The sequence below is a fragment of the Mycobacterium sp. MAA66 genome (assembly GCF_041261665.1).
Lineage (GTDB): Bacteria > Actinomycetota > Actinomycetes > Mycobacteriales > Mycobacteriaceae > Mycobacterium.
Genome location: NZ_JBGCCC010000007.1, coordinates 1 through 114,972 on the forward strand (window position 1 = coordinate 1; position 114,972 = coordinate 114,972).

106 protein-coding genes, 2 tRNA genes and 1 pseudogene (1 of these 109 only partly in view) are annotated in these 114,972 nt (G+C 65.8%); 70 read left to right on the forward strand and 39 right to left on the reverse strand.

Going from position 1 to position 114,972, the window contains the following annotated elements; genetic code table 11:
• Positions 1-119 precede the first annotated feature (119 nt).
• From cbiE to ABIA30_RS19035, 3 genes are read left to right on the forward strand one after another with little or no spacing between them, the layout of a single operon-like run.
• Complete coding sequence (gene cbiE, locus ABIA30_RS19025) at positions 120-1,298, forward strand: precorrin-6y C5,15-methyltransferase (decarboxylating) subunit CbiE (RefSeq protein ID WP_370068198.1); 1,179 nt, start codon at positions 120-122, stop codon at positions 1,296-1,298.
• A complete protein-coding gene (gene cobM, locus ABIA30_RS19030; RefSeq protein ID WP_370068587.1) occupies positions 1,295-2,050 on the forward strand; it encodes a precorrin-4 C(11)-methyltransferase in 756 nt (251 codons plus the stop codon). The genes cbiE and cobM overlap by 4 nt, the downstream gene beginning before the upstream one ends.
• Positions 2,050-2,769, forward strand: a complete 720-nt coding sequence (locus ABIA30_RS19035) for a cobalt-precorrin-6A reductase (RefSeq protein ID WP_370068200.1) — start codon at positions 2,050-2,052, stop codon at positions 2,767-2,769. The genes cobM and ABIA30_RS19035 overlap by 1 nt, the downstream gene beginning before the upstream one ends.
• Here the strand turns inward: ABIA30_RS19035 and ABIA30_RS19040 are convergent.
• From ABIA30_RS19040 to cobG, 4 genes are read right to left on the reverse strand one after another with little or no spacing between them, the layout of a single operon-like run.
• A complete protein-coding gene (locus tag ABIA30_RS19040) occupies positions 2,759-3,820 on the reverse strand; it encodes a phosphotransferase family protein (RefSeq protein WP_370068202.1) in 1,062 nt (353 codons plus the stop codon). The genes ABIA30_RS19035 and ABIA30_RS19040 overlap by 11 nt on opposite strands.
• A gap of 46 nt (positions 3,821-3,866) precedes the next feature.
• Complete coding sequence (locus tag ABIA30_RS19045; protein ID WP_370068204.1) at positions 3,867-5,333, reverse strand: precorrin-2 C(20)-methyltransferase; 1,467 nt, start codon at positions 5,331-5,333, stop codon at positions 3,867-3,869.
• Positions 5,330-5,956, reverse strand: coding sequence for a precorrin-8X methylmutase (locus ABIA30_RS19050; RefSeq protein WP_370068206.1), 627 nt, complete (start codon positions 5,954-5,956; stop codon positions 5,330-5,332). Before ABIA30_RS19050 ends, ABIA30_RS19045 begins: the two co-directional genes overlap by 4 nt.
• Positions 5,957-5,965: 9 nt before the next feature.
• The gene (gene cobG / locus ABIA30_RS19055) at positions 5,966-7,132 is read right to left on the reverse strand and encodes a precorrin-3B synthase (protein WP_370068208.1); all 1,167 of its coding nucleotides are present in this window, start codon (positions 7,130-7,132) and stop codon (positions 5,966-5,968) included.
• Positions 7,133-7,586: 454 nt separating this feature from the next.
• Here cobG and ABIA30_RS19060 point away from each other — a divergent pair, with 454 nt between their 5' ends.
• From ABIA30_RS19060 to ABIA30_RS19100, 9 genes are all read left to right on the forward strand, one after another.
• Entirely contained in the window at positions 7,587-9,929 is a 2,343-nt protein-coding gene (locus tag ABIA30_RS19060) for a diguanylate cyclase domain-containing protein (protein WP_370068210.1), read from the forward strand.
• 3 nt (positions 9,930-9,932) lie between these two features.
• Positions 9,933-13,547, forward strand: a complete 3,615-nt coding sequence (cobN, locus tag ABIA30_RS19065) for a cobaltochelatase subunit CobN (RefSeq protein ID WP_370068212.1) — start codon at positions 9,933-9,935, stop codon at positions 13,545-13,547.
• Positions 13,548-13,566: 19 nt separating this feature from the next.
• Positions 13,567-13,947 (forward strand): PPOX class F420-dependent oxidoreductase, encoded by a 381-nt coding sequence (locus ABIA30_RS19070; protein WP_370068214.1) that lies wholly within the window; start codon positions 13,567-13,569, stop codon positions 13,945-13,947.
• Positions 13,947-14,849, forward strand: a complete 903-nt coding sequence (gene purU / locus ABIA30_RS19075) for a formyltetrahydrofolate deformylase (RefSeq protein WP_370068216.1) — start codon at positions 13,947-13,949, stop codon at positions 14,847-14,849. The genes ABIA30_RS19070 and purU overlap by 1 nt, the downstream gene beginning before the upstream one ends.
• Positions 14,850-14,947: 98 nt before the next feature.
• Positions 14,948-15,340, forward strand: coding sequence for a PPOX class F420-dependent oxidoreductase (locus tag ABIA30_RS19080; protein ID WP_370068218.1), 393 nt, complete (start codon positions 14,948-14,950; stop codon positions 15,338-15,340).
• A gap of 83 nt (positions 15,341-15,423) precedes the next feature.
• On the forward strand, positions 15,424-15,912 hold the full coding sequence (locus ABIA30_RS19085) for an FxsA family protein (RefSeq protein WP_370068220.1): 489 nt from the start codon (positions 15,424-15,426) through the stop codon (positions 15,910-15,912).
• A gap of 21 nt (positions 15,913-15,933) precedes the next feature.
• Positions 15,934-17,538 (forward strand): amidohydrolase, encoded by a 1,605-nt coding sequence (locus ABIA30_RS19090; protein WP_370068222.1) that lies wholly within the window; start codon positions 15,934-15,936, stop codon positions 17,536-17,538.
• A complete protein-coding gene (lnt, locus tag ABIA30_RS19095) occupies positions 17,531-19,264 on the forward strand; it encodes an apolipoprotein N-acyltransferase (RefSeq protein WP_370068224.1) in 1,734 nt (577 codons plus the stop codon). Before ABIA30_RS19090 ends, lnt begins: the two co-directional genes overlap by 8 nt.
• Positions 19,261-20,022, forward strand: coding sequence for a polyprenol monophosphomannose synthase (locus ABIA30_RS19100; RefSeq protein WP_370068226.1), 762 nt, complete (start codon positions 19,261-19,263; stop codon positions 20,020-20,022). The genes lnt and ABIA30_RS19100 overlap by 4 nt, the downstream gene beginning before the upstream one ends.
• Positions 20,023-20,078: 56 nt before the next feature.
• Here the strand turns inward: ABIA30_RS19100 and ABIA30_RS19105 are convergent, their stop codons facing one another.
• A complete protein-coding gene (locus ABIA30_RS19105) occupies positions 20,079-20,417 on the reverse strand; it encodes an RNA polymerase-binding protein RbpA (RefSeq protein ID WP_370068228.1) in 339 nt (112 codons plus the stop codon).
• Positions 20,418-20,490: 73 nt separating this feature from the next.
• Here ABIA30_RS19105 and ABIA30_RS19110 point away from each other — a divergent pair, with 73 nt between their 5' ends.
• From ABIA30_RS19110 to ABIA30_RS19130, 5 genes are all read left to right on the forward strand, one after another.
• Positions 20,491-20,868 (forward strand): hypothetical protein, encoded by a 378-nt coding sequence (locus ABIA30_RS19110; RefSeq protein ID WP_370068230.1) that lies wholly within the window; start codon positions 20,491-20,493, stop codon positions 20,866-20,868.
• A 16-nt stretch (positions 20,869-20,884) separates the two neighbouring features.
• A complete protein-coding gene (locus tag ABIA30_RS19115) occupies positions 20,885-21,523 on the forward strand; it encodes a DNA-directed RNA polymerase subunit beta (RefSeq protein WP_370068232.1) in 639 nt (212 codons plus the stop codon).
• 272 nt (positions 21,524-21,795) lie between these two features.
• Positions 21,796-23,034: an acetyl-CoA C-acyltransferase gene (locus tag ABIA30_RS19120; protein ID WP_370068234.1), complete on the forward strand. Its 1,239-nt coding sequence runs from the start codon at positions 21,796-21,798 to the stop codon at positions 23,032-23,034.
• A 46-nt stretch (positions 23,035-23,080) separates the two neighbouring features.
• A complete protein-coding gene (locus ABIA30_RS19125; RefSeq protein ID WP_370068236.1) occupies positions 23,081-24,553 on the forward strand; it encodes a sensor histidine kinase in 1,473 nt (490 codons plus the stop codon).
• A 30-nt stretch (positions 24,554-24,583) separates the two neighbouring features.
• On the forward strand, positions 24,584-25,435 hold the full coding sequence (locus ABIA30_RS19130) for a patatin-like phospholipase family protein (RefSeq protein WP_370068238.1): 852 nt from the start codon (positions 24,584-24,586) through the stop codon (positions 25,433-25,435).
• Between the two features lie 14 nt (positions 25,436-25,449).
• Here the strand turns inward: ABIA30_RS19130 and ABIA30_RS19135 are convergent, their stop codons facing one another.
• Positions 25,450-26,199, reverse strand: a complete 750-nt coding sequence (locus ABIA30_RS19135; protein ID WP_370068240.1) for a hypothetical protein — start codon at positions 26,197-26,199, stop codon at positions 25,450-25,452.
• Positions 26,200-26,235: 36 nt separating this feature from the next.
• Between ABIA30_RS19135 and ilvA the strand changes: the two genes are divergently transcribed.
• Positions 26,236-27,516 (forward strand): threonine ammonia-lyase IlvA, encoded by a 1,281-nt coding sequence (ilvA, locus tag ABIA30_RS19140; RefSeq protein ID WP_370068242.1) that lies wholly within the window; start codon positions 26,236-26,238, stop codon positions 27,514-27,516.
• A 1-nt stretch (position 27,517) separates the two neighbouring features.
• Here the strand turns inward: ilvA and ABIA30_RS19145 are convergent, their stop codons facing one another.
• The 4 genes from ABIA30_RS19145 to ABIA30_RS19160 form a co-directional block, all read right to left on the reverse strand.
• Positions 27,518-27,964 (reverse strand): hypothetical protein, encoded by a 447-nt coding sequence (locus tag ABIA30_RS19145; RefSeq protein WP_370068244.1) that lies wholly within the window; start codon positions 27,962-27,964, stop codon positions 27,518-27,520.
• Positions 27,965-28,048: 84 nt separating this feature from the next.
• Positions 28,049-30,289, reverse strand: coding sequence for a malto-oligosyltrehalose synthase (treY, locus tag ABIA30_RS19150; RefSeq protein ID WP_370068246.1), 2,241 nt, complete (start codon positions 30,287-30,289; stop codon positions 28,049-28,051).
• Positions 30,290-30,294: 5 nt separating this feature from the next.
• Positions 30,295-32,418 (reverse strand): glycogen debranching protein GlgX, encoded by a 2,124-nt coding sequence (gene glgX, locus ABIA30_RS19155; protein WP_370068248.1) that lies wholly within the window; start codon positions 32,416-32,418, stop codon positions 30,295-30,297.
• Between the two features lie 5 nt (positions 32,419-32,423).
• A complete protein-coding gene (locus tag ABIA30_RS19160) occupies positions 32,424-34,577 on the reverse strand; it encodes an acyltransferase family protein (protein WP_370068250.1) in 2,154 nt (717 codons plus the stop codon).
• Positions 34,578-34,664: 87 nt separating this feature from the next.
• Here ABIA30_RS19160 and ABIA30_RS19165 point away from each other — a divergent pair, with 87 nt between their 5' ends.
• From ABIA30_RS19165 to ABIA30_RS19185, 5 genes and pseudogenes are all read left to right on the forward strand, one after another.
• The gene (locus tag ABIA30_RS19165; RefSeq protein ID WP_370068252.1) at positions 34,665-35,972 is read left to right on the forward strand and encodes an adenosylmethionine--8-amino-7-oxononanoate transaminase; all 1,308 of its coding nucleotides are present in this window, start codon (positions 34,665-34,667) and stop codon (positions 35,970-35,972) included.
• Between the two features lie 40 nt (positions 35,973-36,012).
• Complete coding sequence (locus ABIA30_RS19170; RefSeq protein WP_370068254.1) at positions 36,013-37,155, forward strand: 8-amino-7-oxononanoate synthase; 1,143 nt, start codon at positions 36,013-36,015, stop codon at positions 37,153-37,155.
• On the forward strand, positions 37,152-37,844 hold the full coding sequence (gene bioD, locus ABIA30_RS19175; protein WP_370068256.1) for a dethiobiotin synthase: 693 nt from the start codon (positions 37,152-37,154) through the stop codon (positions 37,842-37,844). Before ABIA30_RS19170 ends, bioD begins: the two co-directional genes overlap by 4 nt.
• A 1-nt stretch (position 37,845) precedes the next feature.
• On the forward strand, positions 37,846-38,355 hold the full coding sequence (locus tag ABIA30_RS19180; protein ID WP_370068258.1) for a 2'-5' RNA ligase family protein: 510 nt from the start codon (positions 37,846-37,848) through the stop codon (positions 38,353-38,355).
• Positions 38,356-38,442: 87 nt separating this feature from the next.
• A pseudogene (locus ABIA30_RS19185) lies at positions 38,443-38,684 on the forward strand (DUF222 domain-containing protein); the annotation flags it as partial.
• Positions 38,685-38,752: 68 nt separating this feature from the next.
• Here the strand turns inward: ABIA30_RS19185 and ABIA30_RS19190 are convergent.
• Positions 38,753-39,367: a TetR family transcriptional regulator gene (locus ABIA30_RS19190; RefSeq protein WP_370068260.1), complete on the reverse strand. Its 615-nt coding sequence runs from the start codon at positions 39,365-39,367 to the stop codon at positions 38,753-38,755.
• 48 nt (positions 39,368-39,415) lie between these two features.
• On the opposite strand from ABIA30_RS19190, the gene bioB reads away from it, so the two are divergent.
• From bioB to ABIA30_RS19210, 4 genes are all read left to right on the forward strand, one after another.
• Positions 39,416-40,423: a biotin synthase BioB gene (bioB, locus tag ABIA30_RS19195; RefSeq protein WP_370068262.1), complete on the forward strand. Its 1,008-nt coding sequence runs from the start codon at positions 39,416-39,418 to the stop codon at positions 40,421-40,423.
• Positions 40,423-40,662, forward strand: a complete 240-nt coding sequence (locus ABIA30_RS19200) for a hypothetical protein (protein ID WP_370068264.1) — start codon at positions 40,423-40,425, stop codon at positions 40,660-40,662. Before bioB ends, ABIA30_RS19200 begins: the two co-directional genes overlap by 1 nt.
• Positions 40,659-41,324: a DUF2567 domain-containing protein gene (locus ABIA30_RS19205; RefSeq protein WP_370068266.1), complete on the forward strand. Its 666-nt coding sequence runs from the start codon at positions 40,659-40,661 to the stop codon at positions 41,322-41,324. Before ABIA30_RS19200 ends, ABIA30_RS19205 begins: the two co-directional genes overlap by 4 nt.
• A 223-nt stretch (positions 41,325-41,547) precedes the next feature.
• Positions 41,548-43,242 carry a hypothetical protein gene (locus ABIA30_RS19210; protein ID WP_370068268.1) on the forward strand — a complete coding sequence of 565 codons (1,695 nt, stop codon included), beginning with the start codon at positions 41,548-41,550 and terminating at the stop codon, positions 43,240-43,242.
• 70 nt (positions 43,243-43,312) lie between these two features.
• On the opposite strand, the gene ABIA30_RS19215 is transcribed toward ABIA30_RS19210, so the two are convergent.
• Positions 43,313-44,626 (reverse strand): lipase family protein, encoded by a 1,314-nt coding sequence (locus ABIA30_RS19215; protein ID WP_370068270.1) that lies wholly within the window; start codon positions 44,624-44,626, stop codon positions 43,313-43,315.
• 86 nt (positions 44,627-44,712) lie between these two features.
• Positions 44,713-45,417 (reverse strand): NUDIX domain-containing protein, encoded by a 705-nt coding sequence (locus ABIA30_RS19220; protein ID WP_370068272.1) that lies wholly within the window; start codon positions 45,415-45,417, stop codon positions 44,713-44,715.
• On the opposite strand from ABIA30_RS19220, the gene nadA reads away from it, so the two are divergent.
• The 4 genes from nadA to ABIA30_RS19240 are packed head-to-tail and all read left to right on the forward strand — an operon-like array spanning position 45,409 to position 49,548.
• Positions 45,409-46,479: a quinolinate synthase NadA gene (nadA, locus tag ABIA30_RS19225; RefSeq protein WP_370068274.1), complete on the forward strand. Its 1,071-nt coding sequence runs from the start codon at positions 45,409-45,411 to the stop codon at positions 46,477-46,479. The two genes, ABIA30_RS19220 and nadA, sit on opposite strands and share 9 nt — an antisense overlap.
• Positions 46,476-48,065, forward strand: a complete 1,590-nt coding sequence (locus ABIA30_RS19230) for an L-aspartate oxidase (protein WP_370068276.1) — start codon at positions 46,476-46,478, stop codon at positions 48,063-48,065. The genes nadA and ABIA30_RS19230 overlap by 4 nt, the downstream gene beginning before the upstream one ends.
• Entirely contained in the window at positions 48,065-48,922 is an 858-nt protein-coding gene (nadC, locus tag ABIA30_RS19235; protein ID WP_370068278.1) for a carboxylating nicotinate-nucleotide diphosphorylase, read from the forward strand. Before ABIA30_RS19230 ends, nadC begins: the two co-directional genes overlap by 1 nt.
• A gap of 41 nt (positions 48,923-48,963) precedes the next feature.
• Positions 48,964-49,548 carry a hypothetical protein gene (locus ABIA30_RS19240; protein WP_370068280.1) on the forward strand — a complete coding sequence of 195 codons (585 nt, stop codon included), beginning with the start codon at positions 48,964-48,966 and terminating at the stop codon, positions 49,546-49,548.
• A gap of 67 nt (positions 49,549-49,615) precedes the next feature.
• On the opposite strand, the gene ABIA30_RS19245 is transcribed toward ABIA30_RS19240, so the two are convergent.
• Positions 49,616-50,032, reverse strand: a complete 417-nt coding sequence (locus tag ABIA30_RS19245) for a nitroreductase family deazaflavin-dependent oxidoreductase (RefSeq protein WP_370068282.1) — start codon at positions 50,030-50,032, stop codon at positions 49,616-49,618.
• A 63-nt stretch (positions 50,033-50,095) separates the two neighbouring features.
• Here ABIA30_RS19245 and hisD point away from each other — a divergent pair, with 63 nt between their 5' ends.
• The 11 genes from hisD to ABIA30_RS19300 all read left to right on the forward strand — a co-directional run bounded on the left by hisD (position 50,096) and on the right by ABIA30_RS19300 (position 60,167).
• Positions 50,096-51,430 carry a histidinol dehydrogenase gene (gene hisD / locus ABIA30_RS19250; protein ID WP_370068589.1) on the forward strand — a complete coding sequence of 445 codons (1,335 nt, stop codon included), beginning with the start codon at positions 50,096-50,098 and terminating at the stop codon, positions 51,428-51,430.
• Entirely contained in the window at positions 51,427-52,548 is a 1,122-nt protein-coding gene (locus ABIA30_RS19255; RefSeq protein ID WP_370068284.1) for a histidinol-phosphate transaminase, read from the forward strand. The genes hisD and ABIA30_RS19255 overlap by 4 nt, the downstream gene beginning before the upstream one ends.
• Positions 52,530-53,153: an imidazoleglycerol-phosphate dehydratase HisB gene (gene hisB / locus ABIA30_RS19260; RefSeq protein WP_370068591.1), complete on the forward strand. Its 624-nt coding sequence runs from the start codon at positions 52,530-52,532 to the stop codon at positions 53,151-53,153. Before ABIA30_RS19255 ends, hisB begins: the two co-directional genes overlap by 19 nt.
• Positions 53,150-53,767 carry an imidazole glycerol phosphate synthase subunit HisH gene (gene hisH, locus ABIA30_RS19265; RefSeq protein ID WP_370068286.1) on the forward strand — a complete coding sequence of 206 codons (618 nt, stop codon included), beginning with the start codon at positions 53,150-53,152 and terminating at the stop codon, positions 53,765-53,767. The genes hisB and hisH overlap by 4 nt, the downstream gene beginning before the upstream one ends.
• On the forward strand, positions 53,764-54,495 hold the full coding sequence (priA, locus tag ABIA30_RS19270; RefSeq protein WP_370068288.1) for a bifunctional 1-(5-phosphoribosyl)-5-((5-phosphoribosylamino)methylideneamino)imidazole-4-carboxamide isomerase/phosphoribosylanthranilate isomerase PriA: 732 nt from the start codon (positions 53,764-53,766) through the stop codon (positions 54,493-54,495). Before hisH ends, priA begins: the two co-directional genes overlap by 4 nt.
• Positions 54,495-55,307 (forward strand): inositol monophosphatase, encoded by an 813-nt coding sequence (locus tag ABIA30_RS19275; RefSeq protein ID WP_370068593.1) that lies wholly within the window; start codon positions 54,495-54,497, stop codon positions 55,305-55,307. Before priA ends, ABIA30_RS19275 begins: the two co-directional genes overlap by 1 nt.
• Positions 55,277-56,077 carry an imidazole glycerol phosphate synthase subunit HisF gene (gene hisF, locus ABIA30_RS19280; protein WP_370068595.1) on the forward strand — a complete coding sequence of 267 codons (801 nt, stop codon included), beginning with the start codon at positions 55,277-55,279 and terminating at the stop codon, positions 56,075-56,077. The genes ABIA30_RS19275 and hisF overlap by 31 nt, the downstream gene beginning before the upstream one ends.
• The gene (hisI, locus tag ABIA30_RS19285) at positions 56,074-56,427 is read left to right on the forward strand and encodes a phosphoribosyl-AMP cyclohydrolase (RefSeq protein WP_370068290.1); all 354 of its coding nucleotides are present in this window, start codon (positions 56,074-56,076) and stop codon (positions 56,425-56,427) included. The genes hisF and hisI overlap by 4 nt, the downstream gene beginning before the upstream one ends.
• 50 nt (positions 56,428-56,477) lie before the next feature.
• Positions 56,478-58,121 carry an N-6 DNA methylase gene (locus ABIA30_RS19290; protein WP_370068292.1) on the forward strand — a complete coding sequence of 548 codons (1,644 nt, stop codon included), beginning with the start codon at positions 56,478-56,480 and terminating at the stop codon, positions 58,119-58,121.
• The gene (locus ABIA30_RS19295) at positions 58,111-59,130 is read left to right on the forward strand and encodes a hypothetical protein (RefSeq protein ID WP_370068294.1); all 1,020 of its coding nucleotides are present in this window, start codon (positions 58,111-58,113) and stop codon (positions 59,128-59,130) included. Before ABIA30_RS19290 ends, ABIA30_RS19295 begins: the two co-directional genes overlap by 11 nt.
• A gap of 80 nt (positions 59,131-59,210) precedes the next feature.
• Complete coding sequence (locus ABIA30_RS19300; protein ID WP_370068296.1) at positions 59,211-60,167, forward strand: MerR family transcriptional regulator; 957 nt, start codon at positions 59,211-59,213, stop codon at positions 60,165-60,167.
• 25 nt (positions 60,168-60,192) lie between these two features.
• On the opposite strand, the gene ABIA30_RS19305 is transcribed toward ABIA30_RS19300, so the two are convergent.
• Positions 60,193-60,990, reverse strand: coding sequence for an ABC transporter ATP-binding protein (locus tag ABIA30_RS19305; RefSeq protein WP_370068298.1), 798 nt, complete (start codon positions 60,988-60,990; stop codon positions 60,193-60,195).
• Positions 60,987-61,655: a FadR/GntR family transcriptional regulator gene (locus ABIA30_RS19310; RefSeq protein ID WP_370068597.1), complete on the reverse strand. Its 669-nt coding sequence runs from the start codon at positions 61,653-61,655 to the stop codon at positions 60,987-60,989. The genes ABIA30_RS19305 and ABIA30_RS19310 overlap by 4 nt, the downstream gene beginning before the upstream one ends.
• Positions 61,656-61,850: 195 nt before the next feature.
• Between ABIA30_RS19310 and ABIA30_RS19315 the strand changes: the two genes are divergently transcribed.
• A complete protein-coding gene (locus ABIA30_RS19315; protein ID WP_370068599.1) occupies positions 61,851-63,488 on the forward strand; it encodes a 2-isopropylmalate synthase in 1,638 nt (545 codons plus the stop codon).
• On the opposite strand, the gene ABIA30_RS19320 is transcribed toward ABIA30_RS19315, so the two are convergent.
• Complete coding sequence (locus ABIA30_RS19320) at positions 63,475-63,930, reverse strand: peroxiredoxin (protein ID WP_370068300.1); 456 nt, start codon at positions 63,928-63,930, stop codon at positions 63,475-63,477. The genes ABIA30_RS19315 and ABIA30_RS19320 overlap by 14 nt on opposite strands.
• A gap of 32 nt (positions 63,931-63,962) precedes the next feature.
• Between ABIA30_RS19320 and ABIA30_RS19325 the strand changes: the two genes are divergently transcribed.
• From ABIA30_RS19325 to ABIA30_RS19365, 9 genes are all read left to right on the forward strand, one after another.
• The gene (locus tag ABIA30_RS19325) at positions 63,963-65,468 is read left to right on the forward strand and encodes an anthranilate synthase component I (RefSeq protein ID WP_370068302.1); all 1,506 of its coding nucleotides are present in this window, start codon (positions 63,963-63,965) and stop codon (positions 65,466-65,468) included.
• A complete protein-coding gene (locus ABIA30_RS19330) occupies positions 65,465-66,055 on the forward strand; it encodes a TIGR02234 family membrane protein (protein WP_370068304.1) in 591 nt (196 codons plus the stop codon). The genes ABIA30_RS19325 and ABIA30_RS19330 overlap by 4 nt, the downstream gene beginning before the upstream one ends.
• A 91-nt stretch (positions 66,056-66,146) precedes the next feature.
• Positions 66,147-66,965, forward strand: coding sequence for an indole-3-glycerol phosphate synthase TrpC (trpC, locus tag ABIA30_RS19335; RefSeq protein WP_370068306.1), 819 nt, complete (start codon positions 66,147-66,149; stop codon positions 66,963-66,965).
• Positions 66,966-66,999: 34 nt separating this feature from the next.
• Complete coding sequence (trpB, locus tag ABIA30_RS19340) at positions 67,000-68,265, forward strand: tryptophan synthase subunit beta (RefSeq protein ID WP_370068308.1); 1,266 nt, start codon at positions 67,000-67,002, stop codon at positions 68,263-68,265.
• Entirely contained in the window at positions 68,229-69,053 is an 825-nt protein-coding gene (gene trpA, locus ABIA30_RS19345) for a tryptophan synthase subunit alpha (protein ID WP_370068310.1), read from the forward strand. Before trpB ends, trpA begins: the two co-directional genes overlap by 37 nt.
• On the forward strand, positions 69,050-70,864 hold the full coding sequence (gene lgt / locus ABIA30_RS19350; RefSeq protein WP_370068312.1) for a prolipoprotein diacylglyceryl transferase: 1,815 nt from the start codon (positions 69,050-69,052) through the stop codon (positions 70,862-70,864). Before trpA ends, lgt begins: the two co-directional genes overlap by 4 nt.
• A gap of 23 nt (positions 70,865-70,887) precedes the next feature.
• On the forward strand, positions 70,888-71,286 hold the full coding sequence (locus tag ABIA30_RS19355; RefSeq protein WP_370068314.1) for a DUF2752 domain-containing protein: 399 nt from the start codon (positions 70,888-70,890) through the stop codon (positions 71,284-71,286).
• Positions 71,287-71,379: 93 nt separating this feature from the next.
• Positions 71,380-72,798 carry a pyruvate kinase gene (pyk, locus tag ABIA30_RS19360; protein ID WP_370068316.1) on the forward strand — a complete coding sequence of 473 codons (1,419 nt, stop codon included), beginning with the start codon at positions 71,380-71,382 and terminating at the stop codon, positions 72,796-72,798.
• Between the two features lie 69 nt (positions 72,799-72,867).
• Positions 72,868-73,728, forward strand: a complete 861-nt coding sequence (locus ABIA30_RS19365; protein WP_370068318.1) for an acyl-CoA thioesterase II — start codon at positions 72,868-72,870, stop codon at positions 73,726-73,728.
• Here the strand turns inward: ABIA30_RS19365 and ABIA30_RS19370 are convergent.
• From ABIA30_RS19370 to ABIA30_RS19395, 6 genes are all read right to left on the reverse strand, one after another.
• A complete protein-coding gene (locus tag ABIA30_RS19370) occupies positions 73,725-74,192 on the reverse strand; it encodes a DUF4190 domain-containing protein (protein WP_370068320.1) in 468 nt (155 codons plus the stop codon). The two genes, ABIA30_RS19365 and ABIA30_RS19370, sit on opposite strands and share 4 nt — an antisense overlap.
• Before the next feature lie 21 nt (positions 74,193-74,213).
• Positions 74,214-75,761 carry an ATP-binding cassette domain-containing protein gene (locus tag ABIA30_RS19375; protein ID WP_370068322.1) on the reverse strand — a complete coding sequence of 516 codons (1,548 nt, stop codon included), beginning with the start codon at positions 75,759-75,761 and terminating at the stop codon, positions 74,214-74,216.
• Complete coding sequence (gene cydD / locus ABIA30_RS19380; RefSeq protein WP_370068324.1) at positions 75,748-77,388, reverse strand: thiol reductant ABC exporter subunit CydD; 1,641 nt, start codon at positions 77,386-77,388, stop codon at positions 75,748-75,750. Before cydD ends, ABIA30_RS19375 begins: the two co-directional genes overlap by 14 nt.
• A gap of 2 nt (positions 77,389-77,390) precedes the next feature.
• Positions 77,391-78,470 (reverse strand): cytochrome d ubiquinol oxidase subunit II, encoded by a 1,080-nt coding sequence (gene cydB / locus ABIA30_RS19385; RefSeq protein WP_370068326.1) that lies wholly within the window; start codon positions 78,468-78,470, stop codon positions 77,391-77,393.
• Positions 78,471-78,482: 12 nt separating this feature from the next.
• Complete coding sequence (locus ABIA30_RS19390) at positions 78,483-79,946, reverse strand: cytochrome ubiquinol oxidase subunit I (RefSeq protein WP_370068328.1); 1,464 nt, start codon at positions 79,944-79,946, stop codon at positions 78,483-78,485.
• A gap of 123 nt (positions 79,947-80,069) precedes the next feature.
• The gene (locus ABIA30_RS19395) at positions 80,070-80,606 is read right to left on the reverse strand and encodes an HdeD family acid-resistance protein (RefSeq protein ID WP_370068601.1); all 537 of its coding nucleotides are present in this window, start codon (positions 80,604-80,606) and stop codon (positions 80,070-80,072) included.
• A gap of 283 nt (positions 80,607-80,889) precedes the next feature.
• Here ABIA30_RS19395 and ABIA30_RS19400 point away from each other — a divergent pair, with 283 nt between their 5' ends.
• The 3 genes from ABIA30_RS19400 to ABIA30_RS19410 are packed head-to-tail and all read left to right on the forward strand — an operon-like array spanning position 80,890 to position 83,418.
• Entirely contained in the window at positions 80,890-81,735 is an 846-nt protein-coding gene (locus ABIA30_RS19400) for an ABC transporter substrate-binding protein (protein WP_370068603.1), read from the forward strand.
• Position 81,736: 1 nt separating this feature from the next.
• On the forward strand, positions 81,737-82,660 hold the full coding sequence (locus ABIA30_RS19405; protein WP_370068330.1) for an amino acid ABC transporter permease: 924 nt from the start codon (positions 81,737-81,739) through the stop codon (positions 82,658-82,660).
• A gap of 5 nt (positions 82,661-82,665) precedes the next feature.
• Positions 82,666-83,418 (forward strand): amino acid ABC transporter ATP-binding protein, encoded by a 753-nt coding sequence (locus ABIA30_RS19410; protein ID WP_370068605.1) that lies wholly within the window; start codon positions 82,666-82,668, stop codon positions 83,416-83,418.
• Positions 83,419-83,427: 9 nt separating this feature from the next.
• Here the strand turns inward: ABIA30_RS19410 and ABIA30_RS19415 are convergent, their stop codons facing one another.
• The 4 genes from ABIA30_RS19415 to ABIA30_RS19430 all read right to left on the reverse strand — a co-directional run bounded on the left by ABIA30_RS19415 (position 83,428) and on the right by ABIA30_RS19430 (position 86,687).
• Positions 83,428-84,714 carry an adenylate/guanylate cyclase domain-containing protein gene (locus ABIA30_RS19415; RefSeq protein ID WP_370068332.1) on the reverse strand — a complete coding sequence of 429 codons (1,287 nt, stop codon included), beginning with the start codon at positions 84,712-84,714 and terminating at the stop codon, positions 83,428-83,430.
• Between the two features lie 39 nt (positions 84,715-84,753).
• Positions 84,754-85,305, reverse strand: a complete 552-nt coding sequence (locus ABIA30_RS19420; RefSeq protein WP_370068334.1) for a hypothetical protein — start codon at positions 85,303-85,305, stop codon at positions 84,754-84,756.
• Positions 85,306-85,310: 5 nt separating this feature from the next.
• Complete coding sequence (locus ABIA30_RS19425; RefSeq protein WP_370068336.1) at positions 85,311-85,583, reverse strand: hypothetical protein; 273 nt, start codon at positions 85,581-85,583, stop codon at positions 85,311-85,313.
• 1,027 nt (positions 85,584-86,610) lie between these two features.
• A tRNA-Leu gene (locus ABIA30_RS19430) sits at positions 86,611-86,687 on the reverse strand.
• A gap of 111 nt (positions 86,688-86,798) precedes the next feature.
• Here ABIA30_RS19430 and ABIA30_RS19435 point away from each other — a divergent pair.
• From ABIA30_RS19435 to ABIA30_RS19460, 6 genes are all read left to right on the forward strand, one after another.
• On the forward strand, positions 86,799-87,422 hold the full coding sequence (locus tag ABIA30_RS19435) for an ANTAR domain-containing response regulator (RefSeq protein WP_370068338.1): 624 nt from the start codon (positions 86,799-86,801) through the stop codon (positions 87,420-87,422).
• A 142-nt stretch (positions 87,423-87,564) separates the two neighbouring features.
• The gene (locus ABIA30_RS19440) at positions 87,565-88,776 is read left to right on the forward strand and encodes a branched-chain amino acid ABC transporter substrate-binding protein (RefSeq protein ID WP_370068340.1); all 1,212 of its coding nucleotides are present in this window, start codon (positions 87,565-87,567) and stop codon (positions 88,774-88,776) included.
• A 28-nt stretch (positions 88,777-88,804) separates the two neighbouring features.
• The gene (locus ABIA30_RS19445; protein WP_370068342.1) at positions 88,805-89,842 is read left to right on the forward strand and encodes a branched-chain amino acid ABC transporter permease; all 1,038 of its coding nucleotides are present in this window, start codon (positions 88,805-88,807) and stop codon (positions 89,840-89,842) included.
• Positions 89,839-91,002 carry a branched-chain amino acid ABC transporter permease gene (locus tag ABIA30_RS19450; RefSeq protein WP_370068344.1) on the forward strand — a complete coding sequence of 388 codons (1,164 nt, stop codon included), beginning with the start codon at positions 89,839-89,841 and terminating at the stop codon, positions 91,000-91,002. Before ABIA30_RS19445 ends, ABIA30_RS19450 begins: the two co-directional genes overlap by 4 nt.
• Positions 90,999-91,778 (forward strand): ABC transporter ATP-binding protein, encoded by a 780-nt coding sequence (locus ABIA30_RS19455; RefSeq protein ID WP_370068346.1) that lies wholly within the window; start codon positions 90,999-91,001, stop codon positions 91,776-91,778. The genes ABIA30_RS19450 and ABIA30_RS19455 overlap by 4 nt, the downstream gene beginning before the upstream one ends.
• The gene (locus ABIA30_RS19460) at positions 91,765-92,496 is read left to right on the forward strand and encodes an ABC transporter ATP-binding protein (protein ID WP_370068347.1); all 732 of its coding nucleotides are present in this window, start codon (positions 91,765-91,767) and stop codon (positions 92,494-92,496) included. The genes ABIA30_RS19455 and ABIA30_RS19460 overlap by 14 nt, the downstream gene beginning before the upstream one ends.
• Here ABIA30_RS19460 and ABIA30_RS19465 read toward each other — a convergent pair whose 3' ends face one another.
• From ABIA30_RS19465 to ABIA30_RS19480, 4 genes are all read right to left on the reverse strand, one after another.
• Positions 92,497-93,006, reverse strand: a complete 510-nt coding sequence (locus ABIA30_RS19465; RefSeq protein ID WP_370068348.1) for an O-acetyl-ADP-ribose deacetylase — start codon at positions 93,004-93,006, stop codon at positions 92,497-92,499.
• A 101-nt stretch (positions 93,007-93,107) separates the two neighbouring features.
• Positions 93,108-94,310, reverse strand: coding sequence for a lipid-transfer protein (locus ABIA30_RS19470; protein WP_370068349.1), 1,203 nt, complete (start codon positions 94,308-94,310; stop codon positions 93,108-93,110).
• The gene (locus ABIA30_RS19475) at positions 94,307-94,783 is read right to left on the reverse strand and encodes a Zn-ribbon domain-containing OB-fold protein (RefSeq protein WP_370068351.1); all 477 of its coding nucleotides are present in this window, start codon (positions 94,781-94,783) and stop codon (positions 94,307-94,309) included. The genes ABIA30_RS19470 and ABIA30_RS19475 overlap by 4 nt, the downstream gene beginning before the upstream one ends.
• A gap of 76 nt (positions 94,784-94,859) precedes the next feature.
• Positions 94,860-97,106: a hypothetical protein gene (locus ABIA30_RS19480; RefSeq protein ID WP_370068353.1), complete on the reverse strand. Its 2,247-nt coding sequence runs from the start codon at positions 97,104-97,106 to the stop codon at positions 94,860-94,862.
• Between the two features lie 252 nt (positions 97,107-97,358).
• On the opposite strand from ABIA30_RS19480, the gene polA reads away from it, so the two are divergent.
• On the forward strand, positions 97,359-100,019 hold the full coding sequence (gene polA / locus ABIA30_RS19485; protein ID WP_370068607.1) for a DNA polymerase I: 2,661 nt from the start codon (positions 97,359-97,361) through the stop codon (positions 100,017-100,019).
• On the opposite strand, the gene ABIA30_RS19490 is transcribed toward polA, so the two are convergent.
• Positions 100,016-100,972 (reverse strand): MBL fold metallo-hydrolase, encoded by a 957-nt coding sequence (locus ABIA30_RS19490; protein ID WP_370068355.1) that lies wholly within the window; start codon positions 100,970-100,972, stop codon positions 100,016-100,018. The two genes, polA and ABIA30_RS19490, sit on opposite strands and share 4 nt — an antisense overlap.
• Positions 100,973-101,022: 50 nt before the next feature.
• On the opposite strand from ABIA30_RS19490, the gene ABIA30_RS19495 reads away from it, so the two are divergent.
• Positions 101,023-101,409: a MerR family transcriptional regulator gene (locus ABIA30_RS19495; protein WP_370068357.1), complete on the forward strand. Its 387-nt coding sequence runs from the start codon at positions 101,023-101,025 to the stop codon at positions 101,407-101,409.
• A gap of 12 nt (positions 101,410-101,421) precedes the next feature.
• Here ABIA30_RS19495 and ABIA30_RS19500 read toward each other — a convergent pair whose 3' ends face one another.
• On the reverse strand, positions 101,422-102,519 hold the full coding sequence (locus ABIA30_RS19500) for a PrsW family intramembrane metalloprotease (protein WP_370068609.1): 1,098 nt from the start codon (positions 102,517-102,519) through the stop codon (positions 101,422-101,424).
• A gap of 227 nt (positions 102,520-102,746) precedes the next feature.
• Here ABIA30_RS19500 and rpsA point away from each other — a divergent pair, with 227 nt between their 5' ends.
• Positions 102,747-104,189, forward strand: a complete 1,443-nt coding sequence (rpsA, locus tag ABIA30_RS19505) for a 30S ribosomal protein S1 (RefSeq protein WP_370068359.1) — start codon at positions 102,747-102,749, stop codon at positions 104,187-104,189.
• A gap of 159 nt (positions 104,190-104,348) precedes the next feature.
• Positions 104,349-105,563, forward strand: coding sequence for a dephospho-CoA kinase (gene coaE, locus ABIA30_RS19510; protein ID WP_370068361.1), 1,215 nt, complete (start codon positions 104,349-104,351; stop codon positions 105,561-105,563).
• Here the strand turns inward: coaE and ABIA30_RS19515 are convergent.
• Together ABIA30_RS19515 and ABIA30_RS19520 are read right to left on the reverse strand one after the other, a co-directional pair.
• Positions 105,560-106,180: a hypothetical protein gene (locus ABIA30_RS19515; protein ID WP_370068363.1), complete on the reverse strand. Its 621-nt coding sequence runs from the start codon at positions 106,178-106,180 to the stop codon at positions 105,560-105,562. The genes coaE and ABIA30_RS19515 overlap by 4 nt on opposite strands.
• Before the next feature lie 39 nt (positions 106,181-106,219).
• A complete protein-coding gene (locus ABIA30_RS19520) occupies positions 106,220-106,729 on the reverse strand; it encodes a DUF402 domain-containing protein (RefSeq protein ID WP_370068611.1) in 510 nt (169 codons plus the stop codon).
• A 245-nt stretch (positions 106,730-106,974) separates the two neighbouring features.
• Between ABIA30_RS19520 and uvrB the strand changes: the two genes are divergently transcribed.
• On the forward strand, positions 106,975-109,083 hold the full coding sequence (gene uvrB, locus ABIA30_RS19525) for an excinuclease ABC subunit UvrB (RefSeq protein WP_370068613.1): 2,109 nt from the start codon (positions 106,975-106,977) through the stop codon (positions 109,081-109,083).
• Between the two features lie 7 nt (positions 109,084-109,090).
• Complete coding sequence (locus tag ABIA30_RS19530) at positions 109,091-110,485, forward strand: MFS transporter (RefSeq protein WP_370068615.1); 1,395 nt, start codon at positions 109,091-109,093, stop codon at positions 110,483-110,485.
• A 6-nt stretch (positions 110,486-110,491) separates the two neighbouring features.
• Here ABIA30_RS19530 and ABIA30_RS19535 read toward each other — a convergent pair whose 3' ends face one another.
• Together ABIA30_RS19535 and ABIA30_RS19540 are read right to left on the reverse strand one after the other, a co-directional pair.
• Entirely contained in the window at positions 110,492-111,469 is a 978-nt protein-coding gene (locus ABIA30_RS19535; protein ID WP_370068365.1) for an acyl-ACP desaturase, read from the reverse strand.
• A gap of 111 nt (positions 111,470-111,580) precedes the next feature.
• Positions 111,581-112,315 (reverse strand): MgtC/SapB family protein, encoded by a 735-nt coding sequence (locus ABIA30_RS19540; protein ID WP_370068367.1) that lies wholly within the window; start codon positions 112,313-112,315, stop codon positions 111,581-111,583.
• A gap of 108 nt (positions 112,316-112,423) precedes the next feature.
• On the opposite strand from ABIA30_RS19540, the gene ABIA30_RS19545 reads away from it, so the two are divergent.
• On the forward strand, positions 112,424-113,026 hold the full coding sequence (locus tag ABIA30_RS19545) for an ABATE domain-containing protein (protein WP_370068369.1): 603 nt from the start codon (positions 112,424-112,426) through the stop codon (positions 113,024-113,026).
• A gap of 41 nt (positions 113,027-113,067) precedes the next feature.
• Here ABIA30_RS19545 and ABIA30_RS19550 read toward each other — a convergent pair whose 3' ends face one another.
• Positions 113,068-113,544, reverse strand: a complete 477-nt coding sequence (locus tag ABIA30_RS19550; protein WP_370068371.1) for a nuclear transport factor 2 family protein — start codon at positions 113,542-113,544, stop codon at positions 113,068-113,070.
• Positions 113,545-113,574: 30 nt separating this feature from the next.
• Entirely contained in the window at positions 113,575-114,141 is a 567-nt protein-coding gene (locus tag ABIA30_RS19555) for a TetR/AcrR family transcriptional regulator (RefSeq protein WP_370068373.1), read from the reverse strand.
• 110 nt (positions 114,142-114,251) lie between these two features.
• On the opposite strand from ABIA30_RS19555, the gene ABIA30_RS19560 reads away from it, so the two are divergent.
• A tRNA-Cys gene (locus ABIA30_RS19560) sits at positions 114,252-114,322 on the forward strand.
• A gap of 509 nt (positions 114,323-114,831) precedes the next feature.
• Positions 114,832-114,972, forward strand: the beginning of a protein-coding gene (locus ABIA30_RS19565; protein WP_370068375.1) for a hypothetical protein. Its footprint extends 195 nt past the window's final position; only the first 141 of its 336 coding nucleotides appear in the window; its start codon is at positions 114,832-114,834; its stop codon lies off the right edge, out of view.

Below are 114,972 nucleotides of genomic sequence, written 5' to 3' on the forward strand. Positions count from 1 at the left end.
TGCGCGAAGAACAGAGGATTCAGATGAGCGCTTGCGCGAAGAACAGAGGATTCAGATGAGCGCTTGCGCGAAGAACAGAGGATTCAGATGAGCGCTTGCGCGAAGAACAGAGGATTCAGATGAGCGCGAGGATCACGATCATCGGCATCGGGGCCGACGGCATGGCCGGGCTGACACCGGCATCGCGCGATGAATTGCTCAGGGCCACCGTGATTTTCGGGGGTCCGCGGCAACTGGACCTGCTGGACGGTCAGGTCACAGCCGAACTTCGGTCATGGCCGTCGCCGATGCTGCCGGCATTGCCGCAACTGTTCGACGGCCCGTCCGACGTCCATGTGGTGGCCTCCGGTGATCCGATGCTGCACGGCATCGGCGTCACCCTGATTCGGCTGTTCGGCACCGACCGGGTCAGGGTGCTGCCCCATGTGTCATCGGTGACGCTGACCTGTGCGCGACTGGGCTGGGCGGTGCAGGACACCGAGGTGATCAGCCTGGTCAACGCCGCACCGCATACCGCGGTCCGCCGTGGCGGGCGGGCTGTCGTGCTGTCCAGAAATGCCGAGACGCCGAAGGCCCTGGCTCGCCTGCTTGTCGAAACCGGTTGTGGTGGATCCGAATTCACCGTGCTGGAACAACTCGGCGGGCCGGGAGAACGTATCGCCACCATGACGGCACTCGAGTGGTTCGAGGCAGACGCCGAGGTCGACCCGCTCAACGTCATTGCGGTGCAATACCTGCCCGATCTACGGATCTCGACTGTGCTGCCGGATGCGGCCTTCGCTCACGATGGTCAGATCACCAAGCAGAACATCCGCGCGGTGACCATGACGGCGCTGCAGCCGCGCTCGGACCAAGTGCTGTGGGACATCGGCTCCGGGTCGGGCAGCGTTGCCATCGAATGGTGCCTGGCATCGCGGGGCCGGGCCGTGGCATTCGAACGCGACGATCAACGACGAGAACGAATCATCAGTAACGTCAACACGTTCGGCGTCAGCGTCGATGTATGCGGCGCGGCACCGGAGGGTCTGTCTGGAGTGCCCACCCCGGACACCATTTTCATCGGTGGCGGATTGACCCAGCCGGGACTGTTCGAGGCGTGTTACGAGGCGCTCGAACCCGGCGGCAGGTTGGTGGTCAACGCGGTCACGGCGGAATCGGAAGCATTTGTTGTGCAACGCTATTCGGAGTTGGGCGGCGAGCTCCGCCGGTTTCAGCACTACCATGGCGAACCGATCGGCGGCTTCACCGGCTGGCGCCCGGCATTACCGATAACCCAATGGATGGTGGTCAAGCCATGACGGTGTACTTCATCGGAGCCGGCCCCGGCGCTGCCGACTTGATCACGGTGCGGGGCCAGCGCCTACTGCAGACCTGCCGGGTCTGCCTGTACGCCGGTTCGATCATGCCTGATGACCTGCTGGCACTGTGCCCGGCCGACGCCCGCGTCATCGACACCGGTCCGCTGGACCTGGAACAGATCATCGGAGAACTGACCGACGCGCAGGCCGCCGGCCTCGATGTGGCCCGGTTGCATTCCGGCGACCCGTCCATCTACAGCGCGTTGGCCGAACAGTGCCGCCGACTGGATGCGCTCGGCATCGACTACGAAATCGTCCCGGGCGTGCCGGCGTTCGCCGCGGCTGCCGCGATACTCGGCCGGGAACTGACGGTGCCGGGAGTGGCGCAGACGGTGACGCTGTCGCGGGTGGCCACCCTGTCGACCGCGATGCCCGACGGTGAGGATCTGGTCACCCTCTCCAGGCCTGGCGCCACGCTGGTTCTGCACCTCGCGGCCGCACAGATCGACAACATCGTGCCGCAACTGCTCGACGGTGGGTACCGTCCGGAAACCCCTTGTGCGGTGGTGGCATACGCGAGCTGGCCGACCGAACAGGTGCTCAAGTGCACGCTGGCCGATTTGGCCGAGCAGATGAAGGCCGCCGGCATCACCAAGACCGCGGTGATCATCGTCGGAGATGTGTTGGGGGCGCAGGGTTTCAGCGACAGTTATCTGTATTCCAGTGACCGCCGCCGGGGCAGTCGGCACTGATGAGACTGTTACTACTCGGCGGCACCTCCGAGGCGCGTGCGTTGGCCGAACGCCTGCACCCTGACGTTGATATCATCAGCTCTCTGGCCGGTCGGGTGCCCGATCCCGCGCTGCCGGTCGGACCGGTCCGGATCGGTGGCTTCGGCGGCATCGACGGCCTGCAGAACTATCTGCGGGACAACGACATCACCGCGGTGGTCGACGCCACCCACCCGTTCGCCGCGACCATCACCGCCAACGCTGCGCAAGCGTGCGCGATGGCAGGACTGCCGCATCTGGTGCTAGCGCGTCCGGCGTGGCCCCGCGGCGACGCGATCGTGGTCGCCGACGACCGGCAGGCCGCGCAGACCGTCGAAAGCCGGCGATACCAAAGGGTTTTCCTGACCACCGGCCGTTCGGGGGCCGCGGCATTCAGAGAATCGGACGCCTGGTTCCTGATCCGGGCGGTCACCCCGCCGGATACCGACACACTGCCCCCGAATCACGAAATCCTGTTGTCCCGCGGTCCGTACGACTATGAAAACGAACTCACAGTGCTACAGGCGCACCGGATCGACGCATTGGTCACCAAGAACAGCGGTGGCGGCATGACCCGGGCCAAGATCGATGCGGCCCAACAGCTCAACGTTCCGGTGATCATGGTGGACCGCCCGGAGTTGCCGGCCGGCGTGACCACAGTTCAGACCGTCGACGAAGCCGAGGCGTGGGTCAAGCGCTGATCAGGTCCATGGAGCCGAGGTCCCGGATTGCCTGACAGCTACGCGCGGTCATGGTCAGCATCATGTCGTCGCCGCGTTCGGTCGAGGTGGCGAACGCAGTGCCCAGCACCACCAACAGCGGCCCTTGTAACATACCCAGCCGGTAGTCACGCCAGCAGGCCTCGCGGTCGTAATCGGTTATCCCGTAACGCATCAGCTCGTCGTAGTAGCTGTCGACCAGGAGTCGGTCGGCGTCGGCGCGCAACTCCGGCGGCAGGCTGGTCGCGGTGAAGTAAGCCAGGTCGCGGGCCGGCAGCCCGTTGCCGAGGGTCTGCCAGTCGACGATGGTCACCTCGGTGCGGCCGGGGTTGAACAGGATGTTGTCCAGCCGATAGTCGCCGTGCAGCAGCGCGTAGCGACTCGGCTCGGTCATCAGCCATGGGTAGACCATCGACATCGAGGTGCGCAGGGTGCCGCGGTCCTGCTCGGACATCCGGGTGCCGATCTTGTCCAGCGTGATGTCGGTGGCCATCTTGGCGACCTCGCCGAAGCCCTTGGCGAAGTCGTCGTTTGCCTTGGGCATCGAGATTCCCGGGAAGTCGGTCCACTTCGGGTCGCACCAGCTCGGTCCATGCAGGCCGGCCAGTGCCCGCACCCCGAGCAGGGCCTCCGCGAGGCTGCAGCCGGCCAACTGATCGCCCTGTTCCGCCGGAGCCATATCACTCAGTAGCAACGCGAAATCGGCACCCTCATCGGCGATCTCGCAGTAGTGACAGTCCGGTACCGGGACGTCGACGTGCGCGGCGATCGATGTGTAGAACGCATGCTCGGACTTGTATCCGATGGCGACACGGTCGCGTACCGATGCATCTTGCGAGGGCAGCTTGATCGCGAAAGTCCTTGGCAATCCGCTGTTCTCGATATAGTCGACGGTGATTCGATAGGTCGCGCCGGTCTGGCCGGTACCGATGGGGCTGACATCCACCGCGGCCACGTCACAGCCGAGTACCTGACTGAGCCAGTACGCGGTCACGTCGGCGGGACCACGCGGAATCGCGACACCAACCTTCATGGTGCGTGACATTAGCCGTCGAAACTGTAAAGCGTCAACGAGTGGGTCAGGCCGGGTAGTTCCGCGGCGTGAACACCCGGTCGCCCTCCTCGGTGTGTTGCCACACCGTCTGGGACGAACCGATGATCAGCATGCAGCGCATGTCCACCTCGGCCGGGTCCAGGTCGGCCAGGCGGACCACCCGAACCGACTCGGACGGGCCGGAGACGTTGCGCCCGATCACCACCGGGGTATTCGGGTCGCGATACTCCAGCAACAGGTCCCGCATCGCGCCGACCTGCCAGGTGCGGGTCTTGGACGCCGGGTTGTAGATCGCCAGCACCAGGTCGGCTGCGGCGGCGGCCTTGACCCGCGAGGCGATGATCTCCCACGGCTTGAGCCGATCGGACAGCGAGACCACCGCGTAGTCGTGGCCCAGGGGAGCGCCGACCCGGCTCGCGACGGCCTGCGCGGCTGTCATCGCCGGGATGACCCGGACCGCCACGCCCGGCCACTGCTGAGCCTCCTCGAGCACCGCGGTCGCCATCGCGAATACCCCTGGATCGCCCGAGGACACCACTGCCGCAGTGCGGCCCTGCTGGGCCAGGCTGCAGGCCAGGTGGGCCCGCGCCACTTCGTCGGTGTTGTCGCTGGCATGCCGCTGCTGCCCGGGCCGCAGCGGCACCCGGTCCAGATAGGGTCCGTAGCCGATCAGGTCGGTGGCAGCGGCCAGCTCGCGGCGGGTCTGCGACGTCGTCCACTCCGGGTCGCCCGGACCCAGGCCGACCACGACCACGCTACCGACCGCTGCGGTAGCCGGCCGGGTGCCGGGTACCACCGCGATGGAGAAATACGGCACCGTGTCGGTGCGTACCTCGGCGGCCGGCAATACCCGCTGCGCATGGGTGCTGGCCCGCTCCACGTAGAACGCCTCATCCAATCGTCCGGCAGACGAAAGTGCCTGCCGCACAACCGGATAGGAACGACCCAGTTTCATGATGACCGCGGCGTCGGTATCGGCGAGGCGGCGCTGCAGCTCGTCGGCCGGCAGCGTGCCGGGCAGGATGGTCAGCACCTGTTCGCCCTGCACCAGCGGTGTCGAGATGGCCGCCGATGCGGCGCTCACCGACGTGACACCCGGCACGATGACTGCGTCGAACCGCGACGTCAGTCGGGTGTGCATGTGCATGTACGAGCTGTAGAACAGCGGATCGCCCTCGGCCAGCAGCGCCACATTGCGACCGGAATCCAGGTGTGTGGCAATCCGTTCGGCGGCTTCGGCGTAGAAGTCCTCGATCGCGCCGGCGTATCCGCCCGGGTGTGACGTGGTCTCAGTGGTCACCGGATAGACCAGGTGTTCCTCTATCTGGCCGGCGCGCAGGTATGGCTCGGCGATCCGCCGGGCGATGCTGTGTCCGTGCCGGGCGCTGTGATACGCGACGACGTCGGCATCGCCGATCAGCCGGGCGGCCTTGACCGTCACCAGCTCCGGGTCGCCCGGGCCCAGCCCGATGCCGTAGAGCGTGCCTCTCATTCGTGTTCACTCGCAATCGCATTCACCGCGGCCGCGGCCATCGCGCTGCCGCCGCGTCGACCCAGGACCACCAGATAATCCATGCCCCGCGGCCGAGCGATCAGCTCGTCCTTGGACTGCGCCGAGCCGACGAAGCCAACGGGCCCGCCCAGCACGGATGCCGGCACCGGCGCGCCCTCGTCCAGCAGCTCCAACAGACGGAACAACGCGGTCGGCGCATTGCCGATCGCCAGCACTGCGCCGTCGAGCCGTTCGGCCCACAGATCCACTGCGGCCGCCGAGCGGGTGCTGCCCAGCTTGGCGGCCAATTCGGGAGCACGGGGATCGGCGACCAGCGATACCACTTCGTTGTCCGCGGGCAGCCGGGACCGGGTGATGCCAGCAGCCACCATCGACGAGTCGCACAGGATCGGGGCGCCGGCGGCCAGCGCCGCGTGGGTCCGGGCCACCACGTCAGCGGTGTAGGCGACGTGCTCGGTGACATCGACCTGCCCGCAGGTATGGATCAGCCGCACCACGACCCGCGCCACGTCGTCGGGGAATCGGGCCAGATCCGCCTCGGCGCGGATCGTCGCGAAAGACTGCCGGTAGATCTCCGCGGCGTCACGCACATAGTCGAGCACTCGCTAACCCTACGGGTGGCGCAGTTTGTATCCATCGGTGGTCGCTACCAGCACTTGACCGGTCGACGGGCTACCGCAGGCGCGGTCGCAACCGACAAAATGCCGGTGCTCGGCGGGCTCGATGCCCTGGGCTGCTTCGGCGGCTGCGTCCAGGACTGCAGCTGCTGCATCGGCGCGCACATCGGCCAGTGACTTGGCGCACCCCGGGCTGCCGGTGCATGCGCTGACCGTCAGCCATGGGGAGTGCTCGTCGAACACCAGCCCCAGGGGCGCCAAAACGCGTAACGCGGTGTCGGCGACGCCCTCATCCAGGTCACAAATCAGTAACGAGCGCCACGGGGTGATGATCACGGGGGCGGTGATGGCGGCCACAAACTCGGCGGTGCGGGCCTGCAACACACCTAGAGGTACCGCCGCGCCGAGGGCGATCCGCCCGTCGTCCTGGCCGATCCAGCCGACCGGAGGTCGCTCGACCGGCGGCCAGGTGGCGCCCGCAGCGTCGGTCACGGTCAAACCTGCGCCGGCCAACAAGGCATCGGTGGTTTCAAGTTCGCTTGTCCGCCAATGATTCTCGCGAATCGTGCGGAACTGCTCGGCCACGTTCAACAGGGCCTCGACGGCGTCAGGTGCTGGTATCCGGACCCCGGTGTCACGTCCTGCGATCAGCACCGCGGCGGTGTCGGCCGATACCAACTGGACGCTGGCATCGGGACTCAGGCCTGAGATGTCGCCGCGGCCGTCGTCGACGCCGAACCAGAAGCGGCCAGGGAGTTCGGCCAGTTCAGGGCGGTTTTGCAAGGCAACATCCAGTTCGCACACGGTGCCGCGCACGTCGCCCAGACCGCCCGATCGGCCCGACAGCGGCGAGGCCACGATATTGCGCACCCGCTCATGGGTGGTCGACGGCAGTAGGCCGGCCGCCGAGATCGCCGCAGCCAGGGCATCGGCGTCCTCGATGCCGCGTACCTGGATGTTCCCGCGGGAGGTGAGTTCCATTGCCGGTGAACCGAATTCGGTGGCCGCGTGGGCCAGAGCCGCCAGTTGTCCAGCGGTGATGGTGCCGCCGGCCAGTCGGATTCGGGCCAAGCCGCCATCGGCCGCCTGATGCACCTGCAGTGCACCGGGGCAGGCGTCGGCGTCGCGCGTCCGGTCCTCGGGCCGGCCTGATCGAATCACCTTGGCTACGTTACGGTGTGACGCAAAATGTGAAGTGGGTCACGTCGATTTGGGCGTGTTCGCTGCCTTACAAGTCCCTTGCGTTCAACCGGCCCGCCCGTACGGTAGAACGCGAACTTCCGTTTGCTACACCGCATTCGGATGGCATGTAAGGAGGGACGCAATGTCTGATTTCGCTCTGTATGTCGGCGGCGTGTTCGCACTCATCGTGGCTGCGGGCCTGCCGTACCAGGGCAAGACCTGGTACTCCCGCTGGAGCGCCTCGGAGCGCTGACCCGGTGCACCAGCACCGCGGTTGTCCGCACGGAAAGGCCGCCGACGGGGCGGGTTGCCAAGCAACCCGCCCCGTCGTGCATTTCACCCCTGCTCGAACCTTCACGACGACGTTTGTGATGTTTGCCGAATCGACGCGCGTCGCATCGTAGGCTGTCCCCGACAATGTTGTGATCACGATGTGGGGGCGCGTTCCGTGTGGTCGAAGATGATCAACGGAGTTCGCTTCGACGAGCCCCTCGAATCTGCATTCCAGCTGAGCTTCGGCGCCATGGGCCGCAAATCTCGCCACGAGATGTGGGCCGTCCTGCTGATCGTCATCACGGCGGGCATCGTCTTTCATCACGCGCTGCTGAAGGTGCCGCCAGAGGTGCTGCCGCTCGGGCGCACGTTGCTCGTCGCGGTCGCCATACCCATGGTGTTGCGTTGGCTCAGCGGTGACCACAGTCCACTGCAGCGATGGTCTTCCGTTCTCTACATCGCGTCGGTGTACATCGATGTCGCATGTTTGATGGTGTTGCGCATCGCCTGCATCCGGTACGGCCTCGATGTTGTGCCATTGGTCATGCCGGTCGCGATCCTGATGAGTGTGATCGTCGTCCAGATCCGCTTCCTGCTGTTGGCGCCGGCGATCCTGGTCGGGCTGGCGGGAATCGTGGTTACCGAGCTTCGGGCGTTCGACACCACAAGCAACCAGCTCTTCGACGTCGCGGCGTCGATAGCCCTGGTGACGGTCGCGCTCAGCGCCGCATACGAACTGGAACGGTCGGCCCGAATCGCGTGGCTGCGTGAACGCGAACTCGGCGAACTTACCCGGACCGACCCGCTGACCGGCGTGCCGAATCGGCGCTACTTCGACGACCGGCTCGCCGAGTTGACCAGCACCGCCCAGGGGACCGGTCGCGGTCTGGCGGTGATGGTGCTCGATGTCGACGGCTTCAAAGCCTTCAATGACCACCACGGTCACCTGAAAGGCGACGAATGTCTGCGCCGGATCGGTGCGTATCTGGCGCAGACCATGAGTGGGCCCGACGAATTCTGCGCCCGCTTGGGCGGCGAAGAGTTCGTCGTGGTCTGGTGCGCCGACGCGTCGGATATGGCGGTCCGCGCCGAGGACATCCGATCCGGGATCGCCGCGCTTGCAATCCCCGCGGCCGAGGACGGCCGGGTGGTGACGGCATCGGCCGGGCTGGCACAGGATCGGGCACCCGACCCGTCCAGCACCGTCGGCACCGAGCTGCTCCGGCATGCGGATTCGGCGCTGTACCGCGCCAAGCGCGGCGGCCGCGACCAGCTCGTTGTCGCCACCGATGAGATGCCGGTGATCGCCAGCCGCGGCCGGGTCGAGGCGGGCCGCGCACCGGCGTCTCCGGCGGCCAGGACAGCGGCCGCCGTCCTGCAACCCGCGCCGATGACGCGCGGCCGCGAAGCCGAGTTCCGGGCGGCGTTCGACCGGCAGGGACGCATCACGCGGGCGGCCATCATGCTCGGTCTGGATGCAGTGTGCGTCGTGCTCATGTTGTCCAAGCAGAGGTTACTGAGGATCCCTCCGGCCGCGGAATCCCTCGGCACCCACACGCTGGTGTTCGGCATCATGCCGGCCGCCACCCTGGCTGCGGTGACCGCACTGGTGCCCCGGCTACAACGGTGGTCGGCACCGACGTTCATCGTCGCCGTTGCCGTCATCACCAGCGCTCAGATGCTCGAGCGCGCGCTGCAACTACCGCACGGTTACGACACCGTGCCCTACCTGATGCCGACAGCAGTGCTGCTGAGCATGTCCGTGGTGAAAATCCGCTTCGGAGTGCTCGCGCCGTCGGTCCTGGCGATCCTCTTGTGCGTGTCCGCGATCGAGTTGTGGGTGTTCCCGTGGACCAGCAATCGCTTGCTGACCGTGGGTGTATGTGCGTTGACTGTCGCCATCACCACGCGGTTCGCCTACAAGCTGGAACGATCGGTGCGGTTGGCTTGGATGGAGGAGCGCAAGCTCGACGAACTCACCCGGACCGATCCGCTGACCGGGCTGGCCAACCGGCGATCCCTCGACGAGGCGCTCGACGCGCTGGACGGGGCAGCCGGGCCGCTGCGCGCGGCGGTGATGATCCTCGACGTCGATGATTTCAAAGGCTTCAACGACCGATACGGACATCCGGCGGGCGATGAGGCGCTGCGGGCCATCGGCGCCTATCTGCAACACGCCACTGCCGGTGAGGATGTGCTGGTGGTCCGTATCGGCGGGGAGGAATTCGCCGCGCTGTGGCACGACGGGGGCGACGCCCTGATGCCGCGCGCCGAAGCGCTGCGTGCGGGCATCGCCGCGCTGGGTCCGCTCGCGGGCACCCCGACCAGGCTGACCGCTTCAGCCGGCTTCGCCGCCTTGCCCGTGGTGGGGCGCTCGGCCCGAGACCTGCTGGCGCACGCCGACCAAGCGCTCTACAAGGCCAAGGGCAGCGGCAGAGACCAGCTGGTCGAGATCGCGACCCACACCGCAGACCACACGAGAGCGCCGGTGCGGTACGAATAGTCCGTGCCGACCGTACTGCTGTTATCGACGTCCGACACCGATCTGATCACCGCGCGCGCCAGCGGGGCCGGGTTCCGGTGGGCCAATCCATCCCGATTGGTCGACGGGGAACTATCGGCATTGCTGGCCGACGCGGACCTGGCGGTGGTGCGGGTCCTGGGCGGTTACCGGACCTGGCAGGACGACATCGACGCCGTGCTGGCCAGTGGCGTCCCCACCGTGGTGCTCAGTGGCGAACAAGCGCCTGACGCCGACCTGATGAGCCATTCGACGGTTCCGGCCGGTGTGGCTCTGCAATCGCATATCTATCTGGCGCAGGGCGGCGTCGACAACTTGCGTCACCTGCACGCTTTTCTGTCCGACACCGTCCTGATGACCGGCTTCGGCTTCGGCGAACCGGAATCCATGCCGAGTTGGGGCCTGCTGGGCACGCGAGAAGCAGATGAGGACGGGGCGCGCGATTCCGACGCGCACGGACCGACGATCGCCGTGCTCTACTACCGGGCGCAGCAGCTGGCCGGCAACACCGCCTACATCGAGGCGCTGTGTCAGGCCATCGAAGCTGCGGGCGGCCGCCCACTGCCGGTGTTCTGTGCGTCGCTGCGCACCGCAGAGCCCGAGCTCATCGAGTTGCTGGGTACCGCTGACGCCCTGATCACCACGGTGCTGGCCGCGGGCGGTGCCACCCCCGCCGCCGCAAGCGCCGGCGGCGATGACGACAACTGGAACGTCGCGCACCTGGCCGCCCTCGACATACCCATCCTGCAGGGCCTGTGCCTGACCAGCTCCCGGGCTCAGTGGGACGAGAACGACGACGGTCTGTCGCCGCTGGATGTCGCGTCCCAGGTGGCGGTGCCCGAGTTCGACGGCCGGATCATCACCGTGCCGTTCTCGTTCAAGGAGATCGACAGCGAGGGGCTGATCTCCTATGTGGCCGACCCCGAGCGGTGTGAGCGGGTGGCCCGTCTGGCCGTCCGGCACGCGCGGCTACGGTACATCGAACCCGCGGAAAAGCGCGTGGCCCTGGTGTTTTCGGCCTACCCAACCAAGCACGCCCGGATCGGCAACGCCGTCGGCCTGGACACCCCGGCCAGCGCCGTGGCGCTGCTGCGGGCCATGCGGGACGCCGGATACGTCATCGGCGACATTCCGGGAGTGGACGCCCAAGACGGTGACGCACTTATCCATGCGCTGATCGAACGCGGCGGTCAGGACCCCGACTGGCTGTCCTCGGAAGCCTTGGCGGCCAACCCGATTCGGGTGTCGGCCAAGGACTACCGGGCCTGGTTCGCCACCCTGCCGGCCGAGCTCACCGACGCGGTCAACAAGCACTGGGGACCCGCGCCGGGGGAGCTGTTCGTCGACCGCTCCAGCGATCCGGATGGCGAAATCGTCATCGCAGCAATGGTTTCCGGAAATGTGGTGCTGATCGTTCAGCCGCCGCGCGGATTCGGCGAGAACCCGGTGGCCATCTACCACGACCCCGACCTGCCGCCGAGTCACCACTATCTGGCCGCCTACCGCTGGATCAACGCACACTTCGGTGCCGACGTGATGATCCACCTGGGCAAGCACGGAAACCTGGAATGGCTGCCCGGCAAGACCCTCGGCATGTCGGCGGCCTGCGGACCGGACGCCGCGCTGGGAGACCTGCCGTTGGTGTACCCGTTCCTGGTCAACGATCCCGGTGAGGGCACCCAGGCCAAACGCCGAGCACATGCGGTGTTGGTCGATCACCTGATTCCGCCGATGGCCCGCGCCGAAACCTACGGCGACATCGCGCGTTTGGAGCAGCTGCTCGACGAGCACTCGAATATCTCGGCGCTGGACCCGGGCAAGCTGCCCGCCATCCGCCAGCAGATCTGGACCCTGATGCGTGCGGCCAAGATGGACCACGACCTGGGTCTGGACGAGCGGCCCGACGAGGACTCGTTCGATGACATGCTGCTGCACGTCGACGGCTGGTTGTGCGAGATCAAGGACGTCCAGATCCGCGACGGCCTGCACATCCTGGGCGCCGCACCCCGCGGCGAAGCCGAACTGGACCTGGTGCTGGCCATCCTGCGAGCCCGGCAGTTGTTCGGCGGCGAGCAGGCCGTGCCCGGGCTGCGCGAGGCGCTGGGGCTGACCGAGGACGGCCAGGCCGACAAGGCGACGGTCGACGCCGCCGAAGCCCGCGCCCGTCAGTTGGTGGCCGCGCTACAGGAGTCCGGTTGGGATGCTTCTGCGGTGGACCGCATATGCGCCGAAGCGATGGACGACATCACCGACAACGCCGAGGTCGCGAAGGTGCTGCGGTTCGCCGCCACCGAGGTGGTGCCGCGCCTGGGCGCGACGGACCGCGAGATCGACCAGATTCTGCGGGCCCTGGCCGGAGGATTCATCGCTGCCGGGCCGTCGGGCTCGCCGTTGCGCGGACTGGTCAACGTGTTGCCCACCGGGCGTAACTTCTACTCGGTCGACCCCAAGGCGGTGCCGTCGAAGCTGGCCTGGGAAACCGGTGTGGCCATGGCGGATTCGCTGCTGGACCGGTATCGCGCGGATTACGGCCGCTGGCCCGAGTCGGTGGGTCTGTCGGTATGGGGCACCTCGGCCATGCGTACCGCCGGCGATGACATAGCCGAAGTCCTTGCGCTGCTTGGTGTTCGACCGATCTGGGACGAAGCATCGCGCCGGGTGGTCGGGCTGGAGTCGATCTCGCTCGATGAATTGGGTCGCCCGCGCATCGACGTCACGGTCCGGATCTCCGGCTTCTTCCGCGATGCCTTCCCGCATGTGGTTACCATGCTCGACGACGCCGTCCAACTGGTCGCCGGACTCGACGAGCCTGCCGAGGACAACTACGTGCGAGCGCACTCCCAGCTCGACATCGCCGACCACGGTGACCAAAGGCGCGCCACCACAAGAATTTTCGGCTCCAAGCCGGGCACCTACGGGGCCGGCCTGCTGCAGCTGATCGACAGCCGCAACTGGCGCGACGACGCCGACCTGGCTCAGGTGTACACCGCCTGGGGCGGCTTCGCCTACGGCCGCGGCCTGGACGGCGCACCGGCGACTGACGACATGAACCGGGCCTACCGGCGAATCTCGGTGGCGGCCAAGAACACCGACACCCGCGAACATGACATCGCCGACTCCGACGACTACTTCCAGTACCACGGCGGCATGGTCGCCACCGTCCGCGCGTTGACCGGCAAGGACCCGGCCGCCTACATCGGCGACAACACCCGGCCCGACGCGGTCCGCACCCGGACGCTGTCCGAGGAGACGACGCGAGTGTTCCGGGCCAGGGTGGTCAACCCGCGCTGGATGAATGCCATGCGCCGACACGGCTACAAGGGCGCCTTCGAGATGGCGGCCACCGTCGATTACCTGTTCGGCTACGACGCCACCGCAGGTGTGATGGCCGACTGGATGTACGAGCAGCTGACCCAGAGTTATGTGCTGGACCCGGAGAACCGCAAGTTCATGAACGAGTCCAATCCGTGGGCCTTGCACGGCATGGCCGAGCGGCTCTTGGAGGCCGCGGGGCGTGGCATGTGGGCCGAGCCGGAGGCGCAGACCCTCGACGGGCTCAAGCAGGTGCTCCTGGAAACCGAAGGCGAGCTCGAGGGCTGACCTGGATTAGGGTTGCGCCATGGCTCTCACCTTCGCAGACGTCGCCAAGGCCAACTACATCCTGCTGACCACCTTCACCAAGGATGGTCGCGCCAAGCCCACCGCCATCTGGGCGGTCCTCGACGGTGACCGGCTGCTCGTCATCACCGAGGCCAAGTCCTGGAAGGTCAAGCGCATCCGCAACACTCCGCGGGTGACCGTCGCCAAATGCGACATGCGCGGCAACCCGAAGAGTGAGGCGGTCGAAGCCACCGCGGCGATCCTGGACCAGTCGCAGCTGGGCACGGTGTACGACGGAATCGGTAAGCGCTACGGGCTGATCGGCAAGCTCTTCAACTTCTTCTCCAAGCTGCGCGGCGGCATGCAGAACAACGTGGCCCTGGAGTTACGGGCCGCGTAGTGAGCCAACCTCCTTCCGGGTTCGCCGCGGCGCAGCCGAAGCTGCCGCGGCACAAGGACATCGGGCGTCTGCTGCTGAGCTGTCCGGACCGCCGCGGCGTCATCGCCGCGGTGTCCACCTTCCTGACCCGTACCGGCGCCAACATCATCTCGCTGGACCAGCACTCCACCGAGCCCGAAGGCGGAACCTTCCTGCAGCGCACTGTCTTTCACCTGCCCGGCCTGGCCGCGGCCCAGCCCGAGCTGGAGCGTGAATTCGATGCGGTGGCACAAGAGTTCGACATGAACTACCGGTTCACCGACGCCTCCAAGCCCAAGCGAGTGGCGATCATGGCCTCGACAGCTGACCATTGCCTGCTGGATCTGTTGTGGCGCAACCAACGCGGCGAACTGGACATGACCGTGGTGATGGTCATCTCCAACCACGCCGATCTGGCCGCCCAGGTCCGGGCCTTCGGAGTGCCGTTCGTCCACATTCCGGCCAACCGGGACATCAGGGAACAGGCCGAGCAACGGCAGCTCGACCTGCTCAAAGGCAACGTGGACCTGGTGGTGTTGGCCCGCTACATGCAGATCATCACCTCGGGGTTCCTGGAGGAGATCGGCTGCCCGCTGATCAACATCCATCATTCGTTCCTGCCGGCCTTCGTCGGTGCTACGCCGTACCGCAGGGCCAAGGAGCGCGGCGTGAAGCTGGTCGGCGCCACTGCGCACTACGTCACCGATGATCTCGACGAGGGCCCGATCATCGAACAGGATGTGGTGCGCGTCGACCACGCCGACACCATCGAGGATCTGGTGCGCCTGGGCGCCGACGTGGAGCGTGCCGTGCTGTCCCGGGCGGTGTTGTGGCACTGCCAGGACCGCATCCTGCGCAATGGAAACGAAACCGTCATCTTCTGACCGGCCCCTTCGATCGACGGCGCGCTGCGGTGGCAGCCGGAGACCGATCTGCGCAGAATGAACAGGCCCTGCCCATCGAATCGAAATGGCGAAGACCCATGGCCCCGAGCTTCGACGATGTCTATCGCGAGAAGTACCTGTTGTTGACGACATTCACGAAGGACGGGCGTCCCAAGCCGACCCCGGTCTGGGGTGTGCCTCACGAGGGCAAATTGCTGATCAGCACTGATGACGGCTCGTGGAAGACCAAACGGATCAAGAACACCCCGCGGGTCACCATCCAGAAGTGCGGTGTGCTGGGCAAGGTCAAGGGCGAACCGGTCGAGGCCGTCGCCCGGAACCTGCCGAAGTCCGAGACCCGGCGAGTGTTCGACATGGTGACCAGGCGCTACTGGTGGCACGCCTGGTGGTGGATCCCGCAGGCGATCCTGCGTGGCGGTATCGACAAAGTGCACGCCGCCATCGAAGTCGAGGCGGCGCCGGCAACGTAGGACTGGCCGGGCTTGGCCAGATTGTTATGCCTGAGTCATACCGGCGGTGGAACGTACTGAGCTCCTGAATCGTTGGTTAGTGCATGGCTACGCGACTGTTTTTGGTATACGCCCTCGTCGAGGTGGCGGTACTGGCCGTCCTGGTCTCGACGCTCGGCGTCGGATGGACACTGCTGGCATTGTTGGTGACCTTCGTCGCCGGCCTGGCGCTGGCCGGTGCGCAGATCACCAGGCATTTCACCCGATTGTGGGAGGCGCTCGGCGCGCGCGCCAACGGCCGCGAACTGGCCACCGACAGCGTTCTGGTGACCTTGGGCACAGTGCTGGTGGTCGTGCCTGGCCTGGCCAGTTCAGCCGTCGGTGCACTGATGCTGATACCGCGCACGCGCGCTGTCCTGCGGCCGCTGGCCAACTCGATGCTCAACCGTCGGATCACGGCGATGGAGTTCCCGACCGAGGTGATTTATATCAATCACGATGACCGCTACCGCGGCCACGGGGACTACATCGATGGCGAAGTGATCGACGTCGTCGACTGCGAACCGGCTGCCGTGCAGCGCCGCCCGTACTGAACGGATTAACCTGTCACCTTCGTGACGACACTCTTGCTGGGCGGCCGGGTTCACACCCCCGCGATGCCCGACGCCACTGCGATGGCAATCCGTGACGGAGTGGTGGCCTGGGTGGGCTCCGATGACGTCGGCCGGGCGCTGTATCCCGACGCCACGATCCGGGAACTGGATGGCGGCTTCGTCGCCCCGGCCTTTGTCGACAGCCACGTCCACCTGACGGCGACGGGGCTGACCGTCACCGGTCTGGACCTGCGCGCTGCCACCTCGCTCGAGCACCTGCTGACCCTGCTCGCCGGGTACGCCGCGCGGCAGTCCGACGGGGTGATCTGGGCACACGGCTGGGATGAGTCCGGATGGCCGGCCAGAACCCCACCGACTGTCGCCGACCTGGATCGCGTGCTCGGCGGCAGGCCCGTGTACCTGTCCCGGATCGACGTGCATTCCGCCGTCGCCTCCACCGGGCTGCGCCAACTGGTGCCCGGGTTGGCCGACGCCGATGGATTCTCCGCGCAGGGCCCGCTGACCGCCGACGCTCACCACCGCGTCCGCGCCGCTGCACGCGAGCTGTTGACCACCGAGCAACGGCGACAAGCCCAGCGCGCGGCGCTCGACCTCGCCGCAGGCAACGGCATCGTCGCGGTGCATGAATGTGCCGGGCCAGACATCGGCGGGATCGATGACTGGGCTGACCTGCGAGCCACCGCCCACGGCGTCGAGGTGGTGGGCTATTGGGGAGAGGCGGTCGATACCGCCGAGAAGGCCCGCGCGTTGATCGACCGGACCGGCGCCCACGGACTGGCCGGAGACCTGTTCGTCGACGGCGCACTGGGCTCACGAACGGCGTGGCTACACGAGCCGTACGCCGATGCACCCGGCTGTTGCGGCAACACCTACCTGGACACCGACGCGATCACCGCGCACTTGATGGCCTGTACCGAGGCCGGCATCACCGCGGGATTCCATGTCATCGGCGACGCCGCGGTGGATGCCGCCGTGCAGGCGTTCGAGCGGGTGGTGGCGGTCTTCGGAGCCCCGGCCGTCGCGCGCTGCGGGCACCGGCTTGAACATCTGGAGATGGTCGGAGACGAGCAGGCGCGCCAACTCGGGGCCTGGGGCGTGGTGGCCAGCGTGCAGCCCGCCTTCGATGCGCTGTGGGGCGGGGCGGACGGCATGTATGCCCAGCGTCTCGGCGCCGATCGAGCCCAGCGACTGAACCCCTTCGCGCTGTTAGCATCGGCAGGCGTGCCCCTCGCGTTCGGCTCGGACAGCCCCGTCACCAGCATCAATCCCTGGGAATCGGTGCGTGCGGCGACGCTGCACCAGACGCCGGGCAGCGCCATCTCGGCCCGCGCGGCGTTTGTGGCCGCGACCCGTGGCGCCTGGCGTGCCGGCGGGGTCCGCGACGGGGCCACCGGCACTCTGGCGCCGGGCGCCCCGGCCTCGTACGCGATCTGGCAGCTGCCCGGCGGCGCCGATGCGCTCGACGTCACGGCCCCGGCCGATGCCGTGCAGCGGTGGTCCACCGATCCGCGGTCCCGGGTTCCGGCGCTGCCACCGCTGGGGCCGCACGACGAGCTGCCCACCTGCCTGCAGACCGTGCACGGGGGAGTGACGATCTATGGCTGACGAAACCCTGGCTGACGAAACCCTGGCCGAAGACACCCCGGATGGGCCCGAGACGCCAGACCCACCGGCGGGTCCGGGGCGGCTGGCCCGATTCGCTACCCGGTTACGCGGGTTCTTCGAGCCCCGGCTGGTCCGGTTGGCGGCTGCGATCGCTGCCGGGCTGCTGTTGTGCGCGGGCTTTCCGCCGTTGGGCTACTGGTACCTGCCGTTCATCGCCTTCGCTCTGCTGGGCTGGGTCTTGACTCACGAAAAAACCACGCGTGCAGGCGGTTTCGGCTACGGCATGCTGTTCGGGTTGGCCTTCCATGTGTTGCTGCTGCCGTGGATCGCGAGCTTTGTGGGTCCGATTCCATGGTTGGCGCTGTCCCTGATGGAGGCATTGTTCGCCGGCGTGTTCGGCTACACCGCGGTGCTGGTACGACGGGCGCCGGGCTGGCCGTTGTGGTTTGCCGGACTGTGGGCTCTGGCCGAGTGGCTCAAGTCGACGGTGCCGTTCGGCGGATTTCCTTGGGGTGTCGTCGGATTCAGCCAGTCGAACGGGCCGCTGCTGCCGCTGGCTCAACTCGGCGGCGCCCCGCTGCTGTCGTTTGCGGTGGTATTGGTCGGGTTCAGCCTGACCGCGATCGGGCTCGAGTCGGCCAAGCGGTTCCGGCACGATCACCGCACCGGCGCGGCCGCTCCGCCCGAGGTGTTCTTCCCCGGGATCTGCGTGGCGCTGGTGCTCCTGTTGACGGGGCTGGCCTGGCCGCACGTCCGGCAGGCCGGCGTCGGGGCCGACGACGACCCGACCGTGACCGTCGCCGCGGTACAGGGCAATGTGCCCCGCCTCGGCCTGGACTTCAACGCCCAGCGGCGCGCGGTGCTCGACAACCACGTCCGCGAGACCATGGCGCTGGCCGATGACGTCCGGGCGGGCCGGGCGCCGCAACCGGCGTTCGTGATCTGGCCGGAGAACTCGTCGGACATCGACCCATTGGTGTACAGCGATGCAGCAGAAAGCATTACCTCTGCGGCCGAGGCGATCCACGCGCCCATCCTCGTCGGCACCGTACTGGCAGCCCCCGGGTACACCTACGACAATCCGGTGACCACCAACTCGGTGATCGTCTGGGATCCGGCCACTGGTCCGGGGGAACAGCACGACAAGGCGATCGTGCAACCGTTCGGCGAGTACCTGCCGTGGCGGAGCTTTTTCCGCAAGCTGTCCTCGTTCGCCGACCGGGCCGGTTACTTCGTGCCTGGGCACGGCAATGGCGTGGTCACTGCCGCCGGGGTGCCCATCGGTGTCACCACGTGCTGGGAGGTGATCTTCGACCGGGCGGCCCGGCAGTCGGTGCTCGCTGGTGCGCAGGTGCTCGCCGTCCCGACCAACAACGCCACCTTCGACGAGTCGATGAGTGCCCAGCAACTGGCGTTCGCCCGGGTCCGGGCCGTCGAACACGACCGCTACGTGGTGGTCGCCGGTACGACCGGGATCAGTGCCGTGATCGGCCCAGATGGCCGTGAGCTCGCCAGGACCGCGTTCTTCGAACCCGCCCACTTGGTCAGTCAGATCAAGTTGAAGACCGATCTGACCCCGGCAACCCAATGGGGACCGATAATCAACGCATTGTTGGTCATGGTTGGCGCTGCGGCTGTGGTAGGGGTCATGCTGCACAATGGAAGGCTCATGCTTCGTCGTAGGGCGCAGCGGGGGGATCGACTTAACAACGAAGAGGTGACATGACCATGGGTGGTGACCGCCCGAGTCAGCGCACGCTGGTCATCATTCCGACTTACAACGAGCGGGAGAACTTGCCGTTGATCGTCGGACGAGTCCATGCCGCGCAGCCGGACGTTCACGTGCTGGTGGTCGACGACGGTAGCCCGGACGGCACCGGTCAGTTGGCCGACGAGCTGGCGCTGGCCGATCCCGACCGGGTGCACGTGATGCACCGCGCCGGCAAGGGCGGACTCGGTGCGGCCTACCTGGCCGGCTTCGCCTGGGGGCTGGGCCGCGGCTACTCGGTACTGGTGGAGATGGATGCCGACGGCAGCCATGCGCCCGAGGAGCTCTACCGTCTGCTCGACGCTGTCGACGCCGGTGCTGACCTGGCCATCGGGTCGCGGTACGTGCCGGGCGGCACGGTCCGCAACTGGCCCCGTCGCCGGTTGGTGCTGTCGCGCACCGCCAACACTTATTCACGGGTGCTGCTCGGTGTCGACATCCACGACATCACCGCCGGCTACCGCGCCTATCGGCGTGAGGTCCTGGAGAAGATGGGTCTGGACGACGTCGACTCCAAGGGCTACTGCTTCCAGATCGACCTGACCTGGCGGGCGATCAACGCGGGATTCACCGTCGTCGAGGTGCCGATCACCTTCACCGAGCGCGAGCTGGGTGTATCGAAGATGAGCGGTTCGAACATCCGCGAAGCCATGTCGCAGGTGGCCAAATGGGGTATCCGCGGCCGGTTGGACCGGGCTCGCGGTGTCGCTCGCTGACCCCTGACGAAACAAAAAGCCCCGCATATGCGGGGCTTTTTGTTTGGCCGAGGTGATCAGTTGCCGCGGCGGCGGGTCTTGATCAGGTCGAGGCGCTCCTTGAGCAGCTCCTCGAGCTCCTCGACGCTGCGACGCTCCAGCAGCATGTCCCAGTGGGTACGCGGCGGCTTGGCCTTCTTGGGCTCGGGCACATCACCGTCGAGCAGGGCGCCTTCCATGCCGTTCTTGCAGGGCCAGGTGCCGGGAATCTCGGCATCGTCGGCGAACGGAACTTCGAACACCTCGCCGTTGTCGGTGCGGTACCGGGCAACCTGACGCGGCGCCAGGTCGTGGTTACGGTCGGTCTCGTAGCTCACGGCTCCGAGGCGACTGCCTCTCAGGACGCGATCAGCCATCGTCAACACTCCTTGATATAGCGACAGGGGATCAACGCAGGCCAGTGCCATGAAGTTCCCGACTCAGTAGTCCATGATACCGGGCCACAGCACGGCGACGATTACAGTCACGACCGTGGTATCAGCACGACGCTCCAAAGCCCAGCCGTGTCGGTGGTGTGGGCGTGAGGTCGCTGACGCGGGAATGGGACGGCGCCGTCAGTACTGTCGCCAATCCTGCCGTCAGCGAGCCTATGAACAGCGCGCCATGGTCAAGGGCACGGCGTTGGCACCGGACTCGGTGGTGTTGACCGCCGAGGAGGCCGCGGCGTTGTCGGACCGGGTGTACCAGGTGCGGTGTGCGGCCGAGGACGTGGCTACCGCGGTGGCGGAGGGTGCGGACGCGGCGGAGTTACACGACCTGTGTGAGGTGCTGCTGGCGGCGGCGAAGGAAGCCGACGGTTGGCGATGAGGCGAGGAGAGGGCCGATGACCGGTGAGCGTCGCCGCATCCATAAACCGACGAAGTTCCTCGGCCGGGGCTTCGAGGCATTTCATGAGGTCGAGGACCCCGTGCGGGACCGTCGTATCGCCCATGAGACCGCCGCGGCGCTGATGGAACGAGTGCGGAGCTATCCGGACCCCGAGGTGGTCGCGCGCTTGATCTCGTATACCGATGAGCACGGCATCGACACCATCGCCGAACTGTGGTCGGATGCCGACGCGCGTAGCCTGCCCGGAGCGTTGTGGCGGGTGTACCTGCTCCGGTCGGCGATCCGGGAGGACCCCTACTCGGCCAGCCTGTTGTTCGGACGTGGTGCGGACGTCGTGCATTCGATCGATCCGGTGGTCGCCGGTGCTGCGGCACCGACCGGGCCGACAGAAGTCAGTGATGTTGCCGACCGGATATTGCGTGGTGTGTTCGAGGGCGACTTCGCGATTGCCCTGGAGCGGGCCGCGGCCTATTGCCGAGTCAGCGCTGCCGGCAGCGTGAGCCTGGCACGGGACGCGGAATTCACCGCGCCCGAACGCTCTGCCGAACTCACCGACCGCGCGGTGTGGTTCACCCGGTTGGCCAATGAACTCGGCGCCGCTGCCGGCCTGTGGCGCAGCAACTCGCTGGAATGACACCGCCACTGCGGAAAAGTTAAAGCCAGACCGCAGAACGCCTCTCGGCGAGTGGCCGCTCGTGGCGGCAAAATTTGGGGCCCGGGGTTACTGCGGCCTGGCGGTGTCCACTGTAGCCGAGGATCCGGTGTGGTGAGCAATCGATGCGGCGCGTGCGCACCGAAATTTCGTCTCGACTAGCGCGGATTCGGCTTCGGTGAGTTCCACGACATGCTCGAATATCGGTGGACGATTTCTCCTGGCCCAGACCGACCACTGAAGGGGCTCGTGCGATGACCGAAGCTTTTCTGCTGGGTGGGGTTCGGACGGCGTTCGCGCGGTACGGCGGACCGCTCTCGCATTTTCGCGTGGACGATCTGCTCGGCATGGCCATGGTCGGCGCCTGCCGGAAGGTCGGTATCGAGCAGGCCGAGGTGGAGGACATCGTTGCCGGTTGTGTGAATCCCGCGCACGAGGGCATGGGTGACATCGCCCGGTGGTCGGCCTTGGCTGCCGGGTTCCCGGACAGTGTCACCGGCGTCACGATCAACCGCTACTGTGCGTCGTCGCTCACCGCGACGATCAACGTGGCGAACGGGATTCGGGCCGGCGACGTCGGCGTCGGCATCGCCTCCGGGGTGGAGTCGATGTCGCGCTCGGGCTGGGCTTATATGAAGGGCGACAGCGCCTTTGCGCCGCGGGGTCCACAGATCCTGCTGGACACCATGTGGTCGGGCGCCGGTGGCCCACCGAACCCGAAGCTGCTGGCGCGCAACGCGTACATCGGGATGATCGAGACGGCGCAGAACGCCGCCGACCGTTATGGGCTCACCCGCGAGGAGATCGACGCGTTCGCGCTGCGGTCCCAACAGCACGCCAAGGCGGCGCGAGACCGGGGACGGCTCGCGCTGGAGATCATGCCGGTGGACATCGCGGCGACCAAGTCGGCCCCGGCGTCGGTGTTCGACACCGACGCCTTCATCCGTGATGACACCACCATGGAGCAACTGGCTGCGCTGCGGCCCCAGCCCGGCACCACCCAGATGACGGCTGCCAATTCGACCCCACTGACCGACGGGGCGGCCGCGCTGGTGCTGGCCTCCGGGGAGCGTGCCGCCGAGCTCGGGGTGGCACCTCTGGCCCGCGTGGCGGCGTCGGCGACTGTGGGAATCGACCCGCTGGTGATGGGCTTGGCGCCGGCGTGGGCCATCCCGTTGGCGCTCAAGCGTGCGGGGCTGACACCCGAACAGATCGACGTCTGGGAGGTGCACGAGGCATTCAGCGCCCAGGCGTTGGGCGTGTTGCGCGAACTGCCCAACCAGCTCGACGGTTTCGAAGTCCCCGACGACAAGCTGAACCTCAATGGCGGCGCGGTGGCCATCGGTCACCCGTTCGGCGCGTCCGGTGCGCGTTATGTGCTGACCCTGGCCACCGAGCTGCGTGAGCGCAATGTGCGCTACGGCGTGGCGGGGGTGTGCGTCGGGTCCGGACAGGGCGTCGCCATCGTGCTGGAGAACCCCGATGCTGGTTGACCCGAATGAGTGCAGCGCACCGGCCACAGATGCGTAATGTATCGCCGTGACCGATGTCGGTGGTGAACTGCAGCGCTGTCTACCAGGAGAGTTGAAGTCGCTGTTCCTGTTCGAGTCGTTGTCGGACGAGCAGCTGGCGTACCTGTGCGGAGCTGGACGAATCGAGGTGCTCGGCCCGGGGCCGATGGTCGCCGAGGGTGACTTGGCGGCGCTCTTCTATGTGTTGATCGACGGTGAGTTGGTCATCTCGAAGCGCTCCGCGGGCCGCGATGTCGAGATCAACCGGACCGCACAGCCCGGGGTCTATTTCGGCGCCCGCTCGGCGTTCCTCTCCGAGCACGACCGGAACCGGCTGTCGGTGCGGGCCACTCGACGTTCGCGGTTTTTCGTCATGGACGCGGCGGCGCTCGGTGCCTTCGTCAAGCGGGAGTTCCCGATGGCGGTGCACCTCATCGAGGGAATGGCCGAGACTGCCGACAGGCAGCACCGCATCGCCGACGAGCGGGACCGGCTGCTGGCACTAGGACAGCTCTCGGCGGCCCTGACCCACGAGCTCAACAATCCGGCGGCGGCGGTGGTCCGGGCTGCGACCGAACTGCGTGGGCAGTTGGAAGCTCTCACCGCTCCTTTGGTGCACAACCAATTCGATAGCGAGACACTGCGTTTCCTGGCCGCTGCGCAGACCGAGGTGGCGGCGCGGGTGGCTGCTGCTTCAGGGCGGGCGCTCTCGGCGATGCAGGCGACCAACCTCGAAGACGAGATCGGTGACTGGCTGTCCGATCACCGGATCGACAACGCATGGGACATGGCGCCGACCTTTGTCGAGGCTGGACTGGACCGTGGATGGCTCGATCAGCTGTCAACCGGTGATCAACCGCCCGCCTGGCTGGGAACTGCCATGCAGTGGCTCCGGCACCGCATCGAGGCCGAATTGCTGACACACCAGATCCATGATGCCGCACAACGGATTTCGGGTCTGGTCGCTGACGTCGAGCAGTACACCCAACTGAACAGTGCGCCCTTCCAGTTCGCCGATGTCAACGCATTGCTCACCAGTACATTGCGGATGTTCGCCGGGCGGATCGGCGCGGGCACCGAGATCGAGGTGCTCACCGACTTTGATGAGTCGACACCCGAATTGCTCTGTTATCCAGCCGAACTCAACCAGGTGTGGACCAATATCATCGACAATGCCATCGCCGCGATGGGGCCGGCTGCGGGCACGTCGTCGAACAGCGCGGGCACGCTCACGGTGCGGACGCGACGCGAGGACGACGCGATTCGCATCGAGATCGGTGACACCGGCTGCGGAATTCCCGACGATGTCGGTGGGCGCATTTTCGATCCGTTCTTCACGACCAGGCCGCTGGGTGAGGGCACCGGTCTGGGTCTGCATGTGGCCTGGCGGATCATCGTCAACCGGCACCGCGGGGAGCTGGTTGCAACTTCCCGGCCGGGCGACACCAGATTTGTCGCACGTCTTCCACTACAACATCGTGCCGAGGGCGAAGGAGGCTGAGATGCAACAGATTACAGATGGTTGTCGAACGTGACGACAGCCTTCGTGTTGTCCGGCGGCGGCAGCCTGGGTTCGATCCAGGTGGGAATGCTGGTGGCGTTGGCCGAGGCCGGCATCAAACCCGACCTGATCGTCGGTACCTCGGTCGGCGCCCTCAACGGCGGATGGATCGCGGCGGCCTCGGACAGTCCTGGGGTCGCCGGGTTGGCAGATCTGTGGCGATCGCTGTCCCGCCGCGAGGTGTTTCCGGCCAGCATGGGCCTGGGGCTGCTGGGATTCCTGGGCCAGCGACAACACTTGGTGGCCAACAGCGGCATCCGTAATCTGCTGAAACGCAACTTGCGGTTCCGCCGGTTGGAGGATGCCCCGACGCCGCTGCATGTGGTCGCGACGGATGTGCTGTCCGGGCAGGATGTCCTGCTGTCCACCGGGGATGCCGTCGATGCGATCAGCGCAAGTGCCGCCATACCGGGGGTGCTGCCGCCGGTGCGGATGGATGGGCGGGATCTGGTCGACGGCGGGGTGATCAACAACACCCCGCTTTCGCATGCGGTCGCCCTGGGGGCAACGGAGATCTGGGTTCTTCCTACCGGGTACTCGTGTGCGATGCCGCAGTCGCCGACCGGTGCGCTGGCGATGGCGATGCACGCTTTCACCTTGGCGATAAACCGGCGGCTGGCCACTGATGTCGAACGCTTCGAAGGTGTGGTCGAGCTGCACGTGGTGCCGCCACTGTGCCCCGTACGAGTGTCTCCAGTCGATTTCTCGCGGTCAGGCGAACTCATCGACCGATCGCTGACCTCGACGCGCCGCTGGCTACCGACGGATTACGCCGCCGGGCAGCAGGCCGACCTGCTGATGCCTCATCGCGATTGCGATTGATTGTCGGGCGGACATCACCTCAGTACGTTCACCGCGCGGGCGATCACCAGCGCGATGGTCGACATCGCGACCAACGACTGCAGCGTCATCATCGATTTGGCCCACCGTGACAATGGCATGGTGTCGGTGGGGGAGAACGCCACCACGTTGGTGTAGCTCGTGTACAGATAGTCGATGAACGTTGGGCGCCAACCAGGTTTGGCGTTTTGTGGATCGCTCATCTGCGGGAACTGGAAGTCCGGATACGGGTTGTCGCCGGCCCGCCGGGCGAACGGCCCACCCCGGTCCAGCTCCCAGTACCAGATACCGAACACGATGACGTTGGTGATGAAAATCGCTGCGCCGCTGCCCAATAGGACGCCGGCATCATTACTGACCTTGCCGGACAAGATGTTCAGATCCAGGATGATCGCCGATGCGGTGTTGTCGAGGGTGATGGCCGCGGTCAATACGATCATGACCCACCGGCCGACGGCGGTCTGGCGGGACAACCGAACCGGGTTGATGACGATCAGGACCAACACCAACAGCAATTCCAGCGTGATCAACGGCCACCGGGGTATTGCAGGGACGGTGTATTGCTGGGGGATCGCACGCTGTAGGGCCACCGCAGCCAGGATCGCGAAGATCACCGGCAGACGGTTCTCCGGGTCGCCGGGTCGCAGCCACGACGGCACATGATGCTCGGCGCTGTTGGTCAACTGGTGCGTCCGCTCCACGAACGACCTGACCGCCGGTGGCAACGGTTCGGATATGGGGTCCATGGTAAATAGTTTGGCATCGAGTGGCACCATTGATCGGTGTCTGCCGAGCTGAGCCAGGGAACCCACAGGTCGCCGCTTACTGCGGCGGACATCGACATGGCCGCGCAGCGAATTTCTGGAGTCATCACCCGAACCCCGTTGCAGTTCAGCGACCGACTGTCCGCGCTGACCGGAGCCCGCGTCTACTTCAAGCGCGAGGACCTGCAGGCGGTGCGTTCGTACAAGCTGCGCGGCGCCTACAACGTCCTGATGCAGCTCACCGACGAGGAGAAGGCCGCCGGCGTGGTGTGTTCGTCGGCGGGCAATCACGCGCAGGGTTTCGCGCTGGCGTGCAAGTCGATGGGTGTGCACGGCCGGGTCTACGCACCGGCCAAGACGCCCAAGCAGAAGCGTGATCGGATCCGGTACCACGGCGGCGAATTCATCGAGCTGATCATCGGCGGCGCCACCTACGATCTGGCGGCCGAGGCCGCGCTGGACGATGTGGCGCGCACCGGGGCCACCCTGGTCCCGCCCTATGACGACTTACGCACCATGGCCGGCCAGGGCACCATCGCCGTGGAAATCCTCGATCAACTCGACACCGAGCCGGATCTGGTGATCGTGCCGGTCGGCGGCGGTGGCTGCATCAGCGGCATCACCACCTATCTGGCTGAGCGCACCGAAGCGACGGCGGTGCTCGGCGCGGAGCCCGCGGGCGCAGCATCGATGGTCGCCGCCTTGGCCAAGGGCGAGCCGGTGACGTTGGACCATGCCGATCAGTTCGTCGACGGCGCAGCGGTGGCGCGGGCCGGGAACCTGACGTATGCGGCGTTGGCCGCGGCCGGTGACATGGTGTCGATCAACACCGTCGACGAGGGCGCGGTGTGCACCGCGATGCTCGATCTCTATCAGAACGAGGGCATCATCGCCGAGCCGGCCGGCGCCCTATCGGTGGCGGCACTGATGGAAGCCGACATCGAGCCCGGCACGACCGTGGTGTGCCTGATTTCCGGTGGCAACAACGATGTTTCCCGCTACGGCGAGGTACTCGAGCGGTCGCTGGTGCATCTGGGCCTCAAGCACTACTTCCTGGTGAACTTCCCGCAGGAACCGGGCGCGCTGCGACGATTCCTCGACGGGGTGTTGGGGCCCAACGACGACATCACCCTGTTCGAATACGTCAAGCGCAACAATCGGGAAACCGGTGCGGCACTGGTCGGTATCGAACTCGGCTCGGCGGCCGATCATGACGGTCTGTTGGCACGAATGCGTGATTCGGGCATCTACGTTGAGGTGTTGGAACCCGGGTCGCCCTCGTATCGGTACCTGATCTGACCTACCCGGCCTGACGTAGGGGCGGGGCGACCTCGATCAGTTCATGATCGTTGGCGCCGAAGATCGGTTCTATCGGCACGGCGTATTCGGCGGCTGAGGCGGCCAATGCTGCGGCCCACTGTCGGCTCAGCTCGCTGACCGGGCCGGAGCCCGGCCCGGTCAGCAGCAGAGCCACGGTCGTGCCGGGGTCCATCTCGTCGTCCAGCACCGCGGCGAGTTCGTCCATGAGCCCGTCAGCCAGCTCCCGGTCCGGTCTGGGCGGTCGCGGCAGATCGACCAGGATCTTGAGCATACGGCGGTCGGGGCCGACGAATCCGACCCACAGCAGGCGTTCACCGAATCCGAGCCGGCCCATCAGCGCGCGCCAGCGCTGGTGCAGGTCAGCGGTGGAATGGATTGGTTCAGTGGCAGTTTCGATCGGCGGGACGGTCGGTGGCTGGGAATGCATGTGACGAATCATCACCGCAGACTGCGCCACCCCGGTAATGCGTTATCCACAACCGGCGGGGCTGTGGATGACCGTGTTGACGACTCAGCGTTCCAGCAGCACGCCGGGCAGTTCGGCGAACAACTCCGCGGCACTGACCGCGCCACGCAGCACCCGCCCGGTGAGGCGGTCGGTCCAGTCGCCGTCGGGCAACGTCAGATACGTGTCGTGCCAAGCCGGTTGGCGCAGCGTCCAGCGCCGCACCGCCACCAGCACATCGTCGCCGCGCAGAAACCCGATGATGTGATCAGGCGCGGCACCGGTGGCGAACAGCGGCGTGTACCCGCCCGAGAGGTACGTCTGCGGACGTTCACGACGGGACCGCAACCCCGCGGCCACCACACGGGTCTTCGGATGGCTCAAATCATTCAGCTCGGCGCGCAGTCGTGGGAAATCCACCGGCCGCCGATTGTCCGGATCCACCAGGGAGTCGTCCCACACCTCGGTGCCCTGGTAGATGTCCGGAACCCCGGGCACCGTCAGGGACAACAACTTCTGGGCCAGGGCGTCGGATCGCGACGCATCGTCGACCGCGCGCACCAGTGCGGTGATCTCGACAGCGATCGGTCCGTCGAGCACCGCATCGATCCAGTTGGCCAGTTCGTCCTCGAACTGCGTGTCGGGATGCGTCCAGTTGGTGTGCAGGGCTGCCTCTCGTGCGGCCTTGCGGGCGTAGCTGTGTAGCCGCGAACGGAGTTCGTCGCCCACCTCGCCCGATGCAGGCCATACCCCGAAGATGTTCTGCCACAAGAAAAGTCCGGTCACCGGATCGGGCGGTAAGCAGATGTAGTTCCACCGTGCGACTCGTATCGACCATTCGTCGGCGAGCTGCGACAGCACCGAGATGCGGGCCCGGACGTCTTCGCTGCGTTTGGTGTCGTGTGTCGACAGCGTGATCATGGCGACCGGCCAATGTCGGGCGCGCAACGCGGCCCGCTCATGGAACTCCTCGGCGGTCACCGTGAATCGAGTTGGAGTGCTGCCGATTTCGTTGAGCGAGACCAATCGGGTATTGCGGTAGAACTCATTTCCCTCGACGGCGATCGCGGTCGCCGCGGCGCTGAGCTGCTGGAACCGTGTCGCGGGCTCGGGGTGATCCAGCGCGGCCACGATCAGCTGCACCGCGGGCGCCAAATGCGGTGCGGCATGGACGGTGTCGGTGATCGCCTCGGCCAGTATCCGCCCCACGCCGCGGTAATCGGTGCGGTAGACCCCGATGCGGCTCACCAGTTCGGCAATCGCCTCCGGTAGCTCGGGTGCGTCGGTGCCGATGGCCGTGACGATCGCGCGGCGCAGGCGGTTCACCTCGGTGGACAGGGCATGCCGCACGGCCGCGCGCTTGAGTGCCACGGCCTGGGGCGCCGAGCCGGACAGCGCGGTCAGAGTGGCTTCGCCGGTGGGATCGACGAACAGTCCGCCGATCTCACGCAGCCCGTCATAGCCTGTGGTGCCGGCGATCGGCAGGTTGGGGTCCAGCGACTCGCCGGGCTCCAGTACTTTCTCGGCCACGATCCACGCCTCTGGACCGGCCAGTTGACGGAGCCGGTCCAGATAGGCTGGGGGATTGGATAATCCGTCGACGTGGTCGAGTCGCAGGCCATCGACGAGTCCCTCACGCAGCCACCTGCCGACCTCGACGTGGGCGGCCTCGAACACATCCGGATCTTCCGGCCGCACCGCTGCCAGCGAGTTGATCGTGATGAACCTGCGGTAGCCGGACGGGCTGTCGCGCCAACCGGTCAGCCGGTAGTGCTGCCGGGCGTGGACCTCGGCGGCACTGCCCCCGCCGCTGCCGGGACGGACCGGCCACACCCGGTCGCCCAGTCGCAGCACGTCGCCGTCGACCGTCAGGGCATCCAGGTCGGCGTCAGAACCCAACACCGGCAACACCATTCGGCCGTCGGGGTCCAGTGGCCAGTCGATGTCGAAGTGAGCCGCGAACTCCGACCGCCGACCGTGGGTCAGCACATCCCACCACCACGGGTTCTGTTCCGGCCGATCGACGCCGACGTGGTTGGGGACGATATCGACCACCAGCCCCATGCCCCGGGCGCGGGCGGCACGGGCCAGGCTCGAAAATCCCTCGGCGCCGCCGAGCGCGACCGAGATCGAGGTCGGATCGGTGACGTCGTAACCGTGCGTGGACCCGTGTACCGCGGTCAGGATCGGGGACAGGTACAGGTGCGACACCCCGAGATCGTCGAGATAGTCGAGCAACGCCTCGGCGTCGGCGAAAGTCATTCCATCGCCGGACAATTGCAGCCGGTAGGTGGACAGTACCGCCATGGACGTCAGGCGGTCTTCCGCAGCACCAGCAGGCTGCGGGCCGCCAGCGGTACCGTTTCGCCGGCACCGACCACCAGTTCTGTGTGGCCCGTCGGGTCGGTGGTATCCAGTGCAGCAGTCCACTTCTCGGCGTAGCCCTGATCCGGGATGACGAAATCCAGTGCCTGGTCGTGGGCGTTGAAACACAACAGGAACGAGTCATCGGTGACCCGCTCGCCGCGGGCGTTGGGTTCGGGGATGGCGTCGCCGTTGAGGAACACCGTGATGCTCTTGCCGAACCCCGAGCCCCAGTCTTCGAGCGTCATCTCGTGGCCGGCCGGGGTCAGCCAGGCGATGTCGCGGACCTGGTCGCCGCTGCGGATGGGTTTGCCCTCCAAGAACCGTCGGCGGCGGAACACCGGGTGCCGGCGGCGCAGGGCCACCACGGTGCGGGTGAATTCCAAGAGGTCGGCGTTGGATTCGCACATGGTCCAGTCCATCCAGGACAAGTCCGAATCCTGGCAGTAGACGTTGTTGTTGCCGCGTTGGGTACGGCCGATCTCGTCGCCGTGGCTGATCATCGGGGTGCCCTGGGAGAACATCAGGGTGCCCAGGATGTTGCGCGTCTGCCGGCCGCGCAGCGCCAGAATCTCCGGATCTTCGGTGGGCCCTTCCACACCGCAGTTCCAGGATCGGTTGTGGCTCTCGCCGTCGTGATTGTCCTCACCGTTGGCTTCGTTGTGCTTTTCGTTGTAGGACACCAGGTCTGCGAGCGTGAAGCCGTCGTGGCAGATGACGAAGTTGATGCTGGCGCCCGGGCGGCGTCCGGTCGCCTCATACAGATCCGACGAACCGGTCAGCCGGGATGCGAACTCGCCCAACGTCGCCGGCTCTCCGCGCCAGTAGTCGCGAACGGTGTCGCGGTACTTGCCGTTCCACTCGGTCCACAGCCCAGGGAAGTTGCCGACCTGATATCCGCCCTCGCCGATGTCCCACGGTTCGGCGATCAACTTGACCTGGCTGATCACCGGATCCTGTTGCACCAGGTCGAAAAACGCGCTCAGCCGGTCCACGTCGTAGAACTCGCGGGCCAGTGTCGAGGCCAGATCGAACCGGAATCCGTCGACGTGCATCTCCAGCACCCAGTAGCGCAGCGAGTCCATGATCAGCTGCAGGGTGTGCGGGTGACGCGCGTTGAGGCTGTTGCCGGTGCCGGTGAAATCCTTGTACAGCGCGAGATCTTCGTCGGCGAGCCGGTAGTACGCGGCGTTGTCGATGCCCCGGAAGTTGACGGTGGGTCCCAGGTGGTTGCCCTCGGCGGTGTGGTTGTAGACCACGTCGAGGATCACCTCGATCCCGGCCTCGTGGAACGATCGCACCATGGTCTTGAACTCGGCCACCTCGCCACCCGCGTGCGGGGCGGACGAGTACTGGTGGTGCGGCGCGAAGAATCCGAAAGTGTTGTAACCCCAGTAGTTTCGCAGGCCCAGGTCCAGCAGGCGGTGATCGTGCATGAACTGGTGCACCGGCATCAGCTCGATGGCGGTGACCGACAGCGACTGCAGGTGTTCGATGATCGCGGGGTGAGCCAGCCCGGCGTAGGTGCCGCGTTGCTCTGGCGGGATGGCTGGGTGGGTCTGCGTCATGCCCTTGACATGGGCCTCGTAGATGACGGTCTCGTGATACGGGGTGCCCGGCTTACGGTCGGTGCCCCAGTTGAAGAACGGATTGATCACCACACTGGTCATGGTGTGGCCCAGCGAATCGACCCCCGGCGGCGTCGCGGTGGTATCGGGCGCCTCGAGGTCGTAGGAGTACAGGGCCTGGCTGAATTCGAAGTCGCCGTGGAACGACTTGCCGTACGGATCGAGCAGCAGCTTGCTCGGATCGCAGCGATGACCGGCCGCCGGATCCCACGGCCCGTAGACCCGGAACCCGTACCGTTGCCCGGGCGTCACGTTCGGCAGGTAGCAATGCCAGACATATCCGTCGACCTCATCGAGGTTGATCCGCTGCTCGGAACCGTCCTTGGCGATCAGGCACAGCTCGACGCTATCGGCGACCTCCGAGAACAGCGAGAAGTTGGTGCCGGCACCGTCATAGGTCGCACCGAGCGGGTAGGCCGCGCCGGGCCAGACAGTGGTGGCCATGGCCCTCACCACCAGCCGGTTCGGTCCGCCATCTGCCGTCCGAGCTCTCCCACCATGGTGCGCATATACGTGGCGGAGAGGTGATGAGAATCGTGATACAGCAACACATTTCCCTCCACAGCGCGACAAATGTCCGGGCGACATACCGCATTACTCATGTCGAGCGTCTTCAACAACGGGAACTGCCCGACGAAATCCTCGGTGGGATTGTGCTCGGACAGTACCTCGGAGCGCTTGATTCCGCAGGATTCCGCGTTGCCGCCGCTGGCCAGGCAATCGGCTGGGAAGAACGCCCTGCCGTCACGCACCAGCCATGGGGTGTCCCGCATGGCCAGGATCGGGATGTTGGCGCTGGACAACTGTTGCCAGATGCCGATGTACGTGCCCGGCATGACGTCGCCCGGTTTGATGTTCCAGGGCCGGGTCGAGGTGGTGAAGACGTAGTCGGGGTGCGAGGCAATGAGTTTGGGCATGACCAGCTCATTCCACTCGTAGCACTTGGGGTATGGCCGGTTGTCACCCATCACCAGCGGATTGGTCTCGGTCGACAGTGGGCAACCCATCTTCAGGTAGGTCACGACCTTGAAGTGGTAGTGCCTGCCCAGCATGTCCAGCGCCGTGATCCAGTGTTCGGCGTGCGATCCGCCGGCGAGGTCGATGGTGCGCGCGGCCGCGGTGTCGCCGTACACACAGTTACGAATGGACAGGTCGTCGAAGTCCGCGATGCAGCCGTCTGCGGTGGTTTTGGGGACGTCGTCGTGGGCTTCCAGAACCGTCGGACGGAACGGCAGCACCGGCACCTTCAGATGCGGGGTCAGTAGCGCACGCGCGCCGGGGTAGTCCTGCGGGGAGAGGGTGAGCAGCTCCTTGCCCTTGGCCCGTTCGGCGGTCATGTGCTCGCGCCAGGTGAAGGAGGTGGCCGTCAGGACCACACCGAGCAGCGTCACGAACGACCCCAGCACGATGGTGGGACGGCGTAGCCGGGTCCGCAGCGGTGGCCGCGTGACCGGGACGCGAGCCGCACCGACGCGGTAGCGCAACGGGTTCTCGACGTAGCGGGTGGTGAGCCAGGCGAGGACGCCGGAGACCAGCAGCACGGCCGAACCGTCGAGGAACCCGGCTTTGGTATCGCCGGTGTAGGCCAGCCAGAAGATCAACAGTGGCCAGTGCCACAGGTACAGCGAATACGAGATGGCCCCGAGCGCCATGAACGGTCGGCGGGTCAGCAGCCGGTTGGGTGCGGGCAATTCCTCGGTGTGGTTGGCCGCGCTGAGGATGAACAGCATGGTGGCGCCGACGGGCACCAGGGCCCAGGGGCCGGGGAACTCGCGGACCCCATCGATCAGCGCGCCGCAGGACACGATCGTTGCCAGGGCCAGCGCGGAGACCACGGTGCGCAACCACATCGGCCACCGCACCGAAGGCACCACGGCCCCGATGAGTGCCCCGAGCAACAGCTCCCAGCCGCGCGCGAAGCTGTTGTAGTAGGCGCTGACCTGATCGGCCTGGTGCGCGTATATCGCGTAGACGAACGAAGCCACGGTCAGCGCGCTGAGCAACACGATGAACCAGAACCGCAGCCGGTCGCCCAGCTTGTCCCGTAGCACCGCCGCGAACCCGAAGATCAGTGCCAGGAACGCCACGTAGAACTGCCCCTGCACGGACATCGACCAGATGTGCTGCAGCGGGCTGACGGCTTCACCCGCGCGCAGGTAGTTCGAAGCGGTGTCGGCCAGCTCCCAGTTCTGGAAGTAGAACAGGCTGGCCAGGCTCTGGTCGGCAAACGTCTCCCAGCGCGTCTCCGGCTGGATCGTGATGGTCAAGATGGCGGCGGCGGCCAGCACGACGACAAGCGCCGGCAGCAGTCGTCGGGCCAGCCGGCGCAGCTCCGGACCGGGCGACAGCGAGCTTTCCGGGGTGAGCGCGGTGCGTAAGAGTTTGCCGCCGAAGAAGAATCCGGACAGCGCCAAGAAGACGTCGACACCGCCCGATACCCGGCCAAACCACACGTGGAAGACGGCTACGAGGGCGATCGCGATGCCCCGGAGTCCGTCGAGGTCGTACCGGTAGAAACCCGACTTGGCGCCGCCGACTGGGGCACTCGGGGCCGCGGGGGACCCGGGCGCCGCGGCTGGTCGGGGTGCTGCAAGAGTCGTCATGGTCGCCCGTCAATCTACCCAACATCCAGGCGCTGTTCATGCTGCCGCCGCAGCTTTGCAGTACCTGTGAGCAAAGGAATCTCCGCGATGCCCGTGCCGGCGTTGAGCCCGTCCGAGATCAGCGCGCTCGATGCGGCGCACGTTTGGCACCCGTACAGCACCATCGGTGCTACTGACTCCGCGGCATTGGCACCGGTGGTGGCGACCGAGGCGCACGGCACCATGCTGACGCTGATTCACCGGGGGAGGCCGGTCCAGGTCATCGATGCGATGAGCTCGTGGTGGACCGCCGTGCACGGCCATGGACATCCGGTGTTGGATGCGGCGATCATGCGGCAACTGGGAACGATGAACCACGTGATGTTCGGTGGCCTGACGCACGAACCGGCGGCCCGGCTGGCCCAGCTGCTGGTGCAGGTCACCCCGGCGGGTCTGGACACCGTGTTCTTCTCGGACTCAGGTTCGGTGTCGGTCGAGGTCGCCGCCAAGATGGCGCTGCAGTATCAGCGCAGCCTGGGCCGGCCGGGCAAGCACAAGTTGATGACCTGGCGCGGCGGGTATCACGGGGACACCTTCGCCCCGATGAGCGTGTGCGACCCGGAGGGCGGCATGCACTCGATCTGGACCGACGTGCTGATGCCGCAGGTCTTCGCGCCTCAGGTGCCCAGCGGGTATGACACCGCGTATGTCGATGCGTTCGAGTCGCAGCTGATCGAGCACGCCGCGGAACTCGCGGCCGTGATCGTCGAGCCGGTGGTGCAGGGTGCCGGCGGCATGCGGTTCCACGATCCGCGGTACCTGACCGATCTTCGGGACATCTGTACCCGGCACGACGTATTGCTGATCTTCGACGAGATCGCCACCGGGTTCGGTCGCACCGGTGAGCTGTTCGCCGCCGACCACGCCGGCGTCAGCCCGGACATCATGTGTGTCGGCAAGGCGATGACCGGCGGTTATGTGACGCTGGCTGCGACGCTGTGCACCGGTGAGATCGCCCGGGTCATCAGCTCCGGCGAGCCCGGGGCTCTGATGCACGGGCCCACGTTCATGGCCAACGCGCTGGCCTGCGCCGTATCGGTGGCGTCGGTGGAACTGCTGTTGGGTCAGGACTGGAAAGCCTCGGTAGCGGCCATCGAGGACGGGCTACGTCGCGGGCTGACTCCGGCCGCCGAGCTGTCGGGGGTTGCCGATGTGCGGGTGTTGGGTGCCATCGGCGTCATCGAAATGACCGAACCGGTCGATATGGCGGTCGCGACCGCCACGGCCATCGAACATGGGCTGTGGCTGCGGCCGTTCCGGAACCTGGTGTACGTCATGCCGCCGTTCGTCTGTACGCCCGAGGAGATCGACTGCATCACCTCAGGAATGGTCGCGGTCGCCCGTGCGCTAACCTGAACACCGTTCAAGTGCCGTGTTGACCAGTCAGGAGTGCCCGATGACCGACCCATCGCCGCTGGCCTGGCTAGGCGACGTCGAGCGGCAGCGCCAGTCGGCCGGCCTGCGCCGGGTGCTGCGGGTGCGACCGCCCGTCGGCACCGAGCTGGACCTGGCCTCCAATGACTACCTGGGTCTATCCCAGCATCCCGAGGTTCTCGAGGGCGGGATCGAGGCGCTGCGCACCTGGGGCGCGGGCTCGGGCGGATCGCGCCTGGTGACCGGCAACACCGAACTGCACGAGGCGTTCGAAGTCGACCTCGCCGAGTTCATGGGCGCCGAATCGGCCCTGGTTTTCTCGTCCGGCTACACCGCCAATATCGGTGCGGTAGCCAGTCTTTCGGGCCCGGGGTCGCTGGTGGTGTCGGACGCCTACAGCCACGCCTCGCTGGTCGACGCCTGCCGGTTGTCGCGGGCGCGCGTGGTGGTGACTCCACACAACGACGTCGCGGCGATCGAGACCGCTCTGGTCAGCCGATCCGAGGAGCGCGCCGTGGTGATCACCGACTCGGTGTTCTCCACCGACGGTGCGATGGCGCCGCTGCGCGAACTCCATCAGGTGTGCCGCCGTCACGGCGCGCTGCTGATCGTCGATGAGGCGCACGGTTTGGGTGTTCGCGGCGAAGGCGGCCGTGGCCTGGTGCACGAGGTCGGTTTGGCCGGCGTGCCCGACGTCGTGGTGACCACGACCCTGTCCAAGTCGCTGGGCAGCCAGGGCGGCGTCGTGCTCGGGCCGGCCGCCGTTCGGGCCCACCTGATCGACGCGGCGCGCACCTTCATCTTCGACACCGGCCTGGCGCCGGCTGCCGTCGGCTCGGCCCGGGCGGCGCTGCGCGTGTTGATGGTCGAGCCCTGGCGTGCCCAGGCGGTACTGACGCATGCCGCGGCGTTGGCAGAGTTCGGCGGAGTGTCGGAGGTGCCTGACTCCGCGGTGGTGTCGGTGATCCTCGGTGAGCCCGAGGTGGCGTTGGCCGCTGCGGCCGCCTGTCTGGAGCGTGGGGTGCGGGTCGGATGCTTCCGGCCGCCGACGGTGCCGACCGGAACTTCGCGACTACGGCTGACTGCGCGGGCCTCGTTGGACGACACCGAGCTGGATCTGGCCCGCCGGGTCTTGGGTGAGGTTCTGACGCTGGTGCGCTCGTGACGGTGCTGTTGGTCACCGGCACCGATACCGGCGTCGGCAAGACCATCGCCACCTCGGCGCTGGCCTGCAGTGCGCGGTTATCGGGCATCGACGTCGCGGTGTGCAAGCCGGTGCAGACCGGGTTCGCACCGGCTCTCGGGCACGGCGACGACGACCTGGCCGAAGTGGCGAGGTTGTCCGGAGTCGGTGAGCTGGCGCCGGGTTGGCGTTATCCCGAGCCGTTGGCGCCGGTGGCCGCAGCCGAGTTGGCCGGAATGGAATTACCTTCGCGAACAGAGCTTTTGGCGCTGATCCATGGCGTCGACGGGCCCGGCCGACTGACGTTGGTCGAGGGGGCCGGGGGACTGCTGGTGGCGCTGGGTGCCTCCGGCGTGACGTTGCGCGATCTGGCGGTGGACCTCGGTGCTGCCGTGTTGGTGGTGGTGGCGCCGGGTCTGGGGACGCTGAACCACACGGGCTTGACGGTGGAGTCGCTTGCCGCGCACGGAATTACCTGCGCCGGATTGGTGGTGGGCGCGTGGCCGTCGGAGCCGGGACCGGCCGAGGTCTCCAACCGCGGCGAGTTGGAACGGATTGCGCCCGTGCGGGCGGTACTGCCGGCTGGTGCAGGGGCATTGTCGTCGGAGGTGTTCGCCGCTGTGAGTGCCGATGCTTTTGACCCGCAATGGGTTTCGGGCTTGATCAGCTGACATGGTGCATTCGGTCGAGCTGCTGTTCGACCCGGAAACCGAGGCGGCGATCCGGGATAGTTGGGACGCGTTGCGGGATAACGGGATTGCCGCTCAACCACCCGGGGCTCGGCCGCATGCCACCCTGACCGTCGCGGAGCAGATCGATGACGCGGTGTTGCCAACGCTGTCCGGGCTTGCCGACAGGTTCCCGTTCGCGGCTCGGATCGGCGCAGCCCTGGTGTTCGGTCGCTCGGCTGGAATTCTCGCGCGTCTTGTGGTGCCGAGCCTGGAACTGCTCGATCTGCACGCCGAAGTGACCCGGCTCACCGCACCGCATCTGGCGCCCGGGCCGATGCCGCACACTGTGCCCGGCGATTGGACGCCCCACGTCACGCTGGCGCGCCGGGTCTCGTCGGACCAGTTGGCCGCCGCACTCCAGATTGCCGGTCGGCCGGCAGATATTGCCGCCACGGTCAGTGGATTGCGATTGTGGAATGGCAACGCCCGTAAAGAGATTCAGGTCATTTGAGGTTTGGACTGGTTCGGCATAACGGGCCTTTGGTCTTTGACTTCTCGGGACCCATGGTTTGTCGGACCCCTCTGTGATGATGGTGTCATGTCCACCGCCGCAACACCTTTGGCCACCGGGGTGCATCCCGGTGAGCGTCTGGAGGTGTTGTTCGAGGAGATCGCGGAGCTGACCGGTCAGCGCAACGCGATCGACGGGCGTTTGGCGCACATCGTCGCGGAGATCGAACGTGACGGATTGGGGGTGTCACCGGCGCTCGGTCGCTTCCGTCGTTGGTGGCGTGGAAAGCCGGGGTGACACCACACAATGCCGAAACCATGGTGGTGGTACCAACCATTCCACCCGCCACCACCGTCGACGAACTAGTCGGTCTCCCCACGGCGGCAGCCGACTCTGGTCAGTACACCTCAACTTGCGAGACGTGCCCCAGACCGTCGGACTCGTCATGCGCCGCCAGCCCCTCGATCAGCAAATTCAGACCGAAAGCGAAACGGCCACTGGCATTTTCGGTCCACACGGCTTCCCCGTCGGCCACCTCGGCGCCCGCTGCGTCCCACTGCATCCGGGATTGCTCGTCGGCGGTGAAACCCAACACGTAGTAGATGACGGTGCGCGCGGCCAGTTCGGCGTCGTCCCTTGTGAGTCCCGAGTCGATACATGCCCCGGTCAGAGCATCGACGATTCGGCGCATCTGAGTGGAGCGTCCCGCGGAGAAACTGGCCGAGACCAGCTCTGCGCCGTCGGTGGCGGACAGCAAGGCATCGCGCAGGGCCGAGCACAGTGCCACTATTCGGCCGGGCCAGGCCCCGGCCACCGCGGGGTCGGCCGCGGAGGCCAGCAGCCGGTCGGCGACGGCGCCCAGAAGCTCCTGTTTGTCGGCGAAATGCCAGTACAGCGCGCCAGGGCTGACGTTGAGCTCGCGGGCCAGCCGACGCATGGTCAGGTCGGCGATCCCGTAGTTGTCGAGGATCTCGGCGGCTTTGGCGACCACGTCGCTTCGGTGCAGTTGCACGGCTGTATCCTAAACACCGTTCAAGTTTGGATTTCAGGAGGATCTCCAGTGACTCAGGCCGCCACTGATGTGTTGGGTATTGCCCGCGAACAGGTTTTGGAGCGAGGCGAAGGCCTGACCCAGGAGCAGGTGCTGGAGGTGCTGCAGCTCCCCGACGATCGCCTCGAAGACTTGCTTGCCCTCGCGCACGAGGTGCGGATGAAGTGGTGTGGTCCCGAGGTCGAGGTCGAGGGCATCATCAGCCTCAAGACCGGCGGCTGCCCTGAGGACTGCCACTTCTGCTCGCAGTCGGGGCTGTTTGCCTCGCCGGTACGCAGCGCCTGGCTGGACATCCCGAGCCTGGTCGAAGCCGCCAAGCAGACTGCCAAGACCGGTGCCACCGAGTTCTGCATCGTGGCCGCGGTCCGCGGACCCGATGAGCGGCTGTTGGCGCAGGTCGCCGCCGGCATCGAAGCGATCCGCAACGAGGTCGACATCCAGATCGCCTGCTCGCTGGGCATGCTTGACCAGGAGCAGGTGGACCGGCTGAAGGCCATGGGCGTGCACCGTTACAACCACAACCTGGAGACCTCCAAGTCGTACTTCCCCAACGTCGTCACCACCCACACCTGGGAAGAACGCTGGGGCACCCTCGAGATGGTCCGCGAGGCGGGCATGGAGGTGTGCTGCGGCGGCATCCTGGGCATGGGCGAGACGCTGGAGCAGCGCGCGGAGTTCGCCGCGAACCTGGCCGAGCTCAACCCGCACGAGGTCCCGCTGAACTTCCTGAACCCGCGCCCGGGCACGCCGTTCGGTGACCTTGAGGTGCTGCCGGCCGCCGACGCGCTGCGCGCCGTCGCCGCGTTCCGGCTGGCCATGCCCCGCACCATGCTCCGGTTCGCCGGTGGTCGTGAGATCACCCTCGGCGACCTCGGCGCCAAGCAGGGCATCCTGGGTGGCATCAACGCTGTCATCGTCGGCAACTACCTGACTACGCTGGGGCGCCCGGCCGAGTCCGACCTGGAACTACTCGACGATCTGCAGATGCCGATCAAGGCCCTCAACGCCACACTGTGATGACCCGCGAGTTGCCCGCACCGGTGAGTGCCGGCAAGTTCAACGTCTATACCGGCGTCGAGACCAGTGTCGCCGCCGGCGCCGTGGTGCCCACGACGGCTCAGCTCGGGCTGGAGGCGCCGCGGTTCTGTGCCGAATGCGGCCGCCGGATGGTGGTTCAGGTACGCCCCGACGGCTGGTGGGCCAAGTGCTCGCGGCACGGGGTGGTGGATTCGAAGGACCTGGACACTCAACGATGACCGTCGCCGTCGAAAGGCCGGAATCCGCACTGCCGCCGAAACTTTCTCATCGGGCAGCGGCGCTGCGGGTGGCAATCGGCTTCGCGTTGGCCGGGGTGTTGGTCGGCGCGCTGTGGGCCCTGGTGGTGCCTCCTATCCACGGTGCCATCGTGTTGAGCCGCAAGGGCGAACGGGTTTCGGGCTTCATCGGCGATGAATCCGACCGAGTATTCCTGGGTGCGGCGCTGTTGGTCGGCTTCCTCGGGGTGCTCGCGGCCGTGACCACGGTGCTGGTCTGGCAATGGCGCGCACATCGCGGCCCCCTGATGGCTGCGGCCCTGGCATTGGGTGGTCTTGCTGCAGGCGGTGCTGCGCCGGGAGTTGGTGCGGCGCTTGCGCATTGGCGGTACGGATCGGTCGATATCGCGGCTGCGCCGGTGTCGGCGGAGCATCGGGTGTTCTATACCACCGAGGCGCCGTCGGCGGTGTTCGGGCATTCGCCGTGGCTCCTGGCGGCCACGGTGTTTTTCCCGGCTGGCATCGCGGCGTTGGTGTACGCCTTCTGTGTGTTGGCTACCAAGCGAGACGATCTGGGTGCGTGGCCGCCCGTCGAACCGTCCGTGACCGGATCGCCGATTTTGGCGGACTCTCCGACGGACGACGCTCTGCCGTCCGTCGGCTGATCGAAACTCATTGCACAACAACGGGTTTCGATTTCTTCGAAGAATTCGACCCGTTGACGTCGGCTTGCCTCGCCGCGCCTGTGTTCATACGGAAACTTCACAGCATACCCGAAGTAGGTATGGAGTATTAGGGTAGGCATACCTATTGTTTATTAGGTAATCCTCAGCTAAATTTCAGGTTCCATCGTTTGTTAGGTGGAGTAACGAAAAGAGGAGATCTACCGTGCAACTCGCACTTCGCCCCTGGTCTGCTGATGCGGACCTGATGGCCGCCCCGGTATCGAATGGCCGCACCAACAAGATCCTGATCGGTACTGTCGCCGCGCTGAGTGCCAGCGTCATCGCCGCGGGTCCCGCAGTACAGCACAGCGCCACGCTCGAGGTTCACCAGGCTCAGCAGCGTGCCGTGCAACTGGTTGCGGCGGTTACCGACTCACCGATTGCGGTGTATGGGGACCTGGTCAACCACACGGTCCACAACGTGGGCACCCTGCTCAAGCAGTATGCGGCGTCACCGTTCCCGATTCTGGGTGCGATCGTCGAAAACCAGGTCGGCTACCTCAAGCAGATCTTCGACTTCAGCGCCGCGTCTACCGCATTCAAGACCTGGTGGGAGAACGGCACGAGGGAATCGGCCCCGGGTAAGACGCTGTTGGCGAACGTGCAGAGCGCGTTGTCCAAGGGCAACTTGGGCGTGGCCTACGAGAACTTCAACAAGCTGGCCCTGTTCGGCCTGCAGAACACCGTGCTGACCTGGGCTAACGGCTGGCTGTTCAGCACGAGCACGACTATGGGTATTCCGCAGCGGATGGCGCAGAACCTTTCCAATGCCCTCGGTGCCTTTTTCACCACCGGCACCTTGGTGTTCGGCGCCTTCCAAGCCGCCTATGCGCCTTTCAGCGGTGCGGCATTCGAGTTGTCGCGCTCCCTCGGCGCGGTCGGCTCCGCGGTCGGCGCCGGGAATCTGGCCGGCGCGATCACGGCCTTGGTGAACACGCCGGGTGCGGTGGCCGACGCATTCCTCAACGGCTTCGCCTACAGCGGCTCGACCAACCCATGGGCCGGCCTGTTTTCGCCCAAGGACCCGGCCTGCACGGGTCGCTGCGCGAGCGGTGGTCCGATCTCTCAGTTCCTCATCACCATCGCCCAGAAGATCGCTGCGGCCATCAAGAATGTCCCGGCGAAGACGGCCACCACGACCGCGGCGGTCGCGGTCAGCGACCCGGCGGCGAGCCTGGTCTCGGCGACGCTTGAGCCCGCTGCCACGTCGTACACCTTGAGCTTGGGAAGTGGCTCAAGCACCTCGACGGCAACCGACCACACAGTTGTTGCCGCGGCCGCCGCGACCACCGACAAGGCGGCGGCGGCGGATACGACCGCTGCTGCACCGGCCACCTCCAAGAGCGATGCCGCCAAGACCGAGGACATCGCGAAGGCGGAGGTTACGACGAAGGCGCAGGACACTGCCAAGGCGCCGGCCACGGCCACGGCTACGGACACCGGCAAGCCGGCGGACACCGCTAGCTCAACGGGGACTGCGGCCGCCGGGACAAGCACAACCGATAGTCCGGCCAAGGCTGGTTCGGACAACGTCGGTTCGGACAAGGCGGGCTCGGACAAGGCCGGTTCAGTGAAGGCGGGCTCGGACAAGGTCGATGGCGCCAATGGCGGCTCGGCTCAGGGCGATTCAGCCAAGAGTGGCTCGGTCAAGAACCGCTCGACCAAGCATGGCTCGGGCAAGACCGGCTCGGCTGACGGTCAGAGTGATTCGGCCAAAACCGGCTCGGCCAAGGGTGCCTCGGCTAAGGCCGACCCGGCCAAGGGCGGCTCGGCCAAGGGCGGCTCGGCGCGTCACGATTCCGGCAAGCAGGGCTCGGCCAAGCACGCCGCCAAGCACGACTCGGGAAGCGCTTCCTGATATCGGCACCCACCCAAACGAATCGGGCCCCTTCGCTGGCGAAGGGGCCCGATCCTCGTTTAGACGGTTGCTACGGCCGCATCCCCAGCAGCACCTTGGTGCTGACCAGGCCCAGCTTGACCAGTCCGAGATAGGTGGACGGGTTGAGCAGTGTCGGCCACGACGTCTGCCGAGTCGGGGCGAGCTCTTTACCGGCGAAGCGGTCTGCCAACCAGCCCAGTGCCATCGGCGCCGACAGCGGATGCAGCACGATGTGCTCGCTGAGCGCATCCCGGTGATATGTCACGTGCGACCCGCCGTCGGCATAGATCTGTGCCAGTTCGTCGATGCCGTCGACTGCGATGATCTGGTCGTACACCGCCTGCACGATCAGCAGCGGCACGCTCGGAGCGGTCTTGCCGAGTTTGATGCTGTCGAACACGTGCTGGACTTCAGGGGTGTCGATGACCTGCTGCAACGGACACTTCAGCATGCGGTCCATGTCCAGGCCGGAGTGCCGGACGACGGCTTCGGTGGTGGTCATGCCCTCGATGTTGCGCAGCATGTTCTTGCCATCGGTGGTGGCGTATTCGTCGATGATCCGGTGCAGGCCGGGGAAGATGTGTGTGAGGGCCGCGATGACGATGGCCGGCAGGCCGGCGGCGGGGGTGCCGTTCAGCCGTCGGAAAACCTCGCCCAGATCGCCGACCGGCGAGCCCAGGACGGCGCCCACGAGGTTGAGTTCGGGTGCGTAATCGGCGAATTCTTCGGCCGCCCACGCGGTGGCCAGGCCGCCGCCGGAGTAACCCCACAGACCGATCGGCGCGGCGGCCGACAGTTCCAGTGACGGGGTGTTCAACGCCGCGCGCACGCCATCGAGGATGTGGTAGCCCGGCTCGTGCGGCGCGCCCCAGATGCCTTCGACGCCTTCATGATCGGGGACCGATACCGCCCAGCCCTGGGACAGCACGGAAGCGATGAGCACGTATTCCAATTGGGCGATCGCACCGAGGGCGTGAGCGCCGCGGCGCAGCGCGTACGACGGGAAGCATTTGTCCGAGACGGCGTCGATGGCGCACTGGTAGGACACGATCGGACGGTTGACCGCCCGGCCCTGCGGCACGATGACGGTGGTGACAGCTGCATGCGGCGTGCCGTTGAGATCGGTGGAGCGGTACAGCAGCTGAGTCGCGGTGACGGCCTGGGGGATCAATCCCATGAATCCCAGCTGGACGTCGCGAGAGCGCAGCACGGTTCCGGGTGCGGTGTGCTCGAATCCGGCGGGCGCCAGGTAGAACGGATCATTGGCTGGTCGCTGTGGGCGGGTGCGCGGCTGCAGGTCCTCGTGATACGGATGACCGATCCACTCGGCTTCGGTCCATTCGGCGGCGCTGCCCATGCTCATCGAGGCATCATCTCTTAAAGATCCCTTAAAAACCAATCTTGACGCGCTTTCTGCGCCTGAATGGTGACGTTCGTCACACTGAATTGTCAGGTCGGTGGGCGGAGCGCGGCGAACTCGTCGGTGACCCGGTAGGTCGAATCGCTGAACCGGTACAACGCCGCGGGTCGCCCGCCGCTGCGCCCGGACCGGACGGTGGTGCCGGTTGGGGTGATCACGCCGCGCCGCGCCAGTACACGTTGCAGGTTGGTCGGATCCACTTGATGTCCCAGCGCCGCGCTGTACACGTCGCGCAGTGTGGTGAGGGTGAATTCCTTTGGCGCCAAGGCGAATCCGATGTTGGTGTATGACATCTTGGCGATCAGTCGGGTATGTGCGTGGGTGATCATGGGGTGGTGGTCGAAGGCCATCGGAGGTAGGTCGTCGACCGGGTGCCAGTGGGTGTCGGCGGGCAGCTCGGGGGTTGCGGGGGAGGGCACCAGCCCGAGGTAGGTCGACGCGATGGTGCGGGTCCCGAACACCTCGGAGGGCAGCCGATTCGGTTGGCTGAATACTGCGAGCTGTTCGAGGTGTGCGATCTCGCGCAAATCAACCTTTTCGGCCAGTTGGCGGCGTACCGAGCTGGTCAGATCCTCGTCGTCGCGGAGGCGTCCACCTGGCAGTGACCAGTCGCCACGCTGCGGGGCCATGGCGCGCTGCCAGAGCAGGACGCTGAGCTGAGGTGTCCGCGGTCGCGGGTATCGAACCTGGAACACGACGGCAAGCACTTCGTGGGCAGTGCTACTATGGGGCATGTTTTCGATCATAAGTCGAAAACCTGGCTGGATCAAAGGAGAACGGCCATGACGGTCGTGGATCAAACTTCGGACATCGTTCCCTACGGCGGCGTCGTCGCCGACGAGCAGTGGGCGGCCGAGATTCGCCGCTTGGCCAAGGAACGCAACGCCACGCTGCTCGCGCACAACTACCAGTTGCCCGAGATCCAGGACATCGCCGATCACGTCGGAGACTCGCTGGCGCTGTCGCGGATCGCTGCCGAGGCCGCCGAAGAGACCATCGTGTTCTGCGGCGTGCATTTCATGGCCGAGACCGCCAAGATCCTCTCGCCGGACAAGACGGTGCTGATCCCGGATCAGCGGGCGGGTTGCTCGCTGGCCGATTCGATCACCGCCGACGACCTGCGGTCCTGGAAAGACGATTTCCCGGACGCCGTCGTCGTCTCCTATGTCAACACCACCGCGGCGGTGAAGGCGCTCACCGACATCTGCTGCACCTCGTCCAACGCCGTCGAGGTGGTCGCCTCGATTCCCGAAGACAAGACCGTATTGTTCTGCCCCGACCAGTTCCTCGGGGCGCACGTGCGCCGGAGGACCGGGCGGCAGAACCTGCACATCTGGGCCGGGGAATGCCACGTCCACGCCGGCATCAACGGCGACGAGTTGGCCGACCAGGCCCGCTCGCACCCCGACGCAGAATTGTTCGTCCACCCCGAATGCGGTTGCGCCACTTCGGCGCTGTACCTGGCCGGAGAAGGCGCCGTACCCGATGACCGGGTCAAGATCCTGTCCACCGGAGGCATGCTGGACGCCGCCCGCGGCACCCGGGCCAAGCAGGTGCTGGTGGCCACCGAAATCGGCATGCTGCACCAATTGCGCCGTGCCGCACCGGAAACCGAGTTCCTCGCGGTAAACGACCGCGCATCGTGCCCCTACATGAAGATGATCACCCCGGCGGCGCTGCTGCGGTGCCTGCGCGAGGGCGCCGACGAGGTGCACGTCGACGAGCAGACCGCGCGCCTGGCGAGAGCCAGTGTGCAGCGCATGATCGAGATCGGACAACCCGGCGGCGGGGAATGACGCTGCGGAAGCCGCCGGTGTGCGGCGGGCGTGGCTACTGGCGCCAGCGCGCTGACGTTGTCGTGGTCGGCACCGGGGTCGCCGGGCTGGCCGCGGCACGTGCCGCGCACCGGGCCGGCGCCAAGGTGGTCGTGGTGAGCAAGGCCCGCGAGACGGCGACGTTCTACGCCCAGGGTGGCATCGCGGTTGTTCTTCCCGGCAGCGACGATTCGATCGAGGCGCACGTCGCCGACACCGTTGCGGCAGGCGGTGGACTGTGTGACATCGACGCGGTGACCTCGATCGTGTCCGACGGCTATCCGGCCGTTGCCGAATTGGTCGGCGCCGGAGCGACTTTCGATGAAACGGCACCTGGACGCTGGTCGGTCACGCGGGAGGGCGGGCACGCCCTGCGCCGGATCATCCATGCCGGCGGCGACGCCACCGGTGCCGAGGTTCAGCGCGCACTGAACACCGCCAGTGCGATGCTCGACATCAGGTCCAATCATGTTGCGCTGCAGGTGCTGCAGTCCTGCGGTTCGGTCGCCGGGTTGCTGGTACGCACCGACGACGGCCTCGGGGTGCTGGAGGCGCCGTCGGTGATCCTGGCGACCGGGGGACTGGGACACCTCTACGGCGCCACCACCAATCCCGACGGCTCGACCGGTGACGGTGTCGCACTGGCGTTGTGGGCCGGCGTACCAGTCAGTGACATCGAGTTCATCCAGTTTCATCCGACCATGCTCTACGCCGGCGCATCTGGCGGCCGTCGTCCGCTGATCACCGAAGCGTTGCGCGGCGAGGGCGCGATTCTGATCGATGCACACGGTGATTCGGTCACTGCGGGGGTGCATCCGATGGGTGATCTGGCGCCGCGTGACGTCGTTGCCGCGGCGGTCACTGCCCGACTGGCAGCCACCGGTGATGACTGTGTGTACCTCGACGCGCGTGGAGTCCCGGACGTCGAAAGCCGGTTCCCCACGGTTGCCGCGGCGTGCCGTGATGCCGGAATCGACATTGCTCACCAACCCATTCCGGTGGTGCCCGGCGCACACTACAGCTGCGGCGGAGTCGACACCGATGTGCACGGTCGTACCGAATTGGCCGGTCTGTATGCCGCCGGGGAAGTGGCCCGCACCGGTATGCATGGCGCCAATCGGTTGGCCTCGAACAGCCTGTTGGAAGGGTTGGTGGTCGGAGGACGTGCGGGTCGCGGCGCGGCGTCTTATGCGCGGGCGGCCGATCGGAATCGTTTGCCGACTCTGGACGCCGGACCCCGCCCGGTGCTGCCGCGGCGCGAATTGCAGAACGCGATGACCAAACACGCATCGGTGGTGCGGGATGCACCGGGTTTGCGAAGGCTGGGTGAATTGCTCACGAGCACAACCGATCGCGACATGTCTGACCGGCGCTCGGTCGAAGACGCCGCGCTGACGGTGACGGCGCGCGCGGTCGCCGCGGCTGCGGTCGCACGCGATGAATCACGCGGCTGCCACCACCGTGGGGATCGCCCGACCACCGACCCAGCGCTGGCGATCAGTGCGCAGGTACGGCTGGATGGCTCTGGACGTGCGCAGGTGGCTCAACCGATGGGAGTGCAGGCGTGATGACGCTGACCGAAACCGAGCTGATCGAGGCCCACGCGGCGATCGAGCGGGCGCTCGATGAAGACCTGCGCTACGGCCCGGACGTCACATCGGCGGCGACAGTGCCGGCAGATGCCACCACCACCGCCTCGATGGTCTCGCGCGAGGTGGGCGTGATCGCCGGCATCGACATTGCGCTTCTGGTGCTGGACAAGGTGATTGGTGATGGCAACTACCGGGTTGTCGCCCGCGTCGAAGACGGCACCGAGGTCAAGCCCGGCGATGCGGTACTGACCGTCGAGGCACCCACCCGCGCGCTGCTGACCGCCGAGCGGACCATGCTGAACATCGTCTGCCACCTGTCCGGGATCGCCTCTGCGACAGCGCTGTGGGTCGATGCCGTGGCCGGCACCCGGGCCGCAATCCGGGACACCCGCAAGACCTTGCCCGGCCTGCGCCTGTTGCAGAAGTACGCGGTGCGTGTCGGCGGCGGGGTGAATCACCGACTGGGCCTCGGTGATGCCGCGCTGATCAAGGACAACCATGTCGCGGCGGCCGGTTCGGTGCTGGCTGCGCTGCGCGCGGTGCGGGCTGCGGCGCCGGGCCTGCCGTGTGAGGTCGAAGTCGACTCGCTGGAGCAGCTCGACGAGATCCTCGGCGAGAACGTCGAATTGGTGCTGCTGGACAACTTCCCGGTGTGGCAGACCCAGATCGCGGTGCAGCGCCGTGATGCTCGGGCGCCAGGCACCAGGCTGGAGTCCTCGGGCGGTCTGTCGCTCGGGTCCGCTGCCGACTATGCCGGGACCGGTGTCGATTATTTGGCAGTCGGTGCCCTCACGCATTCGGTGCGGGTACTCGATGTCGGTCTGGACACCTGAACATCCCAGATCGCGTCTGAGCCGACCGCTAGACTCGCCGCATGTCGACAGAAGAAACGGAAGACAAGGCCGAAACGCCTGTCAAGGAAGCCGAGTCGCCCCGTTCGGGCAGATCCCCGATGGACAAGGTGGCCAAGGAACGTGGCCCACTGCCGATTCCTTTGATCCTCGCTGCGGCGGCACTGGTCGTCGCGTTGATCGCTGTCGGTGTCGCCGGTTGGTCGCTCTATTCGCTCAAGCAGGCCGAGAAGGCCCCCGTGAGTGACTCGACCGAACAGACCTCGGCCAAGCTCGCGGTCTGCGATGCGACCATCGTCGTGCGCAAGGGCATTTCGGCCAACAACACCCTGCCCATCCCGGGCGGGGACAGTGACCAGATGGGCGCGCTGCTGAAGGCCGCGAACGCCCGCGTCGCGTTGGTCAACGGTTCGACATACCTGATGTCCAAGCTTGGCCCGGCAGTCCCGGCGGACCTGTCCGACACGGTGCACAAATTTGCGGACACGCTGCTGGAGATCGGCGCAGCGGCGGCGACCGGTCTGCCCAACGACGATCCGGAACAGGCCAACCGGCTGCATGACGCGGACACCTACTCCGCGCAGATCAACGACATGTGCAGCAAGTAGCGCCTGGCGCCCTACCGACGGCACGCCCCTGCGAGATCATTAGATCTGGCAGGGGCGTGCCGCGTTTTCAGTGAGCGATGTCGGCGACGAATACGCCCGAGCGCTTGGCGCCGATCTGCGCGATCCTCGGCAGCGACGGATCGACAGTGCCTGCGGGCAGCACCCGCGGATTCACCAGGTGCAGGTCGGTCCGCGAGACGTGGATGTCCGCCTGCCCGGCGGCCAGGACGTTCTTGACCCAGTTCGTCTTGCCGTGCGCCAGCAGGACCGCCAGCACGTCGCCCTTGCGGTACGAGGTGACGATGGTCTCGTACTCCTTGCCTGAGGTACGGCCCTTGTGCTTGATCACCGAAAAGCCCGGCAGCCTCTTGGACAGGGGCGCGACCAGCGGATTGAAGTACTTGATCTGAAGGTTCTCCAGCCATGGCGGGAAGATCATCGGTACGCCTGGGGCGTTGTTCGGGTGGTTCTCGCGGCTTGACATTGACGCCTCCGAATTCGATTTGGCCTGCTCTGGGAGAATAGTCGGGTGAACACTGCAGTGAAGCTGGCGCGTATCGATCTACGAGGTCAGCAGCTGTCCACCGCACAGCTGCGGGCGGTGCTGCCGCGCGGCGGAGTCGACGTGGACGCGGTGCTGCCCACGGTCCGGCCGATCGTCGACGCGGTGATCGAACGTGGCGCCGAGGCGGCATTGGAGTACGGAGAATCGTTCGACGGCGTGCGCCCGGCAACCGTCCGGGTCCCGCGGTCCGAGCTGGACGCGGCGTTGGCCGGCCTGGACGCCGATGTACGGGTGGCCCTCGACGTGGCCATTGCGCGGACGCGGGCGGTACACGCCGATCAGCGGCGCACCGACACCACCACGACACTGGCCCCCGGTGCCACCGTCACCGAGAAGTGGATCCCGGTCGAGCGGGTCGGCCTGTACGTGCCGGGCGGCAACGCCGTCTACCCGTCCAGCGTCGTGATGAACGTGGTGCCGGCGCAGACCGCCGGGGTCGACTCGTTGGTCATCGCCAGCCCACCGCAGGCCGCCTTCGGCGGGCTGCCACACCCGACCATCCTGGCCGCGGCCGCGCTGCTCGGCGTCGACGAGGTGTGGGCGGTCGGCGGCGCCCAAGGGATCGCGCTGCTGGCATACGGCGGGGTGGACACCATTGGTGCCGGAGCGACGGAGGAGGGTGAAGAACTGGCGCCGGTCGACATGATCACCGGACCCGGCAACATCTACGTCACCGCCGCCAAGCGCATCTGCCGATCGCAGGTCGGCATCGACGCCGAGGCCGGCCCCACCGAGATCGCGATCCTGGCCGACCACACCGCCGACCCGGTACACATCGCCGCCGACCTCATCAGCCAGGCCGAACACGATGAGATGGCTGCCAGCGTGCTGGTCACCACCAGCGAGCAGCTGGCCGATGCCACCGATATCGAGGTGGCCGCTCAGGTCGCCACCACACTGCACCGCGACCGGGTGACGGTGGCGCTGAACGGCAAGCAGTCGGCGATCGTGCTGGTCGACGACGTCGACGCCGGGGTCAAAGTGGTGAATGCCTATGCCGCCGAACACCTGGAGATCCAGACCGACGACGCCTCCGAGGTGGCCGGCCGAATCCGTAGCGCCGGTGCGATTTTCGTCGGCGCGTGGTCGCCGGTGAGCCTCGGCGACTACTGCGCGGGCTCCAACCACGTGCTGCCCACCGCTGGGTGCGCGCGGCACTCCAGCGGGCTGTCGGTACAGACCTTCCTGCGTGGCATCCACATCGTGGACTACACCGAAGCTGCACTGAAAGACGTTGCGGGTCATGTCATCACGTTGGCGAATGCGGAGAACCTGCCTGCGCACGGTGAAGCTGTGCGCCGGAGGTTCGAGCGATGACGATGGGAACAAAGATCTCACTGGACGACCTTCCGCTGCGGGATAATCTGCGCGGCAAATCGCCTTATGGTGCCCCGCAGTTGGTGGTTCCGGTGCGGCTCAACACCAACGAGAACCCGCACCCACCCACTCAGGCGCTGATCGACGACGTCGCGGAGTCGGCGCGGCAGGCAGCCGCCGAGCTGCACCGGTATCCGGACCGCGACGCCGTGGCGCTGCGCACCGACCTGGCCGCCTACATGCAACGGGCGACCGGTGTCGCGCTGGGGCCGGAAAACCTCTGGGCGGCAAACGGTTCCAACGAGATTCTGCAGCAATTGCTGCAAGCCTTCGGTGGACCGGGCCGCAGTGCGATCGGCTTCGTACCGTCGTATTCGATGCACCCGATCATCTCCGACGGCACCCAGACACAGTGGCTGGTCGCCAACCGGGCCGATGACTTCGGGCTCGACGTCGACGTCGCGGTCGCCGCGGTCATCGAGCAGCGGCCCGACGTCGTGTTCGTCACCAGCCCCAACAACCCGACGGGTCAGAGCATCCCGCTCGATGACCTGCGCCGGCTGCTGGACGTGACCCCCGGAATCCTGATCCTGGACGAGGCCTACGGCGAATTCTCGTCGCAGCCCAGCGGTGTCGAGCTGCTGGCCGACTACCCGAGCAAGCTCATCGTCAGCCGCACCATGAGCAAGGCCTTCGCCTTCGCCGGCGGGCGGTTGGGCTACCTGATCGCCGATCCCGCGGTGATCGACGCGATGCTGCTGGTGCGGTTGCCTTACCACTTGTCCGTGCTGACCCAGGCCGCCGCCCGAGCGGCACTGCGGCACGCCGACGAGACGCTCGGCAGCGTCGCCACTTTGTCCCGTGAGCGCGACCGGGTGGCTGAGGCCCTGTCCGGCTTGGGTTTTCGGGTCATCCCCAGCGACTCGAACTTCATCCTGTTCGGCGAATTCGCCGACGCGCCGGCCACCTGGCAGCGCTACCTCGATGCCGGCGTGCTGATCCGTGACGTGGGTATCCCCGGATACCTGCGAACCACCATCGGATTGGCCTCCGAGAATGACGCCCTACTGGAAGCCAGCGCCCGGCTGGCCCAGACCGAATTGGGAGGAAAGCCGTGAGCCGTCGCGCCCGCGTCGAACGCACGACCAAGGAATCGGCAATCGTCGTCGAGATCGACCTCGACGGCACCGGCCAGACCGACATCAGCACCGGTGTGCCGTTTTTCGACCACATGTTGACCTCCTTGGGCAGCCACGCCAGCTTCGACCTGACCGTGCATGCCAAGGGCGACGTCGAGATCGAGGGGCACCACACCGTCGAGGACACCGCGATCGTGCTCGGTCAGGCGCTGGGGCAGGCCCTCGGCGACAAGAAGGGCATCCGTCGGTTCGGTGATGCGTTCATCCCGATGGACGAGACACTGGCCCATGCGGCCGTTGATGTTTCGGGACGGCCGTACTTCGTGCACACCGGCGAACCGGAGTCCATGGTGAGCTTCACCATTGCCGGATCGTCCGTGCCGTACCACACGGTGATCAACCGGCACGTGTTCGAATCGTTGGCCTTCAATGCACGTATCGCGCTGCATGTGCGCACCATTTACGGCCGCGACCCGCACCACATCACCGAGGCGCAGTACAAGGCGGTGGCCCGGGCGCTGCGGGCAGCGGTCGAGCCAGACCCACGGGTGACCGGCGTGCCGTCGACCAAAGGTGCTCTGTGACAAAAAAACTCGTGGTCCTCGACTACGGTTCGGGCAACCTTCGCTCGGCGCAGCGTGCGTTGGAACGAGTCGGGGCGGACGTCGAGGTGACCTCAGACGCGGCGAAAGCGGCTGCCGCGGACGGTCTGGTGGTACCCGGTGTAGGTGCCTATGAAGCCTGCATGACGGGGCTGCGGTCGATCGGCGGCGAGACGATCATCGCTGACCGCTTGGCGGCCGGGCGCCCGGTGCTGGGCGTGTGCGTCGGTATGCAGATCCTGTTTTCCAAGGGCGTCGAGTTCGGCGTGCAGACCGAGGGCTGTGGCCAATGGCCTGGCGAAGTCACCCGACTCGATGCGCCCGTGATCCCACATATGGGCTGGAACACCGTGGACGCGGCGGCCGACAGCATCTTGTTCCGCGGCCTCGATGCGACCAGCCGGTTCTACTTCGTGCATTCGTACGCCGCCCAGCAGTGGGGTGGCCGGGACGAGGCCGAGGTCACCTGGGCCACGCATCATGTGCCGTTCATCGCCGCTGTCGAAGACGGCGCGCTGTCGGCGACACAGTTTCATCCGGAGAAGAGCGGCGACGCGGGTGCGACGCTGTTGGCGAATTGGGTTGAGGGGCTATGAGTTTGATTTTGTTGCCGGCCGTGGACGTGGTGAACGGCAAGGCGGTGCGGCTGGTCCAGGGCAAGGCGGGCAGCGAGACCGATTACGGCTCGGCACTGGAGGCCGCGCAGACCTGGCAGCGGGACGGCGCCGAGTGGGTGCATCTGGTCGATCTGGACGCCGCGTTCGGCCGGGGCAGCAACCGCGAGCTACTGGCCGAGGTGGTCGGCAAACTCGATGTGGCGGTGGAACTTTCCGGCGGTATCAGGGACGACGAATCGCTGAAGGCAGCCATGGACACCGGCTGCGCCCGGGTCAACATCGGCACGGCCGCCCTGGAGAGCCCCGAGTGGTGCCGCTGCGCCATCGCCGAGTACGGCGACCGGGTGGCCGTCGGCCTGGATGTGCAGTTCGAGAACGGCAGTTGGCGGTTGCGTGGCCGCGGTTGGGAGACCGACGGTGGCGACCTGTGGGAGGTGCTGGAACGCCTTGATGGCGAGGGATGTTCGCGCTACGTCGTCACCGATGTGACCAAGGACGGCACCCTCACCGGACCCAACCTGGATCTGCTGAGCACCGTCGCCGGCCGCACCGACGCTCCGATCATCGCCTCCGGCGGCGTCTCTAGCCTCGATGACCTGCGCGCCATCGCCACCCTTACGGGCCAGGGCGTCGAGGGCGCGATCGTCGGAAAGGCTTTGTACGCCGAGCGGTTCACTCTGCCCGAGGCACTGGCCGCGGTGAAGTGATCGCGCCGGCGAGGTTGGCAGAGCTGGTCGCCGCGGCGGCCGGCATCCTCGACGACGCTGCTGGGCCGTTCATCGCCGGCCATCGGGCAGACTCCGCAGTTCGCAAGAAGGGCAACGACTTTGCCACCGAGGTCGACCTGGCTATCGAACGGCAGGTGGTGGCCGCGCTGACCGAGGCGACCGGGATCGGGGTGCACGGCGAGGAGTTCGGTGGCGAACCCATCGACTCCGAATTGGTGTGGGTGCTCGACCCGATCGATGGCACCTTCAACTACGCCGCCGGCTTGCCGATGGCTGCGATCCTGCTCGGCCTGCTGTGGCAGGGCAATCCGGTGGCGGGGCTGACCTGGTTGCCGTTCATGGGTCAGCGCTACATGGCAGTGGAGGGCGGGCCGGTGCGGGACGGCTCGACCGTGTTGCCGCCGTTGGTGCCGAGCACGCTGGCCGATTCGATCATCGGCATCCAGACCTTCAACATCGACTCCAAGGGTCGGTTCCCGGGGCGGTGGCGCAACGCGGTCCTGTCTAGCCTCACCCGCGAATGCTCCAGGGTGCGGATGCACGGCGCCACGGGGCTGGATCTCGCTTACGTGGGTGCCGGAATCCTTGGTGGCGCCATCAGTTTCGGCCATCACATCTGGGACCACGCGGCCGGCGTCGCACTGGTGCGGTCGGCCGGCGGCATCGTCACCGATCTGGCGGGTACGCCGTGGACGGTCGAGTCGAAGTCGGCGCTTGCCGCCGCTCCTGGTGTGCACGAGAGAATGCTGGAAATCGTGAAATCCGTTGGTGTTCCGGAGGATTACCTGTGAGCCTTGCAACCCGCGTCATCCCGTGCCTGGACGTCGACGCCGGCCGGGTGGTCAAGGGCGTCAACTTCGAGAACCTCCGGGACGCCGGAGATCCGGTCGAGTTGGCCGCCGCCTACGACGCCGAGGGTGCGGATGAGCTGACCTTCCTGGACGTCACGGCGTCGTCGTCGGGACGCTCGACCATGCTCGAAGTGGTCAGACGCACTGCTGAGCAGGTCTTCATTCCGCTCACCGTCGGCGGTGGGGTGCGCTCGGTCGAGGACGTCGACACCCTGTTGCGCGCCGGTGCCGACAAGGTATCGGTGAACACCGCCGCGATCGCCCGGCCCGAGTTGCTCTCGGAGCTGTCTCGGCAATTCGGTTCGCAGTGCATCGTGTTGTCGGTGGATGCCCGTACCGTTCCTGAGGGTTCTGATCCGACGCCGTCCGGGTGGGAGGTCACCACACACGGCGGCCGCCGCGGCACCGGTATCGACGCCGTCGAATGGGCAAGGCGCGGAGCCGAACTCGGGGTCGGGGAGATTCTGCTGAACTCGATGGACGCCGATGGCACCAAGGCCGGGTTCGATCTGGCCATGCTGAAGGCGGTGCGGGCCGCGGTGAGTGTGCCGGTGATCGCGAGCGGCGGCGCCGGTGCGGTAGAGCATTTCGCCCCCGCTGTGCACGCCGGTGCCGATGCGGTACTGGCGGCCAGCGTGTTCCATTTCCGGGAGTTGACCATCGGCCAGGTGAAGGCTGCGATGGCAGCGGAGGGGATCACGGTCAGATGAGTCTGGATCCTGGAATCGTCGCGCGGCTCAAGCACAACGAGGCCGGACTGTTCACCGCGATCGTCCAACAGCGCGGCACCGGAGATGTGCTGATGGTCGCCTGGATGGATGACGATGCCCTGGCTCGCACTCTGGAAACGCGTGAGGCGACCTACTTTTCGCGCTCGCGCGGTGAGCAGTGGATCAAGGGCGCAACCTCGGGTCACACCCAGTACGTGCATTCGGTGCGGCTCGACTGCGACGGCGACGCCGTGCTGCTGGAGGTCGACCAGGTCGGCGGTGCCTGCCATACCGGCGACCACAGCTGTTTCGACGCGGACTTGCTGCTCGGTCCCGAAATCACGAGCTGAGCGGCGTTGCGGTCGGACAGGTTGTCGGTGGGTTAGGCAACAATGACCGAGTGACCGACACCGCAGCCTCCTTCGGCGACAGCGCCGAAACGCGCAAGGCCCGCGGTGCGTTCTTCACCCCGGTCGAGATCACCCGGTATCTGGCTCGCTGGGCCGTGCGCACGGCCGACGATCGGGTATTCGAACCCTCGGCGGGGGATGCCGCCTTCTTGGTCGCTGCGACCGAGCGGTTACGGGAGCTGGGCGCCGATCGCCCGACGGTCGACGGCGTGGAGATTCACCGCGCCAGTGCTGCGGTCGCCCGGCGCCGGGTGACCGCAGCCGGAGGTAAGGCCGGCATCCGGACGGCGGATCTGTTCTCGGTCGCACCGAGCCCGGACTACGACGCGGTCATCGGAAACCCGCCCTATATCCGCTACCAGGATTTCCGCGGCCCGATGCGGGCCCACGCGCGGCGTGCTGCGTTGCAGGCCGGGGTGACGCTGTCGGCGCTGGCGTCGAGCTGGGCGGCGTTCACTGTGCATTCCGCCTTGTTCCTGCGACCGGGTGGACGTCTGGCACTGGTACTGCCGGCGGAGCTGCTGAGCGTCAACTACGCCGCCGCGGTGCGCAAGTTCCTGTTCGACCGGTTCGCTCGGGTCGAGCTGGTGATGTTCGACGAGCGGGTGTTTCCCGAGGCCGAAGCCGATGTGGTCCTGTTGCTCGCCGAGGGGTTCGAGCAGGGGCCGTCCGGGCATGCCGTCATTCACCGGGCGACCAACGCCGCATCGTTGACATCGGAACTGGCGCAACGTAGTTGGGTGCCGCACGACCCGGCCGACAAATGGGTCAGCGGATTGATCGGCGCACCGCCGGTCGACGCGGTGCACGCGTTGCACGCGGCCGGACGGTTCGCAGTGCTAGAAGAGTGGGGCGACACCACCCTGGGCATGGTCACCGGCAACAACGGCTATTTTGCGTTATCCCCGCAGCGTGCAACGGAATTGGGACTCGCCCCGGGGGACCTGATGGCGCTGTCGCCGCCGGGAAGCGCGCATCTGCGCGGCCTCACCCTGACTCCGACCGAGCTGGCGGACTTGGGCCAGCGTGGCAAAGCGATCCACCTGTTTCGGCCCACCGACAAACCGTCGGCCGCGGCCCGCCGCTACATCGATGCCGGCTATGCAGCCGGCGTGCATTTGGCCTACAAGTGCCGCGTCCGCAAGCCGTGGTTCCAGGTACCGTTGTTGACGCCTGCGGACCTGTTGCTGACCTGCATGAATGCCGACACACCACGGTTGGTGTCGAATCGGGCCAAGGCGCATCATCTGAATTCGGTGCACGGTGTGTACCTGTGTGACGAGGTGCGTACATTGGGTCGCGACCTGCTGGCGCTGGCGTCGCTGAATTCGGTGTCGGTCCTGCACGCCGAGATGGTGGGCCGCTCCTATGGCGGTGGCATCCTGAAAATCGAACCGCGCGAAGCGGATCGGTGGTTGGTCCCGTCGCCCGATCTGGTCGCCGAGCGTAGCGGCGCCCTTCGCGCCTGCCGTCGTACGGTGGCCTCATTGCTACGTGATGGGCGACTGCTGGACGCGGTGGGTGTCGTCGACGATGCGTTGGGTCTGGACGGTGTATCCGAGTTGAATTCCATTCGCGCGGCCCGGGAATCACTGGCGTCTCGGCGGGCGGCGAGGTCCCGGCGTGCCCGCTGAACCGTCGACCAAGGCCACCGCGTGGGCGATCTTCGACCGGATCGTCGCCGACGCGGCACCCGGTGGCACGCACAGCAACCCCTGGCTGCAGACCCTCGATGGCGTCCTGAGCTATGTGCCGGATTTTCGCGTGCTGCGCAGGCTGCTCGGGGTGCCGCTGTATCTGGATGCGCCATCGACGACCGGTGTGCCCGCACTGGCCCTGGACATCTGGTTGTCCTACGAACTGCGCCGCGCCGGATTCGACCCCGATGCCGTGTGGCCGCGGGCTACCGAACCGCGGATCCTGCCGTCGTCAATTGCCAACCTGCTGAACGGTTTACCGCAGAAGGAGCGCCAGCTCATCGAGGCGCGGCTGCGCGGCAAGTCCATCAAGGGCGTGGCGAGTTCCAGCGCCAGCGTGCTGGGCAAGCATTACGTCAAACAGGTCGACGTGGTGATGTCGGACTGGGACACCGGCCCCGAACTGCTGATCAGCACCAAACGGATGGACTCCAGCTTCGGCAAGAACGCCGCCAACCGCGTCGAGGAAAGCTATGGCGACGCCAAGAACCTGCGGCTGCGGCATCCCTTGGCTGCGTTGGGTTTCCTCTACGGTCTGCGGTCGACCATCCTGACCTCCGAACCAGAGAAGGCCGAATGGCTGATCGATCTGCTGGGCAAGCTCGGGCAGGAGGACGACGCCTATCACGCGGTGGCGTTGGTGATGATCGACTATGACGCGGACGTGTCGGCCGACGACGGCGATGCTGACGACGCGCTGATCGCCGCCGGCGTGGAACGGCCGGATGCGTTGTTCGACATCGTCGACGTGGCGACCGCAGCCGTCGACCAGGCGCTGGCGGCGTTGCCCGACATCGTGCTTCGCCACGAGACGGTGCCGGCGGAGCTGCAACCGGGTCGATTCCTGGAATCCATGGTGGGCCGGGTGCTGTCTACCACCCCGGTCACCCGGCATCGGGAAGCGCGTCGGCGCAAGGCCAATCCGCGGCTGCAACAGCCCGGCTGACAAGCAACGACCGAACTTCACGCGGTTGCACTTGACCTTGCCCTTGAGGGCAAGGTCTAGCGTGTCTGCGAGGAGTGAGCATGCGAATCAGTGAATTGGCCGCCCGGGCCGGGGTGAGTACCAAAGCGGTCCGCTACTACGAGCAGCTGGGCCTGATCGTCCCTGCGCGCGGCGCCAATGGTTACCGCGCGTACACCGAGACCCACCTGCGTGCGGTCACTGAAATTCGTGAGCTCGCGGCGATGGGCGTGCCCCCGTCGAAGGCGGCTCCATTTGTCGAGTGCCTGGATGCGGGCCATCGACACGGCGACGATTGCCCGTCATCGCTGGCCGTCTACCGCGACAGCATCGTCGAAATCGACCGGATCATCGACGCACTGACCGCGCGTCGTGCGCTGTTGATCGGCCGGCTCCTCCGTGACGATCCGGCCGAGACTGAACATCAAGAAACGGAAGTGCCCACCATGCCCACAGATTTCACGCTGCTGCCTCCCGGGCTTCCAGAGCCTGTTGACGACGGCCGCGCCGCACATCTCCCAGGCATGCCCATGCCTGATCTCGAATTCCCCACCAGTGCAGGAGATTCAGTCAACCTCGCCCGGCTGCCGGCCGGGCGTAGCGTCATCTACCTGTATCCGTTGACCGGCCGGCCCGGGATAGATCTGCCCGAAGGCTGGGACAGCATTCCCGGGGCTCGCGGCTGCTCCACCGAAGCCTGCAACTTTCGTGACCATTTCGGCGACCTACAGGCCCGCGGTGTGGTCGCGCTGTATGGAATGTCCAGCCAGGCACCGGGTTACCAAGCCGAGGTCGTCGACCGTTTGCACCTGCCGTTCCCGATGCTCTCCGACCCCGGCTTTGCTCTGGCCGGTGAACTGGACCTGCCGATGTTCACCGCATCGGAATACCCACGGCTGTATTCGCGGCTGACGCTGATTGTCAGTGAGGGGACCATCGAGCACGTCTTCTACCCGATCTTCCCGCCCAATACCCATGCCGAACAGGTACTGTCCTGGCTCGATCAGCACCCGAAGTGACGAGGCCTGCGGATTCCTCGTCGTCTCACAGGTCGATTCGGCTGGCTTTCGCCCGAGCAGTCCAGCGGCCCTGGTCGTAGCCGACCTCGACCGGATGTGAGAACGCCTCCGACACATTGTCGGTCGTCACTGTGTGCACGGCCGGGCCCATTGCGACGGTGCGGCCGTCGGCGATCAGCAGTGCGTGCGTGGTGGTGGTGGGCAGTTCTTCCAGATGGTGCGTCACCAGGATCGAGGCCACGCCAGGATGTGCCTCGTCCAACGAATCGATGGTTTCCAGAAGTTGTTCGCGTGCAGCAACATCCAGGCCAGTGGTGGGTTCGTCGAGCAGCAGCAACCGGGGACCGGAGATCAGTGCGCGTGCGATGAGCGCGCGGCCGCGTTCACCTTGTGACAGCGTCGGCCAGGTACTCGATGCGATCCGGTCCAGACCGATCGCCGAGATCATCTCGTCGGCCCGCTCCACGTCGGAGGCCGACGGGGCCCAGCGCTGCGGGATGTCGATGGTCCCGGTGATCCCGGTCAACACCACCTCGCGCACGGTCAGCGGGTACTGCAGTCGATGCCGTGGGTTGACGTGACCGATCGACTTGCGCAGCGGCGCCAGCTCGGTACGGCCCATCTGCGCGCCCAGTACCCGGACCGTGCCGGAGGTCGGAAACGTCACTGCGCCACAGAATCCCAGCAGGGTGCTCTTGCCGGCGCCGTTCGGGCCGAGTAGTGCCCAGTGCTCGCCTTCGTGGACGGTCAGCGAGACGCCGTCGATGATCTGCTTGCCCTCGCGGCGGAACGTCACGTTGTCGAGTTCGAGGACGGGGGTCATGTGAAGGACTCCTTCAGGGCGCTCAGGTGGGTACGGCTGGCCGCGGCCGCTGCGACGGGATTACGGGTTGCGATAGCCTCGGCCAAATTCTGGTGCGCCGCATGGTCGGCCGACTCGGATGTGAGCGGTCTGGCCTTGAGCATGTCGATCATGGCGAGCCGCAGTCGGGGCAGGAATGCGTCGAAAAGCTGGGTGAGCACGTCGTTGTGGGCGGCGGTGATGACGGCCCGGTGAAAGGCCATGTCGGCGTCGACGTGATCGGGAACCGACTGTCCGGTGATCCCGCGGGCAGCCAGCGTGCGCCGGACAACCCGCAAGTCGTCGGGGGTGCGGCGGGTGGCGGCGAGTGCTGCGGCCTCGGCCTCGATGGCGATGCGGGCCTCGATCACCGCGACGACATTGGCCTGGCGCAGCAGGGTGTCCCAGTCTTCGGTGACGTCCACGGCGGTGACGAAGACGCCGGCGCCTTGGCGGCTGTCCAGCACCCCTTTGCCGGCCAGTTCCCGGACGGCCTCGCGCAGCGTCGAGCGACCCACGCCGAGCTGTGCGGCCAATGTGGTCTCGCCGGGAAGGCGGTGCCCCAGTGGCCATTCGCCGTCCCGGATCCGAGTCAGCAACAGCTGTGCGGTCTGCGCCGCGAGGGGGTGGCGTTGTACCTGAATGATCGTCGAACCTCTCTACTTGTCTGAGGAGTTGTGTATAGTCTAGCCATCATGAAGCGCGTGCTCCTGCTTGGCTGCCGCGGCGGGGTTTGACCGACCGGCCCCCTGCCGTGGGGCTTCGCCGCGACCGGTCATTCTTCCAAGGCCGAAAGCAGACCCCTCATGAGCATCAACTGGAATCGTCAACAACCTTCACCCATGCCGTGGCACCGCTACACCGACGTCTTCGACCGCGTCGAAGTGCCTGCCGGCCAACGGCATTGGCCGAATGCGCGGATCGCCACGGCGCCCTTGTGGGTGCCCGTAGATCTGCGTGACGGTAATCAGGCACTGGCCGAACCGATGGACCCGGACCGCAAGCGCCGGTTCTTTGAGCAACTGGTAGCCATCGGTTACAAGGAGATCGAGGTCGGCTACCCGTCGGCGTCGGCGACCGACTTCGACTTCATCCGGTTGCTGGCCGAAACCGACATTGCGCCAACGGATGTCACCATCGTGGTGTTCACGCCGGCCCGGCGGGATCTGATCGAGCGCACCGTGGAGTCGGTGCGCGGCATCGAGAACGACGTGGTCATCCACATGTACGCGGCGACCGCACCGGTTTGGCGAAACACAGTGCTCGGTAAGAGCCAGGACGAACTGCGTCAGCTGATCCTGCGTGGTGCACAGGACGTGCTGGGCTTGGCCGGAGACCGGCCCAACATTCGGTTCGAGTTCTCTCCGGAGGTGTTCAATCTGACCGAACCCGATTACGTGCTGGAAGTGTGCGATGCGGTGACCCAGCTCTGGGGCGCCACCGAGTCCCGCCCGGTCGTGCTGAACCTGCCGGCCACCGTCGAGGTGGCGACCCCGAACGTGTACGCCGACCAGATCGAGTACATGCACCGGAACCTGGCCCGCCGCGACGCCGTCATCTTGTCGGTGCATCCACACAATGACCGGGGTACCGGGGTGGCGTGCGCCGAGTTGGCGGTGCTGGCCGGTGCCCAGCGGGTGGAGGGCTGCGTGTTCGGCAATGGTGAACGCACCGGCAACGTCGACATCGCCACGTTGGCGCTGAACCTGTACGCCCAGGGCGTCGACCCGATGATCGATTTCTCCGACATCGACGAGATTGCCCGCACCGTGTCCTACTGCACCCGGATGCCGATCCACGAACGACACCCTTACGTCGGCGACCTGGTGCACACGGCCTTCTCCGGCACCCACCAGGACGCCATCAAGAAGGGCCTGGCCGAACACCGCACGAGGGCACTGGCAGCACGAAAGCGGGAAGGCGAAATCGATTGGCAGGTGCCCTACCTGCCCATCGACCCAGCCGACATCGGGCGCACCTACGATGCAGTCATCCGGGTCAACTCACAATCCGGCAAGGGCGGTATCGCGTTTCTGCTGCTGACCGAGTACGGACTGGACCTGCCACGCCGGCTGCAGATCGACTTCGCTCGCCATGTCCAACGGCACGCTGATGGCACCGGCGCCGAGATCACCGCCGCCGAATTGCATGAGCTGTTCGAGGCCACTTACCTGGACCCGGCCGGCCCCGTGCAGCTGAAGGACTGGCACACCCGCAGCGACGCGACCACCGAGATCACCCTGACGATCGGCGGCACGACGTACTCCAGCACACATCAGGGGGTCGGGCCGGTGGCGGCCCTGACCGCGGCGCTGGCCGCCGTGGGCAGACCGGTCGAGATACTGAGCCTGACCCAGCAATCGATCGGCGCCACCGCGGTCACTTACCTGGAGCACCGCGATGGCTGGGCCTGCGGTCGCAGCGAGTCGGTACTGGCGGCCTCGATGGCTGCGGTCATCCGCGCGGCTAACGCGCCTTGAGTACCTCGAGTGCCTTGTCGGCGTGCGAGTCCATGGAAATCTCGCTGGCGATGACGTCGAGCACCGTGCGGTCGGTGTCGATGACGAACGTGGTCCGCTTGACCGGCATCAGCTTGCCGAGCAGGCCGCGCTTCACCCCGAACTGCTCGGCCACTGCACCGGAGGCATCCGACAACAGGGGGTAGTCGAACTTCTGCTTGTCGGCGAACTGAGCCTGCTTTTCGACCGCGTCGGTGCTGATTCCGACCCGTGACGCGCCGAGGGCCGCGAACTCGGACGCCAGATCGCGGAAGTGACAGGCCTCCTTGGTGCAGCCGGGCGTCATCGCGGCGGGATAGAAGAACAGCACGATCGGTCCGTCTGCCAGCAGTTCGGAAAGGCTGCGGACTGTGCCGGTCTGGTCGGGAAGGGAGAACTCGGCAACCTGGTCACCACGTTTCATGGCCCCTACGCTACTTCTGGGAGGATCTTCGTGTGAAGACGACCTCACGTGAGGAATTCCGGGCGCTGGCCGCTGAGCATCGCGTGGTCCCCGTGACCCGCAAGGTGCTCGCCGACAGCGAGACGCCCCTGTCGGCGTACCGGAAGCTCGCGGCCAACCGCCCCGGGACATTTCTGCTGGAATCTGCGGAGAACGGTCGCTCCTGGTCGCGATGGTCGTTCATCGGCGCCGGCGCGCCGTCGGCGCTGACCGTCAAGGATGGGCAAGCCGCTTGGCTCGGCGTCACCCCCAAGGACGCGCCGAGCGGCGGCGACCCGCTGCAGGCCGTGCGTGACACCCTGGCCCTGCTGCAGACTGCCACCGTTCCGGGCCTGCCGCCGTTGTCCAGTGGTCTGGTCGGGTACTTCGCCTATGACATGGTGCGGCGCCTGGAACGGCTACCGGAGCTGGTCGAAGACGACTTGCAGCTGCCGGACCTGGTGCTGCTGCTGGCCACCGACGTGGCCGCCGTCGACCACCATGAGGGCACCATCACGCTGATCGCCAACGCGGTCAACTGGAACGGCACCGACGAACGCGTGGACTGGGCCTATGAGGACGCCGTTGCCCGCCTCGACGTCATGACGAAGGCGCTCGGCGAACCGCTGCCCTCCAGTATCGCCACGTTCAGCCGGCCCCAGCCGCAGCCCCGCAAGCAGCGCACGGTCGAGGAGTACAGCGCCATCGTGGAGAAGCTGGTCGGCGACATCGAGGCGGGCGAGGCTTTCCAGGTGGTGCCCTCGCAGCGCTTCGAGATGGACACCGCCGCCGATCCGATCGACGTGTACCGGATGCTGCGGGTGACCAATCCGAGCCCGTACATGTACCTGCTCAACGTGCCCAATGCCGAAGGTGGACTTGACTTTTCGGTGGTCGGGTCGAGTCCCGAGGCGCTCGTCACGGTGGTCGACGGGGTGGCCACCACACACCCGATCGCAGGAACCCGGTGGCGTGGCGCCACCGAGGAGGAAGACGTCCTGCTGGAGAAGGAACTGCTGGCCGACGACAAGGAGCGCTCCGAGCACCTGATGCTGGTCGACCTGGGTCGCAACGACCTGGGTCGGGTCTGCATCCCGGGCACGGTCCGGGTCGACGACTACAGCCACATCGAGCGCTACAGCCACGTCATGCACCTGGTCTCCACCGTCACCGGCCACCTGGCGGAGGGCAACACCGCACTGGACGCGGTGACCGCCTGCTTCCCGGCCGGGACCCTGACCGGCGCGCCGAAGGTGCGGGCCATGGAGCTCATCGAAGAGGTCGAGCTGACCCGCCGCGGCACCTATGGCGGAGTGCTGGGCTACCTGGACTTCGCCGGCAACGCTGACTTCGCCATCGCGATCCGGACCGCCCTGATGCGTGGCGGTACCGCGTACGTGCAGGCCGGCGGGGGAGTCGTCGCGGACTCGGTCGGGGCCTACGAGTACAACGAGTCGGCCAACAAGGCGAAGGCGGTCCTGGCTGCCATCGCCGCGGCGGAAACGCTCGGCCAACCATGAGCGCGATCCGAAGCGCGCAGCTGTTGCTGATCGTCGCCGCCCTGGCGATATGGGGCGGCTCGCGGATGGACTGGGTGGACATCACGTCGTCCGACGGACTGGGGCAACCCAAGACGACGGTCCTGACCGGCGCCCAGTGGTCGACCGTACTGATTCCGCTGGCCCTTTTGGTGGCTGCTGCCGCGGTGGCCGCCTTGGCCGTACGGGGCTGGCAGCTGCGGGCGTTGTCCTTGTTGGTGGCTGTCGCCAGTGCGGGCATGGCGTATCTGGCGATCACGATGTGGGTGGTGACCGACATCTCGGTGCGTGCCGCCGAGATGGCCCACATCCCGGTCATGTTCTTGGTCGGGACGAACCGGCACCACTGGGGCGCCGGGGTGACGCTGGTTGCGGCGGTGTGCACGCTCGTCGGTGCGGTGCTGTTGATGCGTGCCGCGGCAGGCAAAGAGGCCGTTGCCAAATACGCGGCTCCCGGATCCGCCGCGGTGGCGGCCGAGGGCAGTGGCGGAATGTCCGAACGGATGCTCTGGGACGCCCTTGACGACGGCCGCGACCCCACCCTGAGCGAGGGGGAGGACCCCTCATGAGGGGCGGTGGCATTCGCCACAGTGCTGGCGGCTACCCTTCGGTGAAGATGATTTCGGCGATATATCCGGCGCGGAAGGACAATGACGGCTCATGAGTTCGGGGACCGTGCTCGACTCCATCATCGAGGGAGTCCGCGCTGACGTCGCCGCCCGCGAAGCCGTGCTGAGCTTGGCTGATGTCAAAGAACAGGCCAAGCGGGCACCGGCACCGCTGGACGTGCTGGCCGCATTGCGCGAGCCCGGTATCGGCGTCATCGCCGAGGTGAAGCGGGCCAGCCCGAGTCGCGGTGCGTTGGCCCAGATCGACGATCCGGCCAAGCTGGCCAAGGCCTACGAGTCGGGTGGCGCCCGGGTGATCAGCGTGCTGACCGAGCAGCGCCGATTCAACGGATCGTTGGACGATCTGGACGTGGTCCGCGCCGCGGTGTCGATTCCGGTGCTGCGCAAGGACTTCATCGTCGGGCCGTATCAGATCCACGAGGCTCGCGCGCACGGTGCCGACATGCTGCTGCTGATTGTCGCGGCATTGGAGCAGCAGGCACTGGAGTCGATGTTGGACCGTACCGAGTCCCTCGGCATGACCGCATTGGTCGAGGTGCACACCGAGGAAGAAGCCGACCGGGCGTTGCAGGCCGGCGCCAAGGTGATCGGTGTCAACGCCCGTGACTTGAAGACCCTCGAGGTCGACCGCGACTGCTTCGCCCGGATTGCCCCTGGGCTGCCCAGCAACGTCATTCGGATCGCCGAGTCAGGTGTTCGCGGGACCGCCGACCTGTTGGCCTACGCCGGAGCCGGCGCAGATGCCGTGCTGGTCGGCGAGGGACTGGTCACCAGTGGGGATCCCCGTAGCGCCGTTGCCGATCTGGTGACTGCCGGCACGCACCCGTCTTGCCCGAAACCGGCCCGCTGAACTGCGGGCTCCTGCGCGAAGAGCAGTGAGCTGAATGTCTGATCTGAACAGCCCGGAATTGCCGCGCATGAGCGTCGGCGTCGCCGAGCCCACAATCCATGACCCTGATGCCAAGGGGCATTTCGGTGCCTACGGTGGTCGTCTGGTGCCCGAGGCGCTGATGGCAGTCATCGAAGAGGTGACCGCGGCCTTTGACAAGGTGCGCACCGACCAGAGCTTCCTCGATGAGCTCGACCGGTTGCAGCAGCACTACACGGGCCGGCCTTCCCCGCTGTACGAGGCGACCCGCCTGTCCGTGCATGCCGGCGGTGCCCGGCTGTTCCTGAAGCGAGAAGACCTGAACCACACCGGTTCTCACAAGATCAACAACGTGCTCGGGCAGGCGTTGTTGGCCAAGCGGATGGGCAAGACCCGGGTGATCGCCGAGACCGGCGCCGGTCAGCACGGCGTGGCGACCGCCACCGCGTGTGCGCTGCTGGGCTTGGAGTGCATCGTCTACATGGGTGCGGTCGACACCGCGCGACAGGCGTTGAACGTGGCCCGGATGCGGCTGCTCGGTGCCACCGTGGTTTCGGTCGAGGCCGGTTCGGCGACGTTGAAGGACGCCATCAACGAGGCCTTCCGGGACTGGGTCACCAACGCAGACAACACGTATTACTGCTTCGGCACTGCGGCCGGCCCGCACCCGTTCCCCTTGATGGTTCGCGACTTTCAGCGGGTCATCGGGCTCGAAGCCCGGGTGCAGATCCAGCAGCAGGCTGGACGTCTGCCCGACGCGGTGACTGCCTGCATCGGCGGCGGATCGAACGCGATCGGCATCTTCCACGCCTTCATCGACGACCCGTCCGTTCGTCTGGTCGGGTTCGAGGCGGCGGGCGACGGTGTCGAAACCGGAAGGCATGCAGCGACTTTCACCGGGGGCTCGCCCGGCGCATTTCAGGGCTCGTTCTCCTACCTGCTGCAGGACGAGGACGGCCAGACCATCGAATCGCATTCGATCTCAGCGGGTTTGGATTACCCGGGGGTTGGCCCCGAGCATGCCCATCTCAAGGACACCGGCCGTGCCGAGTACCGGCCGATCACCGACACCGAGGCCATGGACGCCTTCCAGCTGCTGTGCCGTACCGAAGGCATCATCCCGGCAATCGAGTCGGCGCATGCGGTGGCTGGTGCGCTGAAACTGGGTGGTGAGCTCGGTCCGAACGCGGTCATCCTGGTGAATATTTCGGGCCGCGGCGACAAGGACGTCGAAACGGCCGCCAAATGGTTCGGGCTGTTGGACGGCGGGGGAGTGTCATGAGCCGGTTGGCTGGATTGTTCGACACTTGCCGTACAGAAGGACGTTCGGCGCTGATCGGGTACCTGCCCACCGGGTTCCCGGATGTGCAGACATCGATCGACGCCATGGTGGCGATGGTCGAATCCGGTTGCGACATCATCGAAGTCGGGGTGGCCTACTCGGACCCGGGTATGGATGGGCCGACGATCGCCGCGGCGACCAACACTGCGTTGGCCGGTGGCGTGCGCGTGCGTGACGCGCTGCGCGCGGTCGAGGCGATCAGCAATGCCGGTGGCAGCGCCGTGGTGATGACCTACTGGAATCCCGTGCTGCGCTGGGGAGTTGACGCGTTCGCGCGTGACCTGGCGGCGGCTGGTGGGCTCGGGCTGATCACGCCCGACCTGATTCCCGACGAGGCCGACGAATGGTTCGGCGTCTCCGACGCCCACAACCTGGATCGCGTCTTCCTGGTGGCACCGTCATCGACCCCGCAGCGGTTGGCCGCCACGGTGGAAGCTTCGCGTGGCTTCGTCTACGCCGCGTCGACCATGGGTGTGACCGGCGCGCGGGATGCGGTTTCGAACATGGCTCCCGAGTTGGTGTCCCGGGTTCGCGAGGTGTCCGACATTCCGGTCGGCGTCGGTCTGGGGGTGCGATCGCGTGAGCAGGCCGCCGAGATCGCCGCCTACGCGGACGGCGTCATCGTCGGCTCGGCGTTGGTTTCGGCGCTGGGTGACAACGGAATCCCCGCTGTACGGGCTCTGACCGAAGAACTTGCCCACGGAGTGCGACAGAAAGTTTCCGCGTGACGACGACATTGCTGGCCTACATCCCCAGCCCTGCACAGGGCGTGTGGCATCTGGGTCCGCTGCCGATCCGGGCGTACGCGTTGTGCATCATCACCGGTATCATCGCCGCGCTGATCATCGGCGACCGGCGCTGGGTGGACCGCGGCGGCGAGCCCGGCGTCATCTACGACATCGCACTATGGGCGGTTCCGTTCGGGTTGGTCGGCGGTCGGCTCTACCACGTGATGACCGATTGGAAGACGTACTTTTCCGAAGGCGGCGCTGGAGTCGTTGGTGCCCTTCGGGTTTGGGACGGCGGCCTGGGCATCTGGGGCGCGGTTGCCCTTGGTGCGGTCGGTGCGTGGATCGGCTGCCGTCGGCGCGGCATTCCGTTGCCGGCCTTCGGTGATGCGGTGGCCCCCGGCGTGGTGCTGGCCCAAGCCATCGGCCGGCTCGGCAACTACTTCAACCAGGAGCTCTACGGTCGGCCGACCAACGTGCCCTGGGGCCTGGAGATTTTCGAGCGTCGGGATGCTTCCGGGGCACTCGACACCCTCAACGGTGTTTCCACCGGGCAGCTGGTAGCAGTGGTGCACCCGACGTTCTTGTACGAATTGATCTGGAACGTCCTGGTTTTCGCATTCTTGCTGTGGGCCGATCGCCGCTTCCGGATGGGCCATGGGCGACTGTTCGCCTTGTATGTCGCGGCATATTGCATCGGCCGCTTCGGGGTCGAGCTGATGCGCGATGACTTCGCCACGCATATCGCCGGCATCCGGGTCAACTCGTTCACCTCGACATTCGTGTTCATCGGTGCAGTCGTCTACATGATGGTTGCGCCGAAGGGCCGCGAAGCCCCGGCGTCGCTCGGTGGCCTGCGCGAAGACGAAGAAGCGGCAGATGAGTCGCGCTTGGACGAAGTCGGCAAGGAACTGATCGTCGTCGCGTCCACCAGCGGCATCGTCGCCGCGGCGACCATCGCCGGCGCCGAGGACGAATCTTCGGAACACCATGGCGGCGAGATCGCCGACGAGGCCGACGCGGCAGAGACGGAAGCCGACGAAACCCAGGAGCTCGATCCGGAGGCGGCCCAGGTTGAGCCCGAAGCCGAAGCCGAAGTACCTGAGGCCGAGGCAGGGCCGGAGGCCGGCGCGGAGGCTGAAACCGCGTCGGACGCGGAATCCGAGGCTGCGGCGGTCGAGGGCGAAGCCGAATCCAAAGGCGACGCTGACTCCGACTCGCACGCGGAGCCTGAGGCTGACGCGGAGGCCGAAGCGCAGGTAGAAACCGAGTCGGATGTGGAATCCGAGGCTGACGCTGAACCCAAGACCGAAGCCCAGCCGGCTGCGGAATCCGTGGCGGAGTCTGCGGTTGAGGGCGCGGCCGAGCCCGAGGGCGAGCTTGACTCCGACGCGGAGCCCGAGGCTGACGCGGAGGCGAAGACGGAAGCCGAGCCGGAGTCTGCGGCGGTTGAAGACGCGTCCGAATCCGAAGACGAATCTGACTCGGACACGCAGCCTGAGGCTGACGCGGAGGCGAAGACGGAAGCCGAGCCCGCTGCTGTCGCCGGTGAGGTGGAGCCGGAACCCGAAGCCGACGTGGCTGAGCCGACTGAGGCGCAGGACGTTGATGAACCCGCGGCTGAGGTTGACGAGCCTGAATCGGCGGCCAATGAGCCTGCCGCCGTTGAGGATTCGGCCGGGGAGTCCACGGATCCCGAGAAGTCCGAGGTCGACGAACCCAAAGCTGAGGAACCCAAGGCCGAGTCGCGGCCGTTGCCGGCCTGGGAGCCCATGGCACCGCGTCGTCGTTGGTGGCAGCGCCAGCGCTGACCGGACTCTGGCATCCTGGCACCATGACGCAGGGTGCGATCCGCACGGTCACGGTGGCCGCCACCGGAACCGTGGCGGCCGGTGCGCTCGTCTATATCGGACTCGCCGATCCACACCGACCCGGGTTTGGCTTTCCGGGATGCCCGTTCAAGATGCTGACCGGCTGGAACTGCCCGCTCTGCGGCGGACTGCGGATGACGCACGACGTGCTGCACGGGGACTTGGCCGCCGCGGTCGTCGACAATGTCTACGCGTTGGTCGGCATCCCGCTGTTGGTGCTCTGGCTGGTGCTTTGCTGGCGACGCGGACAGCGGGTGCCGTCGGCGGTACTGACGGCAGTGGTCCTCGTCACCATGGTTGCCTGGACGGTGGTCCGTAACCTGCCGGGCTTCCCGTTGGTGCCGACCTTTTTTGCCGGCTGACCACACTCGGGCCCGATTCGACGCCCGGAATCGGGGCGTCCGAGCGCCTACCTGGATCGCCATCTGAATCGATTAACGACTATGCTCGGTCCCGTGAATAGACGCGGCAAAATCGTCTGTACTCTTGGCCCTGCTACCTCCGCTGGTGACACCGTAAAAGAGCTGGTCGAAGCGGGTATGGATGTCGCCCGCCTGAACTTCAGTCACGGTGCGCACGCCGACCACGAAGCCGCCTACCTGCGGGTCCGGGCAGCCTCGGATGCCACCGGCCGCGCCGTGGGTGTGCTCGCCGACCTGCAAGGCCCCAAGATCCGGCTCGGCAAGTTCGCCGAGGGCCGCACGGTGTGGCTCGACGGAGAGACCGTCCGGATCACCGTCGAGGACTGCGAAGGCACCCACGACCGGGTATCCACCACCTACAAGCAGCTCGCCGCCGACGCGGTCCCCGGCGACCGGCTGTTGGTCGACGATGGCAACATCGGTCTGGTCGTGGACCGGATCGAGGGCAACGACGTGGTCTGCACCGTCACCGAGGGCGGCCCCGTCAGCAACAACAAGGGTCTGTCCCTGCCCGGCATGAACGTGTCGGTGCCAGCGCTGTCCGAGAAGGACATCAACGACCTGAAGTTCGCGCTGAAGCTCGGTGTCGACCTGGTGGCGTTGTCCTTCGTGCGGTCGCCCGCCGATATCGAACTGGTCCACGAAGTGATGGATGAGGTCGGCCGCCGGGTACCGGTGATCGCGAAGCTGGAGAAGCCCGAAGCGGTCGCCAATCTGGAGGCCATCGTGCTGGCCTTCGACGCCGTCATGGTCGCGCGCGGTGACCTGGGTGTGGAGCTGCCGCTCGAAGAAGTTCCCTTGGTGCAGAAGCGCGCCATCCAAATGGCAAGAGAGAACGCCAAACCCGTCATCGTCGCCACCCAGATGCTGGAGTCGATGATCGAGAACTCCCGGCCCACGCGGGCGGAGGCTTCCGACGTCGCCAACGCTGTGCTCGACGGCGCCGACGCCGTGATGCTCTCCGGCGAGACCTCGGTCGGCAAGCACGCCCTGGAGGCCGTGCGGACCATGGCGCGCATCGTGCGCGCAGTTGAGGAAAACTCAACGGCCGCACCGCCTTTGACTCACGTGCCACGTACCAAGCGCGGCGTCATCTCCTATGCGGCACGCGATATCGGCGAGCGCCTCGATGCCAAGGCGCTGGTCGCCTTCACCCAATCCGGGGACACGGTCCGCCGACTGTCACGGCTGCACACCCCGCTGCCGCTGCTGGCCTTCACCGCATTGCCCGAAGTGCGTAGCCAGTTGGCGCTGACCTGGGGCACCGAGACGTTCATCGTGCCCAACATGGACACCACCGATGGCATGATCCAGCAGGTCGACAAGGCGTTGCTGGAGCTGGAGCGCTACAAGCGCGGAGACCTGGTGGTCATCGTCGCAGGCGCGCCTCCGGGCACAGTAGGCTCGACCAACCTGATCCACGTACACCGGATCGGTGAGGACGACCACTAACGGGGCGAGCGAAAGCGACGGGATGGGTGGTTCGGGGGCGAGCGAAAGCGACGGGATGGGTGACAGCGCGTGACAGCAGCTGATTTCGAGGAACTGCTCACCGTTCTCGATGTCACCCAAGTCGCCGACGACACCTTCACCGGCGGGCACCCGAGCAAAAACCCGGTGCGCACCTTCGGCGGCCAGATGATGGCGCAGGCCTTCGTTGCCGCAAGTCGGACGGTGTCGCCGAAGCTGCCGCCGACCACACTGTCGATGCATTTCATCGCCGGTGGTGACCCGGAGCATGACTTGCAGTTCAAGGTGTTCCGGCTGCGTGATGAACGACGGTTCGCCAATCGCCGGGTCGATGTCATGCAGGGTGATGCGCTGTTGGCCTCCGCGCTGGTATCGCATCTGGCCGGTGGTCGCAGTCTGGAGCACAGCGTGCAGGCGCCGCAGGTCCCAGATCCGGTGACGCTGCCGACGATCGACGAGCTGCTGGAGGGCTACGAAGAGATCGTTCCGCTGTTTGTCGGCGCGCTCAAGCCGATCGAATGGCGTTACACCAATGACCCGTCGTGGGTGATGAAGGACAAGGGCGAGAGTCTCGAACACAACCGGGTGTGGCTCAAGGCCATGGGGTCGATGCCCGACGATCCGGTGCTGCACGCCGCCGCACTGGTGTATTCGTCGGACACCACGGTGCTGGACTCGATCATCACCCGCCATGGGCTGTCCTGGGGCCATGACCGGATCTTCGCGGTCACCATGAACCACACGGTGTGGTTTCACCGACCGATCAAGTTCGATGAGTGGGTGTTGTACTCGACGACGTCACCGGTGGCCGCGGACTCCCGGGGTCTGGCCAGCGGCCACTTCTTCGATCAGTCCGGTCAAGTGCTGGCGACCACGACGCAGGAAGGCATCGTCAAACACTTTCCGGGCTAGCCGGATGACTTGGTTCCGAGTTTGTCGTCGATGCGGTTCTGGAACTGCTGCACACAGCCATTGACCACGTTCTGGTTCTGGCCGGCTTCTTGCATGCACTCGCTGTACTGCGAGTAGCCGATCTCGTCCATGAAACCGGACCAGATCGGGATGAACACCAGCGACACCACGATGGCCAATACACCGAGCACCAGTCCTGAAATGGCGACCGCGCCATTGTCGGCTTGGCCGCTGGTGACCCGACGATAGGCCAGGAATCCCATTATCGCCGCGGCGATACCGAGCGTGAGGCCGCCGATGATCGACCATGTCGCCAGCAATCCCGCGACGCCGAGAATCAGTGCGGCGATGCCCAATCCGTTCCGCGGGCCGGCGGCCGGCGGCAGGTAACCCGGATAACCGGGATAGCCCTGGTACGGCTGCGGTGGCGGAGGCGGGTAGTAGCCGCCCGGATACATGCTCATGTGTGGGCAGGGTACTCGTCGTTACTGGGGGCGAGCGAAGCGACGGGATAATTTACTCAGCGTCGAATTTGTATGGTGCACCCGGCAATCGATGCCTGTCGGCAAATGGTGGGTCGCGACTACGACAGCCTGGTCCGCAGCGAACAACGCCCCGGGCGTCAGTAGGTCGACCATGATCTGCCGGCCGTCTTCGGCGTCAAGGTGCTCGGTGGGCTCGTCGAGCAGGATGACGTCGAATGTGGTCAACAACGCGCGGGCCAGCAACAGCCGTCGACGTTGACCCGCCGACACCGCCGCCGCGCCACCATCGAGCACGGTGGCCAGCCCGTCGGGCAGTGACGACCGCCACGGTCTCAGCCCCACCCGATCCAGCGCCGCGATCAAATCGGCGTCGGTGGCATCGCCCCGCGCAACCAGCAGGTTGTCCCGCAGGGTGGTGTCGAACAGGTGCGCGTCCTCGGCGAAAAACCCTGCGCGGAGCCGGTTCTCACGGCACCACTCGGCGGTGGCCAGCAGTAGCGTGGTCTTTCCGCTGCCGCTCGGGCCCACCACGGCGATCCGGTCACCGATCGTCGGGCTCAGTGGCGCCGCAGGCGGTGGCCGCCTATCGGATGGGTCGTCGGCGAGCAGCCCTGACAACTGTTGGACGGCGATGCGGGCCCGCGTCAGCTGGACCGCCGCGCCCGGTAGCGCGGTGGTCGCCTCGAACGACGACAACGGCAGCAGCATCAGCACGGCCAAGGTGGTGGGGGAGAGGTTCGGCGCCAATACGATGGCGCTCAGCACTGCGCCGATCGCACTGATACCGATGGCCAGTGTCGGCGCCGCGGTTGCGACGGCGGCGGGCCGTGCGGCGCGGTCGGTCGCCGCACCGGATTGTCGTTGATCGTGGGCAGCGCGGCCGATTACGTCGGACAGCACACCGCCGACCCGGAGCTCGGCCGCGTGCTCGAGGGCAAGCATCATGGCATTGTCGCGTTGCGAATGATGGTGCACGGCTGCCTGTTCGGCGGCATCCGCGGCTCGGGCGGCCTGCCACGGTGCCCATACCCCGGCGATAAGCAGGCAGCAAGCCAGAATCAGCGCGGCCGTGGGGCTGATCACCGCGATCACGGCCACCGCGGTCAACGACAGCACCGCGGCCACCCCGATCGGCAGCACCGACCGCACCAGGACGTCGGCTAGTTGGTCTACGGAAGCACCTGCGCGGGAAACCAATTCACCGCTACCGAGTCGTAGCACGGTGTTCGTCGGCGCGGTGCTCAGCCGGCGATATAGTTCGGTGCGCGTATGGCCCGCGGCGCGCAGCGCCACGTCATGTGACACCAGACGTTCGCAATAGCCGAGTACCCCACGGGAAATGCCGAACAACCGCACCAGGACCACCGCGACAGACAACGACAGTATCGGGGGCATCTCCCAGGCCTTGGCGATCAGCCAAGCGGAGATCCCGGCCAGGGCCAGGGCGCTGCCCAGTGCACCGATGCCCAGCAGCATTGCCAGGGTCAACCGTGGCAGTCTGGGCCGTAACACCTTGGCGGCCAACGTCCACCCGCTAGCGGCCGACATATGCGTCCCCGACCTGTACCACCTGATCGCCGGTGGTCACCACCGCCTCGCGGTGCCCGACCATCAGAATTGTTGCCCCGTCCCGGGCGCGGGCCCGGATGGCTTGCAGTACGCGCTCTTCCAGCTCCGCGTTCAGGTGCGATGTCGGTTCGTCGAGCAGCAGCACCGCCCGGGGCAACCCCAAAGTCCGGGCCAGTGCCAGACGCTGGCGTTGTCCGAGGGACAACCCGGTCCCATCGCGGCCCAGGACGGTGTCCAACCCATCCGGTAGTTCGGCCAGAACATCGTCGAAAGCCGCTGCTCGACAGGCATCGCCGAGATCGGTCAGGGCGCCGAACAGTTCGAGGTTGGCCCTGATGGTCCCCGGGATCAGGACCGGATGTTGCGGCAGCCAGCCCACCTGAGTCCACCAGTGCTGCAGGTCGACCGCGGCGAGATCGACCCCGTCGACCCTCACTCGACCGGAGTCTGGCTCGGTCAGGCCCAGAATCGCTTGCAGGGCAGTGCTCTTGCCCGCTCCATTGGGGCCGGTGAGCACGGTCACGGTGCCGGGCCCGGCGCGCAGGGATAGCCCGTCCGGCGCCGCGCCGTCGCGCCCGTTGACACAGAGCCGGTCCAGTTCGATGACGACGGCCGCGGCCGCGGCGGCGGTCGCTCGGTCGCCCCGAGCCGTGTCACAGGCGGCGTCGATCAGTCGATAGGCGCGGCCGAAAGCGACCTTGCCGTCTTGCGCGGCGTGAAATTCCACGCCCATCCGGCGCAGGGGCCAGAACACTTCCGGTGCCAGCAGCAGGGCCGTCAATGCAGCCGCCAGGCTCACATTGCCGGTTACCAGACGCAGGCCTACGCTGACGGCCACCAGCGCGACCCCCAGCGTCGCCAGTAATTCCAGCACCAGCGCTGACAAGAAGGTGACACGCAGCGTTGCGAGCGTCGAACGGCGTTGGGCGGCAGACAGTTCCGCTATCCGTGGGGCGGCGCCTTCGGCCCGGCCGAGGGCCCGAAGTGTCGGGATACCGGCGATGAGGTCCAGTAATCGAGACTGCAAGGTGCCCATCGCGACCAATGCGGCGGCTGACCGTTCAGCGGTCAACAGGCCGATCAGCACCATGAACAATGGGATCAATGGCAGCGCGATCAGCACGATGACCGCCGAACGAAGGTCGTAGCAGGCCATCACGATCACCGCGACCGGGGTCAGCAGCGCGGCCATCACCGCAGCGGGCACGTAGCGGGTGAAGTAGGGCCGCAGTCCGTCCAGTCCGCGGGTCACCAGGATGGCCGCCTCATCGCGAAGGGCGTGCTGCCGTCGCGGCGACAGTGCGGTGACCACGGTCAGCACCTGCGAACTGAGTTCGGCAATCATCGCGGTGGCACCACGCTGGCTCAACCGATTCTGCAGCCACTGTGCCACCGAACGGACCGACCACAGCGCGAACAACACCAAAAGCATTGGTGCCCAATGGTCCACGGTCCGGCTGGCCGGATCTGTGATGATCCCGGCGACCACATGGGCCATCAGTACCGAGGCTGCCACCGCTGCCACGGTGATCACCAGGCCACATCCGACAGTGCCGGCGACGTGCCGTCGAACTGCCGGCGTGAGGCGGGGGTTGTCCCCGGTCATGGTCAGTGTGCGCGGCCTTCCCGGGGCAACCCGATCGATGGTGGAATCTGGTCGGCCGAAATCCGTTGCCGGAAAATCCAGTACGACCACGACTGGTACCCGATCACCACCGGCGTGCAGATCAGCGCGGCCCAGGTCATCACCTTGAGCGTGTACGGCGAAGACGAGGCGTTGTCGATGGTCAGGCTCCAGGCCGAATTCAGGGTCGACGGAATGAGATTCGGGTACAGGCAGCCGAACAGCAATGCCACCACGGTCGCGATCACCAACGCCGTTGCGGTGAAGGCCCAGCCGTCACCTCGGTGCGTCCACACCAGCATCACCGCGCTGAGTTGAGCCACCACTGCGATACCCAGCGCGATCCAGGTCAGGTCGTTGCCGTGGGCGGCTTGGGTCCAGATACCGAAGACTGCGACGACCGCGGTCACCGGGATGGCGAGTTTTGTCGCGAATCGGCGGGCGTCGTCGTGGACGGCGCCCGCGGTTTTCAGGGTGATGAACACAGCGCCATGGAAGGCGAACAGGCCGGCCGTCGCGATCCCGCCCAGGAGCGAATACGGATTGAGCACGTCGCCGAAGGTCAGCTGCATCTGGTGGCGGGCGTCTACCGGCAGACCCCGCACCATCGAGGCGAATGCCACGCCCCACAGCACCGCCGGCACCCAGGAACCCACCGCGATCGCGATATCGGCGCGGCGGCGCCACTGCACGTCATCGATCTTTCCGCGCCACTCGATTGCGCAGACCCGCACGATCATGGACAGCAGGATCACCAGCAGTGGCAGGTAGAGGCCGGAGAACAACGTCGCGTACATGCCCGGGAACGCCGCGAACATCGCGCCACCGGCGGTCAGCAGCCACACCTCGTTGCCATCCCACACTGGCCCGATGGTGTTCAGCACCGCCCGTCGATGCCGTTCCGGATCGTCTTGTCCGGGCGAGTGAAGCGACGGGAGAGTTGTATCAGCGCTACGGCCGAAGAACGCCATGAGCATGCCGACCCCGAAATCGAATCCCTCGAGGACGAAGAATCCGGTGAACAGGACGGCCAGGATGATGAACCACAACTGCTGAAGTCCCATGGTGTCTGCTCCCTAGTAGGCGAACGACAGCGGCGCGATCTCGTCGTCGCTGGGTGGGGTCGGCGGGGCAGGTTCGGAATCGTGTTCTAGCGGTCCCTCAACCACGTATCGGCGCAGCAGCCAGAACCAGATGACCGCCAGGACGGCGTACAGCAGGGTGAAGGTGATCAACGAGGTCCACACCACCGCAGCGCTGTGTCCGGACACACCCTGACCGATGGTCAGATGGATGTTCGGGTCGCCGGTCGGGTTGCTGGCCACCACCCAAGGTTGGCGGCCCATCTCGGTGAACACCCAACCGGCGCTGTTGGCCAGGAACGGCATGGGCAGCGTGACCAAGGCGAAGCGACTGAACCAGCGTTGATTGGGTATCCGGCCGCCGCGAGTCAGCCACAGTGCGGTCAACGCGAAAAGTCCTGGGAATGCCAGCAATCCGATCATCATCCGGAACGACCAATAGGTGACGAACAGGTTGGGCCGGTAGTCGCCGGGCCCGAACTTGGCCTCGTATTCCTTCTGCAGATCCTGCACGCCTTGCAGGCGCACACCGGTGAATTTGCTCTCCGCCAGGAATGGCAGCACGTACGGCACCTCGATCGCGTGGGTGACGCTGTCGCAGTTGTTGTGCGTGCCCACCGTCAGCACCGAGAAATCAGGATCGGTTTCGGTGTGGCACAACGACTCTGCCGAGGCCATCTTCATCGGCTGCTGGACGAACATCAGCTTGCCCTGCGCATCGCCGGTGAGACCGAGGCTGGCCGCGGCCACCAGTGCGATGGCACATCCCAGCATGGTGGCGGGCCGGTACATGGTGCGCGCGTCGGACCCGTCACCCTCATCGGAGCGGGCCGTGCGCACCATCCACCAGGCGCTGATCGCGGCGACGAACGTGGACGCCGTCAGGATCGCACCGCCGATGGTGTGGGTGAAGGCTGCGATACCGGTGTTGTTGGTCAGCAGCTCCCAGATACTGGTCAGCTCGGCCCGGCCGGTTTGCGGGTTGTAGTGCGCCCCAACGGGATGCTGCATGAAGGAGTTGGCCGAGATGATGAAGAATGCCGAGGCGTTGACCCCGATCGCCACCATCCAGATGCAGGCCAGGTGGACCAGTCTGGGCAACCGGGTCCAGCCGAAGATCCACAATCCGATGAAGGTGGATTCGAAGAAGAACGCGACCAAGCCTTCCAAGGCCAGTGGGGCGCCGAATACGTCACCCACGAATCGGGAGTATTCGCTCCAGTTCATGCCGAACTGGAATTCCTGCACGATGCCGGTCGCCACACCGAGGGCGAAGTTGATCAGGAACAACTTGCCGAAGAATTTGGTCAATCGGTACCAGGCGTTGTTGCCGGTGGCCACCCAGATCGTCTGCATCACGGCCAAAAGCGGTGCCAGGCCGATGGTCAGCGGAACCAGGATGAAGTGGTAGACGGTGGTGATACCGAACTGCCACCGGGAAACGTCCAGAGCGTTCATATGCCTTCTCCACTCAGCGGATGAGGTCTACGACTGACTGTAGTAGACACCGGTGCGGATAGTCCACAACAAAAAAGTCGGGCCGGCCTTCCAGTGGAAGACCGACCCGACTTTTCGAGGGCTTCAGGCAGCGATCGTCTTGGCGTCCTTGCGGATACCGAACGATGCGATGACTTCGGTGACACCGAGCACAACCAGCCAGATGCCGGTGACCCAGGCGAGGGTCGCGATCGAAGTGAACGGTTCGGCCAGCACGACGAAACCGGCGATCAGGGTGATCACACCGAACACGATGTTCCACACCCGGCCGGGCAGGTCCTTGTCCTGGATGGCCGAAACGGTTGTGGCCACGCCGCGGAAGATGAAGCCGATGCCGATCCAGATGGCCATCAGATAGACCGCGTCACCAAGATGGCGGAACGACAGCACAGCCAGGACCAATGAAGCAGCACCACTGATGAACAGCAGAATCCGGCTGCCGGCGTGGACGTGCAGGCTGAATGCGAAGATCACCTGGCTGATGCCGGTGACCAACAGATAAGCGCCGAAGAAAATTGCGGCGACGGCAATGGAAATGCCGGTCCAGGCCAGGATCGCGGCGCCCAATGCGATCGCGATAATGCCGGAGATCAGGGTGGATTTCCAAAGGTGTGCCAACAGTGTTGGCGGAGCCTGTGTGGTCATGTCAGCAGTGTCGCACACCGCTATTAACAGGGGTGCAATTTTGATCTGGCTGCATTTTCAATGTGGACAACGGCGTTTAACGCGCCTATGGCACCCCGTGTCGATAAGGTTTCATACCGACGATTCCCGCATTGATCGCGTAGCCGCCAGGCCGCGCAGCCGGGAGAAAGTAGAGGCAGCCGTGTCAAGTGGAGTCAGGTCCCGCCAGCGCGGGCTGTGGCGGGTGGCCGCCGTTGTGGCCACCAGCGGTGCACTTCTGATGTCTGGCTGCGCGAAGAACTCCGACTCCGGCGCGCCCCAGGCCAATGGTCCGGCGGCTCCGGCGGCCAAGGTCGACTCGATCGCCAACACCGTTCCCGAGGCGATCAAATCCACCGGCAAGCTCATCGTCGGGGTGAATCTGCCCTACGCCCCCAACGAATTCAAGGATCCGGCCAGCGGCAAGATCATCGGCTTCGACGTAGACCTGATGGATGCGATCGCCGGCACCCTCGGACTGACCACCGACTACAAGGAGGAGACCGACTTCTCCAAGATCATTCCGGCGATCCAGGGCAACACTTACAACGTCGGAATGTCATCCTTCACCGACACCAAACAGCGTGAACAGCAGGTCGATTTCGTCACTTATTTCTCGGCCGGCAGCCTGTGGGCACAGCGCGCGGGCGACAACATCGATCCGAACAACGCGTGCGGTAAGAAGGTCGCGGTCGAATCCACCACCGTTCAGGAGACCGACGAGCTGCCTGCCAAGAGCAAGGCGTGTACCGATGCCGGCAAGCCGTCGATCGACATCCTCAAGTTCGACAACCAGGACCAGGCGGCCAGCGCGGTGGCGGTCGGACAGGCCGACGCGATGTCGGCGGACTCGCCGGTGACGTTGTGGGCGATCAAGAAGACCAACGGCAAGCTGCTGCAGGCGGGCAACGTGTTCAACTCGGCACCGTACGGTTGGCCGGTGAAGAAGGGTTCGCCGCTGGCTCAGTCGTTGCTGCAGGCCCTGCAACACCTGATCGACACGGGTCAGTACAAGCAGATCGCCGAGAAGTGGGGTGTCCAGGCCGGGATGATCGACAAACCGGTGATCAACGGGGCCACCAGCTGACGTGACCAACGCCGGCTCAACAGCGGCCGACGTTCCGGCCGCCATCCATGCAGTACCGCTGCGGAACCCGTGGCGGTGGGTGGGTGCTGGTGTCGTCCTCGTCCTGGCGGCCCTGTTCATCTATGGCGCCGCAACAAATCCCGCGTACGCGTGGGACACCTACTTCAAGTACCTGTTCGACGAGCGGGTGTCTGAGGCGGCGTGGAACACCTTGCAGCTGACCATCTATTCGATGGTGATCGGCCTGACGCTCGGGGTGGTGCTGGCAGTGATGCGGCTGTCCCCGAACCCCGTGTTCCGCACTGTCGCATGGGTATATCTATGGGTCTTCCGGGGGACGCCGGTGTATGTGCAGTTGGTGTTCTGGGGGTTGTTTCCGACCCTCTATCAGAACATCCAATTGGGTATTCCGTTCGGACCGACGTTCTTTCACATCAACTTGCAGGGCCTGTCCATTTCCTTCGTACTGGCATTCGTCGGTCTGGGATTGAATGAGGCCGCCTACATGGCCGAAATCATCCGTGCCGGAATCAGTTCGGTGCCCGAAGGGCAGACCGAGGCCTCGACCGCGCTCGGGATGTCCTGGTGGATGACGATGCGGCGCATCGTCCTTCCGCAAGCGATGCGGGTGATCATCCCGCCGACCGGCAACGAACTCATCAGCATGCTGAAGACCACCTCGTTGGTGACTGCGGTGCCCTACACCCTCGAGCTCTACACCCGCACCCGCGACATCTCGGCGGTGATCTTTCAGCCGATCCCGCTGTTGATGGTGGCGGCCAGCTGGTACCTGGTGATCACCAGCGTTCTCATGGTCGGCCAGTTCTACCTGGAGCGGTACTTCTCGCGTGGCGCATCGCGCAAGCTGACGACGAAACAGCTTGCTGCACTTGCCCTTGCGCAGACGGGGGAGGGGCATCTGTGACGGCGATGGTGCGTGCCGAGCAGGTGTGCAAAAGCTTTGGCGCCCTTGAGGTGCTCAAGGGCGTGACCCTCGAGGTCGATGCCGGTCAGGTACTGGTGCTGGTCGGGCCGTCGGGCTCCGGTAAGTCGACATTCCTGCGGTGCATCAACCATCTGGAGCAGGTCAACGCCGGCCGGCTGTACGTCGACGGAGAATTGGTTGGATACCGCGAACGGGGCGGCCGACTGCACGAGCTGAGGCCGAAAGAGGCTGCGCGACAACGTCGCGACGTCGGTATGGTGTTCCAGCATTTCAATCTGTTCCCACACCGGACCGCGCTGGAGAACATCAGCGAGGCGCCGATCCACGTCAAGGGCATCAAACGCGACGTGGCGGTGGCTCGGGCACACGAGCTACTGGAGCAGGTTGGCCTGTCCGCCAAAGCCGATGCGTATCCGGCTCAACTGTCGGGCGGTCAGCAACAACGCGTCGCCATCGCGCGGGCTTTGGCGATGGACCCCAAGCTCATGCTGTTCGACGAGCCGACCTCGGCGCTCGATCCGGAGTTGGTCGGTGAGGTGCTGACGGTGATGAAGCGGCTCGCGGGGCAGGGCATGACCATGGTGGTCGTCACCCACGAGATGGGTTTCGCCCGCGAAGTGGCCGACCAGTTGGTATTCATGGACGGTGGCGTCATCCTCGAGAGCGGTGCGCCCCGCGAGGTGATGGCGAATCCGAAACATGAACGCACCAAAGCGTTCCTGTCCAAGGTGATGTGACCGGCTGGGTCAGGACTTCCGGCCCACCAGATACCAGGTGCGCATCAAACCTTTGCCTTTGACGTCGATCTCGCCGCGCTCTTCGAAAACGTAGGCATGGCGCAGTCGTTCATAGACGTCGTGGGGAACCTGGATTCGCCCTTCGACGTCGGTGGACTCCATTCGTGACGCGACGTTGACGGCGTCGCCCCAGACGTCATAGAAGAACTTGCGGGCGCCGACCACTCCGGCGACCACCGGTCCGGCGGCGATTCCGATCCGAACGGGAACAGGTCGGCCTTTCGGATCGGTGAGTCCGCAGACGGCCTTGGAGAGGTCCAGGGCCAGGCAGGCCAGCGCTTCCAGGTGGTCGGTCCGGTGATGCGGTATCCCGCTGACCACCATGTAGGAGTCGCCGCTGGTCTTGACCTTCTCCAGCCCGTGATGATCCACCAGCGCATCGAGGTCGGTATAGAAGGTGTCCAGGAAGCGCACCAGATCGGAAGGCGCTGTGTCACTGGCCCGTTGGGTGTAGCCGGCGATATCGGCGAACAGGATCGAGGCGTCGTCGTACTTGTCGGCGATCACCTGGCGCTCGGGATCTTTGAGTCGCTGGGCGATCGACTCCGGCAGGATGTTGGCAAGCAATGCTTCGGACCGCAGGAACTCGGATTGGATCGCGCTCTGTGCCATGGCATTTTCGCGTAGCGCGTACCAGACTGTGGCCATCGCCATCAGGCCCGCCGAGACGGTGGTGACGACGAACGACCCGCGAAACGCCCAATCGGGTTGCGTCCCGGTATTTTCCGGGATGGTGAACTCCAAGACGATGGCAGTCACCCCAGCCACCGTGGCCAGGGCCAACGCCAGCGTCAGCCGCTCCATGCCGAGCACGAGCAGCACGATGGCACCCATGATGACGAAATAGAACAACAGGCCCGATCCGGTACCGACTTTCAAACAGACCAGCGTGAGCGTCAGATAGGCCACACAGAAGAAGGTCAGCGGCGCCAGCAGTTCGCCGAATCGGTACAGCTGCGGGGTCAGCAGGAACGCCGCGGCACACAGCGCGTTGAGTAGCCCGATCCACAACAGTCCGTGGCCGATGGTGAGGGTCTGCAGCACGAAAAAGATGTTGATGGCCGCGGCCAGCCGGCTGGTGGCGGTCAGGATGCGCTGGCTCCGCGTCGTCTCTTGGATGCTCTTGCGGGTCCCGTCGCACAACGAGTTGCGCACCGTGGTCGTCGGCACGCAGACCGAGCGCCGCAATGTCGCTATGAGGTCTTCCGGTATAGGAACGCCGTCCATGACCGCCATGTTCATAGCGTAATCGTGTGCGGCCCGCTGACATGCGGCTTAGGCGCAACCTCGGGCCAAATAGGGGATGCCTTCGCTGATGCTGATCGCCGCATTGTGCAATCGGCGGGCGATGTCGTGATCCAGCGCGACGAGGTTGGCGGCAAAGTGTTTGATATCAGCTGCGTCCTCGTCGGCGGCCGTCCGCAGCATCATCAGCGGGTGACCGTCCGTCCGGTCCGGTGGTGCACTGACCGACAGGTCCTCATCGACGACGAAGCCGTGCGAGCGGGCGTCATCGATCGCGTTCAACGCCAATCGTTTGACGTCGCACAGTGATTCCGCGCCGGTGTGGGCAATGCGCGCCACGGTGCGCAGCGACTCGGCCGAGCCGCGCACCCGGACCAGATCCCGCCAGGTGAGGTCCTGTGCACTGTCCGCGGCCTCGCCGCCCCACTCGGTTCCACCGGGGCGCAGGGTGGACTGCCAGGCGCTGTGGAAGGTCTCCTCCCACAGGTCGGCGGTCCGGGTCCAATGCGCGGCCGCGTCGACCAAGTGTTGAACGTCCCAGTCGTTGATCTGGGACAGCGTGGGCAGTTCGTGCTCGTACATCGGGCCTACTCGGCCAGTGTCGAGGTGGAGGTGTCGTCGGCCTCGGCATACCGATGACCAGCGTCGTCGAGTCGCTTAGCGGTGGCCTCGATGCGGCTGACCAAGATGGCGCTGATGCCGGCCACGCGGGCATGGACGGCGGTGACCACGTCGACTGTTGCCTGGTCGGTCGAGCGGATCTCGCCGGGCTCGCGGTTCTCGGCGATCTGTTGGGCGTCTTGTTCGAGCTTGCGGGCGGCCATCCACAGGCCGTCTGCGTCGGCTCGCACCACTGTCATACGCCCGCGGCTAACGCTGGCCGGTTGCTGTGAAGTTCGCGGTGGCCGAGCGGGAGCATGGAATTTCGAACTGAAAAACCCTGGAAGTCGTGGGCGTCATGGAGCTCCTCAGCGAACCTCAAGATTCGGTTTGAGTCGACCTGTGGGAAACCAGCAACGTCCCTGGTAATCGGGCCTTGGTAGGTCCCCTCAACTCCGGTTGCCACCCGCATTTCCGCCTCCCGTCAGCAACGTACCTAACAACGTAGGACGGTGTGACTAAAACGTCAGATGTGGTGTCCGTGGCGAGATTTGAACTCTTGATCTGACTCATTGCTGACCTTGGCCGACAACATTGTCGAGGTTTACCACCTGCGGAAACGTCTTTCATCGCCGTTGACCCGGTCGACCGTGATCAGCCAGTTCGGTAGCCAAATGGTAGCCGAATCGAGTACGCGTACGAGCGCCACCGAAACGAGCCATCATGACCACGGCACCAGACGATAGTGCCGCCACGTGGCGCGACCTCGGCGACCAGCCAGCCCCAGTGCAGGTCGCCAGATTGCAGCGCTACCGGACAAACCAGCACGCCGCATGTACGTTCGCGCGTAATCGGGTCGACCGGTGCACACCCTGAACGGTCACGTGCCACGGGCTTAGGCCGCACTGGGTATCAGGCCCGACCGCTGTCCTGTCTGTGCGCGAGCGCGACCATCACTTTTTCGGTCATCTCCGGCCAAGGAGGTCTGCGCAGTACGGCGCTCACGCCAATAACCGCTGCCAGCAATCCCGTGCAGACCCCGATCAACGTGTGCAGACTGACGTCGACCGCAGGCGTCCAAACAGTGCCGTCAGCGCGAACGGTATAGATCCCGACCGGATGGGCGACGCCACCCCGCCACCCCGTCCGGGACACCGTGATGATCACTGTCCCGTCGCTGGCCTCGAACGGCTCATTGAAAACCAGCACTTGAACCCCCGAGATGAGCGGCGAAAGTCAACTACTGTCGATAAATTCTTGATCTAAAAGAACATTCAACGCAGTAGTTGGTGCCCTCGGTGAGATTCGAACTCACACTGCACGGGTTTTGAATCCGTTTCCTCTGCCAGTTGGGATACGAGGGCCGGCAGCCGGCTACGCGGCTTGCGGTCTACCACCATAGAGGATGCCCGAACCGAGGCCGACGCCACGCCCCCGGGCTCGCCCATCGGCGGTCGTCACGCGACAATATGGTGATGAGCGGACCAACAAACGATGACGTGAAGCCGCACCGTGTTCTGGTTGCCGAGGACGAGGCGCTGATCCGGATGGACTTGGCAGAGATGCTGCGTGAAGAGGGATACGAGATCGTCGGCGAAGCAGGTGACGGTCAAGAGGCCGTCGACCTTGCCGAGCAGTTGCGTCCGGACCTGGTGATCATGGACGTCAAGATGCCCCGGCGCGACGGTATCGACGCTGCCGCTGAGATCGCCAGCAAGCGCATCGCGCCGATCGTGATCCTGACCGCGTTCTCCCAGCGCGAGTTGGTCGAGAAGGCGCGCGACGCCGGAGCGATGGCCTATCTGGTCAAACCGTTCTCGATCACCGACCTGGTGCCGGCGATCGAGGTGGCCGTGTCCCGCTTCAGCGAGCTGACCGCGCTGGAACGTGAAGTGGCGACGCTGTCGGATCGGCTCGAGACGCGCAAGCTGGTCGAGCGGGCCAAGGGACTGTTGCAGGCCAACCAGGGCATGACCGAGCCCGAGGCATTCAAATGGATCCAGCGTGCCGCGATGGATCGCCGCACGACCATGAAGAGGGTGGCCGAGGTGGTGCTCGAAACGCTCGATGCCCCGGCGCCGCAGGCCCCGACCGAATAACCTCCGGGACTGTTTCACCGCCGACGCATCGTCCAACAGCACGCACCCTGGCTACAGGTTGGCTATGTTCTACCGAAAGCGTGGGAGCGGCCGTCGCGGGTCGTCCCGGTGCGGACCGATTCTTCGACCCGGAGGTGAGAACGTGCGCGCTCGCATGGCACGGAACGCAATTGCGCTGGGCAGTGCGGGTTTGGTCGTGTTGGGTCTGGCGGGCTGCACCCAGTCCAAGCCCCAGGACCACGCGGAGCAGTCCAACCTGCAGATCGCGGCGTTGTCGCAGATCGACACCAACGGTGTGAACATCCCGACCCCGCCCGGCGCATCGCCGGCCAATCCGGCGGGCGATGGCAAGGCCACCTGCCGTCCGGTGTCGCTGGCCTTCGCCGGTGCACTCACCGGAGCCAACAATGCGCTGGGAATCAACATCCGCAACGGCGCGCAGTTGGCTTTCGATCAGCACAACGCCGCCAATCCGGGATGCCAGGTCCAGTTCAAGCCGTTCGACACCGGTGGTGACCCCCAGACTGCGACATCGGTGGCGCCACAGATCGTCGATGACCAGTACACCCTCGGTCTGATCGGCATGGTGTTCTCCGGCGAGACCAAGGCCACCGGAGCGGTGTTCGAACAGGCCGGCATGGCCGAGGTATCGCCGTCGGCGACATCGGCTGCACTGACCGACAACGGATGGAAGACGTTCTTTCGGGGCGTGGCGAACGACAGCGTGCAAGCGCAGTCGGTCGCCAACTACTTCAAGAACACCTTGAAGGCGCAGAAGGTCTGCGTGGTCGATGACAGCACCGATTACGGGCTGCCGCTGGCCACCTCTATCAGGCAGGCGCTCGGCCCGGTGGCCAGCGCCGATTGCGCGATCTCGGTCAAGCAGGGCGACAAGGAGTTCTCGGCTGCGGTCAACCAGATCAAGGGCGCCAAGCCCGACGCCCTCTACTACGCGGGTTACTACGCGGGCGCAGCGCCGTTCGTGCAGCAGCTGCGCGATGGCGGCGTAACCGCGACATTCGTGGGGTCGGACGGCGTCAAGGATCCGGAGTTCATCAAGCAGGCCGGCGAGGCAACCAAGGGCGCCATCCTGACCTGCCCGTGCGGTCCGACCGCGGGCACGTTCGCCGACGACTACACCAAGAAGTACGGCAAGCCGCCGGGCACCTACAGCGCCGAGGGATACGACATCGCAACGCTGTTGCTCAAGGGCATCGACTCGGGTGCCACCACGCGGGCCGGCTTGCTGCAGTTCGTCAAGAACTACAGCGGCGAGGGTGTGGCCCGGCACTACCAGTGGACTCCCAAGGGTGAGTTGACCAGCAGCCTGATCTGGACCTACAAGGTTCAGTGAGCGCTGCGCACCCAGGGCTCGCACGCAGATGATGCAGCAATGCGTCGATTCGTTCGCCTGCCAGGCTGCAGACGTCAACTTCAACATCGACGGCCTGTGGAATGGCTTCGCGCAGTTGACCATCGACGGTCTGGCGTGGGGTGCGATCTACGCGTTGGTGGCGGTCGGCTACACCCTGGTGTTCGGCGTACTGCGGCTGATCAACTTCGCCCATTCCGAGATCTTCATGTTCGGCATGTTCGGGGCGTACTTCTGTCTGCAGTACCTCCTCGGGTTCGAGCCGAGCGGTGACGCCTACAACGTGGGTGTTGGGTTGACCATCGGATATCTGGCCGTGGCGATGTTGTTCGGCATGGCGGTTTCCGGGGTGGCCGCGGTGGGACTTGAGGCAGTGGCTTATCGGCCACTGCGCCGACGTAACGCCAGACCGTTGACGTTCCTGATCACTGCCATCGGAATGTCTTTCGTGCTACAGGAATTCGTCCATTTCGTGTTGCCGCAACTGCTGGCCGACTATGGCGGGCCGGATGCGCAGCAGCCGATTATCTTGGTACAGCCCAAGATCGAGTTCACCGTGTTCGGCGCGGCAGTCACCAATGTCACGCTGACCACCGTCACGGCCGCCCTGGTGTTCGCGTTCCTCACGGATGCGGTGATGAACCGCACCAAGCTCGGCAGGGGGATTCGGGCCGTTGCACAGGATGCCACCAGCGCGACCTTGATGGGGGTGTCGCGTGAGCGGATCATCATGAGCACCTTCGGAATCGGTGGTCTGCTGGCCGGCGCGGCGGCCTTGCTTTACCTGCTCAAAGTGCCGCAGGGCGTCGTCTATTCGGGCGGCTTTCTGCTGGGCATCAAGGCGTTTTCGGCCGCCGTGCTCGGCGGCATCGGCAATCTGCGGGGAGCACTGCTGGGCGGACTGTTGCTCGGCGTCGTGGAGAACTACGGGCAGACGGTGTTCGGCACCCAGTGGCGCGACGTGGTGGCGTTCGTGTTGCTGGTCCTGGTGCTGATGATCCGGCCCACCGGCATTCTCGGCGAGAGCCTGGGGAAGGCCCGGGCATGAGTGCGCTGACCGATCGACTGCTGGCGCCCGGAGATGCGTTGCGCCAACGCTGGTCACAGCTGAGCCGCGCCCAGAAATGGATCCTCGGCGCCGTCGGGTTCGCCATCTTGGCGCTGCTGCCGCTCGACCCACCGGATATCCTGGACACGCCTGGAATCAGCTTCGGCGGCACCATGGCTCAGTTCGCGATGGTAGCGATCATCGCGATCGGGCTGAATGTGGTTGTCGGACAAGCCGGTCTGCTCGACCTCGGGTATGTCGGCTTCTACGCCGTCGGCGCCTACACCGTCGCATTGTTGACCAGCCCGGACAGCCCGTGGAACCAGGCAGGACCGGGCGGGTTTCTGCACCAGGACTGGGCGTGGCTGGCGTGTGTGCCATTGGCGATGGCCTGCACCGCGCTGGCCGGACTGATCCTGGGTATCCCGACGCTGCGATTACGGGGTGACTATCTGGCCATCGTCACGCTGGGTTTCGGTGAGATCATCCGGCTGTTGGCTGACAACCTGTCCGACATCACCAACGGTCCAAGAGGATTGAACCGGGTCGGCTATCCGCGGGTCGGGAGAACCGATGCGCTTCCCGACGGGGTCTTCTCCAGCGGCAACATTGCCGGCAGGGCCAACTACGGCACCTGGTGGTTCTGGCTCGGCCTGGCGTTGATCGTCGTCATCCTGCTGTTGGTGGGCAACCTGGAGCGCAGCCGGGTGGGCCGCGCTTGGGTGGCGATCCGCGAAGACGAGGACGCCGCGGAAGTCATGGGAGTCAACACCTTCCGCTTCAAACTATGGGCGTTCGTCATCGGCGCCGCGATCGGCGGACTGTCCGGCGCGTTGTATGCCGGGCAGGTGCAGTACGTCGGGCCGGCCACGTTCAACATCATCAACTCGATGCTCTTCCTGTGTGCAGTGGTGCTCGGAGGGCAGGGCAACAAGCTCGGTGTGGTGTTCGGTGCTTTCGTGATCGTCTACCTGCCGAACCGGTTGCTCGGCGTGCATCTGTTCGGAATCAACTTGGGGGACTTGAAGTACCTGTTCTTCGGACTGGCTCTGGTGGTGCTGATGATCTTCCGCCCTCAGGGCCTGTTCCCGGTGCGTCAGCAGCTCCTGGCCTACGGTTCGGCCGCGCGACGGCTCTTACACCGCGGCGAGGCCGCATGAGCACCGACGACCTGTTGCAGGTCCAGGACCTCACCGTCAGGTTCGGGGGATTGGTTGCGCTCGACGCAGTGACGTTCGATATCAAGCGCGGCGAGATCCTGGGGCTCATCGGACCGAACGGCGCGGGCAAGACGACCTGCTTCAATGCCATCACCGGCGTGTACCGTCCCAGCTCGGGTTCGGTGGTGTTCGACGGTGCGCCGATGGGCCGGATCAAGCGGCACCAGATCACCCGACGCGGCATTGCCCGGACCTTCCAGAACATCCGGTTGTGGGGCGAGATGACGGCCCTGGAGAACGTGGCGGTCGGAGTGGACTCCGGCCATCGGACGTCGGTGCCGGGAGCACTGGTACGTACGCCGCGGCACCGCCGTGAGGAACGCCACGCGATCGAAAGAGCTTGTGCACTATTGGAATTCGTCGGCATCGCCACGCGTGCAGGGGACAAGGCCAAGAACCTGTCCTACGGCGATCAGCGTCGACTCGAGATCGCGCGGGCACTGGCCACCGAACCGAAGCTGCTGTGCCTGGACGAACCGGCCGCGGGCTTCAACCCCAGTGAGAAGTCGGCGCTGATCGAGTTGATCCAGGCCATCCGCGACGACGGCTACACGGTGCTGCTGATCGAGCATGACATGCGCCTGGTCATGGGCGTCACCGATCGGGTGGTCGTGCTCGAGTTCGGCCGGAAGATCGCCGACGGGTTGCCCGCCGAGATCCGGGACGATCCGAAGGTGATCGAGGCCTATCTGGGGGTACCCGATGACGAGCTCTGAAGTCTTGCTGGAAGCGCGCGATATCTCGGTGCACTACGGGAAAATTCAAGCGTTACACGGGGTTTCGTTGCAGGTGCGCGCCGGTGAGCTGGTGACGTTGCTGGGCTCCAACGGCGCGGGCAAGACCACGATGATGCGTGCCATCTCCGGATTGCTGCCGCTGAGTTCGGGATCGGTGTGGTTCGACGGGCACGACATCTCGAAGGTCAAGGCTCACCGCAGGGTGGCCGACGGGCTGATCCAGGCGCCCGAAGGACGGGGCATCTTTCCCGGGATGACTGTCGTCGAGAATCTCGAAATGGGCTGTTATGGGCGGAAATTCAATTCGCGAGTCGAGCACGCGGAGCGGCTGGACTGGGTTTTTTCGACCTTTCCGCGACTGGCAGAGCGTCGCTCGCAGGCCGGCGGCACCCTGTCCGGCGGCGAACAGCAGATGCTGGCGATCGGTAGGGCGCTGATGGCGCGCCCTCGGGTGCTTTTACTTGATGAGCCATCAATGGGATTGGCGCCGAAGGTCATATCGCAGATCTTTCGGATCATCTCGGACATCAATGCCCACGGCACCACCGTGTTGCTGGTCGAACAGAATGCGCAGCAGGCGCTGAGCCGATCTGATCGAGCGTACATTCTGGAGACCGGGCGAGTGACCCGCGAAGGTGTTGCGCGGGAGTTGTTGTCCGATGACAGTATTCGCGCGGCGTATCTCGGTGTGGCCTGATCACCCTGGGGTCGATGCCAGCCGTGAGCTGATTCGACTGAAGATGTCGTCGTCGAACGCCACCAATCTGGCCTCGTGCACATCAGTGGCCGCCGCGGCAATGGTGTCGACGGCGATCGCGATGGCGTCGTCCAGCGGCCACCCGTAGATCCCGGCGCTGACCAACGGGAAGGCCACGGTCTGGGCCCCGATCTCGTCGGCGACTTCGAGGGAGCGTCGATAGCAAGACCGCAACAGCTCCGGATCACGTTGACCGACAGTGTGGTTCGGTCCCACTGTATGGATCACCCAGCGTGCGCGCAGGTTTCCCGCGGTGGTCCAGCCGGCATCACCGGTGGCCAATCCGGTGGGGAAGCGGTCGATACAGTCCTGCAGGACCGCGGGCCCACCGGCCCGATGAATGGCGCCGTCCACCCCACCGCCCCCTCGCATGGCGTGGTTCGCGGCGTTGACGATCGCATCGACGTCCTGCTCGGTGATGTCGCCGAGGACAGCGGTGATGCGTGACATGACTGCAGTATGCGCGCGATGTGTGGGACGTGGCCCTTGATCACCGAACGTGAGCTCGGGTGCGAACTATCGAGAAATTCTCGCGTTCGGTGGCCAGAAAATCAGCGCGCGACGATGACCGACGAACCGTGTCCGAACAGACCCTGGTTCGCGGTCACACCCACGCGAGCGCCCTCGACCTGGCGGCCGATGGCCTGACCCTTCAATTGCCAGGTCAGTTCGCACACCTGCGCGATGGCCTGGGCCGGGATGGCCTCGCCGAAGCACGCCAGACCGCCGGACGCGTTCACCGGAACCCGACCGCCGATCGTCGTTGCGCCAGAACGCAACAGCTGCTCGGCCTCACCCTTGGCGCACAGGCCCAGGTGCTCGTACCAATCCAGCTCGAGTGCAGTCGACAGGTCGTAGACCTCGGCCAGGCTGACGTCCTCGGGTCCGATGCCGGCCTCGGCGTACGCGGCATCCAGGATCTGGTCCTTGAAGACGCGGTCCGGGCCCGGGACGACCGCGGTGGAATCGGTTGCGATATCCGGCAACTCGGGCAGGTGCTGCGGGTACTGCGGGGTGACGGTGCTGATCGCACGCACCGACGGCACACCGTCCAAAGACCCGAGGTGCTTCTCCGCGAACGCCTTCGACGCCACGATCAGCGCGGCCGCGCCGTCCGAGGTGGCGCAGATGTCCAGCTGCCGCAGCGGGTCGGAGACCACCGGGCTGGCCAGCACGTCCTCGACCGAGCTTTCCTTGTGGTAGCGGGCATTCGGGTTGTTCAGGCCGTGCTTGGAGTTCTTCACCTTGATCTGGGCGAAGTCCTCGGAGGTGGCGCCGTACAGGTCCATCCGGCGGCGGGCCAGCAGGGCGAAGTACACCGGGTTCATCGCACCCAGCAAGTGGAAGCGCTGCCAGTCCGGGTCGTTCTTACGCTCGCCGCCAACCGGCGCGAACGCGCCCTTGGGGGTGGTGTCGGCGCCGATCACCAGTGCGACATCGCAGAAGCCGGCCAGGATGTGGGCGCGGGCGCTCTGCAGCGCCTGCGAACCACTGGCGCACGCTGCATACGACGAGGACACGGGAACGCCGTTCCAGCCCAGCTTCTGGGCGAACGTCGAGCCTGCGATGAAGCCCGGGTAGCCGTTGCGGATGGTGTCGGCACCGGCGACCAACTGAATCTGCCGCCAGTCCAGGCCGGCCTCGGCCAGTGCGGCCCGCGCCGCGATGACGCCGTACTCGGTGAAGTCGCGGCCCCATTTGCCCCACGGGTGCATACCCGCACCGAGGATGTACAAAGGCTCAGGCGTGCTCATTTCGCGGAATCCTCCATGCTGCTCGCGTCCGCAATCCTCCAGGCGTACGTGGTCCGTACGACGCCATCGGCGTCGGTGTACAGCGGCATGGTGGTCAGCTCCATTTCCATGCCGACCTTCAGGTCCGCCGCCAAGGTGCCTTCGACCACTTTGCCCAGCACGATGAGGCCTTCCGCGGCCAGCTTGACCGCGGCGATCGCAAACGGCTCGAACGGATCGGAAGCCGGGTACGGAGCCGGTGGGGGATAACGGTTTTCGGTGTAGCTCCACACTTTGCCTCGGCGCGACAACGCGACGGGCTCAAGTACGTCGCTGTCACACGCCGGGCTGGGGCAGTTGTTGGCCCGCGGCGGAAACACGTAGGTGCCGCACTGCGGACACTTCGCGCCGATCAAGTGCGGAGATCCGCTCTCGTCGGTGTTCCACCAACCCTCAATGGCCGGCGCACTGCCGGCGTCCGTCACTCCTGGCACCCGCTCAGCGTAGCCGAGCGGGTGCCGAAACTGAAACGTGTTGCAGTTTTGTCCCGGAGAGCGGAATGAAGACTGTCTAGGTCGTCATCGTCGCGGTACTGGTGCTCAACGAGAACGACGGAATGTACACCTGCGTGGTGCCGTAGCCGGGTGCGTAGTAGGGCGGGTAACCCAACTGTCCGAAGATGTTGTGCAGGAACGTTTGCACGACCATCGCAACGATCTGGCTGATCCCATGGTAGTGAGCACTCGCGTTCGCCTCGACGACGGTGACGGTGAACCCATCCTGGGTGCCGGTGGTGACGGCGTACGTGGACGGCGTCACCGTGTAGTTGCCGTTCTGGTCGATGGTCACCGTGCTGCCGTCGTAAGGATGAGACACCGAGTAGACCAACGGATCGCCGTCGGCGTCCGTGGCGGTGGCCTGACCGCTGTAGGTGCCGTCGGCGTTCTTGGTGGGTGTGGTGACCGTGGTGAACTTCGGCGGCGTGTTGAAGTACGTCGATTGGATGTTCTTCTCAAAACTGGTCAGCGCCGCTTGGATGTTGTCGATCAATGTCGTCAGCGGATTGGTCGCTGCGGCAGCAATTTTCGGGACCGTCGTGGTTGACGCCGCGGGGTTGACGGTGGTCGCCAGCGGGACTGCGGCCGCGCTGCCAGAGGGATTTACCGGCGGGCCGACCGCGACGTCGACGTAGCCAGTGGCGGTGCCCCAGCTGGCGGCCGAGTACGGCGGGTAGTTGAAGCCCAGCGCGCGCAGCACGGTGCCCACGGTCGCTTCCACGATGGCGTTCTGGATTTGTGCGGGGCCGTGGAAGTGGCTGTCGGCGTTGGTTTCGGTGACGGTGAAGTAGATGTTTTGGCTGTAACCCGGCGTGGACAAGGCCGAGGACGACGGCGTGTAGGTGTACGTGTAGGTGTTGTTGCCGTCATCCTGCAGGGTCGTGGTACCGCCGGCGTTGGGGTTGAAGGTGATCTTCAGCGGATCGCCATCGGCGTCGTATGTGGTGACCTGCCCGGTGTAACTGCCGTCGGCGTTCTTCGTTGGTGTGCCGACCGTGACAGTCGGGGCGGTGTTGAAGAACGTCTCGTGAATCCAGTTCTGCAGATTCGTCAGCGGATTGGTCGACGCGGCCGACTTGGGTGTCGTCGTCATCGAGGCGGCCGGGTTGATGGTCGCTGCCAGCGGGACTGCGGCCGCGCTGCCAGAGGGATTCACCGGTGGGCCGACCGCGACGTCGACCCAGCCACTGGCGGAGCCCCAGCTGGCGGCCGAGTACGGCGGGTAGTTGAAGCCCAGCGCGCGCAGCACGGTGCCCACGGTCGCTTCCACGATGGCGTTCTGGATTTGTGCGGGGCCGTGGAAGTGGCTGTCGGCGTTGGTTTCGGTGACGGTGAAGTAGAGGTTTTGGCTGTAGCCCGGGGTGGACAGCGCCGAGGACGACGGGGTGTAGGTGTACGTGTAGGTGTTGTTGCCGGTGCTCTGGAGCGTCGTGGTTCCGCCGTAGTTCGAGTCGAAGGTGATCTTCAACGGGTCGCCGTCGGCGTCGTTGGTGGTGATCTGACCGGTGTAGCTGCCGTCGGCGTTCTTCGTTGGTGTGCCGACCGTGACAGTCGGGGCGGTATTGAAGAACGTCTCGTGGATCCAGTTCTGGATGCCGGTCTGCAGGCTGATCAGCGGATTGGTTGATGCGGCCGCGGGGGTGGCTGCTGCGGCGGCCGGCGTAGCAGTGGCCTTCGGGGGTGCACTGAAGAACATCGACTGAAAGCCCAGTAGCGCCTTCTGGATGTCGTTCGCGAGCGTGGTGAACGGGTTGGTCGCGGAGGTCGCGGTGGCGGTGGTGGCCTTGGCCGTCGTTGTCGTGGCGGCGACTGACTTGAGTGCGGCGACGGCAGCTGCGGCAGCCGGCGTCGTGGGGTGGACTACCACCGTGGGAGGTGATGTCGGGGCGGTGGCGGGAGGAGTCGTGGTACTACTCACCGCGGCAGTGGGCTTGGGCTGCTTCGTCTTTGGACTCGGCGCTGGCTTGGTCGCCGGGCTGCCGGCGGTGTCCGCAGCAGTGGCGGCCGTCGAATGCGCCTTGGGCGTCTTCGCGGTGTCATGTGTCTTCTTCGGCGCGCCGGCTGCCGCGGGCTTCTGGTGGTCTGGGGCGCTGTGAGTGCTGCTCGCCCCGTTCGTGCCGGTCGAGTCGCCGGTCTTGGCGGCCGCGATGCCGGCGCCGCCGGCAAGGGTGGCTGCGCCGATACCCAGGGTGATCGCGCCGGTGCCCAGCCATTTGTAAGCGTCGGTGTTTCTGGTGGGTCGGCGGTGTTTGGCGGTCATGCGGAAAAACCTCCCCAAAGTATGAAATAGACAATTATGGAAATTACAGCCTTCCTGAGGATTTGCTGAGTCCGTTTTCCTGTGGATACATGGGAATATGCTGTGGATTCCGTATCATCCTGTGGATTTGTTGACTGATCGTCGATAGGGGCGGCCCCGCAGTCGCTGGGAGACGGGCGCTGCGCAACCGTGTCACCCGGGCTGCCTAGAGTGATACGGGTGAGTTCTCCCGCAGGTGACAAGCCCACACTCATGCTCTTGGACGGAAACTCCCTGGCATTTCGGGCTTTCTATGCCCTGCCGGCGGAGAACTTCAAGACCCAGGGCGGCTTGACCACCAACGCGGTGTACGGGTTCACCGCGATGCTGATCAATCTGCTGCGCGACGAGAAGCCGACGCATGTTGCCGCCGCGTTCGACGTATCCCGCAAGACGTTCCGGCTGGCCAAGTACCCCGAATACAAGGCCGGGCGAGCCGCGACTCCGGATGAGTTCCGCGGCCAGATCGATATCGCCAAGGAAGTGCTGGGCGCCCTCGGCATCACGGTGTTGGCCGAGGAAGGGTTCGAGGCCGACGACCTGATCGCCACGCTGGCCACCCAGGCTGAGGCTGCGGGCTTCCGGGTGCTGGTGGTCACCGGCGACCGCGACTCGCTGCAATTGGTCAGCGACGACGTGACCGTGTTGTACCCGAAGAAGGGCGTCAGCGATCTGCACCGTTTCACCCCCGACGCGGTGGTGGAGAAGTACGGCCTGACCCCGAAGCAGTACCCGGACTTCGCGGCGCTGCGCGGCGATCCGAGCGACAACCTGCCCGGCATCCCGGGGGTGGGGGAGAAGACCGCCGCCAAGTGGATCGTGCAATACGGATCGCTGCAGGACCTGGTCGACCACGTCGACGAGGTCAAAGGCAAGGTCGGAGATTCGTTGCGCGCCAACCTCTCCAACGTCATCCTGAACCGCGAGCTGACCGACCTCGTCAAGGACGTCCCGCTGCCGCACACTCCCGAGGGGCTACGGGTGCAGACCTGGGACCGCGACAGGATCCACCAGTTGTTCGACGATCTGGAATTCCGGGTACTGCGCGATCGGCTCTTCGACACCCTCTCGCCGGTCGAACCCGAAGTCGAACTCGGATTCGACGTCCGCGGCGGACTGTTGGAACCGGGCACGCTGGCGGCGTGGCTTGCCGAGCACAGCAATGGCTCACGTTTTGGTGTGGCCGTCACCGGAACCCGCACGGCGTTCGACGCGGATGCCACCGCGTTGGCGATCGTCTCGGCCAACGGTGAAGGCGTCTACATCGACACCGTGCGCCTCGACCCGGAGGACGAGGCGGCGTTGGCGTCCTGGCTCGCCGATCCGGGGCCGCCCAAGGCACTGCACGAGGCCAAGGTTGCCGCGCACGATTTGGCCGGACGAGGCTGGAAGCTGGCCGGTGTCACCTCGGACACCGCGCTGGCGGCGTATCTGGTGCGCCCCGGACAACGCAGCTTCGCCCTCGACGACCTTTCGGTGCGCTACCTGGGCCGCGAACTACGTGCGGAAAGTGCACAGCAGCAACAACTTTCCCTGCTCGATGACGCCGACGAGGTCGATGAGCAGGCCATCCAGTCATTGATCATCCGGGCGGCGGCGGTCGGAGAGCTTGCCGACGCGCTGGACCTGGAGCTGGCCCGGATCGACTCGTCAGCGTTGCTCGGGCAGATGGAACTGCCGGTGCAGCGTGCCCTCGCCGAGATGGAAGAGGTCGGAATCGGCATCGACCTGGATTTGCTCGGTCGGTTGCAAAGCCAGTTCGCCGATCAGATCCGTGACGCCGCCGAGGCTGCCTACGCGGTGATCGGCGAGCAGATCAACCTGGGTTCGCCCAAGCAGTTGCAGGTGGTGCTGTTCGACAAGCTCGAGATGCCCAAGACCAAGCGCACCAAGACCGGTTACACCACCGATGCCGATGCGCTGCAGTCGCTTCTGGACAAGACCGGGCATCCATTTCTGCAGCATCTGCTGGCCCACCGCGATGCCACTCGGCTCAAGGTCACCGTCGACGGGCTGCTCAACGCGGTGGCCTCCGACGGCCGCATCCACACCACGTTCAACCAGACCATCGCCGCCACCGGCCGGCTGTCGTCGACCGAACCGAACCTGCAGAACATCCCGATCCGCACCGAGGCGGGCCGCCTGATCCGCGAGGGCTTCGTGGTCGGGGCAGGCTACGCCGAGCTGATGACGGCTGACTACAGCCAGATCGAGATGCGCATCATGGCGCACCTGTCCGGCGACGCCGGCCTGATCGAGGCGTTCAACACCGGAGAAGACCTGCACACGTTCGTCGGATCGCGCGCGTTCGGCGTTCCCATCGAAGAGGTCACACCGGAACTGCGCCGCCGGGTCAAGGCGATGTCCTACGGCCTGGCCTACGGGCTTTCCGCGTACGGTCTCGCGTCGCAGCTGAAGATCTCGACCGAAGAAGCCAAGCAACAGATGGACCAGTACTTCGACCGATTCGGTGGGGTGCGGGACTACCTGCAGTCGGTGGTCGAGCAGGCCCGCAAGGATGGCTATACCCAGACGGTGTTCGGTCGTCGCCGCTACCTGCCCGAGCTGGACAGCAGTAACCGTCAGGTGCGGGAGGCGGCCGAGCGTGCGGCGCTCAACGCGCCGATCCAGGGCAGCGCTGCCGACATCATCAAGGTCGCGATGATCAACGTCGACCGCGCCATGAAGGACGCCGGTTTACGGTCGCGGATGCTGCTGCAGGTGCACGACGAGCTGTTGTTCGACGTCGCCGACGGCGAACGGGACACGCTGGAGGCCCTGGTGCGCGAGCAGATGGGCAGCGCGTATGCGTTGGACGTGCCGCTGGAAGTGTCGGTCGGGTACGGACCGAACTGGGACGCGGCGGCCCACTAGCCGTGCGGGTGCAGTCGGGCGGCCGCAGCATGATCATGGCTGGGCACGATGAGCATCTGGTCGCGGATGACGTGCAGCCGATGCAAGGTGCGGAAGGCCTCGTCACGGTCCTCGTCGACCAAGAGGCCCGGATAGCTCGGGCGCTGTCGGAGGTGTTCGACCTGCAGGCTGTGCCACGCCGCGTCGCCGGCCAGCAGTACGCGGCCGGCTGCGGTGTTGGCCAGGATGCCAACGCTGCCCGGGGTGTGACCGGCCAGATCGACCAACAGCACCGAGCCATCGCCGAACAAGTCATGGCTGCGGTCGAAGGTGGCAACCGGGGGTCCGTCGAGCTCGAATGTCGTGATCGTTCGGTCGCGTAGGGCCGACCGCACACCGCCGACCGGGGCGACGGGTCCACCGCCCGCCCATTCGAATTCGGTTCGGTGCAGCTGCAACGGCACCGAGGGCAGGTCCAGCAGGCCGCAGACGTGGTCCCAGTGCAGGTGGGTCGGCAACGCGAAATCAACTGTCGAGTCCGCGAGCGCCTCGGCCAGTGCGGCGGCGGTGCTGACGACGTCCGTCGGCGGAAGCACTGCCGGGCGCAGCACGCCCGGCAACTCGACGAGCACTCGTTGTCGTACGTCGGTGCAGATTCCAGGGTCGACAACGAACCGCGCAGCCGGATGTTCGACGACGAATGCCGTGATCGCGACGTCGATGCGACGCGGCGTACGCATGCCCTCGACGACTGCCGATGTGGGAACGGGCTTGGCTACCTGACGCAGGGCTTGGACCCGGACTACCTGGCCGGCCGTGGGCAACTCGGTGTCGACCAGGGAACGGAGGAATCGTTCGTCGGGTCGGCGTGGCCGAAGCAGCCCGATGGGTACCTGAGCGATTGCCGAGCAGCACGTACGCAGGCTGGGTTGGTGTACCGGCGAGGCGGGCAGAACTGGCGGAATTGTCGTCATACGTGCGACGCTAAAACTTCAGGTCGACCTGAAGTCAAGCGGAGGTCTCGATGACATCGACACTGTCGGTAGGTGCTGCGGCTGCGGTCATCGGTGTCGAAGCACATGTACTGCGGCACTGGGAGGACGTCGGCGTTCTGATTCCCGATCGGACCGCGACTGGTCACCGGCGCTACAGCGACGAGCATGTGGCGCGGGCCAGGATCATCCGGCTGTGCCAGGGCGCAGGGCTGTCACTGGCCGACATCCGTGAACTCGGTGGTGCCGATCGGGTGCGGCAGATCGGCCTCATCGAGCATTCACGGGAACGGATTCGCGCTGATCTGGCCACGTTGCAGCGTGCTGATCAATTCCTGTCGCACGTGGTGCAGTGCATTCATCCGATGGTGTCTGAGTGCCCTGACTGCGCAGCCTTCGCCCGCTCTGCCCCGCGATGAGGTGTGGCTGGACTAGTAGGCGCGGTAGTTGGACAGCCACTGCAGCACGGGTGCCGCGGCGCGGGTGGCGGTCAGCCAGTACGCCTCTTCCGCATGCAGCTGATAGGTCCGCTGATCGGCCAGCCCCCGGTCGATCCGCTCGCGGACGAATGCCAACTCGACCACCTGCACGGCGAACTCCTTGACCGACTTGCCGGCTGCTTTGCCACCCATCTGCGTCGCCACCGTGATCGCTGTCCGGCGAGTCCGAAGTGAACCGAGCCAGGTGGCCTCATTCGGCGTGATCAGCCTCGACTCGACCAGACCCGGAAGCTTGCCCGCGACCACCCGCTGCTCCCGCCGGCGGCTGTAGACGGCGATCCCGATGGCGAGCGTGAAGATGGGAACCATCCAGCACACGTAGATCAGCAGGTACATGCCGGCGCCGACGGTTGCCGATCCGTTCCACAACGAGTGCATGACGACTGCTCCGCAGTAGCCGAGCAGGATCAAAAGCACCTTGGCGACGGCACCGCGCTGTTGCAGCGCGAGATAGACGCCGATGGCGGTCATGCTCGTGAACAGCGGGTGCGCGAACGGGCCCAGGATCAACCGGAAGCCCGCGGTGAGCAGGGATTTCGCGATCGAATCGCCGATGCCGATGTAGAAGATGTTCTCCAGCCAGGCGAACCCGGCGGCGACGAACCCGGCGTAGACCAGGCAATCGGTCAGCGAGTTCAGTTCGTTGCGTCGGCGGCCGGTGAGCATCAACAGCAGGAACATGCCTTTGGCTGCTTCTTCGATGACCGGGGCGCCGAGTGCCATGGCCGCGAATCCGTCCTTGCCCAGTAGCGGCATGGACGCGGTCTCCAACAGCAGCGATATCGCCACACTGATCGAGGCGCCCCAGACGAACGCGAAGATCAGCAGCCGTGGCGGCTCGGGTTCCCATCGGTCGAGCCACAGGTAAGCCAGCAGGACCAGCACCGTGGTGATGCTGGAGAGCACGAAACCGAGCGTCGTGCCGACCGGCCGGGCGACTGTGCTGAGTAGCAGGATGCAGCCGATCAGCACGCCCAGCCCGATGATCACGCCCAGCGGCGCGCCGACCTTGCGGATTCGCCGCGGCATCGGTGCCACGTAGGGATACGGCGGCGGCACGGGTGACGGAGCGGGGTACACGACAGGCAGAGTAACCGTCGCGGGCGCGATTCCTGTGAAGCATCTGCGCACCGGGTTTGGCCTGCGTGTACGGGTCTAGTACCCTTTAGCAGTACCTGTGTCCATTGGGCGTCCAGGTATGCGAATTCAAATCACCCCGCACCTACTATTAGAACTTGTCCGGAGCACCCCACCACATGCCAAGTCCCTCCGTCACCTCGCCGCAAGTAGCCGTCAACGACATCGGCTCGGCTGAGGATTTTCTCGCCGCCATCGACAAGACCATCAAATACTTCAACGATGGCGACATCGTCGAAGGGACCATCGTCAAGGTGGACCGCGATGAGGTTCTTCTCGACATCGGCTACAAGACCGAAGGTGTCATCCCTTCCCGCGAACTCTCGATCAAGCACGACGTCGACCCCTCTGAGGTTGTGTCCGTCGGCGACGAGGTCGAAGCCCTGGTCCTCACCAAGGAGGACAAGGAAGGCCGCCTGATCCTGTCCAAGAAGCGCGCTCAGTACGAGCGTGCCTGGGGCACCATCGAGGAACTCAAGGAGAAGGACGAGGCCGTCAAGGGCACCGTCATCGAGGTCGTCAAGGGTGGTCTGATCCTCGACATCGGCCTGCGTGGCTTCCTGCCCGCATCGCTGGTCGAGATGCGTCGGGTCCGCGATCTGCAGCCGTACATCGGCAAGGAGATCGAGGCCAAGATCATCGAGCTCGACAAGAACCGCAACAACGTGGTGCTGTCGCGTCGTGCCTGGCTGGAGCAGACCCAGTCCGAGGTGCGCAGCGAGTTCCTCAACCAGCTCACCAAGGGCGCCATCCGCAAGGGTGTCGTGTCCTCGATCGTCAACTTCGGCGCGTTCGTCGATCTCGGCGGCGTCGACGGCCTGGTGCACGTCTCCGAGCTGTCCTGGAAGCACATCGATCACCCGTCCGAGGTGGTTCAGGTGGGCGACGAGGTCACCGTCGAGGTGCTCGACGTCGACATGGATCGCGAGCGGGTTTCGTTGTCGCTCAAGGCGACTCAGGAAGACCCGTGGCGCCACTTCGCCCGCACCCACGCCATCGGCCAGATCGTGCCGGGCAAGGTCACCAAGCTGGTGCCGTTCGGTGCATTCGTTCGCGTCGAGGAGGGCATCGAGGGTCTGGTGCACATCTCGGAGCTGTCCGAGCGCCACGTCGAGGTCCCGGACCAGGTTGTCCAGGTCGGCGACGACGCGATGGTCAAGGTCATCGACATCGACCTGGAGCGTCGCCGCATCTCGCTGAGCCTCAAGCAGGCCAACGAGGACTACACCGAGGAGTTCGACCCGTCGAAGTACGGCATGGCCGACAGCTACGACGAGCAGGGCAACTACATCTTCCCGGAGGGCTTCGACGCCGACAGCAACGAATGGCTCGAAGGCTTCGAGAAGCAGCGTGACGAGTGGGAGGCCCGGTACGCCGAGGCCGAGCGTCGCCACAAGATGCACACCGTCCAGATGGAGAAGTTCGCCGCGGCTGACGCCGAGGCAGCTGCCCGTCCGGCGACCAGCGGTTCGTCCTCGCGTTCTGAGGAGTCGACCGGTGGCACCCTGGCCAGCGACGCCCAGCTGGCGGCGCTGCGCGAGAAGCTCGCCGGCAACGCCTAAGTAGGTCAACGACAAATGCCCCGGCCGATGGTCGGGGCATTTGTCGTTTCAGCCCGCCGAACGTGCGCGCGTGTCCCGATGTCCCTGCGGATTTGATGCGCAAGCTCACTCTCGCGGGTGGTTGTGGTCGACCAGCGGCGCCCTGACACACTGTGGGGCGTGTTTCGAATCGGACTGAGCGGCGGTATCGGCGCCGGCAAATCGACTGTGTCATCGGCCTTCAAGGAACACGGCGGCATCATCGTCGACGGCGATGTGATCGCCCGCGAGGTGGTCGCTCCGGGTACCGAGGGCTTGGCGGCGTTGGTCGACGCGTTCGGTTCGGAGATCCTGCTGCCCGACGGCGCGTTGAATCGGCCGGGCCTGGCCGCGGTGGCGTTCGGCGATCCGGAAAAGCTACAGACCCTCAACAGCATCGTGCATCCGTTGGTCGGCAAGCGGCGTGCTGAACTCATCGACGACGCGCCGGCCGGCTCGGTCGTCGTCGAGGACATCCCGCTGCTGGTCGAGTCGCAGATGGCGCCGATGTTCCCGCTGGTGGTCATCGTGCACGCCGACGAGGAGGTACGGGTCGCCCGCCTCATCGAATACCGGGGCTTTTCCGAGGGCGACGCCCGTGCCCGGATCGCGGCGCAGGCCACCGTCGAACAGCGTCAGGCAGTGGCCGATGTGTGGCTGGAGAATTCGGGCAGCGCGGACGATTTGGCCGCCAAGGCGCTCGAATTGTGGGAGCAGCGCGTCCTGCCGTTCGCGCGCAATCTGCAGGCTGGGGTAACGGTCGCGGTGGCGCCGGCGGTGGTGCCGTACGACTCGTCGTGGCCGCAGCAGGCCGCCCGGATTCTGGCTCGGCTGGGTACCGCCTGCGGGCACCGCGCGGTACGCATCGACCACATCGGTTCGACGGCGGTCACCGATCTGGCCGCCAAGGATGTCATCGACATTCAGGTGACGGTGAAGTCCCTGGAGATCGCCGACGAGCTGGCCGAGCATCTGCGCGGGGCGGGCTATCCGCGCCTGGAGCACATCACCGCCGACGTCGCCAAGGACGACGCCCGCAGCACCGTCGCCGAATTCGATCATTCAGATGATAAAGCGTTGTGGCACAAGCGCTATCACGCGTCGGCGGACCCAGGTCGGCCGACCCACGTGCATATCCGGGTCGACGGCTGGCCCAATCAGCAATTCGCGCTGCTGTTCGGCGCCTGGCTCGTAGCGAACCCTGATGTCCGGGCCGAATACCAGGCGCTGAAGACCGACGTGATGGCCGGCGATCCGCAGTCCGTCGGTGATTATGCCGACGCCAAGGAGCCTTGGCTCCTCGACGCCTACCGCCGGGCCTGGGCCTGGGCCGACGCGACCGGCTGGCGCCCCTAGCCGGTCGCAGTCGGGTGCGCCGCCGGTGTGGGTGCGTCGGGCGCAGGTGTAACCGGGCTTCCGGCGGTGCCGGGCAGTTCGGTGTCGTACTGCTGGCCCGGCACGAAATCACCGACCGAACCGCAGCTGAGCACGCCGTAACCGGGATCCTGATGCTGCGGCGTCAGGCGCGGTGCGATGAATTGGTCTGCCTGGGCGATGGTTTGGTCATCGACCAGGATCTCGCAGTGCAGGCTCGCCGAGTACGGCCACTGGATGGACACCTGCATGCCGGCGCGCTTCGGATCGCTGAGCACCGCTGTGGACTCGAACGACTCGCCCGGCACCATCGTCGGGGTCGCCGAGTTCAACTGCGTATCGGTGATCCGGTAGGTGACGACGGTCCCGCGGGACACGCCGTCGACCCGGGCCCGGTAGGTGATGTTGTGCGGTCCGGGGCCGAACTGGATGGCGTCGTTCGGCGGGGCGGTGTCGCCGGCCGGTGCAACCGGCGACGGAGGCACGGGAGCAGCGGGTTGGGCGCCGGCCGTCGGCGCGACCAGCAGTGGGGTGCACAGGACCGTAGTGGCCCACATCAGCGATGCCGTGGACAGACGTCCACGCCCGGTCAATGTCATGGTTGTTGAGATTACGCCGCACGCTTGTCTGCGTTGCGGTCAGCTACCGTTTCGCCAGGTCAGCGACATACCTAGACTGGCTGTCCAATCGCGAAGGCAATAGTCGTGACGGACCAGGCCGTCGATCGCGGTGGTGGTGACGGCAATCGCCCGCTCGGCGTCATCGGTGCTCAACAGGCCGTGCCGTACCGCGTCGAGGAGTTCGTCGACGTCTTCCAACTCGACGCCGACGCCCGTCCGCACCACCAGATCGAGGTAGTGGTCGTCGGCGGTCCAGCGCTTGTCGTCGGCCGTGAAGCGGCCGACATCGAGGTAATGGTCCTGGTCCTTCTCATACCCGGCGTTGAAGTGAAAAACATTGGCACGCAATCCGATTGATGGCAGTAGCCAGGATTCCAGGTAATGGAACTGAGCCCGGCCGGGCGTCGGCCGGGCCATGTACAGGCCCCATGGTTCGACGCGGTACACGTCGACCGCCCGCACGATGCCCTTGGGGTCAGTGTTCGTGCTGGCGGCGAGGTCAAATGTCTCGTGCTTGGGTGCGTGGATGGCATCAGCCTACGTACGTATCTGGCCGAAGCCACATGTCGGTAGGCACCTCTACGCTGGTGCACATGGCTTTCGCGACCGAACATCACGCTGGGGCGAGCGAAGCGACGGGAAATGACCGTGCGGCGAGCGAAGCGACGGGAAATGACCGTGCGGCGAGCGAAGCGACGGGAAATGACCGTGCGGCGAGCGAAGCGACGGGAAAAACTCCGCTGGCGCATTCGGAGTACCGGCCGGTTGATGACATGGTGCGGGCCGGTGGTCAGTTCGAGGTGGTCAGCCAGTACGAGCCGGCCGGGGACCAGCCGGCCGCCATCAAGGAACTGGAACGACGCATCACGGCGGGGGAGCGCGACATCGTCTTGCTGGGTGCCACCGGTACCGGCAAGTCGGCTACCACGGCCTGGCTGATCGAGCGGTTGCAGCGCCCCACCCTGGTGATGGCGCCGAACAAGACGCTGGCCGCGCAATTGGCGAATGAACTGCGGGAGATGCTGCCGCACAACGCTGTTGAGTACTTCGTCTCGTACTACGACTATTACCAGCCCGAGGCGTACATCGCCCAGACCGACACCTATATCGAGAAGGACAGCTCGATCAACGACGACGTCGAGCGGTTGCGGCACTCGGCCACCTCCAGTCTGCTGTCCCGGCGGGACGTCGTGGTCGTGGCCTCGGTGTCGTGCATCTACGGCTTGGGTACCCCGCAGTCCTATCTGGACCGCTCGGTCGAGCTGACGGTCGGCGACGAGGTGCCCAGGGATGGACTGTTGCGGCTACTGGTCGACGTCCAGTACAACCGCAACGACGTCGCCTTCACCCGCGGGACCTTCCGGGTTCGTGGCGACACCGTCGAGATCATCCCGTCGTACGAGGAACTGGCGGTGCGCATCGAGTTCTTCGGCGACGAGATCGAAGCCCTGTACTACCTGCACCCGCTGACCGGTGACGTGGTGCGTCAGGTGGATTCGCTGCGCATCTTCCCGGCCACCCACTACGTGGCGGGCCCGGATCGGATGGCCGCGGCCATCTCGACCATCGAGCAGGAACTCGAGGAGCGGTTGGCGCAGCTGGAGGGGCAGGGCAAGCTGCTGGAGGCCCAGCGGCTGCGGATGCGCACCAACTACGACGTCGAGATGATGAAGCAGGTCGGCTTCTGCTCGGGGATCGAGAACTATTCACGCCACATCGACGGACGGTCCGCAGGCTCGGCGCCGGCGACGTTGATCGACTACTTCCCCGAAGACTTCCTGCTGGTCATCGACGAATCGCACGTGACGGTGCCGCAGATCGGCGCGATGTACGAGGGCGACATGTCCCGCAAGCGCAACCTGGTCGACTTCGGGTTCCGGTTGCCGTCGGCGGTCGACAACCGCCCGTTGACCTGGGAGGAGTTCGCCGACCGGATCGGGCAGACGGTGTACCTGTCGGCGACACCAGGGCCGTACGAGATGGCCCAGGCCGGCGGTGAGTTCGTCGAGCAGGTCATCCGGCCGACCGGATTGGTGGACCCCGAGATCGTGGTCAAGCCGACCAAGGGGCAGATCGACGACCTGATCGCGGAGATCCGCAAGCGTACCGAACGCGACGAGCGGGTCTTGGTCACCACGTTGACCAAGAAGATGGCCGAGGATCTGACCGACTACTTGCTGGAGAACGGCATCCGGGTGCGCTATCTGCACTCCGAGGTCGACACTCTGCGCCGGGTGGAACTGTTGCGCCAGTTGCGCCTTGGCGAGTACGACGTCCTGGTCGGCATCAACCTGCTGCGTGAGGGCCTCGACTTGCCGGAGGTGTCGTTGGTGGCGATCCTCGATGCCGACAAAGAGGGCTTCCTGCGCTCGACCCGCAGCCTGATCCAGACGATCGGTCGCGCGGCGCGCAATGTGTCCGGTGAAGTCCATATGTACGCCGACAACATCACCGATTCGATGCGGGCGGCCATCGAGGAGACCGAGCGGCGCCGGGCCAAGCAGGTCGCCTACAACACTGAACACGGCATCGATCCAAAACCGTTGCGCAAGAAGATCGCCGACATTCTCGATCAGGTGTACCGCGAGGCCGATGACACTGAAGCCAACGAGTCCGTTCCGGTCGGCGGCTCGGGCCGCAACGCGTCGCGCGGTCGCCGAGCTCAAGGTGAGCCGGGTCGCGCCGTGAGCGCCGGCATCATCGAGGGCCGTGACACCACGAACATGCCACGCGCGGAATTGGCCGATCTCATCAAGGATCTGACCGAGCAGATGATGACGGCCGCCCGGGACCTGCAGTTCGAACTCGCGGCTCGGATCCGCGATGAGATCGTCGACCTGAAAAAGGAATTGCGCGGCATGGACGCTGCGGGGCTGAAATGAGATTCTCCTGAGCGGCACAGCAGCTGAACAGGTCACCGGTTGGCGCGATTTGCTCGGTTCACGGCATATCGGAGCATCGACCGTGTTGGCAGGCGGCGTCCTGCTGTATGCGACCAACGAATTCCTCACCATCAGCCTGCTGCCCAGCGCGGTGCGACAGATCGGCGGTGAGCGCTATTACGCATGGGTGACAACGGTTTATCTGGTCGCGTCGGTGGTCTCGGCCACCACGGTGGGCCCCTTGGTCAGCAAGCTCGGGCCGCGGGCGGCGTATTTGTGGAGCCTCGGCTTCTTCCTGCTCGGCAGCGTCGGGTGTGCGGTGGCGCCGAACATGGAACTGCTGTTGCTCGGCCGGGTGGTGCAGGGTGCCGCCGGCGGTGCCCTGGCCGGGCTCGGGTACGCGGTGATCAATTCGGCTCTGCCACAATCGTTGTGGCCCAAGGCCTCGGCCCTGGTGTCGGCGATGTGGGGTGTGGGCACCGTGCTGGGTCCGGCGGCCGGTGGATTCTTCGCGCAGATCGGCTTGTGGCGATGGGCCTTCGGAGCGTTGGCGATCTTGACGGCGGCGGTGGCGGTGCTGGTGCCGCTGAGCCTGCCGGGACGGTCGTCGGAGTCCGACGACGTACCGTTGCGAATTCCGTTGTGGTCCTTGCTGATTCTTGGCACGTCAGCGCTGGCGATCAGCATGGCCGGCATCCAGCGCTCGGTGATTCCGATGGTGGTATTGCTGGCCTCGGGCGTGGTGTTGGTCGGTGTCTTCCTGGTGGTCGACCGTCGCCTGCAGATGGGGGTGTTGCCCAAGTCGGTGTTCCAGGCGGGGGCCTTCAAGTGGAACTACGTCACGCTGGGTCTGTTGATGGCGGCGACGATGGCGAACATGTATGTGCCGCTGTTCGGCCAGCGGTCGGCCAACCTGACGCCGCTGACGGCGGGCTTTCTGGGCGTGGCCCTCGCCGTCGGGTGGACGGTGGGCGAGATCGTCAGCGCGTCGGTCACTTCGCCGGTGCGGGTGGTGCAAATCGTGCGGATTGCTCCGTTGGTGGTGGGTGCCGGATTGGCGGTTACCGCACTGAGTCAGCAGGACGATGCGTCCCCGGCGACGGTCACGGTGTGGGCGCTGGCACTGCTGGTGGCGGGTACCGGAGTGGGAATGGCCTGGCCGCATCTCTCGGTATGGGCGATGGGTGGCGTCGATGACCCGTCCGAGGGCACGGTGGCCGCTGCGGCGATCAGCACCGTACAGCTCATTTGTGGTGCGTTCGGTGCCGGTTTGGCCGGTGTGGTGATCAATGCGCTCGGCCGCACTGACGCCGTTGGGGCGACCTGGTTGTTCGCGGTGTTTGCCGTGGTGGCGGGCCTTACCGCGGTCGCGTCGTACCGGGCCGGCGCGGTCGCCGACTGAGCGGGCCTAGCCGACCGCGGTGGACTGGCACTGTTCTGCGCGGGCCGCTTCCCGTGCCAACAGTCGGTCGCGCTGTTCCTCGAATTTGGTGACTTGCTTTTCCATCGTTTCCAGATAGGCGGCGAGTTCCTCGCGGCGCTGCTCACCGCGGGCGGTGAAGTCGTTGCGATCGAAGATCTTCCACTGCCGCAGCGGGGGCAGCACGACTTCTTCCAGGTGCTGGCGCAGGTCGTAGATGCCGTGCTTGGCCATCAGGACGCCGTAACGGCGGAAGTTCGGCATTCCGGTGCCGGGCATCCGGAAGTTCTCGATCACGGCCGCGATTGAGTGCAGGGTCTGGTCCGGCGCCACATCGAGCGCTGCCGCGCTCATCTGTCGGTAGAAGATCATGTGCAGGTTCTCATCGGCCGCGACGCGCTGCAGTAGGCGATCGGCGACCGGGTCGTTACAGACCTTGCCGGTGTTGCGATGGCTGACCCGGGTGGCCAGTTCCTGGAACGTCGGATACACGATGGCCATCAGCGCGCGGGTGCCGATGGCTTCTTCCTCTTGGTCGGTCGGGGAGAATCCGTTGGCCACATGCTCCATGCGGGCCTGCTCCAGGGCCACCGGATCCACGCCCCGGTTCACCAGGAGATAGTCGCGGATGGCGATGCCGTGCCGGTTCTCTTCGGCGGTCCAGCGATTGACCCAGGTCTCCCACGCACTGTCCAGGGACAGGTGCGTCATCGCCTCGCGGTGGTAGGACGGCAGGTTGTCCTCGGTGAGCAGGTTGGTGATCATGGCGGCCTTGGCCAACTCGCTGAGCTGTGACTGCTCGGGATCCCAGTCCTGGCCCCCCGTTGCCGCGAAGTTTCGCCCTTGATCCCACGGCACGTAGTCATGTGGATACCAGTGGACGGTTCGTGCCAGATGCTGATTGAGCCCGTCCGCAGCCACCGGCTCCAGCTCAGCCAACAGTTCAAAATCTGTCAGGTCGCGCAATCGTCCATCCCGTCACCGCTTGGCATTCGTGTGAAACGTAGCAGGAACGCAGGTGTCACTGCACTGCCACAAATTTACGCGGCCGCCAAAGTGGAGGGTCGACGGCTGCCGTTAGTCGGGGTCTTCCTGCAGTTGGCGGACCGCGGAGACACCCACGATCTGGGCGAGCACAAGGGGTGCCTTGGTCACGCCGGAACCCGTCAACGTCACCCGAACGCCGGCATGTCCCGCGGGCGCGCCCAGTGGTTCGCCGGGCGGGTCGGCCTCCATGTCGGCGAGCTGCCAGTTTCTCCGGCTACATGCCTCCAGCAGCTTCGACAGGACGCCGCTGCCATCGGCGTAGGTGACGTGCAGTCGAACGGTGCCGCCCAGTCGGGAAGCCAGCTGGCGGGCCAATGGCATGAAACCGACGATGATCAGGAAATGCATGGCGGTGACCGTGCACGCGAGTAGCAGTAGCCCCGACCCCGCGGCCATGCCGATGGCGGCCGATTCCCAGACCGAGGCCGCGGTCGTCAGCCCGTGCACCGAGCCCCGTCGGACGATGATGATGCCGGCGCCCAGGAAACCGATGCCGGAGACGATCTGGGCAGCGACGCGGGATGGGTCGACGACGACTAAACCTTGCGTCAGGACGTCGCCGAAGCCGTACTTGCTGATCAGCATGATCAACGCTGCGGCGGTCCCGACGATGGTCTGTGTGCGCAGACCCGCGCTCTTGCCCTGGACCTCGCGTTCGAGGCCGATCAATGCGGTCAATCCGAACGCTGCGAACAGTTCGGCGATCTGCCGGGAGCCCTGTCCCGGCCCGCCGAAGAACGCGGGATCTGCCAGCCACTGGTGCATGCCGGTCAAGGTACGGGTCCCGCGGCGAGCGCCTCTCGGAAATGCAATATTGAGGATCTACAAACGGTTGTATGTCATAAATGCCATTAGATGCGGGAGTCTGAGACGATGACTGTTCAACCGACCGAACTTGCACCGCCGGTGCTGGGGCAGGCGTTGCCTGTCGAGCTGATGAACACGGTCTGGGGCGATAGGTACGGCACCTACGACTCGCTGGCCACCGAGGCGGGGAGCGGGGCGTGGCTGGCCGGTCTGGGCGAGCGCCTGCCCGAGTCGATCACACCGAGTGCCGTAACCAGGGAGCGGACGCGCGAACTTCGCGATGCTGTACGCCGGGTCGCCGCGCACGTGACCGCCGACCCGCGGGCGAGTGCGGCATCGTCGGGGATCGAACTCAAGGACGCCATCGCGATCATCAATGCTGCCGCTGCTCGTGCGCCGCACATCCCTGCCCTCGTCAATGGCGCCGACGGTCGTTTTCTCGCCGGCAGTCAAGGCGACTGGGACGACGAGGCACTGCTGTCCTGGTTGGCCGCCGCGACCATTGAGTTCTTCGGTTCCAGTGCGGCTGACGAGCTCAACGCGTGTCTGGCCCCCGGCTGCCTGCTCTACTTCGTCAAGGATCATCCGCGCCGAGAATGGTGCACGCCGGCCTGCGGCAACCGCGCCCGCGCGGCCCGGTACTACGCCCGTCACGGTCGCCGGGGCTGAAGTGTTGGCAGCCAGCGATTTTCATGCCGCGCGACGCCGCGTCAGTGCAGGGGTATGTCGTGTCCGGGTCCGCGTTGGGATTCGGGGCGCAGTCCGAACCAACGGCGTTCGGATTCGGTGATCCGTAGGTCGTTGATGCTCGCCTCGCGGCGGGCCATGAGTCCGTTGTCGGCGAATTCCCACAGTTCGTTGCCGTAGCTGCGCCACCACTGCCCGTCGTGGTCGTGCCATTCGTACTGGAAGCGCACCGCCATGCGGTTGCCACGGAAACCCCACAAGCTCTTGCGCAGCACGTAGTCCAGTTCGCGTTGCCACTTGCCGGTAAGGAATTCCACGATTGCCGGGCGGCCGGTGACGAAGGTATCGCGGTTGCGCCACACTGAGTCGGGGGTGTACGCGGTGGCTACCAGTTCGGGATCTCGGGAGTTCCAAGCATCCTCGGCCGCTTGAACTTTCGTCAGCGCTGTCGTTTCGTCGAAGGGTGGGAACGGCGGCCGGGATTCGGGACTGTCGGACATGGCGGACCTTTCTGGTGGATGGGACTGAAATCACTGGGGTAGTAGCGCCGCGGCCGCGGCCTTGGCCCAGCTCGCCGGCTCTGGTGAGGTCGACACTGCGGCCATCACCATGGCTCCTTCCGCGAGCAGCGTCACTTGCGTTCCGACGCTGGCGGTGGCACCGGCGGTGCGAACCAAATCGGTTACGTAGGACTGGAATTCCGCTTTGTGCCGTTTGACGATCTTGACGATCTCGGGGGAGGACGCGCCGAGTTCGCCGTACGCGTTGACGAATGCGCAGCCACGGAATCCCGGCCCGGTGAACCAGGACTCCAACCAGTCGAAAACGGCCAGGGCTTGCTCGCGGGGGCCGGTGTCGACAGCCGATACGTGCGACTTCAGCGAGCTGAGCCAGCGGTCATTCCGTCGCTCGAGGTAGGCGCAGACCAGCGCCATCTTCGACGGGAACAGTCGATAGAGGCGGCGCAGCGCAAGGCCCGAAGCCGATCGGACGTCATCCATGCCGACCGCATGGATGCCGCGTTCGTAGAACAGCCGCTCGGCGGCGTCCAACGCCTGGTCGCGGACGGGATCTGTTTCTGACGCTATGAGAACCATCGTTCTCACAGCCTACCGCACGCCTGAGAACGATCGTTCTCGCGCAGTGCAGATCATGGCGATCTGAACTATCGCGTCGTGGTTGATCGGCTGGCAATCTAGTGGTCAGTGCGGGTGTGGCTGAGTGGCTAGGCACCGGCCTGCAAAGCCGTTTACGTGGGTTCGAATCCCATCACTCGCTCGTTCAGCGACACGCCGCCGTCCTCTTGACGGCGGCGTGTCGCGTTGCGTCAAATCGCGACACGCCGGTCGGCATCTCCAGTCGGCGAACGGTTTTCCCAGATCGACACCGGGTTCGGGACATCATCCGTCGTCTTGATGGACCATCGTGGGGGTGATGCATCCGGCATCGGGGCCGGCAGCGGCGGATGACCGGCAATGGTCACGATTTGACATCGATAAAGACGTTGTAACGCAATGGTATTCGTTGATCTTTGGAATTCGGTGTGGTCGGCGTACGCGAAAGTGCTTCGATCGCATCCGGTTTCGTCTCGCTCCAGGGTGCTCAGGTCACGGCGCGGTCTCGGCGGAAAGGCAACGGAAAGGCAATCCTGAGGTGGTCCACAGCTGGTGCTTAAACTCTCTAACCATCATTACCCCCATGCCGCCCCCGGGTCTCAATTTCAGGGGTGGCAATGACGACAGGGCCTCTGCCGTCCAACAAAGGGTTGGGTATAGGAGATGATCAGCGTGAAACCTGCAGTGTTTGTCGCCGGCATGGCAATCGCGGGCGGGCTCGCGGCGAGCATGGTCGGGGTTGGTGCCGGAGTGGCCAGTGCCGCGCCTGGTCCGGCGATTGCTCCCGCGCCGGCGTCGGGCCCCGGTGGACCC

Excerpts from the sequence above, each read along its gene's own strand:
- cbiE (WP_370068198.1), top strand. The coding sequence starts at position 120 with ATGAGCGCGAGGATCACGATCATCGGCATCGGGGCCGACGGCATGGCC.
- cobM (WP_370068587.1), top strand. The coding sequence starts at position 1,295 with ATGACGGTGTACTTCATCGGAGCCGGCCCCGGCGCTGCCGACTTGATC.
- ABIA30_RS19035 (WP_370068200.1), top strand. The coding sequence starts at position 2,050 with ATGAGACTGTTACTACTCGGCGGCACCTCCGAGGCGCGTGCGTTGGCC.
- ABIA30_RS19040 (WP_370068202.1), bottom strand. The coding sequence starts at position 3,820 with ATGAAGGTTGGTGTCGCGATTCCGCGTGGTCCCGCCGACGTGACCGCG.
- ABIA30_RS19045 (WP_370068204.1), bottom strand. The coding sequence starts at position 5,333 with ATGAGAGGCACGCTCTACGGCATCGGGCTGGGCCCGGGCGACCCGGAG.
- ABIA30_RS19070 (WP_370068214.1), top strand. The coding sequence starts at position 13,567 with ATGGCTCTCACCTTCGCAGACGTCGCCAAGGCCAACTACATCCTGCTG.
- ABIA30_RS19080 (WP_370068218.1), top strand. The coding sequence starts at position 14,948 with ATGGCCCCGAGCTTCGACGATGTCTATCGCGAGAAGTACCTGTTGTTG.
- ABIA30_RS19085 (WP_370068220.1), top strand. The coding sequence starts at position 15,424 with ATGGCTACGCGACTGTTTTTGGTATACGCCCTCGTCGAGGTGGCGGTA.
- lnt (WP_370068224.1), top strand. The coding sequence starts at position 17,531 with ATGGCTGACGAAACCCTGGCTGACGAAACCCTGGCCGAAGACACCCCG.
- ABIA30_RS19100 (WP_370068226.1), top strand. The coding sequence starts at position 19,261 with ATGACCATGGGTGGTGACCGCCCGAGTCAGCGCACGCTGGTCATCATT.
- ABIA30_RS19105 (WP_370068228.1), bottom strand. The coding sequence starts at position 20,417 with ATGGCTGATCGCGTCCTGAGAGGCAGTCGCCTCGGAGCCGTGAGCTAC.
- ABIA30_RS19110 (WP_370068230.1), top strand. The coding sequence starts at position 20,491 with ATGATACCGGGCCACAGCACGGCGACGATTACAGTCACGACCGTGGTA.
- ABIA30_RS19115 (WP_370068232.1), top strand. The coding sequence starts at position 20,885 with ATGACCGGTGAGCGTCGCCGCATCCATAAACCGACGAAGTTCCTCGGC.
- ABIA30_RS19120 (WP_370068234.1), top strand. The coding sequence starts at position 21,796 with ATGACCGAAGCTTTTCTGCTGGGTGGGGTTCGGACGGCGTTCGCGCGG.
- ABIA30_RS19135 (WP_370068240.1), bottom strand. The coding sequence starts at position 26,199 with ATGGACCCCATATCCGAACCGTTGCCACCGGCGGTCAGGTCGTTCGTG.
- ABIA30_RS19145 (WP_370068244.1), bottom strand. The coding sequence starts at position 27,964 with ATGCATTCCCAGCCACCGACCGTCCCGCCGATCGAAACTGCCACTGAA.
- treY (WP_370068246.1), bottom strand. The coding sequence starts at position 30,289 with ATGGCGGTACTGTCCACCTACCGGCTGCAATTGTCCGGCGATGGAATG.
- glgX (WP_370068248.1), bottom strand. The coding sequence starts at position 32,418 with ATGGCCACCACTGTCTGGCCCGGCGCGGCCTACCCGCTCGGTGCGACC.
- ABIA30_RS19160 (WP_370068250.1), bottom strand. The coding sequence starts at position 34,577 with ATGACGACTCTTGCAGCACCCCGACCAGCCGCGGCGCCCGGGTCCCCC.
- ABIA30_RS19165 (WP_370068252.1), top strand. The coding sequence starts at position 34,665 with ATGCCCGTGCCGGCGTTGAGCCCGTCCGAGATCAGCGCGCTCGATGCG.
- ABIA30_RS19170 (WP_370068254.1), top strand. The coding sequence starts at position 36,013 with ATGACCGACCCATCGCCGCTGGCCTGGCTAGGCGACGTCGAGCGGCAG.
- ABIA30_RS19180 (WP_370068258.1), top strand. The coding sequence starts at position 37,846 with ATGGTGCATTCGGTCGAGCTGCTGTTCGACCCGGAAACCGAGGCGGCG.
- ABIA30_RS19200 (WP_370068264.1), top strand. The coding sequence starts at position 40,423 with ATGACCCGCGAGTTGCCCGCACCGGTGAGTGCCGGCAAGTTCAACGTC.
- ABIA30_RS19205 (WP_370068266.1), top strand. The coding sequence starts at position 40,659 with ATGACCGTCGCCGTCGAAAGGCCGGAATCCGCACTGCCGCCGAAACTT.
- ABIA30_RS19215 (WP_370068270.1), bottom strand. The coding sequence starts at position 44,626 with ATGAGCATGGGCAGCGCCGCCGAATGGACCGAAGCCGAGTGGATCGGT.
- nadA (WP_370068274.1), top strand. The coding sequence starts at position 45,409 with ATGGGGCATGTTTTCGATCATAAGTCGAAAACCTGGCTGGATCAAAGG.
- ABIA30_RS19220 (WP_370068272.1), bottom strand. The coding sequence starts at position 45,417 with ATGCCCCATAGTAGCACTGCCCACGAAGTGCTTGCCGTCGTGTTCCAG.
- ABIA30_RS19230 (WP_370068276.1), top strand. The coding sequence starts at position 46,476 with ATGACGCTGCGGAAGCCGCCGGTGTGCGGCGGGCGTGGCTACTGGCGC.
- nadC (WP_370068278.1), top strand. The coding sequence starts at position 48,065 with ATGACGCTGACCGAAACCGAGCTGATCGAGGCCCACGCGGCGATCGAG.
- ABIA30_RS19240 (WP_370068280.1), top strand. The coding sequence starts at position 48,964 with ATGTCGACAGAAGAAACGGAAGACAAGGCCGAAACGCCTGTCAAGGAA.
- ABIA30_RS19245 (WP_370068282.1), bottom strand. The coding sequence starts at position 50,032 with ATGTCAAGCCGCGAGAACCACCCGAACAACGCCCCAGGCGTACCGATG.
- ABIA30_RS19255 (WP_370068284.1), top strand. The coding sequence starts at position 51,427 with ATGACGATGGGAACAAAGATCTCACTGGACGACCTTCCGCTGCGGGAT.
- priA (WP_370068288.1), top strand. The coding sequence starts at position 53,764 with ATGAGTTTGATTTTGTTGCCGGCCGTGGACGTGGTGAACGGCAAGGCG.
- hisI (WP_370068290.1), top strand. The coding sequence starts at position 56,074 with ATGAGTCTGGATCCTGGAATCGTCGCGCGGCTCAAGCACAACGAGGCC.
- ABIA30_RS19300 (WP_370068296.1), top strand. The coding sequence starts at position 59,211 with ATGCGAATCAGTGAATTGGCCGCCCGGGCCGGGGTGAGTACCAAAGCG.
- ABIA30_RS19305 (WP_370068298.1), bottom strand. The coding sequence starts at position 60,990 with ATGACCCCCGTCCTCGAACTCGACAACGTGACGTTCCGCCGCGAGGGC.
- ABIA30_RS19315 (WP_370068599.1), top strand. The coding sequence starts at position 61,851 with ATGCCGTGGCACCGCTACACCGACGTCTTCGACCGCGTCGAAGTGCCT.
- ABIA30_RS19320 (WP_370068300.1), bottom strand. The coding sequence starts at position 63,930 with ATGAAACGTGGTGACCAGGTTGCCGAGTTCTCCCTTCCCGACCAGACC.
- ABIA30_RS19330 (WP_370068304.1), top strand. The coding sequence starts at position 65,465 with ATGAGCGCGATCCGAAGCGCGCAGCTGTTGCTGATCGTCGCCGCCCTG.
- trpC (WP_370068306.1), top strand. The coding sequence starts at position 66,147 with ATGAGTTCGGGGACCGTGCTCGACTCCATCATCGAGGGAGTCCGCGCT.
- trpB (WP_370068308.1), top strand. The coding sequence starts at position 67,000 with ATGTCTGATCTGAACAGCCCGGAATTGCCGCGCATGAGCGTCGGCGTC.
- trpA (WP_370068310.1), top strand. The coding sequence starts at position 68,229 with ATGGTTCGGGCTGTTGGACGGCGGGGGAGTGTCATGAGCCGGTTGGCT.
- ABIA30_RS19355 (WP_370068314.1), top strand. The coding sequence starts at position 70,888 with ATGACGCAGGGTGCGATCCGCACGGTCACGGTGGCCGCCACCGGAACC.
- ABIA30_RS19370 (WP_370068320.1), bottom strand. The coding sequence starts at position 74,192 with ATGAGCATGTATCCGGGCGGCTACTACCCGCCTCCGCCACCGCAGCCG.
- ABIA30_RS19375 (WP_370068322.1), bottom strand. The coding sequence starts at position 75,761 with ATGTCGGCCGCTAGCGGGTGGACGTTGGCCGCCAAGGTGTTACGGCCC.
- cydD (WP_370068324.1), bottom strand. The coding sequence starts at position 77,388 with ATGACCGGGGACAACCCCCGCCTCACGCCGGCAGTTCGACGGCACGTC.
- cydB (WP_370068326.1), bottom strand. The coding sequence starts at position 78,470 with ATGGGACTTCAGCAGTTGTGGTTCATCATCCTGGCCGTCCTGTTCACC.
- ABIA30_RS19390 (WP_370068328.1), bottom strand. The coding sequence starts at position 79,946 with ATGAACGCTCTGGACGTTTCCCGGTGGCAGTTCGGTATCACCACCGTC.
- ABIA30_RS19400 (WP_370068603.1), top strand. The coding sequence starts at position 80,890 with ATGTCTGGCTGCGCGAAGAACTCCGACTCCGGCGCGCCCCAGGCCAAT.
- ABIA30_RS19410 (WP_370068605.1), top strand. The coding sequence starts at position 82,666 with ATGGTGCGTGCCGAGCAGGTGTGCAAAAGCTTTGGCGCCCTTGAGGTG.
- ABIA30_RS19415 (WP_370068332.1), bottom strand. The coding sequence starts at position 84,714 with ATGGCGGTCATGGACGGCGTTCCTATACCGGAAGACCTCATAGCGACA.
- ABIA30_RS19420 (WP_370068334.1), bottom strand. The coding sequence starts at position 85,305 with ATGTACGAGCACGAACTGCCCACGCTGTCCCAGATCAACGACTGGGAC.
- ABIA30_RS19425 (WP_370068336.1), bottom strand. The coding sequence starts at position 85,583 with ATGACAGTGGTGCGAGCCGACGCAGACGGCCTGTGGATGGCCGCCCGC.
- ABIA30_RS19435 (WP_370068338.1), top strand. The coding sequence starts at position 86,799 with ATGAGCGGACCAACAAACGATGACGTGAAGCCGCACCGTGTTCTGGTT.
- ABIA30_RS19445 (WP_370068342.1), top strand. The coding sequence starts at position 88,805 with ATGATGCAGCAATGCGTCGATTCGTTCGCCTGCCAGGCTGCAGACGTC.
- ABIA30_RS19450 (WP_370068344.1), top strand. The coding sequence starts at position 89,839 with ATGAGTGCGCTGACCGATCGACTGCTGGCGCCCGGAGATGCGTTGCGC.
- ABIA30_RS19455 (WP_370068346.1), top strand. The coding sequence starts at position 90,999 with ATGAGCACCGACGACCTGTTGCAGGTCCAGGACCTCACCGTCAGGTTC.
- ABIA30_RS19460 (WP_370068347.1), top strand. The coding sequence starts at position 91,765 with ATGACGAGCTCTGAAGTCTTGCTGGAAGCGCGCGATATCTCGGTGCAC.
- ABIA30_RS19465 (WP_370068348.1), bottom strand. The coding sequence starts at position 93,006 with ATGTCACGCATCACCGCTGTCCTCGGCGACATCACCGAGCAGGACGTC.
- ABIA30_RS19470 (WP_370068349.1), bottom strand. The coding sequence starts at position 94,310 with ATGAGCACGCCTGAGCCTTTGTACATCCTCGGTGCGGGTATGCACCCG.
- ABIA30_RS19480 (WP_370068353.1), bottom strand. The coding sequence starts at position 97,106 with ATGACCGCCAAACACCGCCGACCCACCAGAAACACCGACGCTTACAAA.
- polA (WP_370068607.1), top strand. The coding sequence starts at position 97,359 with ATGCTCTTGGACGGAAACTCCCTGGCATTTCGGGCTTTCTATGCCCTG.
- ABIA30_RS19490 (WP_370068355.1), bottom strand. The coding sequence starts at position 100,972 with ATGACGACAATTCCGCCAGTTCTGCCCGCCTCGCCGGTACACCAACCC.
- ABIA30_RS19495 (WP_370068357.1), top strand. The coding sequence starts at position 101,023 with ATGACATCGACACTGTCGGTAGGTGCTGCGGCTGCGGTCATCGGTGTC.
- ABIA30_RS19500 (WP_370068609.1), bottom strand. The coding sequence starts at position 102,519 with ATGCCGCGGCGAATCCGCAAGGTCGGCGCGCCGCTGGGCGTGATCATC.
- rpsA (WP_370068359.1), top strand. The coding sequence starts at position 102,747 with ATGCCAAGTCCCTCCGTCACCTCGCCGCAAGTAGCCGTCAACGACATC.
- ABIA30_RS19515 (WP_370068363.1), bottom strand. The coding sequence starts at position 106,180 with ATGACATTGACCGGGCGTGGACGTCTGTCCACGGCATCGCTGATGTGG.
- uvrB (WP_370068613.1), top strand. The coding sequence starts at position 106,975 with ATGGTGCGGGCCGGTGGTCAGTTCGAGGTGGTCAGCCAGTACGAGCCG.
- ABIA30_RS19540 (WP_370068367.1), bottom strand. The coding sequence starts at position 112,315 with ATGCACCAGTGGCTGGCAGATCCCGCGTTCTTCGGCGGGCCGGGACAG.
- ABIA30_RS19545 (WP_370068369.1), top strand. The coding sequence starts at position 112,424 with ATGACTGTTCAACCGACCGAACTTGCACCGCCGGTGCTGGGGCAGGCG.
- ABIA30_RS19550 (WP_370068371.1), bottom strand. The coding sequence starts at position 113,544 with ATGTCCGACAGTCCCGAATCCCGGCCGCCGTTCCCACCCTTCGACGAA.
- ABIA30_RS19555 (WP_370068373.1), bottom strand. The coding sequence starts at position 114,141 with ATGGTTCTCATAGCGTCAGAAACAGATCCCGTCCGCGACCAGGCGTTG.